Source organism: Xanthomonas sp. PPL134, from assembly GCF_040595915.1.
Classification (GTDB): Bacteria; Pseudomonadota; Gammaproteobacteria; order Xanthomonadales; family Xanthomonadaceae; genus Xanthomonas_A; species Xanthomonas_A indica.
Window position 1 is genome coordinate 1 of record NZ_JAMDLL010000004.1, and the last position, 115,343, is coordinate 115,343.

Consider the following 115,343-nt stretch of genomic DNA (forward strand, 5'->3'; position numbering starts at 1 on the left):
TGGCTCAACGCGATCGCGCGTGATCAGGCAGCGTATGCCCCTCCTGTCATCGCGGCTGCATGACAGTTGACTCCTACGACGACAGGCGCAGCACCACGCACGAGCGCGATGGGTCACGGCGCAGGCCGCTCCGGTGCGCTGCAGTTGCTGGCGTCGGGAACGCCCGGTCGCGGCTGAAGCCGCTCCTACGACAACAGGTGCGCCACCGTGCGAGCGCGATGGGTTATGGCGCAGGCCGCTCCGGCGCGCTGCAGTTGCTGGCCTCGAGCAGGTGCTGGCGGCGTTCGAACTCCGCGCGCAGCGCCTCCGCATGCTCGGGAACGGCGAAGCGCCAGTGGGTTTCGGCTTCGGCCACGTAGTTCTTCCAGGTATCGCACAACTGCTCGGCGGGCAGGGGCTGGCACTGGTCGCGTAGCACCTCGCAGGCGCTGCCGCCGGCCTGGTTGGGTCCACCGTCCAGGTCCGTCGTGTGCAGCGGCACGCAACGCGGCGGCGGTTCGGCGACCTCACCGATGTAGGACGCCTGCTCGCGGGTGGTGCAGGTGTACAGCGGCGGGGGCGGCAGCTTCGGCGGTGGCGGTGGAGCTGCAGCAGCCGTGGTGTCGACCGGGGCCGCCGCGTCCGCAGGCGTGACGGCGGTCGGTGTGCTTGCAGGGGGCGACGATGGAACGGGCTTGGCTGAGAGCGTGGTCGGCAGTGCGGCGCTGCTCACGCCCTGCATGATCTTCTTCTGCTGACGCATGCCCTTGGGGCAGGGCATGTTCTGGATGGTCAGGTTGTCCTGCGCATCGGTGCAGCGATAGAACACCACCGGTTCGGCGTGCGCTGCGCCGGCGCAGGCCAGCAACGCGGCCAGGCAGAGCGCACGGCGCATCAGGTGCCGCCGCAGTCGCGCGCCAGGCGCGCATCGATGCCGCGCTGTTCGGTTTCCAGCGCACGGCGCTCGCTCTGCAGGGCGCTGTTGTAGCGACGAATCAACTCCCAGCGGCGGTCGCTCAGGCGCGCGCAGACCTCCTGCTCGGGCAGCGCCGTGCAGGTGTCGCGGATCAGCGTGCTGCCGGCCGGCACGATCACGCCGGCGCCGGCGGCCACTCCCGGCGGCGGCCCTGGCGGGTGTGGACGGCCGGGCGGAGGCGGTCCCGGCGGGCCGGGCGAGCGGCCATCGGGGCCGCGCCCGGACGGCCGCGCGTACGGGCTCTCGGCATAGCCATAGGCCCACAGCGGCACCCAGCGCGGATTGCCGGCGTTGTCGTCGCTGGTGTAGCGCGTGCCTTCCGGGGTCACGCACTCGTACATCGGCTGCGCCGGCTGCACGGTGACGATGCGCAGTTCGCGCTGCGGCAGCGGTGCCGGGGAGGCCTCGCCGCGCGCCGGATCGGTGCTGATGGTGGTGGTGGGGCGCGGCGGCGGATCGCGCGGGCGCTGCATGTCCAGCACCTGCTGCCGGCGCGCATTCTCGCAGGGCGCATTCTGCAGGCTGACCGCGCCGGAAGCAGCGATGCAGCGATAGATGCGCACCGATCCGTTGCCGCCGTCACTGCTGACCGTTTGCGTCTGTTGCGCCCAGCCGGCGCCGATCCAGGGCGACAGGCTCAGCAGCAGCAAGGGGCGGAGAAGGCGGCGCATGCGCGCATCTTGCGCGCCTTGGCCGGCCAGGGAAAGGGCGTGCATGCGGGCATTCAGGACGCGATGGGCGCGGGTGCACAGCAGGGTTTCGTGGCGCATCGGCATCCGCGAGTCAGCCGTCGCGCTTCCTGCCGCATCTCGCAGCGGTTGCGAGGTGTTGCCGGCCTCGGCCAGGGCGTGCTCGTGCGGTGAGGGCGCGTTGCTCCGGCAATGCGAGCTGCGCCCAACCCTCATCGCGTCTGCGGGGCACCTTCCCCGAAAAGGGGGCCGTGGTCCCGAGGGGAGCAGGGAAGCGTGCAAGCCCCTCTCCCACCGGGAGAGGGGTTGGGGTGAGGGTGCGGCGCGCGAGCGCCCACGTGGCCATCGCCGTTGCCGCCAGCCGTCACTGCAATGGAGGTCCGGCGTGCCGTGGAAGCCAGGGCCTCAGGCGCGCAGGATCTCACCGCTGGCGGCGTCGCGGATCGGGGTGGGCTGGGCCAGGCCGCCGGTGTCGCCGTCGAGCAGGCCGTCGAGGTCATTCAGCACCAGCGGATCCAGTTCGCTGCGCTGCCGCGCCGGCGGCTCGCCGCCGCGGTTGGCGCTGGTCGACACCAGGGCGCCGCCCCAGGCCCGGCACAGGGCGGCGACCAGGGGATGGGCGCTGATCCGCACCGCGATGCCCTGGTGCGCGCCGGTCACCCACGGCGGCGCGTGCGCTGAGGCGGGCAGGATCCAGGTGTGCGGTCCCGGCCAACTGGCCAGCACCGCGGCCAGCCGGTCCGCCGGCAGCGCCGACAGGTCGAGCAGCGGGCGCAACGGATCCAGTTCGGCGGCGACCACGATCAGGCCCTTGTCCACCGGCCGCTGCTTGATCCGCAGCAGGCGGGTCACGGCGGTCTCGTCGTGCGGATCGCAGCCCAGGCCCCACACGGCTTCGGTGGGATAGGCGATCACGCCGCCCTGGCGCAGGACGGCGACGGCATGGCTCAGCGACAGGTCGGTCATGCGCGCATCATGCGGCACGTCCTCGTCTAAGGACAATGAGGGTCGGTGCGGGCAGGCCGGTTGGCGCAAGGCGTGTCGGGCCGGGCGATGCGTCGCGGCCGGTCCTGCAACCAGGGCAGGCAAGCGCCGCTGTGCAGCGGCGGGGCGGACGTGGGCGCGCTGTCGCGCCCGATGTGCGCCAGCAAGATCGCGGGCTGGCGATGGCGCAGGTGCAATGCGGCGAGCGGCGGCGGTTCGCGGGCTACTGGCGCGCGCCCGGCGCTGCTGCGCCGCCGCGGCACCCCAGTGAGCGCTGCCGCGACTGCGGCAGCCCGGCAAGGGTGGCTCAGCCGCCCTTGGCCACGGTCTTCTTCGCCGCCTTCTTCACCGCTTTCTTGGCGGTCTTCTTCGCGGCCTTCTTGACCGCCTTCTTCGCCGCCGGCTTGGCCGGGGCGTCGGCCGCGGCCTTCTTCGCCGCGCTCTTCTTCGGCGCGGCTTCCTTCTTGGCCGCGGCCTTCTTGGCGCCGAAGCCCTTGCGCACCGGCTTGCCGGTTTCCTCCAGCAGCTTCTGCACTTCGTCCAGGCTCAGCGTGGCCGGTTCGCGATCCTTGGGGATCTTGCCGTTGAGCTTGCCGTCGCTGATGTACGGGCCGAAGCGGCCGTTGAGCACCTGGATGTCGCTGCCGGGGAATTCCTTGATGATGCGGTTGCGCGCGATCTCTTCCTTCTCCTCGATCAGGAACACCGCACGGGCCAGATCGATGGTGTAGGGATCGTCTTCCTTCTTCAGCGAGGCGTAGACGCTGCCGCGCTTGGCGAACGGGCCGAAGCGGCCGATGCCGACGCTGACTTCCTCGCCCTTGTCCTGGCCGAGGCTGCGTGGCATCAAGAACAGCTCCAGCGCCTCCTCCAGGGTGATGGTGTGCATGCTCTGGCCGGGACGCAGCGAGGCGAACTTGGGCTTGTCCTCGGCATCCTCGGCGGTGCTGCCGATCGCCGCATACGGCCCGAAGCGGCCCAGGCGCACGCTCACCGGCTTGCCGGTCTTGGGATCGGTACCGAGCTCGCGCGCACCGCTGGCTTCGGCACGGTCGACCGATTCCTTCTTGTCCTCGACCAGTTCCTTGAACGGTTCCCAGAAGCGCGACATCAGCGGGATCCAGTCCTCCTCGCCGCGCGAGACCGCGTCGAGCTCGTCCTCGAGCTTGGCGGTGAAGTCGTAGTCCACGTACTGGGTGAAATGGCTGGACAGGAACTTGGACACCGCACGGCCGACGTCGGACGGGCGGAAGCTGCGGCCTTCCATCTCGACGTACTTGCGGAACAGCAGGGTCTGGATGATCGAGGCGTAGGTCGAGGGACGGCCGATGCCGTACTCTTCCAGCGCCTTCACCAGCGCCGCTTCGGTGTAGCGCGGCGGCGGCTGGGTGAAGTGCTGCTCGGCCAGGATGCGCTCCAGCGGCACGCGATCGCCGGGCTTCATCGCCGGCAGCTTGCGGCCTTCGTCCTCGTCCTCTGCGCTCTTGTTGTCCTTGCCTTCCTCGTACACGGCGAGGAAGCCGGGCACCACCACGGTGGTGCCGCTGGCGCGGAACACGTGCTCGCTGCCGGCCGACAGGTCCACGCTGACGGTGTTGAGCGTGGCCGGGATCATCTGGCAGGCCACCGCGCGCTTCCAGATCAGCTCGTACAGCTTGCGCTCGTCGTCGGTGAGGAAGCGGGCGACCTGGGCCGGGGTGCGCAGCGCCGAGGTCGGACGCACGGCTTCGTGCGCTTCCTGGGCGTTCTTGGACTTGGTCTGGTAGGTGTTGGGCTGGTCCGGCAGCGAGGCGATGCCGTAGTCGCGCGCGATCACGTCGCGGATCTCGGCCAGCGCGTCCTGCGACAGGTTGACCGAGTCGGTACGCATGTACGAGATCAGGCCGACCGTGCCCTCGTCGCCGATCGCCACGCCTTCGTACAGCTTCTGCGCCACCTGCATGGTCTTGCGGGTGGTGAAGCCGAGCTTGCGCGAGGCTTCCTGCTGCAGGGTGGAGGTGGTGAACGGCGGCGCCGGGCGGCGCTTGCGCTCCTTGCTGGCGACGTCGGTGACGTGCAGCGCGCCCTGCGCGGCCTGCTGGATGCGCAGGCGCGCGGCCTCGGCGGTATCGCCGTCGGTGATGGTGAACTGCTCGAACTTCTGCCCGTCGAGCTTGATCAGCTTGGCGTTGAAGTGCTGCGAGGGATGCGCGCAGTCGGCGGCGATGGACCAGTACTCGCGGGCGACGAAGGCCTCGATCTCCTCCTCGCGCTCGACGATCATGCGCAGCGCCGGCGACTGCACGCGGCCGGCGGACAGGCCGCGCTGCACCTTGCGCCACAGCACCGGCGACAGGTTGAAGCCGACCAGGTAGTCCAGCGCGCGGCGCGCCTGCTGCGCATCGACCAGGTCGCCGGCGATCTGCCGCGGCTGCGCCATCGCTTCCTTGATCGCGCGCGGGGTGATCTCGGTGAACACCACCCGGTGCAGCGGCTTGCCCTTGAGCAGCCCGCGCTCCTGCAGGATCTCGGCGATGTGCCAGCTGATCGCCTCGCCCTCGCGGTCCGGGTCGGTCGCCAGGTAGATGTCTTCGGCCGCCTTGGCCGCCTTGGCGATGGCCTCCACGTGCTTCTCGTTCTTGTCGATCAGCGCGTAGCGCATCGCGAAGCCGTCGTCCGGGTCCACCGCGCCTTCCTTCGGGATCAGGTCGCGCACGTGCCCATACGAGGCCAGGACGTGGAAATCCTTGCCGAGGTATTTGTTGATCGTCTTGGCCTTGGCGGGCGATTCGACGATGAGCAGGTGCTTGGACATGGCGGGTCGGGCTTCGATGGGCGTGGGCGGACGCCCTGGGGGCGGTAGGGTGGCGCAATTGCTCCGGTTAGTGAAGCGTTGCGGTGTCGCAGAGAAGCCGACGCCCGGGACGGAACCCCCAGGCGTTCAGCTACGGCGCTTATTTATTAGTGGGCATGTCCGACGCCCGCTGTCAAGCCGGCGCCGGCCGGCCGGGCCGCCGCGCAGGTGGCAACACGGCTCCGGAGCCTACCGGACTCAGTGCCAGCCGCCCTTGGCGGCCATGCCGATCGCCAGGGCGACCACCAGCATCGCGCCGGCCATCAACAGGCCGAACAGCGACAGGATCACCACGGTGACGGTGCCCAGCTTGCGCTGCTGCCATTCCGGATGGTCGGTGTAGGCCCACTTGTCCACCACCAGGGTGTCGCAGAGCATGTCGTGCAGGGCCTGCTTGCGCTCGGTGAAGGCCGCCATCAGCAGGCCGATGCCCAGGGTCAGGCTGCTCAGCATGAAGCCGAAGTAGCGGCCCACGCCGCGGGCCACGGTGATGCGGCTGCCGTCGGTGCGCACCACCTTGATGCCGACCGCCATCTTGCCCAGCGTGGCCTGCTTGGTGGAGGCGTGGAACAGGCCGTAGTACAGGGCCGAGATCGCCAGCGGCACCAGGTACACCATCAGCAGCATGACGATGCCGGCGGCGGAGGTGAAGTTGGGCTGGTTGCCAACGCCACTGACCCCCATGAAACCGAGCAGCACCACGAACTGGATCACGTTGGCGACCATGCCGACCAGGAACGCGTCGATCAGGTAGGCGGCCACGCGCTTCCAGAAACCGGCCTGCACCACCTCGCCGCCGCCGACCACCCGCGCACCGCCGTCGAGTACGGCGCTGGGGGCCGCGTAGGGTGATGCGACTGCGTGGGGCGCGGGCGCGGCCCAGGCGTCGGGCACGGCCGGCGTCGGAGCGGGGGGCGGCACTTCTCCGCCGACCTCCATCGGTGCCAGCGCGGGAGCCGGGGGGGGCGATTGGGCCAGGCCGAGCTCGTCGACGAACTCGGCCAGGGTGCGCCATTCGCTCAGGCCCTCGCGCCAGACCAGGGTGGACAGCCCGATCTCGCTGCGCTGGAAGCGCTGTTGCAGGTCGGCGGCCGCCAGTGGGCCATGGCGCTGCTGCGCCGCATCGGCGTAGTACCACTCAGTCATTCTGTTCCCCGGGAGTTGCAGTCGAAAACGGTGCGCCGGTCAGCCGCCGCGGCAGTGGACCGGCAGAACGCGATCGTCCAGGTCGGAACTGCAGTTCCAGGCGGACGTGCGCTCATCGTAGTCCAGCCACAGCGCTTTGCCATCCAGACGCTTTTGGTCGGGCACGCGCAGCGTGGCCTCCAGGCCGCAGTGGCCATTGTCGAAGCGGCCGACCCGCACCTGCGCGATGGTGTCGCCGGCATAGCTTTGCGGGGTACCGAAGCCGGTGTCGCCGTTGACCGCGCAACGGTGCTCCTGCGCGGCGAAGGCGGCGACCTGGTCTTTCAGCGGCGCCAGCGTGCCGAGCGCCTGCGCGACCTTCGCACGTGCCAGATAGTCCTGGTAGGCGGGCAGGGCGATCGCGGCGGCGATGCCCAGGAACGCCAGCAGCAGCACGCCGACGATGGTGCCGACGATGGCCGTGATCGCGCAGCCGGACAGGCCGCTGCGTGGCGCGGCAGCGGCAGCGGCAGTGGGGCCCGCGGGGGTGGTGGCATGCAGCGGTGGCGGCAACGGCGGCGGGGTGGGCGCGTCGGGCAGGCCCAGCTCGGCGGCGAGCGCGTGCAGCGGCCGCCACTCCGGCAGGCCCTCGCGCCAGACCAGGGTCTCGCGCTGCAGGCGGCCGTCGTGCAGGCGTTCCAGCAGGGTCGACGCCGGCAACGGGCCGTGCCGCTCGCGTGCGGCGTCGACGTAGTACCAGAGCGCGGGGGAGGAAGTGTCTTCGTGCATCCGTGCGCGACCGTCAGCGGCTCAGTGGACCGGCTCCGGCTCGTCGACGAACATCTGCGTTTCCATCCACGCGTACGCCGCCTCGGCACCGGGCTGGTTGAACAGCACCATCAGCACCACCCACTTCAGGTCGTCCAGGTCCAGCTCGTCCTGGTCCAGGGCCATGGCCCGGTCCAGCACCAGCTCGCGCTGGTCGCTGTCGAGAATGCCGTGTTGTTCCAGGAACAGCAGGAAGCCGCGGCATTCCACGTCGAGCTTGTCCAGTTCCGGACCGTGGTAGATGCGGATCGGGCCATCGATGCGCGGCTGCGCCACGGCCGGGCGCTGGTCGGCCAGGGCGTCGAGCCAGTCGAACGCCTTGCTGATCTCGGTGGGGCTGAAGCCGGCCTGGATCAGGCCATTCTGGAGGGAGTCGCGATCGCGGACCGGGTCCGCGTCTTCGCTGAAATAGTGTTCGAACAGGTACAGCAGGACATCCAGAATGCTCTCTTTCATTGCCCCTCGGCCTGCGTCGCGAGACGCTGTGGAGGTGAAGAAACTAGGGTTTGCGGGTGTAACGACCGCGTTCGACCGCCACGTAGCCATCCAGTTCCATGGCCAGCAGCATGGAGGACGCCGCTGCGGCCGTCAATCCGCTGCGTGCGATGACTGAATCCATACAGATGGGGTCGTGGCCCAGCGCCTGCCACAAGCGCTGGTAGTCGGGATGGGGGAAGACCGGCGTGGCGCCGCGCGCGGTGCTGGTTCCCTGTGTGGGGGCGTTCAGGCGTCCGCGCAAGGCGTCGGCGAGTTCGGCGGCCAGCGGCGCGACGCCGGCCAGCACTTCCTCGGCGCTTTCCACCAGCCCGGCGCCGTCGCGGATCAGCCGATGGCAGCCGCGCGCCAGCGGGTTGTGGATCGAGCCGGGCAGGGCGAACACCTCGCGCCCGGCTTCGGCGGCCAGCCGCGCGGTGATCAGCGCGCCGGAGCGGGTGGCCGCCTCGATCACCAGGGTCGCCAGGCTCAGCCCGGCGATGATCCGGTTGCGCGCCGGGAAGTGGCCCGCCCGCGCCGGCGTGCCGGGCGGATGCTCGCTGACCACCGCGCCGCGTGCGGCGATCTGGCTGCGCAGGGCGGCGTGCTGGCGCGGATAGGCCAGGTCCGGGCCGGTGCCGACCACCGCCACGGTCAGCCCGTCCGCGCGCGACAGTGCGGCCCGGTGCGCGGCGGCATCCACGCCGCTGGCCATGCCGCTGGTCACCGCGAAGCCGGCGGCGGCCAGGGCCAGGGCGAAGCCGTACGCGTTGTCGCGGCCGCCGGCGCTGGGCGCGCGACTGCCGACCACCGCCACGGCCGGGTGCCACAGCGCCGCCGGGTCGCCGTCCACATACAGCGCCAGGGGCGGGTTGGGCGTGCGTCGCAGCAGGGCGGGGTAGTCGGCATCGTGGCAGCCGAGCAGGTGCCGGCCTGGCTGCGCCAGCCAGCGTTCGGCGGTGTCCAGCGCGGCGCGGTCGGGCCGCTGCAGCGCGGCGATCTGCGCCGCGTCCAGGCCGGCGGCATGCCAGCCGGCGGGACCGGCAGCCAGCGCCGCGGTCGGGCTGCCCTGCTGCTCCAGCAGCTGCCGGCGCGGGGCGCTGGCGCCGCCGGCCAGTGACAGGACCAGCAGGGCCGGGTCGGCGGGGGCGTCGATGGGAGCGGTGACAGGCGGGGACATGCGCCCAGGCTAGGCCGCAAACGCAGACGGCGCCCTCGGGCGCCGTCTGCAATCGCTGTAGGGGGATGCCCCGGCGGCGGGTCAGCGTGCGTCCGGATGCTTGACGTCGTAGCCGATCCGGGTCGGCTTGATGCCGTCCATCACCAGCGCGTAGCTGACCTTGTCGAAGGTGCGGAACACCATCGCGTGCGCGGCGTACTCGTCCGGCAGCGCCACGGTGGTGCCGCTGCCGCCGGTGAAGCCGTCGTCGGCGCGCGAGGTGTTGGGGTGGCGCACGCGATCGTTGACCCGGGTGCCATGCCGCCACAGCGACACCACGGTGCCGTTGTCGATGCCTTCGCGGCGGCCACCGGAGATGGCGATCACGTCGCGCGGGCCGGCCGCGCTGAACGCATCGGCCACCGCCAGCACCCGCAGGCCGGCGGCCAGCGCCTGCTCGGACGGCGGATGCGGCACGAACTGCAGGTCGTAGGGCTGCGCCTCGACCGGGATCAGGCGGTCGCCGGCGCGCACTTCGCGGGCGTTGTCCTGCAGCAGCAGGGCGGTCGCCTGGCGGCCATCGGCGGACACCCGCGCGACGGTGCCGATGTTGACCTGGGCCAGTTCGTAGCCGAGGGTTTCGCGGCGCTTGTCCGGCGGCACGAAGGTCTGCCACAGGTTGCCGCTGCCGGGAATGCTGCGGCCTTCGGCGTTGAGGTCGTCGCTGAGCTTGGGCAGCAGGTAGCGCACGGTCGGACGGACCACGGCGTAGCGCTGCCCGGCCTGGGCCTGGCCGAGGCCGACCGCGTAGACCAGTTGCCCGTCGGTGGCGCGCAGCCGGTTGTCTTCGATGCCGACCACGTAGGGCAGGTTGTCGATGCGGTCGACCACGCGCAGGTTCTTCAGGAACGGCTCCACCTGCGCCAGCGGGATCGCGTCGATCGGCGCGTCCTGGCGCGGACCCGGCTTGACCTCGGCATGCGCCACCCGGTCCAGGTAGGCCAGGCTGAGCACGTCGCCGGGGTAGATCAGGTGCGGGTTGTGCACCTGCGGATTGGCCTGCCAGATCTCCGGCCACAGCCAGGGCTTGCCGAGGAAACGCCCGGCGATGTCCCACAGGGTGTCGCCCTTGCGCACCACGTAGGTGTCGGGGTGTTCGGCGGCCATGCTGGCGGAAGCAGCATAGGTCGCCACGGTGAGCATCGCCACGGCGACGACCGTGCGGAGTCGATTGAACATGAGCGCGGAGCCTGATTCCCCAACAGGTTGGCGCACTATAGTGCAGAACCCTGGTGCGGGCGCAAGCGCCGGGCGCAGAAACGGGTAGAATCCGCAGGTCTTGCCGAATCGTCCGGCACCCCCATCTTGGGTACCGCTATGGCCCTGCTCCCCATTCTCGAATTCCCCGACCCGCGCCTGCGCACCAAGGCGGTGCCGGTCGACGCCGCCGAAGTCACCTCCGCGGCCTTCCAGCGCCTGCTCGACGACATGTTCGAGACCATGTACGACGCCCCCGGCATCGGCCTGGCGGCCAGCCAGGTAGACGTGCACAAGCGCTTCATGGTCATCGACGTCAGCGAGGAGAAGAACGCCCCGCAGGTGTTCATCAACCCGCAGATCGTGCAGCGCGACGGCGAACAGGTGTACCAGGAGGGCTGCCTCTCGGTCCCCGGCATCTACGCCGACGTGACCCGCGCCGACGCCATTACCGTGCGCTACCTGGACCGCCAGGGCCAGCCGCAGGAACTGAGCACCGACGGCCTGCTGGCGGTGTGCGTGCAGCACGAGATGGACCACCTCGACGGCAAGCTGTTCGTCGACTACCTGTCCCCGCTCAAGCGCGAAATGGTGCGCAAGAAGCTGGCCAAGGCGCGCAAGCACGTGGCTTGAAGCGGGGAACCGGGAATGGAGAAACGGGAATCGTAAGTGCGGTACCCGTGGCCTTTCCGGGTTCGCGCTTTTCCCATTCTCCATTCCCTATTCCCGGTTCCCAGCCTCCATGAAAATCGTCTTCGCCGGTACGCCGGACTTTGCCGTGCCGTCGTTGCGCGCGGCTGCGCAGCGCCATGAAGTGGTCGCGGTCTACACCCAGCCGGACCGCCCGGCCGGGCGTGGCCGCGGGCTGACCCCGTCGCCGGTCAAGCTGGAGGCGGTGGCGCGCGGCATTCCGGTGCTGCAGCCGCAGACGCTGCGCTCGCCGGAGACGCTGCAGGCGCTGCGCGCGCTGCAGCCGGACCTGATCGTGGTGGTGGCCTACGGGCTGATCCTGCCCAAGGCGGTGCTGGCGATCCCGACCCATGGCTGCTGGAACGTGCACGCCTCGCTGCTGCCGCGCTGGCGCGGCGCCGCGCCGATCCAGCGCGCGATCGAGGCCGGCGACAGCGAGACCGGGGTGTGCCTGATGCAGATGGAAGCGGGGCTGGACACCGGCCCGGTGCTGCTGTCGCAGCGCACGCCGATCGGCGCCGACGAGACCGGCGGGCAGTTGCACGACCGCCTGGCCGCGCTCGGCGCGCAGGTGCTGGCCGACGGCCTGGGCCTGCTGCGTGCCGGTCTGCGTCCGGTGGCGCAGCCGCAGCCAGAGGCCGGCGTCACCTATGCGCAAAAGCTGGACAAGGCGCAGGCGCGGCTGGACTGGCAGCAGCCGGCGGCGCAGCTGGCGCGGCAGGTGCGTGCCTTCGATCCGTGGCCGGTCGCCGAGGCGATGCTGGCCGGCGAGCGGGTGCGGGTGCGCGGTGCGATCGCGCTGGATCTGGCCCACGGGCAGCCGCCGGGCACGGTGCTGACCGCGTCCAAGCAGGGCATCGACATCGCCTGCGGCCAGGGCGCGCTGCGCCTGCGCGTGCTGCAGCGCGAGGGCGGCAAGGCGATCACCGCCGCCGACTACCTCAATGCGCGGCGCGACCTGCCGGTCCTGGCGTAAGGCGCCGGGCATGCCTGCGTACGCCGCGTTGGGCCTGGCAGGCGCGGCCGTGCGCGCGTGCTCGCTGAGAGGTTGGCGGGCGTCCACGGCCTTGCGCGGCGCCGCTGCGCACACGCATCACCACAGCACTGCATGCGCGCGGAGGCATGCGACGTCCTGGAGCGCGCGCCGATGACCGCGACGCCTGCCGCCGCGTGGCCGCCGGGCGTGGCCCCGCGGGTGGTCGCCGCCCGCGTGCTGACGGCGGTGATCGACCGCGGCCGCTCGCTCAAGGCCGAACTGGCCACCGCGCTGCCGACGCTGCCGGATCCGCGCGACCGCGCGCTGGTGGAGGCGATCTGCTTCGCCGTGCTGCGCCGCCGCCCGGCCTACGAGGCGGCGCTGCGGATGTGGTTGCAGAAGCAGTTGCCGCAGCGCGACGCCGAACTGCGCGGCCTGCTGCTGGCCGGCTTCGCCCAGCTCGATGCGCTGGGCCTGGCGCCGCACGCGGCGCTGTCGGCAACGGTCGAAGCGACGCGCGCGCTGGATCGGCCGCGCCAGGCCGGGTTGGTCAACGCATTGCTGCGGCGCGCGCTGCGCGACGGGCTGCCGGCGGTGGCTGCCGACGCGGGCTGGCCGCTGTGGCTGCGCGATGCGCTGCGCGCCGACTGGCCAGAGCAGGCCGAGGCGATCTTCGCCGCCAGCCAGCAGCCGGCGCCGCTGTGGCTGCGGGTCAACCGCCAACACGGCACCCGCGACGCCTACCTGCAGGAACTGGCCGCGGCCGGCATCGCCGCGCAGGCGTCGCCGCTGCTGGCCGATGCGATCCGCCTGGAAACGCCGATGGCGGTGGGGGGCTTGCCCGGCTTCGCCGACGGGCGCGTGTCGGTGCAGGACGGTGCGGCGCAGCAGGTCGCCGACGTGCTGGCGCCGGCGCCGGGCGCGCGCGTGCTCGACGCCTGCGCGGCACCGGGCGGCAAGTCCGCGCATCTGCTTGAACGCGATCCCAGTCTGCGCCTGACCGCACTGGACGTGGATGCGCGGCGGCTGGCGCGGGTCGGCGAGACCTTCGCGCGCACCGGTGCCGGTGCCCAGGCGCAATTGCAGGTCGCCGACGCGGCGCAGCCGCAGGACTGGTGGGACGGCGAGCCGTTCGACGCGGTGCTGCTCGACGCGCCGTGTTCGGCTACCGGCATCGTGCGCCGCCAGCCGGACGTGCTGCTGCACCGCCGGCGCGAGGACGTGATCGCGCTGCAGGCGCTGCAGGCGCGCCTGCTCGACGCCGCCTGGCAGGTGCTGCGGCCGGGCGGGGTGCTGGTCTACGCCACCTGCTCATTGCTGCAGGACGAGAACGCGCGGCAGGTGCAGGCCTTGCTGGCGCGGCAGCCCGGCGCGGCGCTGGAGGATCCGGGCGCGGCCTGCGGGCATGCCTCCGGCGGCGGGCGCCAGCGCTTCCCCGGCGAACAGGACTGCGACGGCTTCTACTACGCACGGTTCCGCAAGACGGCGTGAACCGGCCCCGGTATCATCGCGTCCCATGCTGAAGACCCGCGCGTCCCGAGAGTTCTGGTTGTTGGCCGTCCTGGCGGTGCTGGTGCTCGGCGCCGGCCTGGGCCTGCGCGATCCGCATCCGGCCGACGAGCCGCGCTTCGCGCTGGTCGCCAAGCAGATGGTGGAGAGCGGCAACTGGCTGTTCCCGCACCGCGGCACCGAGCTGTACTCGGACAAGCCGCCGATGCTGATGTGGCTGCAGGCCAGCGTCTACACGCTGTTCGGCAACTGGCGGGTGGCGTTCCTGCTGCCGTCGCTGCTGGCCGGGCTGGGCACGCTGGCCTGCGTCTACGATCTCGGCCGGCGCCTGTGGACGCGCCGCGTCGGCATGTACGCGGCCTACGCGCTGCTGTTCGCCTTCCACTTCACCTACCAGGCGAAGAAGGCACAGATCGATCCGCTGGTGGTGTTCTTCATCACCCTGGCCAACTACGCGCTGCTGCGCCACCTGTTGCGCGGGCCGGACTGGCGGTTGTGGGCCCTGGGCTGGTTCGCCGCGGGCCTGGGCACCATCACCAAGGGCGTGGGCGTGCTGGCGCTGTTGATGCTGCTGCCGGCCGCGGCGGCGTCGCTGGCGCACTGGCGCGGGGTCCGGGTCGGCCTGCGCGATCCGCGCTTCTGGCTGGGGCCGCTGGCATTCCTGGCGGCGGTGTCGATCTGGCTGGTGCCGATGGTGGTCACCGCGCTGTCGAGCAACGCGCCCGAGTACCGCGCCTACCTCAACGACATCCTGTTCCGGCAGACCGCCGGGCGCTACGCCAAGTCCTGGGACCACGCGCACGGGCCGCTGTACTTCTTCGGGGTGATGCCGAGCATGTGGCTGCCGGTGCTGCTGGCGCTGCCGTGGGCGATCCCCGCCTGGGCGCGGCGCCTGCGCCGGCGCGACGCGCGCTACCTGCTGCCGCTGGCCTGGTGGGCGCTGGTGGTGCTGTTCTTCTCGATCCCGACCGGCAAGCGCGATGTCTACATCCTGCCGGCGCTGCCGATGCTGTGCCTGGCGATGGGGCCGCTGATCCCCGGGCTGTTGCGCAAGCCCGGGGTCAAGCGCCTGCTGCTGGCGTTCACCGCGTTGCTGACGCTGGCGCTGGGCGGCGTGGGTGTGGCGATCCTGCTGGGGCACGGCTTCCGCGCGAAGATGATGGAAGACCGCGGCATCGACCTGGCCACGGTGCAGGTGCTGGCCTGGATCCTGCTGGCGATCGGCCTGTGGGGCGTAGCCAGTCTGGCCGCCTTCGCACGGCGCCGCCCGGAGCTGGCGACGGTCTCGACCCTGACCATGGTCTGGGCGATGGCCGGCTTGCTGGTGTACCCGCTGATCAACCTGTCCAGCTCCGCGCGCGGGGTGATGGAGTCGGTGGGGCGCCGCATCGGCCCGGATGCCGAACTCGGCCTGGTCGCCTGGAAGGAACAGAACCTGCTGATGGCCGACCGCCCGGCGACGACCTTCGGCTTCGTGGTGCCCTGGGACGAGCAACTGCGCCGCGGCATCGCCTGGCAGGCGCAGGCGCCGCAGCGGCGCTGGCTGCTGGTGCAGGAGGCGGCGATGCTGGGCTGCGTCGACCGCAGCGCCAGCATCCTGGCCGGCGTGTCCAACCGGCGCGACTGGTGGCTGGTCCCGGCCAGCGCCGTGCACGGCCACTGCGAGGTCACCCAGGACGACCGCGACCGCCTGCGCGAGCAGGAAAAGGACCGCTTCGAATGAGCCGCAGCCGCGCGTTGCGGCGGCGTACCGCGGGTGCCGCTGGCGACCCGCGTGCCGCGCGGGCCGGGAGGCGCGCGTGCCGCCGCGCCTGATCCGGGTCATCAGCCGCGACAACGGCGGCGGCCTCAGCCGCGACCTGCAGGTGGTCGCCGACCTGCTGCGCGAGACCGGCCGCTACCGCGTCGAGGTGCTGGGCTTCGGCACCGTGCGCATGGCCAACCGCCTGCGCGAACTGCGTCTGTTCCTGCGCAGCCTGCTGTTCGGGCGCGCCGACCTGCAGATCTTCCTGGAGCGGGTGTATCCGCGCTGCCTCGGCGGCGGCCTGCGCAATGCGCTGATCCCCAACCCGGAGTGGTTCCGGCACAAGTGGCTGCGCTGCCTGCCGCGCTTCGCGCAGGTGCTGTGCAAGACCCGCCAGGCCGAACAGCGGTTTTCCACGATGGCGCCCACCGCCTTCATCGGCTTTTGCAGCGACGATTGCTACCGTCCTGAGGTGCCGCGCGAGCGGGCCTGCCTGCACGTGGCCGGGCGCAGTTCGGCCAAGGGCACGGCGCTGCTGCTGCAGACCTGGGCACGGCACCCCGAGTGGCCACGGCTGACCGTGGTGCAGAGCGCGAAGAAGTCCCACCCGATCGAGGCCGAAAACATCGACTACCTGACCGGCTACCTGGACCAGCAGGAACTGCGGCGGCTGCAGAATGCGCACCGCTTCCACCTGTGCCCGTCCGAGGTGGAGGGCTTCGGCCACTACATCATGGAAGCGCTGAGCGTCGGCGCGGTGGTGATCACCACCAACGGTGCGCCGATGAACGAGCTGGTGAGCCCCGAGCGCGGCGTGCTGATCGACCCGGTCGGCGAGGGCCCGGACAACTTCGGCGTGCGCTACCGGATCGAGGCCGCTGGCCTCGAGCGGGCGATGGCGCAGGCGCTGGCGCTGTCGCCGATGCAGTGCGATGCGCTGGGCACCGCCGCGCGCGGCTTCTTCGAGGCGCGCCAGCGCGAGTTCGGCGAGCGTCTGCGTGCGGCCGTAGCCGACCTGCTCGGGGACGCGCCGCCGCCCGCCGTGCCGGCCAGCCGCGGCGCCGATCGCGAACAGGTCAGGCCGGGTTAGGGAAGCGCCCCGGATCATCGCCGACCACCCACCCCCACGGCCTTCCCTCCTTGATGTCCCAGCCCATCGCGCCACGCCATGCCGTTTCCGCGTCCTCCCGCCAGGCCCTGGCCGAGCGCGGTGCGGCGCTCGCGCTGCTGTGCCTGCCGGCGCTGGTGATCAGCATGCCCAGCGGCCTGCTGCCGTTCGGCCTGCTGCTGCTGGTGACCAGCCTGCTGGCACTGCCGCAGTTGCGCCAGGCGGTGGCGCTGATGCAACCGTCGCTGCGCTGGCTGTGGATCCTGGCGCTGCTGGTGATCGGGTTGTCGCTGTGTTCGGTGCTGTACTTCGGCCAGCCGCTGAAGGACATCGACAACCGGACCCGCTTCCTGGTGCTGCCGTGGGCGGCACTGTGGACCTATGCGCTGCGGCCGCCGCAGCGCCTGCTGTGGTGGGGCGCGCTGCTCGGCATCCTCGCTGCGTTGGTGCTGGCCAGCGTGCAGGTGCTGCAGGGCCAGCCGCGCGCCGAAGGCTGGACCAATGCCATCGTCCTGGCCGATGTGGTGCTGATGCTGATGGTGCTGGCGGTGTTCTGCCGGCCGCGCGGACAGTGGCCGTGGGCCGTGGCCGCGGTGGTGGCCGGCGGCATCGTCATCCTGCTCAGCGGCAGTCGCGGCGTGTGGCTGGGCGTGTTGCTGCTGCTGGTGGTCAGCGCCCTGTGCCTGCGCTGGCGCGACAGCGCGACGCGGCTGATGATCCTGGGCGCGTGCACCGCGCTGGCGGCGGTGCTGGTGCTGAGCGTGCCGGCATTGACCAAGCAGACCCGCCTGGCCGAGTTGCATCACGACGTGCAGCGCTACGAGCGCGGCGACAGCGATTCGTCGGCCGGCGCGCGCATCGAGCGCCTGCAGGTGGCGGCGGCGACCTTCGTCGAACACCCCGTGGTCGGGGTCGGCGTGGGTCGCTTCGACAACGCCATGCTGCGCCTGCCGGATTGCCGCAAGGGCTTCGTCGAGCGCTGCCACCTGGGCCACGCGCACAACGACCTGGCCGAGTGGAGTGCGACCCAGGGCCTGCCCGGCACCGTGTTGATCCTGCTGGTGTACGGCGTGCCGCTGTGGCTGCTGCTGCGCCTGTACCGGCGCCGGCCGCAACCGCATTTCCATGGCGCGGCGGCGGCCGGGATCATGGTAGTGGCCGCCTACATCCTGTGCGGCATGACCCAGTCGATGTTCGCGCACCAGGTCAGCACCGGTTTCTATGTCTCGTTGGTGGGCGTGTTGATCGGCCTGGCCGCGCGCGAGGTGGAGCCGGCACCGGGCGCTGAAGGCGCCGCGCGAAGCCGGTAGACTGCCGGTCCCGCATCGCCGGGCGGCGCGGCGCCTGGCGCCAGCCGCCGGCACCGCGCCTGACTTCCGGATACCGCGCGCCATGGCCGACGCTGCCGCCGCCACCCTGCCGCTGAGCCTGGTGGTGATGACCTACAACGAGGCCGCCAACATCGCGCGTTGCCTGGACAGCGTGCCGTTCGCCGCCGACAAGCTGGTGGTGGACTGCGGCAGCACCGACGACACCGTGGCGATCGCCCGCGCCCACGGCGCGCGCGTGGTCGAGCAGGCCTGGCTGGGCTTCGGCCCGCAGCGCAACTTCGCCTCCACCCAGGCCGCGCACGACTGGATCCTGGTGCTGGACGCGGACGAGTTCCTGTCCGACGCGCTGCGCGCCGAGTGCCTGGCGCGGCTGCCGCAGCTGATCGCCGAGGACCGCATGGCTGCGGTGTGGCTGCGCCGCAGCACCTGGTACATGGGCGCGCCGATGCGCTGGTACAAACCCATGGTCGGCGAGCGCCTGGCGCGGCTGTACCACCGCGGCCGCGCGCGCTGGAGCGATGCGCGGGTGCACGAATCGCTGCGCTTCGACGGCCCCAGCGCCGCGTTCGCACCCCCGTTCAACCATCTGCACAACCCGACCCTGGTGCACAAGCAGCTCAAGGTGCTGCGCTACGCCGAACTCAAGGCGCTCGGCTGGCGCGACAAGCGCAAGCCGGTGAGAATGTGGCAGAGCCCGTTCGTGTTCGCCGGCGCCTTCCTCAAGGACTATCTGCTGCGGCTGGCGTTCCTCGACGGCTGGCGCGGCTTCGTGGTGGCGCAGACCGCGGCCAGCTATGCGTTGTACAAGCGCATGCGCTACTACGAGATGCAGGTCAACCCGGCCTCGGTGGAGCAGGCGCGGGCGCAACTGCAACGGCACGATCTGGAGCACTGATGAGCAAGCACTATCTGCTATACGGATCCGAGCGCTATGCGCTGGCGATCCTGCGCCCGCTGCAGGCGGCGATCCGCGCGCGCGGCGACGAGGCGGCATGGTTCTTCGACGGCCCCGGCGCCGAGGACCTGACCGCCGACGAGCGCCACCTGGCGACGGTGGAAGAGGTGCTGGCGTGGAATCCGTACGCGGTGATCACCTCCAGCAACGCGGTGCCGCATTTCTTTCCCGGGGTGAAGGTCGAGACCTTCCACGGCTTCGACGCCGGCAAGCCGCGGCACATCTACGTGCGCGGCTTCTTCGACCTGTACTGCACCACTGGCCCGCGCGACACCGCGGCGTTCGGCGCGCTGGCGCGCAAGCTCGGCCACTTCGCGGTCAAGGAGACCGGCTTCCCCAAGATCGATCCGTTCATGCGCGAGATCGGCGCGGAGCTGGCGCCGGTGCGGCAGCCGCCGGTGATCCTGTACCACTCCACGTTCTCGCCGTCGTGGAGCGCGGCCGGCATCCTCTACGACGAGGTGGCGCGGCTCTCGCGCAGCGGCGAATGGCGCTGGATCGTCACCTTCCATCCGAAGATGGACCCGGCGATGGTCGCGCGCTACCGCGCGCTGGAGAGCGAGTACCTGCACTTCGCCGACAACGACAACATCCTGGAGCTGTTCCCGCAGGTGGACATGATGTGCTCGGACACCTCGTCCGCGCTCAACGAGTTCCTGCTCACCTACAAGCCGGTGGTGACGTTCAAGAACCGGCGTCCGGGGCCGCAGCTGATCGACATCGACGATCCGGCGCAGTTCGAGCCGGCGATCCGCCGCGCGCTGCAGCGGCCGCCGGAACTGATGGCGGCGATCCGCGAATTCGCCGATGGCCTGCATCCCTACCGCGACGGCCAGTCCAGCGAGCGCGTATTGCGTGCGATCGACGACTTCGTCGCCGAGGGTGCGCGCAATCCGCGGCGCAAGCCGCTGAACCTGTGGCGCAAGCTGAAGATCCGCCGCCGCATCGGCTACTGGGGCCGCGGCGCGCGCCGCTGACGCGCCGCACCGCGGCGCTGCTCACCAGCGCAGCCGTCGCTGCGCCAGCGCGTCGCCCAGTTGTCGGTACAGCGCCCGCGCCTGCGCGTCCGGCAGCAGCCGCATGCGCAGCGGCGGTTCGCCGTGGCGGGCGCCGGCGGTGTCCAGCGACAGCGTCGCGGTGCCGCACCAGCGGTCCAGCGGCGAACGGCTCAGGTGCAGCGCCTGCAGCTTGTCCAGTTCGGCCAGCCGCCACCAGCGCCGCCACCAGCCGCCGCGGACCGCCACGTAGCGCGCATCCAGCGCGTAGCCCATGCGCTGCGCCTGCCGCCAGGACTTGAACGCCGACCACGGCAGCCATAACAGGCCCAGCGCGGCCCAGGCACCGAGCGTGGGCCATAGCGCGGCGCACAGCAGCGGCACCAGCAGCAGCGCCGGCAGCGACAGCCGCCACCAGCAGCGCGTGGCGATGCCGTGCCAGCGCGCGGGGGGCCAGGCGATCTGCGGCAGCAGCCGCTGCAGCAGCGCGTCGCAGGCGGCCGGCGTGGCCAGCGGCGCCAGTTCGGTCAGTGCGTGGTCGTGCCCGTGGTGCGACTGGATCACCGCGGTGTCGATGTGCAGGCTGCGCCGCCGCAGCAGCCGTTGCAGCACGCTTTCGTGCAGGGTCCAGGCCTGGATCCTGCGCCGCGCCACGCTGCTGCGCAGCCGCGTCAGCAGCCCGCGCTCCACGGTCAGCCGACGCTCGCTCTCGCTGAGCCGGAAGCCGTGGTACTGCACCAGCGCCAGCCCCATCGACAACGCCCGCATCAGCAGCAACAGCGTCGCCAGCATCAGCGCGAAGGTGACCGTGCCGGCCATCCAGCCCAGCTGCAGGTGCGTGGCGTAGCCGAACAGTTGCCGCCCGTAGTGCTCGATCGCGTTGGAGATCATGCGCTCGGGAAACAGGTGGTAGGTGGCGCCGAAGGCGGTGAGCAGCACCACCATGCCGCGGTTGGAGATCAGCCCCTGGCGCAGCACCTCGGCGGTAGGCAGGGCCAGCAGCAGTTCGCTGTCCGGCGCGGCAGCGGGCACGGCGCTGGCTTCGGTGGCGGCGGCACTGTCGGCGGTGGGCGCGCGGTGGCGGATCTGCTGTTCCAGCGCCAGCGCCTGGTCCAGCCGCAGCACGCGCATCTGCGCCTCGGGCTTGGTGCCGCCGGCCGATTCCAGGCGCACCTCGGCCACGCCGAACAGCCGGTGCAGCAGCGACTGGTGCACCACCACGTTGTGGATGCGCGCGAACGGGATTTCGCGCAGGCTGCGTTCCAGCCAGCCGCTGCGGATGCTCAGGCTGTCGCGACCGATGCGGTACTGGTAGGTGAGATAGCGCAGCAGCGACACCGCCACCAGCCCGCTGCACACCGCCAGCATCACCAGGTGATCGGCGTGATCGCGGTGGCCGTCGCGGCTGCCGAACACCAGCAGCGCCAGCAACGGCAGCAGGAAATGCCTCAGATGCTGCAGCAGCACGAACAGCCATGACCACGGGTGCAGGCGCCGCACCGGCGTGGTGTGCTCGGCGTCGGCGAGGTCGCTCACAGCGCGTCGTCGTCGTGGTCGAGCTGGTGCGCCAGGCGCTCGCGCAGGTGCTGCGCGTCGGCCTGGTCCAGGCCGGGCACGGCGACCGCGGTATGCCGGGTGCCGGCGGTGTGCACGACCAGGGTGGCCAGGCGCAGGGCGCGTTCCAGCGGGCCGCGGCGCAGGTCCAGGTGCTGCACGCGCGAGATCGGCACATGCGTCTCGCTCTGCCACAGGCGTCCGCGGAACACGTCCAGGCCCTGCGCGGTCAGCCGCCAGCGGATGCGCCGGTGACGGACGAAGCCGATCCAGGCCCCGCACAGTCCACCCACCGCCGCCGCCACGGCGCCCAGGGCCAGTGCATGCAGGCTGTGCAGGCTGAGGCCGATGATGGCAGCGCCGACCACCAGGCTGAGCCCGAGCATGCAGCCGCCGCCGAGCGCCGCCAGCCAGGCGCCGCGCAACGGCAACGGTTGCCAGTCCGCCGGCGGCCAGTCGGCGGGCACCTGCGTTGCCGCGGCAGCGCTGGGCGCCGGCGCGGCGGGGGAGTCGTCCATGGGCGGCGGTGCGATCACGTCGGGGTCTCGGGGCGAACCGGCGCGGGGCGCGGCGTGGCCTGCGATCCTAACGCGGCAACGGCGGGCGTGCGCAGCCCGCCTCGCCGCTCCCGGCGTGATCCTTGGGGCGGGCCGTCCCGCGCGGCGGAGTCAGCGCGCCGCGCGCAGCAAGGCGTCCACGTCCAGCGCGTGGCCGGCGCGGGCAGCCTTGGTGCGCAGGTAGCCTTCGTTCTCGGCGGTGATGGTGCCGGTGACCGGGATGCGCTCGGTCACCTCGATGCCGGCCGCACGCAGGCGCTCGGCCTTGTTCGGGTTGTTGGTGAGCAGGCGCACGCGGCGGATGCCGAGCCCGCGCAGCATCGCCACCGCGCTGCCGTAGCGGCGTTCGTCGGCGCCGAACCCCAGTTGCGCGTCGGCGTCGATGGTGTCCAGGCCGTCGTGCTGGTAGCCGTAGGCGCGCATCTTGGTGGCAATGCCGGTGCCGCGGCCTTCCTGGTCCAGGTACAGCAGCACGCCGCCGCCCAGCGCCTTGAGCTTGGCCAGGCCGTGCCGCAGCTGGTCGCCGCAGTCGCACTTGAGCGAGCCGAACAGGTCGCCGGTCAGGCAGGAGGAATGCACGCGCACCGGGACCGGCGCGCTGAGGTCGGGCTGGCCGATCACGATCGCGACCTGGTCGCGCTGCGCCACGCCGCCGCGGAATACCACGAATTCGCCCGGTCCCAGGTCGCGCAGCGGTACCTGGGTGCGGGTGACCAGGGTGTAGCTGTCGGAGGCGGCGAGGGCGCAGCCGTGCTCCAGGTCGTCCAATTGCAGCGCCTGGCAGCCCTGGAAGGCGCTGCTGTCGGCGCCCAGTTCCGCGGCGACCATCGCCGGCAGCAGCAGGCCCAGGCGCGCGATCTCGGCGGCGCCTGCATCGAGCGCGTCGCCGGGCTGCCAGTGCGTCGGCACCGGCCCGTCGCGCAGGTAGGCCAGCGCCGCCAGCGCGTCGTAGGACTGCCCGGCCAGGGCGATGCGCGCGCCGTGCGGCGCGTCCAGGCCCAGCACCTGCGCGCGTGCCGGGGTCACGAACAGATAGTGCCGCTGCCCGGTGGCCTGGGCGAAGCTGCGATAGGAGGGCTCGGTGCTGCTGTCCAGCGCCATGACCGCGCGGGCGTGGCCGGCACGGTCCTCGAGCAGCACCGGGCGCCCGGCGCGCAACTCCGATGCCGCGCGTTCGCTGCGGATCGCGGCAGGATCGCCGAAGGCGTGCGCGGAAGGGGCGGTGGGGCTGGTCATGCACGACTCCAGATGGGGGATCGGCGGCGCCGCTTCAAGGCTGCCGCGTCCGGTCGCGGCGGCCCCGGCGCGGCGCCGGCAGGCGCGTGGCGCCCGGGCGCCATTGTCGCGCGCTTTGCCTGTCCCGCCAGCCTGCAGGCGATGGAACGCACTGTGCCCGGTCGTACTGCGCCGCCGATGCAACCGGATGCGCCGCTCGCGACACTACCGCTGGCGCTGGACGGGTGTGCACGTGCCGCCGGTTGCTTGCTACTGTGCGGCATCGCGTCCCCTCCGGCTCCCGCATGCAGCTCGTCGATTGCACCGAACCGCGCCACGCGATGGCGATCCTGGAGATCTTCAACGACGCCATCGTCCATTCCACCGCCCTGTACGACTACCGGCCGCGCCCGCCGGAGAGCATGGCGGCCTGGTTCGCGACCAAGCGCGCCGGCAACTTCCCGGTGCTGGGCCTGGAGGACGCGGACGGTACCCTGATCGGCTTCGCCAGCTACGGCACGTTCCGCGCCTGGCCGGCGTTCAAGTACAGCGTCGAGCACTCGGTCTACGTGCACCGCGACCATCGTGGTCGCGGCGCCGGCCGGCGCCTGCTGCAGGCGCTGATCGACACCGCGCAGGCACGCGGCGTGCACGTGCTGGTCGGCGGCATCGACGCCAGCAATGCCGGCAGCATCGCCCTGCACGAGCAACTGGGCTTCGTGCACGCCGGCACCGTGCGCGAGGCCGGCTTCAAGTTCGGGCGCTGGCTGGACCTGGCGTTCTACCAGCGCATCCTCGCCGGTCCGGCGCAGCCGCACGACGATTAGCGCCTGCTCTGCCCAGGCCGGGTGCCTTAGTGCGGATGGCGCTCGGTGGCGTAGGGATTGGGCTCGGCCGGGTCCGGGCGCAGGGTGTAGCGCTTGTAGGTCCACTGGTACTGCGCCGGGTCGCGCCGCGCCACCCGCTCCACGCCCGCGTTGAGCGCGGTGGCCGCGCGCAGCGGGTCGGCATCGGCGATGTCCGGCGGCGCCGGCTGCACGTGCAGGGCGAACTCCAGGTCGTTGCCGACGCGCTCGCACCAGGCGAACAGCACGGTGGCGCCGGTGCGCTCGGCCAGGCGGTTGACCAGGGTCATGGTCAGTGCCGGCACGCCGAAGAACGGCGCGAACACGCCGTCGCCGGCCTTGGGCTGCTGGTCGGGCAGGATGCCGACCGCGCCGCCGTCCTTCAGCGTCTTGAACAACTGCCGCACCGCCGGGCCCTCGGCGCGCACCTGGCGCACCCGCTCGCCGCTGCGCACCAGCTGCAGGAAGGCATCGCCGATCGCCGACTCCGGCGCCTTGTAGACGATGGCGATGTCGCCGCGCGAGGCCAGCCACTGGTTGAGCAGTTCCCAGTTGCCGAAATGCGGTGCGGCCACGATCACCCCGCGGCCGGCGGCCAGCGCCGCGTCGTACAGCTCCTGGCCGTGGCGCAGGCGCAGCCGCGCCAGGTTCTGTTCCGGCGGCCGGGTCCACAGCGCCAGCGTCTCGAACGCCTGCCGCGCGGTGGAGCGCAGCACGTCGCGCTGCAGGGCGACGCGCTCGCTGGGCAGCAGCTCCGGATAGGCCAGTTCCAGATTGCGCCGGACCACCCGGCTCTCGCGCGCGTCCAGGCGCAGCCACAGCCCGGCCAGGCCGTCGGCCAGGTGGCGCAGCCACGGCCACGGCAGGCGCGCCACGGCGGCGGCGCAGCGGTACAGCAGGGAAGCGAGCGTGGCGGGTTTCATCGGCCCAGTTTATCCGCTCGGCGTGCCGGGCCCGCCCGATGGACATCGCGGATCCCCTCAGCGGCATGCGATCCGGCTTCCCCAATCCAGGCGGTTCGGCGATGATCCTGCGTGATCGCAGCCGATCGCTTAGCGCGCGGGGCGAACCCGAATCCCGAATCCCGAATCCCCAATCCCCAATCCCCAATCCCGGCCCTATGCTCTCGTTGATCCAACGCGTCACCCAGGCCTCGGTCAGCGTCGACGGCGAGGTCGTGGGCCAGATCGGGCCCGGCCTGCTGGCGCTGGTGGCGGTGGAGCCGGGCGACGACGAGGCCAAGCTGCGGCGCATGGCCGAGCGCCTGCTCGGCTACCGGGTGTTCTCCGACGACAGCGGCCGCATGAACCGCTCGTTGCGCGACACCGGCGGCGGCCTGCTGCTGGTCAGCCAGTTCACCCTGGCTGCCGACACCGGCTCGGGCATGCGGCCCAGTTTCACCACCGCGGCACCGCCGGCCGAGGCTGAACGCGGCTTCAACCGATTGCTGGAGCTGTGCCGCGCGCAGCACCCGCCAGGGGTGGAAACCGGCCGTTTCGGTGCCCATATGATCGTCAGCCTGGTCAACGACGGCCCGGTCACTTTCCTGCTCCGGCCGTAGACGCCGGCGCGTTCCTGGCGGAGCCGTTCAGGCTCCTCGTCCGGCAAGCGGCGGTCCGGGCTGTTATAATGCTAGGTTCACTCATTCACCTACCTGCCGGTGGCGCGAGCACTCATGGCCAACGAACGTCCTGCCCAGCAATCCGACATCAAGCAACTGATCAGCAAGGGCCTGGAACAGGGCTATCTGACCTACGCGGAAGTCAACGACCATCTTCCCGACGATCTGGTCGACCCCGAACAGATCGAAGACATCATCGGCATGATCAACGGCATGGGCATCGATGTCCATGAAGTTGCGCCCGATGCCGAAACCCTGTTGCTCAACGACGGCAACACCGGCAACCGCGAAGTCGACGATACCGCGGCCGAAGAAGCCGCGGCGGCGCTGACCGCGCTCGACACCGAGGGTGGCCGCACCACCGATCCGGTGCGCATGTACATGCGCGAGATGGGCACAGTAGAACTGCTGACCCGTGAAGGCGAGATCGCCATCGCCAAGCGCATCGAGGAAGGCCTCGGCCAGGTGCAGGCCGCGCTCGGCGCGTTCCCGCTGGCGGTGGAGACCCTGCTCGAGGACTACGAACAGCACAAGGAAGGCAAGAAGCGCCTGGCCGAGATCGTGGTCGGCTTCAACGACCTGATCGAGGAAGAGCCGGCGCCGCCGGTCGCGGTGTCCGACGACGACAGCGCCACCGATGCCGATGCCGACGAGGACGACGACGACGACGTCGACACCGCCGAAGAGGATGCCGGCCCGACCGGCCCGGACCCGGCCGAGGTCGCGCGGCGCATGGACGTGCTGGCCACCGAGTACGCCAAGTTCAAGAAGGCCCACGCCAAGAACGGCGCCGAGCACAAGCTGGTCACCAAGCTGCGCAACGACATCGCCGAGGTGTTCGTCACCCTGAAGCTGCCGCTGCCGCTGACCGACGTGCTGGTGCGCAAGCTGCGCGACACCATGGCCCAGGTCAAGGACCACGAGCGCCGCGTGCTGCATCTGGCCACCCACGTGGCGCGCATGCCGCGCAAGGACTTCATCCGTTCCTGGGAAGGCAACCAGACCAACGTGGCCTGGGTCGACGACGCGCTCAAGCGCAAGCAGAAGTGGTCGTCGGCGCTGCGCGACGTCAAGGACCAGATCATCGCCGAGCAGGAAGCCACCGTCGCGGTGGAGCAGGCCACCTACCTGAGCCTGGCCGAGCTGAAGGAAATCAGCCGCGCCATGGCCTATGGCGAAGCCAAGGCGCGCAAGGCCAAGAAGGAAATGGTCGAGGCCAACCTGCGCCTGGTGATCTCGATCGCCAAGAAGTACACCAACCGCGGCCTGCAGTTCCTCGACCTGATCCAGGAAGGCAACATCGGCCTGATGAAGGCGGTGGACAAGTTCGAGTACCGCCGCGGCTACAAGTTCTCGACCTACGCCACCTGGTGGATCCGCCAGGCGATCACCCGCTCGATCGCCGACCAGGCGCGCACCATCCGCATCCCGGTGCACATGATCGAGACGATCAACAAGTTGAACCGCATTTCCCGGCAGATGCTCCAGCAGTACGGCCGCGAGGCCACCCCGGAGGAGCTGGCCAAGGAAATGGACATGCCGGAGGACAAGATCCGCAAGGTGATGAAGATCGCCAAGGAGCCGATCTCGATGGAAACCCCGATCGGCGACGACGAGGATTCGCATCTGGGCGACTTCATCGAGGACACCAACGTGGAGTCCCCGATCGAGAACACCACCAACATCAACCTGTCCGAGACCGTGCGCGACGTGCTCGCCGGCCTGACCCCGCGGGAAGCCAAGGTGCTGCGCATGCGCTTCGGCATCGACATGAACACCGACCACACCCTCGAGGAAGTCGGCAAGCAGTTCGACGTGACCCGCGAGCGCATCCGCCAGATAGAGGCCAAGGCGCTGCGCAAGCTGCGTCACCCGAGCCGCTCGGAACAGCTGCGCAGCTTCCTCGACATCGACTGATCGAGCGCGGTTCGCGGCAACGAAAAAGCCCCGCCATGTGCGGGGCTTTTTTGTGGGTGGAGGAGTGAGCCGCTACCTTGCGTGTGGATGTTGCCATGTGACGCGGCGCCGCCGCTCCTACAACGGGCAACAGGGGCGCAGGATCGCTGCGCCTCTGTGCGGGTGGCATTCGCCTACGCGAACGCCTTGCTGCCGCGCATCACCGCCAGCACATCATGGCAGGCACCCATGGTGTGGTAGTCGGTCTTGCCGGCCGGGCTCTTCTCGTCGCTGTAGCTGCGGTTGTCGCGGCTGAGGATGCGGAACCAGGCGCCGTAGCGGTGGTCGACCAAATGCGCCCAGGAATACGCCCAGAGTTTGTCGTAGGCGGCGCGATACGTGGCATCGCCAGTGGCGGCCAGCAGCCGCGCCGCGGCGGCGATCGCTTCGGCCTGCACCCAGAAGTACTTGTCGTCGTCGCAGAAATAGGTCGGCGCCGCGGCCACGTCCGGCACCCCGACCACCGGCGCCTCTTCGGTGCCGGAGGCGAAGCCGTAGACGATGCCGCCGTGCTGCGCGTCCCAGCCGTGCGCCAGGGCGGTGTCGAACAGGTGGCGCGCGGTCGGCAGCAACCACGCCGGCGCGGCGCCGGTGGCCGCCTGCAGGTGACCGTGCAGCAGCACCAGCAACTTGGACCACTCGACCTGGTGGCCGGGCTGGAAGCCCCACGGCCGGAACAGGTGCTTGGGGTTGTCGCGGTTGTAGTCCCAGTCCACCTGCCAGTTCGCGTCGTAGTGCTCCCACACCAGGCCGCCGGCCAACGCCGCCTGGCGGCGGGTGATGTGGTCGGCCAGCAGCAGCGCGCGCTGCAGGTAGCGCGGCTCGGCGCTGGCCTCGTAGGCGGCGATCAACGCTTCGCACAGGTGCATGTTGGCGTTCTGGCCGCGGTAGCTGGAAAACGTCCATTCCGGCGTCGCCTCGTCGCGGTACAGGCCGGCGGCGGCATCCCAGTAGCGGGTTTCCAGCAGCTGCCAGGTCTCGTCCATCCACGCGTCGGTATCCAGGCCGGCCTTCTTCGCGGTGGCGTAGGCCAGCAGCACGAAGGCGGCGCCGTAGGCGTGCTGGGTGCGGTCCTCGGCCACGCCATCGCGCAGGGTCCACACGTAGCCGCCGCTGGCGGGATCGCGGTGCACCTCGCGCAGGTAGCGCAGGCCGTGGCGCGCGGCGTCCAGGTACTCCGCGGCCAGCGCCGAGTCGGCGAATTCGATCGCCGCCATCGCGTAGTTGAAGACGAAGCGGGTGCTGCTGACTAGGTGGCGATGGCCGGCGTCGTACACGCTGCCGTCGTCGCGGAAGTAGTGGAAGAAGCCGCCCGCCGGGTCGATCGCGCGCGGGTGGTAGAAGGCCATGGTGTCGGCGATGTGCGCGCGCAGGACGGCGGCGTCGGCGAAGTCGGGCAGGGGCGTGGCGGGCAGGTTCATGCGGTTGGCTGGCGAACTGGGTGAGAGAGGGGAAGGCAGCGGCGCACGGCGGCGGCGTGTGGGCCGCCGGCGTGCCGGGAAAGGATCAGTGCATCACGCGCGCAGTCGGTGCGGTGGCGGGCGCGGCCGCCGCCAGGTCCGGCGACAGGCGCGAGCCGCGCAGGCCGTACCAGACGATGTAGGCGTAGCACAGCAGCGGGATCACGAAGGCGTGCTGGATGCCGATGGCGTCGGCCAGCGCGCCCTGCGCCAGCGGCACGATGGCGCCGCCGACGATGCCCATGATCAGCAGGCTGGAGGCCTTGCTGGTGAGCACGCCCAGGCGCTCGATGGCCACGGTGAAGATGGTCGGGAACATGATCGAGTTGAACAGGCCGATCGCGATCACGCTCCACATCGCCACATGGCCGGTGCTGAGCATGGTGGCGATCAGCAGCAGCGAGGCGATGCCGGCGAAGGTCGCCAGCAGCTTGCGCGCCGGGACGAACTGCAGCAGCGCCGCGCCGGCGAAGCGGCCGACCATCGCGCCGCCCCAGTAGAACGGCAGGTAGCCGCTGGCATCGGCTTCGGTCAGGCCGCCGGTGGTGGGGCCGGAGATGTAGTTGATCAGGAAGCTGCCGATCGACACTTCCGCGCCCACGTACATGAAGATCGCCACCACGCCCCACAGCAGGTGCGGGTGGCGCAGCGCGTCGGCGAAGCTGTGATGCGATTCGGTGCCGGCGTCGCTGTCCTCGCGCAGCGACGGCACCCGCATCACCAGCACGAACACCGCCAGCAACAGCAGGCCGCCGGCCAGCATCAGGTAGGGGATTTCCACCGAGCGCGCCTGCTCGATGCGGTAGGCGGACAACTGCTCGGGGTTCATCGCCGCCAGCTGGTCGGCGCCGAGCACCGCGCCGGCCAGGATCAACGGGCCGATCAGCCACGGGAACACGGTGGTGCCCAGCGAGTTCAGCGCCTGCGCGAAGTTGAGCCGGCTCGGCGCCTTCTCCGGCGCGCCGATCAGGCTGATGTACGGATTGGCGGCCACCTGCAGCAGGGTGATGCCGCTGGCCAGCACGAACAGCGCGGTCAGGAACAGCGGGTAGGAGGGCAGGCGCGCGGCGGGGTAGAACATCGCCGCGCCGATCGCCGCCACCACCAGGCCGATGACGATGCTGGCCTTGTAGCCGGTCCGCGACACCACCGCGCCGGCCGGCACCGACATCAGGAAGTAGGCGCCGAAGAAGGTGAACTGGATCAGCATCGACTGCGCGTAGTTCATCTGGAACACGGCTTTCAGATGCGGGATCAACACGTCGTTGAGGCTGGTCAGGCCGCCCCAGGTGAAGAAGATCATGCTGACCACCGCGATGGCGGCGGTGTTGGACAGCGGGCGACGGCTCATGCAGCGACTCCGGGAACGGGCGAGAGGGCGACCCGGCTGCTGGCACGCAGGCACAGCCGGGCGGGGGCGATGGTAAGCGCAGGCAGGGCCTGCCGGTGACGCAGCGCGTCCAGCACCAGGCGTGCGGCCTGCATGCCGCGCTCGCGCGGGGCGACGGCGACGGTGGACAGCGGCGGGGTGGCGACGGCGGCTTCGGGGATGTCGTCGAAGCCGATCAGCGCGTAGTCGCGGCCGGCGACGCGGCCGCGTTCGGCCAGGCCGCTGGCCAGGCCCAGGGCGACCACGTCGTTGTAGCAGACCAAGGCGGTCGGCAGCGGGTCGCGCGCGCACAGCGCACCGGCCTGGCGCGCGGCGTCCAGCCGGGTCGGCGCGCACTCGATCAGCCACGCCGGGTCGACCGCTATGCCGGCGGCGGCTAGCGTCTCGCGGTAGCCGGCGCGCCGCTCGGCGCAGGAGCTGGACTGGCGGTGGCCGCCGAAGAAGGCGATGGCGCGGTGGCCCTGCGCCAGCAGGTGTTCGGTGGCCAGGCGCGCGCCGCGGCGGTTGTCCAGCGCCAGCAGCGGCCAGTCGCCGTCCAGCGCACGGTTGAACAGCAGCACCGGCAGGCGCGGCCCCAGCAACTGGCGCAGCCGTGCCGCGTCGGTGTTCTCGGTGGGCGAGAGGATCATCGCCGCCGGATGGTGCTCGATCAGCGAGGCCAGCACGGTCTGCTGGCGCTCCGGCGACTCGCCGGTGCTGCCCATCAGCATCACGTAGCCGGCCTCGGCCAGCGCCGCGTCGACGCCGCCGGCGAACTCGGCGAAGAACGGATTGGCCAGGTCGTTGACCACCAGCGCCACCGCATTGGACGCGCGGCCGCGCAGGCTGGCCGCGCCGCGGTGGTAGACGTAGCCCTGGCGGGCGATCTCCGCCGCCACCCGCGCGCGCGTGTCCGCGTGCACCAGCGGGCTGTTGCGCAGCACCAGCGACACGGTCGCCCGCGACACGCCGCAGGCGGCGGCGATATCGGACACGGTGACGCGTTTGTCGGCGGGAGACGGCGCCACGGCGCATTAGACCGGTTCAAAAGGTCGCTCATCCTGCGCTGTCGTCATCGGATGCGCATTTTGCAGTGCAGCAAGGCATTCCCCGGGCTTTGTGCTATCCGTTTGGATCGATTCGATACGGGGAGCCTGCCATGCGCAGCTCGAGGATGCTGGGCGGCGCTGCCGCACTGCTGCTGGCCGCGCTGTGGCCGATCGCGTCCGCTGCCGCTGCAACCGGCGCCACCGCCGGCGAGCGTGCGGTCGCGGCGGTGGATCCCTTCATCGGTACCGGCGGCGAGGGCCACACCTATCCCGGCGCCACGGTGCCGTTCGGCATGGTCCAGCTGAGCCCGGACACGCGCATCCAGCCGCGCAAGGACGCCTACGGCTGGGCGGCGGGCTACCGCTACGACGACCGCAGCCTGGTCGGCTTCTCGCACACGCATTTCTCCGGCACCGGCCACTCCGACCTGGGCGACGTGCTGTTGATGCCGATCAGCGGCGCGGTGCGGCTGGAGCGTGGCGACCCGGACACGCCCGGCAGCGGCTACAGCGCGCGCTTCCGCCACGATGACGAGCGCGCCGAGCCGGGCTACTACGCGGTGACCCTGGACGACTACAAGGTCCGCGCCGAACTCACTGCCAGCGCCCGCGTCGGCGTGCACCGCTACAGCTACCCGGCCGGCCAGCCGGCGCATGTGCTGCTGGACCTGCGTACCAGCCTGTACGACTACCCGGGCAAGATCAGCTGGTCGCGGTTGCGCCTGCGCGCCGACGGCACCGTCACCGGCTTCCGCGAGACCCGCGGCTGGGCGCCGGGGCGGCAGCTGTACTTCGCCCTGCGCTTCTCGCAGCCGCTGCGCGGCCACGCCTTCCACAACACCGAGCAGGACATCCCCTACAAGGGCTTCCCGCCGCCGGGCGATAACGACCCCATCCAGCGCGCGCAGATCGAAGGCCGGCAACTGGTGGGATCGTTCGACTTCGGCGACGCCCTGCGCGGGCCGCTGCTGGTCAAGGTGGCGATCTCGCCGGTCAGCGAGGACAGCGCCATCGCCAATCTCGACGCCGAAGTGCCGGGCTGGGATTTCGATGGCGTGCGCCGCGCGGCACGTGCGCAATGGGCGCAGGCGCTGGGCGCGGTGGAGGTGGATGCGCCGCCCACCCAGCGCACCCAGTTCTACACCGCGCTGTATCACAGCCTGCTCGGCCCGACCCTGTTCATGGACAGCGACGGCCGCTACCGCGGGCCCGACAACGCCGTGCACCAGGCGCAGGGCTACACCCACTATTCGACGTTCTCGCTGTGGGACACCTACCGCGCGCTGCATCCGCTGCTGACCATCGTGCAGCCGCCGCAACGCACCAACGACATCGTCAACTCGCTGCTCGCGCACCAGCGCGAAAGCCCCTACGGGGTGCTGCCGGTGTGGGCGTTCCACGGCCTGGAGACCTGGTGCATGATCGGCTATCACGCGGTGCCGGTGATCGCCGACGCGTACATGAAGGGCATCCGCGGCTACGACACCGACGCCGCGCTCAAGGCCATGGTGGCCAGCGCCAACTACGGCCCCTACGACGGCATCGCCCAGTACCGCGAACTGGGCTACGTGCCGATCGACGAGGAAGGCGAGGCCGCCTCCAAGACCCTGGAGTACGCCTTCGACGACTGGACCATCGCGCGCATGGCGCAGGACATGGGCCGCATCGAGGTCGCCGCCGCCTTCGCCAAGCGCGCCGGCAACTGGCGCAACGCCTTCGACCCGGGCACCGGCTTCATGCGCGCGCGCAAGCGCGACGGCAGCTTCCGCACCCCGTTCGATCCGGACGCCAGCGGCTACGGCACCGACTACACCGAAGGCAACGCCTGGCAGTACTCCTGGTACGTGCCGCAGGACGTGGCCGGCCTGGCCCGCGCGCACGGCGGCGACGACAAGCTGCTGGCGCGGCTGGACCAGGTGTTCGACGCCAAGGTCGATCCCAAGGTGTTCGCGCACATGGAGGACATCACCGGCCTGATCGGCTGGTACGCGCACGGCAACGAGCCCAGCCACCATGTCACCTATCTGTATGCCTACGCCGGGCAGCCGTGGCGCACCCAGGCGCGGCTGCAGCAGATCATGCGCAGCCAGTACGCCGCGCGCCCGGACGGCCTGGCCGGCAACGACGACATGGGGCAGATGTCGGCCTGGTACGTGTTCACCGCGCTGGGCTTCTACCCGGTGGCGCCGGCCAGCAACCAGTACATCCTCGGCCGCCCGTTCCTGCCGCGCGCCACCCTGGCGCTGCCCAACGGCAAGCGCTTCACGGTGATCGCCGACGGCCTGGACGATGCGCATCCCTACGTCGGCAACGTCACCCTCAACGGGCGGCCGCTGAACCGCGCGTTCCTGCGCCACGAGGAACTCATGGCCGGCGGCGAACTGCGCTTCACCCTGCAGGCCACGCCCAATACCGCCTGGGCGGCGGCCGGCGCCGAACGCGCCTATTCGATGAGCGAATGAAGGGCGCTCCACCTGCTCCGGAAGATGTCCTGTAGGAGGGGCTTCAGCCGCGACAGGGCATTCTCGGTCAAGCGCTGTCGCGGCTGGCGCCGCCCCCAGAGGGGCTTACGGCGAGCCTGCCGAGTGCACTGTGGGAGGGACCTCAGTCCCGACTGCTGTAGCAATCGGTCATTGAAAGGGTTCACTCGTCGCGACTGAAGTCGCTCCCACAGGGGCTTACGGCGAGCCTGCCGGGTGCACTGTGGGAGGGACTTCAGTCCCGACGCATTGCGCCATCGGAAAGCACAGCACTTCGCGCGTCGCGGCGGCATGACAGTTGACTCCAATGGGGCCAGCGGCATCCGGGTGGAGTTTGGTGGCAGCAGGTTCAGAGATGCGTCGAAGCCGCACCGGCATGAGTCTGCGCCTGGATGACGGCCGAGGCTTCCGCGCTGCACTGTGGCCTCGTGCGTGACCCAAGCGCGAGCGTCAGCATCGCGTGAATATTCGGTATGACCTGCATTGCGCATGCCGCCGCGCAACGTGCTTGGCCACACATCGTCACATCGCGTCGCGTCACATGCACGCGTATTTAATGTCATCCACACATTCCATTTGCGGCGTTCGTGGTCTTGTGGCGCGGCTGCATCGCATCGCGCGGACCGGGTGCGCCGGCACCGTTGCGCGTTCTTGAAGCGCACCCGCGTGCAGGCCCATTCCGTTCCGGCGCCGTTGCCATGCGACGGCGCGATCGGCGCTGCCGGCAACGGCGCGCAGAGGCGACGTGTCCTTCTCATTCGTCGAACGGGATCTTCCGAATGCATGTCTGCCTGCTGTCCCCCTTTCCTCTTCACGATGCGGCCGCGCTCGACGCGGCCATGGCGGCGGCGCAGGCACAGGGCTGCGATCACATCGTCTTGCCCAGTCCGTTCGCGCAGGACGCGGACGGACGCCTGCACGATCCGGCGGCCGACGACGCCGCAGGTCAGGCGCAGTTGCGCAAGTGGCTCCAGCATGCCGAACGGCACGGCCTGCGGGTGGTGCTGGATCTGCGTATCGACGAAATCGGCGGCGGTAGCCGCCTGCTGCAGGAGCATCCGCATTGGTTCCGCGCGCGCAGCTCGGCGCTGCCGGACCCGCGCGCCGAACGCGCCGCGCCGGACATTGCGGTGGGCCGCTTCGCTTCGGCGGAAGAAGGCGCGGGCCTGGCGCAATGGTGGAGCGCGCGCCTGGTCGACTGGCTGCGCAGTGGCGTGGCCGGCTTCCGCGTGCTGCAGCCCGAGCGCATCCCGGCGCCGTTGTGGCGCACGCTGATCGGCGAGGTCCATGCGCAGGCGCCGCACGCGCGGCTGCTGGCATGGACGCCCGGCTTGGGCCTGGACGCCTTGCGCGGCCTGGGCGGCGCCGGTTTCGATGCCGCGTTCTCCTCGCTGGCCTGGTGGGACGGCCGCGGCGACTGGTTCTTCGACGAGGACAGCGCCCTGCGCGCGCTGGCGCGTTGCGTGGTCGCCACGGTCGATGCCGGGACGCCGACGGAGACGCCATTGCCCTTGCCGCGCGCGCAGCGGCAGCGCCTGGCGGCCGCCTTCGGCGGGGCTTGGGCGATCGCCGCGCAGGACACACCGACCGAACACGCGCAGTCCGCACCTGCGCAGCACGGCACGGCCGAGGGCGACGCGTCCACGTCGGCCGCATCGCTGCCCGACGCCACCGCATCGCTGCGCCTGCGCCCGCTGCTGCGCGACGGCGCGCTGACCGCGGTCGCGGTGGAACCGCTGGACGCCGCGCCGTGGCTGGTGCTGCTCAACAGCGACCGCGACCACCTGCTGCCGGTGCCCGGCCCGGCGCTGCTGCGCCTGCTCGGCGACAGCGAGGGCCTGCTCAGCGACCACGGCGAGCCGATCCAGGGCGAGCAGGGCGGCACCCTGGAGGCGGGCGAGGTGCGCATCTACCGCAGCCTGCCGGCGCGCCCGGTGCTGACCGCGGCACGGGCGCGTACCCCCGCCGAGGTCGCCGCGGGTGAGGCGCGGGTGTGCATCGAAGCGGTGACGCCGTCGGTCGACGACGGGCGCTTCCCGGTCAAGCGCACGGTCGGCGACCGTGTGTGCGTGGAAGCCGATGCGTTCTGCGACGGCCACGACCGCATTGCCGTGGCGCTGTTGTGGCGCGCCGCCGATGCGCGCACGTGGTCGAGCGCGCCGATGCGCGCGCTCGGCAACGATCGCTGGCGCGGCGAGTTCCCGCTGCAACGCCTGGGCCGCTACGAGTTCCGCATCGAGGCCTGGCGCGACGTCTACGCCACCACCCATGCCGACCTGGAAAAGAAGCGCGCCGCCGGCACCCTGTTGCCGGTGGACGTGCAGGAGGCGCTGGCCCAGGTCGAAGCGGCGCGCGGGCGCAGCCGTGGCGCGCTGGCCACGCGGCTGAAGGCCATCGTTACCCGCATCGCCCGCACCGACGACCTGGCCGAAAAGGCGCAACTGCTGCTCGAGCCCGACACCGCCGAGGCGATGGCGCGTGCCGATGCCAAACCGTTCCGCACCGAATACCCGATGACGTTCCGGGTCGAGGCCGAACGCCGCGCCGCGCACTTCGCCAGCTGGTACGAACTGTTCCCGCGCTCGCAGAGCGGCGATCCGCAGCGCCACGGCACCTTCGACGACGTGATCGCGCGGCTGCCGCACATCCAGGCGATGGGCTTCGACGTGCTGTACATGCCGCCGATCCATCCCATCGGCGAGAAGAACCGCAAGGGCCGCAACAACGCCGTGACCGCCGAGCCGGGCGAGCCCGGCAGCCCGTATGCGATCGGCTCGGCCGAGGGCGGGCATACCGAGGTGCATCCCGAGCTGGGCGGGCTCGACGGTTTTCGCCGCCTGCGCGCGGCCGCGGCCGAGCACGGCCTGGAGCTGGCCCTGGACTTCGCCATCCAGTGCGCGCCGGACCATCCGTGGCTGCGCGACCACCCCGACTGGTTCACCTGGCGCGCCGACGGTTCCATCCCGTACGCGGAGAATCCGCCGAAGAAGTACCAGGACATCGTCAACGTCGACTTCTACGCCAGTGGCGCGGTGCCGGCGCTGTGGAACGCGCTGCGCGATGCGGTGCTGTTCTGGGTCAATGAGGGCGTCACCCTGTTCCGCGTCGACAACCCGCACACCAAGCCGTTCCCGTTCTGGGAATGGCTGATCGCCGAGGTGCGCGGGCGCCATCCGCAGGTGGTGTTCTTGTCCGAGGCCTTCACCCGGCCCAAGCCGATGTACCGGCTGGCCAAGGTCGGTTTCTCGCAGTCCTACACCTACTTCACCTGGCGCCAGCACAAGGCCGAGCTGCAGGCCTACATCGAGGAACTCAACAGCGGCGCGCCCAGCGAGTGCTTCCGCCCGCACTTCTTCGTCAACACGCCGGACATCAATCCGCTGTTCCTGCAGCACAGCGGCCGCAGCGGGCACCTGATCCGCGCCGCGCTGGCGACCACGCTGTCCGGGCTGTGGGGCATGTACCAGGGCTTCGAGCTGTGCGAGGCCACGCCGCTGCCAGGCAAGGAGGAGTACCTGGACTCGGAGAAGTATCAGTTGCGCGTGTGGCCGGAGCGCGCCCCGGGCGACATCGTGGAGGAGATCACCCGCCTCAACCTGCTGCGCCGCCAGCATCCGGAGTTGCAGTCGCACCTGGGCACGCGCTTCTACGTGGCGCACAACGAACAGGTGCTGTACTTCGGCAAGTTCCTCGACGCCGCGCACCTGGCACGCGGGCGCAGCCTGGTGCTGGTGGCGGTGAGCCTGGACCCGTATGCGCCGCAGAACGCGGAGATCGAAGTGCCACTGTGGGAGCTGGGCCTGCCCGACCACGCCAGTGTCGCCGTGCGCGACCTGTGGGACGGCCACGACTTCACCTGGTACGGCAAGACCCAACACATCCGCCTCGATCCGTCGCGGCCGTTCTCCCTGTGGCGCATCCGCGCCGGAGCCCCTGCATGAATGCTGCCGCGCCGTCGTCCCCCCAACTCGAGCCGCGCGCACCGGCCGGCGATGCGCGCTGGTACAAGGACGCGATCATCTACCAGGTGCACGTCAAGTCGTTCTTCGACTCCAACGACGACGGCATCGGCGACTTCCCCGGCCTGATCTCCAAGCTCGACTACATCGCCGACCTGGGCGTGGACACGATCTGGCTGCTGCCGTTCTACCCGAGCCCACGCCGCGACGACGGCTACGACATCGCCGAGTACATGGCGGTGCATCCGGACTACGGCAGCATCGCCGACTTCCAGCGCTTCGTGGAGCAGGCGCACGCGCGCGGCATCCGCATCGTCACCGAACTGGTGATCAACCACACCTCCGACCAGCATCCCTGGTTCCAGCGTGCGCGCATGGCCCCGGCCGGCTCGCCGGAGCGCGCGTTCTACGTGTGGTCGGACAGCGACCAGAACTACGCCGGCACCCGCATCATCTTCTGCGACACCGAGAAGTCCAACTGGACCTGGGACCCGGAAGCCGGCCAGTACTTCTGGCACCGCTTCTATTCGCACCAGCCGGACCTGAACTTCGACAACCCGGCGGTGCTGGAGGCGGTGCTGGAAGTGATGCGCTTCTGGCTGGACCTGGGCGTGGACGGCCTGCGCCTGGACGCGGTGCCGTACCTGATCGAGCGCGAAGGCACCTCCAACGAGAACCTGCCCGAGACCCACGCCATCCTGCGCCGCATCCGCGCCACGCTCGATGCCGAATACCCCGACCGCATGCTGCTGGCCGAGGCCAACATGTGGCCCGAAGACACCCAGCAGTACTTCGGCGAGAACGCCGACGAATGCCACATGGCGTTCCACTTCCCGCTGATGCCGCGCATGTACATGGCGATCGCGCGCGAGGACCGCTTCCCGATCACCGACATCATGCGCCAGACCCCGGAGATCCCGGAGAGCTGCCAGTGGGCGATCTTCCTGCGCAACCACGACGAGCTGACCCTGGAGATGGTCACCGACTCCGAGCGCGACTACCTGTGGCAGACCTATGCCGCCGATCGCCGCGCGCGCATCAATCTCGGCATCCGCCGGCGCCTGGCGCCGCTGCTGGAGCGCGATCGCCGCCGCATCGAACTGATGACCTCGCTGCTGCTGACCATGCCCGGCACGCCGGTGCTGTACTACGGCGACGAGATCGGTATGGGCGACAACATCCATCTCGGCGACCGCGACGGCGTGCGCACGCCGATGCAATGGTCGATCGACCGCAACGGCGGCTTCTCGCGCGCCGATCCCGCGGCGCTGGTGCTGCCGCCGATCATGGACCCGCTGTACGGCTTCCAGGCGGTCAACGTGGAAGCGCAGCAGCGCGACCAGTATTCGCTGCTGACCTGGACCCGCCGCGTGCTGTCGGTGCGCAAGCGCTACCGCGCCTTCGGCCGCGGCGCGCTGCGCTTTTTGTACCCGGGCAACCGCCGCCTGCTCGCCTACCTGCGCTGCCACGAGGACGAGACCGTGCTGTGCGTGGCCAACCTCTCGCACACGCTGCAGGCGGTGGAACTGGATCTGTCCGAGTTCGAGGGCCGGGTGCCGGTGGACATCCTCGGCGGTGGCAGCTTCCCGCCGATCGGGCGCCTGACCTACCTGCTCACCGTGCCGGCGTTCGGGTTCTACGCCTTCCAACTGGTCGGCAACGCCACCCTGCCGGACTGGCACGTGCCGGCGCCGGTGCCGCTGCCGGATTACCAGACGCTGGTGCTGCGCAGCACTGTGGACAGTGCCGGCCTGCAGGCGCACCTGCCGACGCTGGAGCGCGACATCCTGCCGACATGGCTGTCCACGCGGCGCTGGTTCGCGGCCAAGGACCGCGCGCTGCGTAGCGTGCACATCGCGCGGCGCACGCCGCTGTCCGGCGGCGACGGCCTGACCCTGCTGGAGATCGAGGCGGAGCTGGACGACGGCGCGCACGAGCGCTACATCCTGCCGCTGGGTATCGTCTGGGAGCGCGAGCAGCCGAGCGTGCTGGCCGAGCAACTGGCGCTGGCGCGCGTGCGCCACGGCCGCGAGGTCGGCTACCTGACCGATGCCTTCGCACTGAAGCCCTTCACCCTGAGCATGCTGGCCGCGCTGCGCGACAAGGCGGAGCTGCGCGTGGATGGCGAGGCTGGCGCCGAAGCGACGGCGGAGCGCATCCGCTTCTGCCCGACGCCGGCGCTGCAGCGCGTGGACATCCCCGCCGATCCGGAGATCCGCTGGCTGTCGGCGGAGCAGAGCAACAGCTCGCTGATCGTCGGCGACGCGGCGGTGTTCAAGTTGCTGCGGCGCGTGTCGGCCGGCATCAATCCGGAGATCGAGATCGGCGAGCGCCTCACCGCGTTGGGCTATGCCAACGCCGCGCCGCTGCTGGGCCATGTCGCCCGCGTCGAGGCCGACGGCAGCGAGACCACGCTGGCGCTGCTGCAGGGCTTCGTGCGCAACCAGGGCGACGCCTGGCGCTGGACCCTGGATCACCTCGCACGCGGCGCCGAGGAATACGACGCCGCTCAGGACGATGCGGCGCGGCTGGAAAGCGTGGCCGGCTACGACGCCTTCGCCGCGCTGGTCGGCCGGCGCCTGGCAGAGCTGCACGCGGTGCTGGCGCAGCCCACCGACGCGCCCGCCTTCGCGCCGCAGCCGGTGGACGCGGCCGCGGCGCAGCAGGTGGTGGACGGCGTGGTGCACGAGGTGCAGGCCATGTGGGACACGCTGCTGGCGCATCGCGACGCCAACGACGATCCGGCCGAACATGCCGCGGTCGACAGCCTGCTGGCCGAGCGTGCGCGCCTGGATGCCTGGCTGCAGCAGGCGCCGTCGCTGTTGTCCGGTGCGCTGCTGACCCGCGTGCATGGCGATTTCCACCTCGGCCAGATCCTGGTCGCGTTCGACGACGTGGTGCTGATCGACTTCGAAGGCGAGCCGGCCAAGTCGCTGGACGAACGCCGCGCCAAGGCCAGCCCGCTGCACGACGTGGCCGGTTTCCTGCGCTCGCTGGACTACGCCAGCGAAGTCTCCGCGCGCGGCGAAGAAGGCACCGCGGCGCGTGTGGGCGCGGGTTTGGACACCGCGCAGGAGGCGTACCTGGCCGCGTTCCGCAGCCGCGCCAGCGCCGCGTTCCTGTCGGCCTACCGTGCGGTGCTCGATGCGAGCCCGCATCCGTGGGTGGCGCCGGCCGCGTTCGAGGCCACCACCTTGCTGTTCCTGATCGAGAAGGCCTGCTACGAAATTCGCTACGAGGCCGCCAACCGCCCGGCATGGATCATGGTGCCCATACAGGGACTGTTGCGCATACTCGACCGCTTTCCCGCGCCCCAGGAGTCGATTCGATGAGTGATGCCGTCCACGTCTGGGACGACGCGACGCAACGCGCCTTCGCCACCGCGCGCCATGGTGACCCGTTCGCCGTGCTGGGCGTGCATCGCCTCGGCAACGCGCGGGTGCTGCGCAGCTACCAGCCGGGCGCCGATGCGGTGCTGGCAGTACTGGAGGACGGGAGCGAGATTCCATTGCAGCAGGGGCCGGAAGGCTTCTTCCATGCCGAACTGCCGAACGAGGGTCGCTACCGCCTGCGCATCCGCTGGCCGGGCGGCGAGCAGGACACCGCCGACGCCTACGCCTTCGGCCCGCAACTGAGCGACTTCGACCTGCACCTGATCGCCGAAGGCCATCACCTGCACCTGGCCGATGCGCTGGGCGCCAACGTGGTCGAGGTCGACGGCGAGCGCGGCACCCGCTTCGCGGTGTGGGCGCCCAACGCCTCGCGCGTGGCGGTGGTGGGCGACTTCAACAGCTGGGACGCGCGCCGCCACCCGATGCGCCTGCGTCACCAGGCGGGCGTGTGGGAACTGTTCGTGCCCGGCGTCGGCCCCGGCGCGCGCTACAAGTTCGCCCTGCGCGGCCCGCGCGGCGAAGAGTTGCCGGCCAAGGCCGACCCGGTCGCGCGCCAGGCGGAACTGGCGCCTGGCACCGCCTCCATCGTCGCCGACCCCACGCCGTTCCAGTGGCGCGACGACGCCTGGATGGCCACCCGCGCGCGCCGCCACGCCCCGCAGGCGCCGATCAGCGTGTACGAAGTGCATGCCGGCTCGTGGATGCACGCCGCCGACGGCAGCCTGCTCGACTGGGACGCGTTGGCCGAGCGGCTGATTCCCTACGTGGCCGACATGGGCTTCACCCACATCGAACTGCTGCCGGTCACCGAGCATCCGTTCGGCGGCTCCTGGGGCTACCAGCCGCTGGGCCTGTTCGCGCCTACCGCGCGCTTCGGCAGCCCGGAAGGCTTCGCCCGCTTCGTCGATCGCTGCCACCGCGAGGACATCGGCGTCATCGTCGACTGGGTGCCGGCGCATTTCCCCACCGACGCGCACGGCCTGGCCCACTTCGACGGCACCGCCCTGTACGAACACGCCGACCCGCGCGAAGGTTTCCACCGCGACTGGAACACCCTCATCTACAACCACGGCCGTCGCGAAGTCTCCGGCTTCCTGATCGCCAGCGCGTTGGAGTTCCTGCAGCGCTACCACGTCGACGGCCTGCGGGTGGACGCCGTCGCCTCCATGCTCTACCGCGACTACAGCCGCAACGCCGGCGAGTGGGTGCCCAACATCCACGGCGGCCGCGAGAACTACGAGAGCATCGCCTTCCTGCGCCGGCTCAACCAGGTGGTGGCCGACCAGGCGCCCGGCGCCATGACCATCGCCGAAGAATCCACCGCCTGGCCCGGCGTCACCGCCGACCTCGCCCACGGCGGCCTGGGCTTCGACTACAAGTGGAACATGGGCTGGATGCACGACAGCCTGCACTACATCCAACTCGACCCGATCTACCGCCGCTACCACCACGGCGAGCTGACCTTCAGCATGGTCTATGCGTATTCCGAACGCTTCATGCTCCCCATCTCCCACGACGAAGTGGTGCACGGCAAGCGCTCCCTGCTCGGACGCATGCCCGGCGACGACTGGCAGCGCTTCGCCAACCTGCGCGCCTACCTCGGCTACATGTACACCCACCCCGGGCGCAAACTGCTGTTCATGGGCTGCGAGATCGCCCAGCCCACCGAGTGGAACCACGACGCCGCGCTGCCCTGGCACCTGCTCGACCAACCCAACCACCGCGGCATCCAGCGCCTGGTCCGCGACCTCAACCGCCTCTACGCCGAACACCCCGCACTGCACGCGCGCGACGACGAACCCGAAGGCTTCGCCTGGGTCATCGGCGACGACGCCGGCAACAGCCTGTTCGCCTACCTGCGCAAGGCCCGCAGCGGCGACACCCCGCTGCTGGTGGTGGCCAACCTCACCCCGCAGGTGCACTACGGCTACCGCATCGGCGTGCCCCGCGGTGGCCGCTGGCGCGAACTGCTCAACTCCGACAGCGAGATCTACGGCGGCAGCAACACCGGCAACGGCGGCAGCGTGCGCGCCGAGAACGTCGGCGCGCATGGGCATCCGGCGTCGCTGGTGCTGACCATCCCGCCGCTGGCTGTGCTGGTGCTTGGCGTGGAGGAGTAGGGCGAGTAGGGCGAGAAAGCGAAGGGGCCGTGGCTAGAGCGCGGAAAGAGCCGGCTGGCCGGAAGAAGCCGGCTGTTGTGGGAGGGACTTCAGTCCCGACGCTTTGCCGATTGACTGTCAGCCCCCAGCCGCAAGCACCCGAGATGCCAAGGATGCGTACCCGATCAGGTGCAGTTCCTGGCGCTCAGTTCGATGAGCCCGCAGGCCGAGAGCAATTCTCGGCCCCGTCTACCGCCCCGGGCAGACAGCCCACCACCCCGACCGGTACACTCACGCCCGCCTCGGCGCCTTCCTCTGTATGCAAGCCAGAGGCGCCAAGCCGGCGGCCGACGCATGGCTTGCCCGCTCCGGACGCTTCCGGGCCTATAGCTCAACGGTTAGAGCAGAGGACTCATAATCCTTTGGTTCCAGGTTCGAATCCTGGTGGGCCCACCAAGAGCGTGCAAAGAAGATTGCATGTTGTGTGCTTTGAGAATAAGCGGACGTTTGAAGTAAGTCTGACGCCCCCGCATTTTCCAGTTTCAACTCCCTTGCCTAGCCTCACGATCTTGACCCAAGGTCTACTCATGCGCTCTATTCAGCTTCTTGAGGACCTAGTTAAGTTTCAATCGTTGACTTGTAACGCCAAGGTGGAAGCGGGTATAACGTCGCTAAATAAACAATGCTTAAAGGGGGGCGCATGGTCAATTCATGGAAGATTCCGCCGTTCACTGTCGATCTCATTGCTAAAGGAGAGGCGATACTTTTTTTGGGCTCGGGTGCATCCTTTGAGTGTCGTACCTCAGGTGGTGTAAAGGCACTCACCGCATCTGGACTAAGAGATGCATTGTGTGACACCTTCCTTGGAGGGCGAGGGAAAACAAAAAGTCTGGCCGCTGTTGGTGATCTAGCCACTTCTGCAGCTGGAATGTTGGACATGCAGAGATTCGTCAAAGACCACTACCAGGCGCTGCGTGCTACTACCTCACATTTGGAAATTCCAAGGTACAGGTGGAAAGCAATTGTAACAACGAACTATGATCTCGCGGTTGAGCAGGCATATGAGCTCGCATCAGCACCAATGCAAAGGCTGGTACCTATAATTAGTGATGATGATGACTTTAAAGGAGCGATTGGGGACGGAGTAGCTTCGGTACCTCTTCTTAAACTTCATGGGTGTGTTACAAGAGCAGCGGACACGCACTTGCCATTAATTTTAAGCAGTACCGAGTACGCTCGGTTCAGAAATAGACGGACGAGGTTGTTTAATTATTTGAAAGATTGGGCTTACGATTATCCTATCGTATTCAGCGGGTATTCTTTGGCGGATGAGAATGTTCGGGATATAATGTTTGACATTTTCGATAACGCTGTTTCGCATAAAAGATTTGTGTATGCGAATCCAGATCTTATTCCCGAAGAGCTCGCGTTGTGGGATTCGCGCAGAGTCGACGCTATTCCCGCGACTTTTGATCAGTTGTTTTCATATCTTCGAACCGAGATACCAGACGCCAAGCTTACTTTGGCGGTTCTCCAGAAAGGGGAGCGTGGATCCCTTTCCAAGTTCATCGCGGGGAAAGGCTCTCCTTCCCCGGATTTGTTTGCTTACTTGGAAAATGAAATAATTCACGTTCATCAAGGAATGCAGTTGAACACAGTTTCGCCAGCCGATTTCTATCGTGGTTCAAGCGAGGGGTTCGGTTGGATTCTAGGAAATCTTGATGTTACGCGGGGAACTACTGAAGAATTGTTAATTGATCTGGTAATTAATGATAGTCAGAGTGACGGTCCTGAGATATTTACATTGTTGGGATATGCAGGAAGCGGAAAAACTATAGCGCTAAAACGATTTGCATGGGAGGCGGCAGTCAACTACGGTAAGCCGACGTTTTACGTTGGCGAAGGTGCTCGTGTCAATTTTGTTTATTTCCATGAAATTTATCAGTTAATAAATGAACCTTTTTACCTGGTGGTAGATTCTGCTTTAGATCATGCTGAAGAACTCGCAGACTTAATTCAGCAGGCGAAGAAGCATCGGGTTCCTGTCAAGGTTGTTTGCTCTGAGAGAACTAATCAATGGAACGTTGAGGGGGCCGATCTGGCACCTTTTGTTACCGGCACTTATGAGGTGCTTGATTTGGTTGAGGCCGAAGTCGGTGAACTTGTACTGAAACTCAAGAAGAGCGGTTGCTTGGGATATATGGCCAGCTTCGCCCTAGAGGAGGCAATTAGTTATCTAAAATCAAAACTAAATAACCAGTTGCTTGTTGCTTTGCACGAAGCAACGTCTGGAAAATCATTCGCGGAAATTGTTACTGATGAATACACTCAAATAGTCCCTGCCGAAGCACAAAGGCTCTATCTCGATATTTGTACTGTGCATCGGGTTGGTGTGCCGGTCCGTGCTGGAACTATATCGAGAGTGAGTGGCATTAGGATGGAAGATTTTCATAGACGGCTTTTCCAGCCTCTGGAGCATGTTGTTCACACACAATACTGGAATTCACTGGGCGATTACGTATACAAAGCTAGGCATCCGAGTATTGCCGATATAGTATTCGATGCGGCGGTTCCAGGTGAAGATGCTCGCAGCGCCCAGCTTGTTAGGATTATTCAATCATTAAATACGGGATATAATACAGATAACGAGGCGGTAACTAAACTAATTAAGGCGAGGCAGCTTGCTCGCGATTTTTCAGATAAGGCTCTTGCCTATGCAGTTTTTCGTGCTGCACGAGATGCCGGTGTTTCTGACGAAGTTGTAGATCAGCATATTGCTCAATTTGAGTTGCTGCACAAAAATGGTGACATAAAGCGTGCTCGCCATTTGATTGACCAGGCAATTGAAACTTCTCGTAACTCAAGGCCTACAAAATCCACTGTTCACGTAAAAGCTGCGATCTTGCGGCGACAGGCAAAAGAGAGCAGGAGTCCGTTAGAGAGAGATAAGCGGAGGCAAGAGGCGGGAGTGCTTTTGGATCGATTGATGTCGGATAAGCGTGATCCTCATCCATTTGTACTTAAGGCCGACCTGCTCATTGATGAACTGGAGGAGCGTTTGGATGACGCATCAGAGAGTTCCGCTAAAATCGTTGCCTCTATATTAAGAGACATTCAGTCGGTTTTATTGCGATGCCGGCAGTCATTCCCTCGCGATGCATTTATGTCAACCGTCGAGTCACGATTGGCGACGACAATGAACGAGCATCCTAAGGCTACTGCGATCCTTGAGAGTGCTCACAAGTCAGATAAGCACACGACCTTTCTTGCAATAAGGTTGGCTGAGCGATATGCATCGGAAGGCAGAAGCGTAGACGCCGAACGTGTCCTGAATGAGACGCTTCGTGCCGCCGGCCCCAACAAGGACGTCCATTTTGCGTTGGCTGAAACGCTTAGGTCAAAGGACGAGGAAGGAAGGGCGGAGGAAATAATTGGCCATTTACGGCGGAGTTTCTCGGAAGGGGACACTAGGTATCAGGCTCAGTTCCTCTATGCTCGACATAACTTCTTATATGGCGATCGTTCTAAAGCGGAGTCGATATTCCGTTCTTTGGAGCGAGCCAAAGTTTCACCTCAGTCCATTGATGTTGCCTCTGAGCCAATTAAAGATAATGGCCAAATAAAGAGGTTTATCGGAATTGTTGGGACGTTGCGTCCATCTTTTGCATTTGTGCGATGCGCTAGTCTTGGTTCTGATATTTATTTACATAAGAAGCAGGTGCTTGGTGATTGGCAAGACATTAGACGTGGGTCTCAGCTAGACTTTGCGATCTTTTTCTCATTTCGGGGACCTGTCGCCAAAGATGCCCAGGTCACGGCCTAATTATTGATAAGGCGCAACAGCCGCTTGGTTCTGAGGTGGCTTTGCCGGGAAAACGGTGGGCTTGAGCGGAAGCGCTTGACGGTGGAGACGGCGCGGTACCGGTCGCGTCGTCGCTACACGTCGGCCCCTTAAACGGAGGTTGCCTCCATACGTGGGGCGTCGACCGTCCCGGTGGGCAATGCGGACCTCCTGCGGCGATTGGCCGCCATAATCACCGCAGAAAGCGCGGTGATTGTGCCAACGAGGCCGAGCCGCCAGGCATCGCGGCCGATGCAGTAGGCCGAGGACATCGCCTATCGGTTCCCAGCAAATTCCACCATTGGCAGGCGCGTTATGCCAACGCGCTTGGCGCGTTCGCCAGCTCAGCCCGCCTCCGCGCCCACTGCACCGCATCTCTGTCGTGAAGCATGTGCTCGATCATTCGGCACCCGGCGTCTGCGCGGGAGGATCGTGCGCTCTTCAGCAATTAACCGAATATCAGCTATTTGAAATTTATTTGTTTTGTAGGTACTTTGCGTTTAGCTGGATGACGGGTACCACCCCAATGTCGACACGCCACGTTCTGGTCACCGCGACGCAACTAGGCGCGACGCTGCAGGCCGCACGCAAGGCCCAGGGACTGACCCAGGCTGCACTGGCCGGCCGTCTCGGCCTGAGCCAGTCGCGGGTTTCCCATCTGGAACTGAACGCTCACGCGTTGAGTGTCGAACAACTCTTGGCCTGGTGCGCGGCGCTGGGGTTGGAGCTGACCATCGGCACCCGCGACGACTCCACCGCCGCCAACGCGCAAGCGGAGTGGTGAGATGGGGCGTCGATCGCACAGCCGCAGCCTCTCCATCTGGACCAATGGCGTGCGCGTGGCGCGCTGGACGCTTCCTGCGCGTGGGGACATGGAACTGCACTACGACACGGACTGGGTTGGTGCCGACATCGGCCGGCCGCTGTCGCTGTCGCTTCCGTTCAACCTGCAGAACCAGCCGCTCAAGGGCGAGAAGGTCTTCAACTACTTCGACAACCTGCTGCCCGACAGCGATGCGATCCGCCGGCGCGTGGCGCAGCGCTTCACGGTGCCATCCACCGATCCGTTCGATCTGCTGAGCGCGGGCGGATCTGCCGCAGGACTTCTCGCCGCGCGTTGCCGACGCCATCCTGGGCGGGCTCGAGCAGGCGGCGCTCGTGCTCGAAGGGATGCCCGCTAGCTAAAGCGGGGCCGTCGTGATCCGCGCAGCAGCGTGGCGCAGGGGTGAAGCCGCGCCGCGAAGCGGCGTCGGCTTGAATGCACTGTTTGCCCGACTATCGGCAAGTTTCAAGGCCAAAACTGTTGGTGCTGCAGCGCGACGCGTTGCCCTTGTCGTCGCGACGCGTCGTGTTGCCGAAGACGTCCGTCGCGCTGCGTACCGCGATGCCCTAATCGCTACGGGTCGTGGTATTGCCGTAGGAGTCTGTGCTGCTGCGCGTCACGCTTCCGTCGTCGCCGCGGCAGGTTTTGTTGCCGTAGGAGTCCGTGGAGCAGCGAATCGTGTTGCCCCGGTCGTCACGGGTCGTGGTATTGCCATAGGAATCTGTGCTGCTGCGCGTCACGCTTCCGTCGTCGCCGCGGCAGGTTTTGTTGCCGTACGAGTCCGAGGAGCAGCGAATCACGTTGCCCTGGTCGTCACGGGTTGTGGTATTGCCATAGGAGTCTGAGCTTGTGCGCGTCACGCTTCCGTCGTCGCCACGGCATGTTTTGTTGCCGTACGAGTCCGTCGAGCAGCGCGTTGTGTCGGCAAGTGCGCTCGACGTTGCCAGCAGCCCAGTCAAAAGTGCGAGTGTGGCCATTTTCATTTGAAACCCCCTGTGTGTGGAGCGATCTGACGCTAGCGATTGTAGCCGTTGATAGATAGTGAAGCAGGTCGCATGCGCCATCGCCTTCATTCGCTTGTTGCCGCATGACGGCCAGGAAAATTTGGCCAGAGTGCACCTGCCGCATCAATCCCATGGTGTGACGTCCAAGACCCATGGAGCGGGAGACGCACTCTGCCATGGCTTCCTGATCACAGCGTGGGCAAGCTTCTGACACGCAACGCACGCCGTCGCAAACCCTCGATAGAAGAAGATGCTCGGCGTAACGGGCCGTTGCGCGGAAGGACGTTGCTGGATCAAGCCGCGCCGCAACGCGGCGTCGGCTTGAATGCAGCGTCAGGCTGCTTACCGGCAAGTCTCAACGCGATAGGCATCGGTCGTGCAGCGCGTCATGTTGCCCTTGCCATCGTTGCACGTCTTGACGCCGAACGCGTCCGTGGTGCAGCGCGTCTGGTTGCCCTGGGTATCGAGGGTGGTGGTCGTGCCGTAGGCGTCTGTCGTGGTGCGCGTCAAGCTTCCGTCGCTGCCCTGGCACGCCTTGGTGCCGTAAGCGTCGGTAGTGCAGCGCGTCTCGTTGCCCTGGTTGTCACGGGTCGTGGTCGTGCCATAGGCGTCTGTCGTAGTGCGCGTCGTGCTTCCGTCGTCGCCGGTGCATGTCTTCACGCCGAACGCGTCGGTTGTGCAGCGTGTCCCGGCGAGTGCGCTCGACGTTACCAGCAGTCCAGCCAAAATTGCGAGTGTGGCCATTTTCATTTGAAACCCCCTGTGTGTGTGGAGCGATCCAGCGCTTGCCAGTGTAGCCGTTGATCGTCAGTCAGGCAGGGCGCTCTATCGCCTTCGATCGCTCCTCGTCGCGTGGCGATTCAGCGTCATGCCTCTTCGTATTCGACCTGAACCAGCGACGCTGGATCGCGTGTCGATCCGCAGGCGAACTGTTGCGCAGCAGCATGCAACTCGTCGAAAGGCGTGTTACTTCTAGCTCGGTTGGATCGATCCAAAGCCGTTGATGCAGCGCATCCTTGGGGGAGACGGCGGGTGGGGATTGCGTGCGACGAGTTTGTTGACGCCTGCTCTTCTGTCCGCATGCATCTGCGGTCGTGAAGCGGTGCTGGATGCCGACTTGAGCGGCGATCCCTCGGGTCGATCCGGTCCACGTTGCGTGCCATCGCTGCGCGCCGTTGCCACCGAAGGTGCGTGACGCCACGCGTCGCGGCAAAGCCGATCGAGAGAGTTTGGGGAGCCTGCCATGCCAATCCGCCCGCGCTTTGCGCATCCGCCTGAGTCTTCGCGCCGGTGGTGGGCGTCCGTCGCTGCGTCGGCGCTGTTGTGCGCGGGCACCGGTGCGGCATGTGCAGCCGATCCCGGCTTCGCGTCTTCGTTCGAGCCGGACGAACCTGCGCCTGCATCGGCCACGCAGTCCGACAAAGCAGGTCTCCAGGTCGCCGTTGGCAGTGGGCCCGAGCAGCCCTACGCGGCCAGGGCTGGCGCGGGTTACACCGGGCTGCATGCGCTGCACTATCGCGCCAATGCGGCCGGGCACGCACAGCTGTTCGCGGTCGATCTGCCAGTGGCGCCGGACACGGTGCTGTCGTGGATGGTGCTGCCGGAGATCGTCGACGGCGACACGGTGGCGTCGACCGGCGCGGCGGTGGATCTGCTGTTCGACGATGGGCGCCGCTTGTCCGAGTTGGGTGTGGAAGACCAGCACGGTGCGCTGGTCAGTGCGGCGGGGCAGGCGGCGTCGAAGACGCTGTATCCGCAGCAGTGGGCGCTCAAGCAGGTGTGGCTGGGCGAGGTTGCAGCGTTGCGCGGCAAGCGCATCCGCGCGATCGAGCTGCAGGTACAGCCGGGCGCCGGCAAGGTGGCGTCGGGCTGGATCGACGATGTCGCGGTGCGCCGTGAACCTGCGCCGCAGGCGGCGCGGCGGCCCAGCGATGAGGTGGTGACCACGCGCGGGACGCAGTCCAACGGCACGTTCTCGCGCGGCAACAATATTCCGGCCACGGCGATGCCGCACGGCTTCAATTTCTGGGTGCCGGCGACCGATGCGGCGACGCTGAGCTGGCTGTACCGCTGGAACGAGCAGAACGGCGACGACAACCGGCCGCGGCTGCAGGCGCTGTCGATCAGCCACGAACCCAGCCCGTGGATGGGCGATCGCCAGACCTTCCAGGTGATGCCCTCGTCCACGCGCGGGGTGCCGGAGGCGGACCGCGCCAAGCGCGCGTTGTCCTTCAGTCATGACCACGAGGAGGCGCGCCCGCATCTGTACCGGGTGGATTTCGACAACGGTATTCGCGCCGAGTTGACGCCGAGCGAGCGGGCCGCGATCTTCCGCTTCCGCTTCCCCGAGGGCGGCGATGCCAATCTGCTGTTCGACAATGTCGACGCGCGCGGTGGGCTGACCCTGGATGCGGCGACGCAGACGCTGCGCGGTTACTCGGATACGCGCAGCGGCCTGTCCAATGGCGCCACGCGGCTGTTCGTGTATGCGCGCTTCGACCGCCCGTGGACCGCCAGCGGCAGGATCGCCACGGGCCGGCCGACCGGTTACGTGAAGTTCGCGCCGGGCGCGGACCGCACGGTGGTGATGCGGATCGCCACCTCGCTGATCTCGGTGGAACAGGCGCAGCGCAATCTGCAGCAGGAGATCGGCGACGCCGGCTTCGAGGTGGTGCAGTCGCGTGCGCAGGATGCGTGGGACGCGCTGCTGGGCCGGGTGCAGGTGCAAGGCGCCAGCCATGACCAGCGGGTCACGGTGTACTCCAATCTGTACCGGCTGTTCCTGTATCCCAACATCGCCCACGAGAACGTCGGCGATGCGGCGCATCCGGATTGGCGGCATGCCGACCAGAACAGTTGGTCCAAGGACAACGCCCGTGGCGATGCCGAACGCACCGCGGCGCCGATCCTGCCGGGCAAGGTCTACGTCAACAACGGCTTCTGGGACACCTTCCGTACCAGTTGGCCGGCGTATGCGCTGTTCGCGCCCGAGCAGGCCGGGGCGATGATCGATGGCTTCCTGCAGCAGTACCGCGACGGCGGCTGGGTGGCGCGCTGGTCCTCGCCGGGCTATGCGGACCTGATGGTCGGCACCAGTTCCGACGTGGCCTTCGCCGATGCCTGGCTGAAGGGCGTGCGCGGGTTCGATGCGCACGAGGCCTACACGGCGGCGCTGCGCAATGCCACGGTGGTGCCACCGGTGTCGAATGTCGGCCGCAAGGGCCTGGCCCGCTCGATGTACCGCGGCTATGTCGCCAACGACGTGCACGAAGGACTGTCGTGGACGCTGGAAGGCGCACTCAACGACTTCGGCCTGGCGCAGATGGCGCAGGCGCTGGCGGACCAGGAAAAAGAGCCGCAGCAGGCGCAGCACTACCGCGAGGAAGCCGAGTACTTCCGGGCGCGCGCCACCGATTACGTGTTCCTGTTCGACCCGGCCACCAGCTTCTTTCGCGGGCGCACGCCGGCCGGCCAGTGGAGCACCCCTGCGTCCAAGTTCGACCCGCGCGTGTGGGGCGGCGACTACACCGAGGCCAATGCCTGGACCTTCGCCTTCACCACGCCGCACGACGCGACCGGCTTGGCGGGGCTGCTGGGCGGCGAGGACGCCATGGCCGCGCGCTTGGACGAACTCTTCGACACGCCGGAGACCGCGGACAAACGCTTTGCCGGCAGCTACCGCGGCGTCATCCACGAGATGACCGAGGCGCGCGACGTGCGCATGGGCATGTACGCGCACAGCAATCAGCCCTCGCACCATCTGCCGTGGATGTACGTGGCGGCGCGGCAACCGTGGAAGACCCAGCGTCTCACCCGCGAGGTGCTGCGTCGGTTGTACCTGGGCAGCGAGATCGGCCAGGGCTATCCGGGCGACGAGGACAACGGCGAAATGTCGGCGTGGTACCTGTTCGCCATGCTCGGACTGTATCCGCTGCGGATGGGCGCGCCGGAATACGTGATCGGCTCGCCGGCGTTCCCGCGCGCCGAGGTCGATCTCGGCAACGGCCGCACGCTGGTGGTGATCGCGCGCAACAACAGTGCGCGCAATGTGTACGTGCAGTCGCTCACGCTAGACGGCAAGCCGTGGACCAAGGCCTGGCTGCGCCACCAGGACATCGCCGACGGTGCCACGCTGGAGTTCGTGATGGGGGCGACACCTTCGCGCTGGGGCAGTGGTACCGATGCGCTGCCGCCGTCGCTGACGCCGCCGGGCGCCGCGCCGCGCGGGCTGGACGATGTGGCGTCTCAGGCCGTGGCGGTGTCGCTGCAAGGACAGCCCAAGGCCGCGGCCTTGATCGACGACGATGCGACGACGGCGCTGCCGCTGCCGGCCGGTGCCAGCGTCGATCTGCGCTTCGCGACGCCACAGCGCCCCACGCACTACACGCTGACCAGTGGCGACGCCGCCTCGTCTGGCCTGGCGTGGACGCTGGAAGGGCGCAACGGCGACGGCGCGTGGACCACGCTGGACCAGCGGCACGAACAGCGCTTTGCCTGGGCGCGGCAATTGCGGCCGTTCCGCATCGCCAAGCCCGGCGCCTACAGCGCTTACCGGCTGCGCCTGGACGCGGGCGAACCCGTTTCGCTGGCCGAGATCGAACTGCTGCAGCCAGTGACACGGAAGGCCGTGCCGTGAGGTGGTCGCAACGCAGCGCGTGCGCAGCGCTGCGCGCACGCGGTGGTCGGCACCCCATGCGCTAGACCTGTTGCGCGGCAGCATGCGTTGCAGGGAAGGCTGTGGTACTTACGTCTTCCACTGCATTAGAACGATCCAATTCAGTTTGTGCAGGACAGAGGGGGAAGAACCGCAAGACCGGCTCGCCGCAACGGCGCCGGATGTTTTCGTGTCACATCGCGCGGAGTTCTTGCCCGATCGTTGGATCGATGGAAACCCGCCGCAGCCGATCAATCTTTGGGAGAGGATGATTGAAATGAACTGCATGCCATCCGCACGCAATCGCAGCACGCTGTCCGCCGGTATCGCCGTCGCCTTGTTCGCCAGCGCCGCCTCCACCACCGCGTTCGCCCAGCAGGCCGACGGCACGCCGCCCCCCGCGGGTCAGGCCGAGGTACAGGCCACCGACCTGGACGCGGTAACGGTCACCGGCTACCGCTACGCGATCGAGAAGAGCCTGGAGCAGAAACGCAACGCCAACGCCGTGGTCGACGTGATCACCGCCGAGGACGTGGGCAAGTTCCCCGACAAGAACGTGGCCGATGCGCTGCAGCGCGTGCCCGGCGTGGTCATCAGCCGCGATGGTGGCGAAGGCAAGAACGTCAGCGTGCGCGGCCTGTCCTCGGAGCTGGTGCTGACCGAATTGAACGGCAACTACATCGCCACCGCCGAGTCCAACGGCGACCCGACGCGCTCGTTCAATTACACGCTGCTGCCGTCCAACCTGTTGGGCAGCGCGGAGCTGTACAAGACGCCGGAAGCGCGCATCGACGAAGGCGGCATCGGCGGCACGGTGATCCTGCAGACGCGGCGTCCGCTGGAGTTGGAGCCCAATTCGGGCTTCCTTTCAGCCGAGGGTGTGTGGTCGGATACCAGCAAGAAGACCGACGGCCAGTTCTCCGGCTCGTACTCGTGGCACGACCAGGACAACCGCTTCGGCGTGTTCGTCGGCTACACGCAGCAGAAGCGTACGGCGCGCACGCTCAACGCCAGTACCGAGAATTGGCAGTGGTACGGCGCTAACGAGGTCGGCCCGGCGGTCGACGTCAACGGCAGGCCGTCCGACTTCAAGGGCGACTGGTGGGGCGGCACCGGCTTCTGGGACCAGAACGGCCAGTACTACACCGGCTTCATGATGCCGACCGCGGTCAGCCTGGACGTCAAGCAGGAGGAGCGCGAACGCAAGGGCGGCCAGCTGACCTTCCAGTTCAAGCCCACCGACGACCTGACCCTGACCGCGAACTACTTCCGCTTCGACCTGTCGCAGAACTCGCAGACCAACACCGTCAAGATTCCCGAGTGGAACATCGCCCGCTATTATCGCGACGGCAACTGGCGCGGTGGGCGCTTGCTCGACGGGCTGCAGTTCGATCCCAGCGGCACCATCGTCACTGGCGCCGCCTACAGCCTGCATCCAGGCAAGACCTATTACTGCAACGAGATTCAGGCCGTCGCAGCCGACCTGCCGAAGGACGGCTGGGGCTCGGACGATTGCACGGTGCCCACGCCACAGATCACCGGCAGCTACAACATCGAGAAGTCGCTGTCGCAGACGGTGGACCTGGGCGGCGAATGGCGTGGCGAGAAGGTGGACGTGTCGTTCAAGGCCGGCCGCACTTGGGCCAAGGGCGGGCCGGAACTGCAGTTCTCGCTGCCGATCAAGCCGCGCCGCCAGAACGCCGACGGCAGCTGGAGCAATGGCAATTTCGCCAGTGCCTGGGACCTGACCGGCACGCCGTCCATGACCTTCTCGCCGGAACTGATGCAGAACCTGCGCGACGGCATCCTGCAGGTCGACCTGGGCTCGACCGGCTCGTCCTGGACCCGCAACACCAACCAGCAGCAATACGCGCAGATCGACACCACTTGGCACATGGACGGCGAGTTCTTCGATTCGCTGCAGTTCGGCCTCAAGCGCCGCGATGGCGGCATCCACCGCAACACCGGCAACAACTACTGGGTGTGCCCCGGCACCGACCCCAGCGACTACAACAACCGCTACTGGAACGGACGCTGCAACGCGCTGGCCACGCAGTTCTCGCCGGATCTGCTGTTCCCGCTGGACAACCTGGCCGGTGGAGTCAGGTCCAGCGCGTTCCCGGCGATCAACTTCCCGGGCTACATCGGCTACTTGAACAACACCTATGGCGCGATGCAGACGCGCAACGAAGACAACTTCGTCTACAACGTCGACGAGAAGATCTACTCGACCTACCTGCAGCTCAACTTCCACACCGAGCGCCTGCGCGGCAATGTCGGCGTGCGGGTGGCGCGGACCGGCCAGCATGCCGATTCCACCGACAAGGTGACTGCCTACAACGATTATTTCTTCGACGGCGCCGACGGCAACCCGCTGGCCTGCCAGCAGGGCGCGGCCATGCCCGCCGGCGCGCCGGCCGATACCTACTGCGGCACCGAGGGCTACTGGCGCCTGTCCGACACCGAGCAGCGCAGCGAGTCGTTCGTGGTCAGCGCGCTGGACCGCAACTACACGGACGTGCTGCCCAGCTTCAACCTGGCCTACGACCTGACCGAGAACCTGCTGCTGCGCGCCGCGGCGTCGAAGGTGATTGCACGGCCCAGCTACAACGCCATCGCTGCACCCGGCAGCCTGGAGTACTACAGCCCGGAATACGTGGCCGACCGGCGCCTGACCGGCGGCGCCAGCGAGCAGGGCTGGTACGGCTCGGGCAGCAACAAGAAACTGGAGCCGTACAAGGCCAACCAGTTCGACCTGGGACTGGAGTGGTACTTCCAGCCGGGCTCGGTGGCGGGCGTGGGGCTGTTCCGCAAGAACGTCGAGAATTTCTCGGTCGACGTGATCAGCGACGTGAACATGCTGATCAACGGCCAGACGGTGACCGTGCAGAACTACAGCACCAAGGCCGGCGGCCAGGATGCGGTGTCGCAGGGCGTGGAACTGTACGCGCAGCACACGCTGCCGTCCGGCCTCGGCGTGCAGTTCAACTACACCTACAACGATGCCAGCAAGGCAGCGGTGCGGCTGGAGGACGGCACCGAGGTCGGCAAGACCTCCATGCCCGGCAGCGCCGAGAACCAGACCAACCTCACCGTGTTCTACGAGACCGACCGCCTGCTGCTGCGCGCCTCGTACAACCGCCGCGGCGAGCTGGTGCAGGGCCTGGTCAACGGCCTGAACGTGTACGAGGAGCCGTACTACCAGATCGATCTGAACGCGGCGTACAACATCACCCCGGCGCTGAGCCTCACCGCGTCGGTGCTGAACCTGACCAAGCAGGAGTCGCGCCAGCACCTGGGCGACGACACCCGGGCCCGCTTCTACACCGGCGGCTACGCTGGGCGGCTGGCGTACCTGGGGCTGACCTACAAGTTCTAAGCTGCAACGTGTCGTGCCCATGCCTGCCGCGCGGCGGACGGCATGGGCGCGAGGGGGCCCGGCGACGGTCGGGCCGCTGCCTTCGCCGTCCACGATCGCGCCGTCGCGCCTGTCGCGGTCGTTTACCACAGGACCCATCGCATGACGTCTTTCCCGCTGCCTTCCCTGCTGCGCACACTCGCCCTGTCCTTGCTGCTGGTGACGCCGGCGCTGGCTGCCGCGCCGCGGCTCAGTGCCGAGGTCAACACCTTCATCGGCAGCAAGGACGACGGCAACACCTTCCCCGGCGCGTCCGCCCCGTTCGGGATGATCCAGGTCAGCCCGATCGGCGCGCACTACGCCGGCTGGCGCTACGACGATCCGCAGATCCGCGGCTTCGGCCATTCCTTCCTGTCCGGCGCCGGCTGCTGGGAACAGGGCGGGCAGGTCTCGGTGCTGCCGGTGACCGGGCGCATCGGTCCCGGCGGTGATTTCGATACGGGCGATCCGAAGGCGTTCGACCACACCCGCTACGGTGCGCGCTACCAGCACGACGGCGAGCGCGGCCAGGCCGGCTACTACAAGGTGCGGCTGACCGATTACGGCGGCATCGACGCCGAGGCCACCGCGCTGACCCGCGCCGCGGCCGAACGCTATACGTTCTCCACCTCCGGCGACGGCCATGTGCTGGTCAACATCGGCCAGGCCAACGCCCGCCACACGGTCACCGGCAGCACCCTGACCGTGGTCGGCGACCGCGTGGTGGAAGGCAAGCTGGTGACGCAGAGCTTCTGCGGCGGCCACCAGTACACCACCTGGTTCCGCCTGGAGTTCGATCGTCCGTTCAAGGCCTTCGGTACCTGGGGCGAGGCCGGCGGCGTGCCGGGATCGCGCCACGGCATGGAGGGCGAGGGCAAGCCGAGCGGCGCGTGGCTCACCTTCGACCTGGGCAAGGGCCGCTCAATCACTGCCATCTCGGCGATCTCGCACGTGGATGCCGAGGGCGCGCGCAACAACCTGCGCCGCGAGGGCATGGCCAACGGCCGCCTGCTCGGCTTCGACGCCATGCGTACCCGTGCGCAGCAGGTGTGGGACAAGGAACTGGCCAGCGTGCGCGTGCACGGCGGCAGCGGCGACGACCGCGTGGTGTTCTATACCGCGCTGTACCACGCGCTGCTGCAGCCACTCACCGGCAGCGACGCCGATGGCCGCTACCGCGGCTACGACGACGGCATCCACCACGCCGATGGCTGGACCTACCACGAGTTCTTCTCGCTGTGGGACACCTACCGTTCGCAGAACCAGCTGCTGGCGCTGTTGCGGCCGCAGCGTGCCGCCGACATCGCGCGCTCGATCCTGGCGATCAATGCACAAGGCGGCTGGCTGCCACGCTGGGGCTATGCCAACTTCGAGAGCAATGTGATGACCGGCGATCCGGTCACGCCGTTCCTGGTCGACCTGTGGCGCTTCGGCGCGCTGCAGGGGCGCGAGGCCGAGGCCTACGCCGCGCTGCGCCGCAACGCCTTCGAGATGCCGCCGTTGAACTCGCGGCATGCCGGGCGCTCCGGCAATGCCAACTACCTGGCGCAGGGGTTCGTGGAGTACGACCGCGCGTTCCCGTCCAAGGGCATGGATGTCGACCCGCACCATGGCGGCTCGGCGACGCTGGAGTACGCACTGGCCGATTGTTCGCTGTCGGCCATGGCCGGCGCGCTGGGCCATGCCGAGGACGCGGCGGTGCTGAACCGGCGCGGGCGCAACTGGCGTTCGATCTGGGATCCGTCGGTGCGCGACACGGACACCGGCTTCACCGGTTTCCCGCGGCCGCGCACCGAAGACGGGGCGTGGTACACGCCGTCGGATGGCCATTACGATCCGCGCTCGCAGCATGGCTTCCACGAAGGCACGGCCTGGCAGTACCAGTGGTTGGCACAGCAGGATGTGCCGGGCCTGGTGGAGGCGATGCACGGACCCGAGCAGACGGGGCGACGCCTGGACGCGTTCTTCGCCTACGACGCGCTGCTGGCCGACCCAGCCGGCGCCGCGCGCAAGGAGTGGGTGGTGGGGCCGTACAGCTACTACAGCCAGTTCCGCTACAACCCCAACAACGAGCCCGACCTGCATGCGCCGTGGATGTACACGCTGATCGGCCAGCCGTGGAAGACCAGCACTGTGCTGCATGCGGCGCAGACGCTGTTCACCAACGCGCCCAACGGCGTCACCGGCAACGACGACCTGGGCACGATGTCGGCGTGGTACCTGTTCAGCGTCATGGGGTTGTATCCGGCGGTGCCGGGCACCGGGCAGTTCCTGCTGTACGCGCCGCGCTTCTCGCGCGTCGACCTGGACGTGGCGCCAGGTCGCACGCTGCGCATCGAGGCGCCGCAGGCCGGCGACGGCAAGCTGCGCTATGTCGGGGGCGTGTCGCTGGATGGCCGCGCACACGCGCCGGTGTGGCTGGATTGGGCGCAGTTGCGCCAGGGCGGCCGCCTGCGCTTCGACCTGCGCGATGCGCCGCAGCCGCAGGGGTGGGGCACGCAGCCGCAGGACCTGCCCGTGTCGCCGTGCGCGGCGCCGAACACCACCGCCAGCCTGCGCTGGCACTGAGTCCGTGCCGTCTCGCGGCAGGGGCGCGCAGCCGATGGTTTAGGCTGGGCGCCTCGTCCGAAAGGAATCGATCCGATGCGCCAGAAGCGTCCATCTCGAACCGCATCCGCAGGCGGTGCCAAGGCCGCCAAGACCGCCTCGCGCAAGGCGGCACCGGGCACGACGAAGCAGGCCGCCAAGGCCAAGAAGACCGCGCCGGCCGCCGCCGCGCGCGATCGCCAGCGGGTGGTGACCGTCACCGACATCGCCGATGCGGTCGGGGTCTCGCGCGCCACCGTGTCGCTGGTGCTGCGCGGCAGCCCGCTGGTGCATGCCGACACCCGCGCGCGGGTGGAGGCGGAGCTGAAGCGGCAACGCTACGTCTACAACCGTGGCGCCGCGAATCTGCGCCGGCGCACCTCGACCTGCGTGGCCCTGGTCATCAACGACCTGGCCAATCCATTCTTCGCCGAGTTCGCCGCCGGGGTGGACGAGGCGCTGGGCGAGCAGGGCTACGTGACCCTGCTCGGCAGCACCGGCGAATCGCCCGCGCGGCAGCAGGCCGTGTTGGGCTCGCTGATGGAACACACCCCGGCCGGCGTGATCCTGTCGCCGGCCGAGGGCAGCGACGCTGCGGAACTGCACACCGTGCTGGGTGCAAGCGCGAACGTGCTGCTGTTCAACCGCGAACTCGCCGGCGCCGACGACTGGAGTTTCCTCGGCCTGGACAATCAGCGCGGTGCGCAACTGGCCACCGAGCACCTGATCGCGCTCGGCCACCGCCGCATCGCCTTCTACGGCGGCCATGCCGACTCCAGTTCCTGCCGGCAGCGTCGCGCCGGCCACGCGCAGGCGATGCGGCAGGCCAAGCTGCCGGTCGACCCGGCCTGGTTGATCGAGTCGGCGCCCAATCGCCTGGAAGCGGCGGCGCGCCATGGCGAATTGTTCGCCAATGAGGCGCCGCCCACTGCGGCGGTCTGCTACAACGACACCGTCGCGCTCGGGCTGATGCTCGGCCTGCTCGCGCGCGGCATCCGCCCCGGCCGGGACTTCGCGATCACCGGTTTCGACGACATCCCCGAGGCCGCGGTGAGCACGCCCGCGCTGACCACGCTCGCCGCGCAGCCGCGCGCCCGCGGCCGCCAGGCGGCGCAGTTGGTGCTGGAGCGGTTGGACGCGGCCGTGCCGCCGCGCAGGACGATCGTGCCGGTGAGCCTGTCGGTGCGCGAGAGCAGCGGAGCGCCGGTCGCGCCCGCGCGCACCTAGCGCTGCGAACGCGGCTGCGGCCGCGGCAACGATGTGGGATGGCGCGCCGGCGCGCGCAGTGCCATCGCGACGCCCTCTAGACAGGGGCGGGCAGATAGTGGGTCTCACCCTCACAGCGGCACGTTCCGCGGGTTCGTGGTGAGCGAGCGCTTCGCCCCCTTTTCCCTTTCGTCGAGAGCCGTCTCATGCCTCTGCAGACTGCACCGCGCCGTTCCGTGGTGGCCAACGCCTTCTACGGCCTGCTCAATCCCATCCCGTTCGGCTGCTTCGTCGCCGCATTGATCTTCGACATCGTCTACGTCCGCAGCGGGGTGATCCTGTGGACCAAGGCGGCGGCCTGGCTGATCGCGATCGGGCTGGTCATCGCCATCGTGCCGCGCCTGATCAACCTGGTGCAGGTCTGGATCACCGCGCGGCGCTCCACGCTGCCGGTGGAACGGCTCGACTTCTGGCTGAACCTGCTCGCCATCGTCGCCGCCATCTTCAATTCCTTCGTGCACAGCCGCGACGCGTATGCGGTGGTCCCGGCCGGTCTCTGGCTCTCGATCGCCACGGTCGCGCTGTTGGCGATCGGGCATGTGCTCATCGCCATCCGCACCACGCCACGCGAGGGCTACGCCCATGGCTAAGCGCCTGTGCCTGTCCGTCTTCGCGCTGAGCGGCGCGGTGGCCTTGGCCGCCTGCAGCGGCAAGGCTTCGCTCGAGCCGACCCAGCAGGCGGGCAACGCGCCGCCCCTGCCGCAGCCGCGCAACTTCCTGCTGCCGCCGATGCAGGTTCCCGAGGGGGTGGGCTGGAAGGAGGGGCAGGCGCCCACGGTGGCGGCGGGCCTGAAGATCGAGAAGATCGCCAGTGGCCTGAAACACCCGCGCCAGCTGTACGTGCTGCCCAACGACGACGTGCTGGTGGTGGAAGCCAATTCGCCGGGCATGGAACCTGTCACCACGCCCAAGCAACTGATCGCGGGACTGGTCCAGAGCCGCTCCGGCAAGAGCGCCAAGGGCGGCAACCGCATCACCCTGCTGCGCAGGACCGCGGACGGCCGGTGGGAGCAGCATGCGTTCCTGAAGGGGCTGCACTCGCCGTTCGGGGTGCAGCTGATCGGCGATGCGCTGTATGTCGCCAATACCGACAACATCATGAAGTTCCCCTACGTCGCGGGCCAGACCGAGATCACCGCGCCCGGCACGCTGTTCGCCGATCTCCCCGGCACGATCGAGCACCATTGGACCAAGGCACTGCTGGCCAGCCCCGACGGACGCAAGCTGTACGTCGGCGTGGGCTCCAACAGCAACATCGGCGAGAACGGGCTGGACGTGGAATACCGCCGCGCGGCCGTCCTGGAAGTGGACGTGGCCTCGGCCAGCAGCCGCATCTTCGCCTCGGGCATTCGCAATCCGACCGGACTGCAGTGGGAACCGCGCACCGGCAAGCTGTGGGCGATCGCCAACGAGCGCGACGAGATCGGCGCCGATCTGGTACCCGATTACCTGACCTCGGTGCAGGACGGCGGCTTCTACGGCTGGCCGTACAGCTACTACGGACAGAACGTGGATGTGCGGGTCAAGGATCAGCGCCCGGACCTGGTGGCCAAGGCGATCAAGCCGGACTGCGCGCTGGGCTCGCATGTGGCTGCGCTCGGCCTGTGGTTCTCCCGTGGCGATACGCTGCCCGCGAAGTACCGCGAAGGTGCGTTCGTGGCCGAGCACGGCAGCTGGAACCGCTCGCCGCTCAGCGGCTACCAGGTGGTGTACGTGCCGTTCCAGCAGGGCCGACCGGTCGGCCCACCGCAGACCGTGGTCAGCGGCTTCCACTCGCAGGACGAGTCGCAGCTGTTCGGTGCCCCGGTCGGCCTGGCGCAGGACAAGGACGGCGCGCTGCTGATCGCCGACGATGTGGGCAACAGCGTCTGGCGCGTGCGTTTCTGACCAATCGCGTGACGCCGCGCACCTGCACGTGAGCGGTGGCGCCTGCACGCGATGCAGCGGTCTGCAGGGGCGCCGGCCATGACGCCGTGCCGCGGTGTCACATTGCGGAGGTTCGTGCTGCAACACCGCTTGGTGGCGCGCCATCGCAGCGCCACGCTCAGCGCAAGCGGATCCAATCTGCCGCCAGCAGCGTGTCGATCGCCGCTGCCGCCGCGCGCTGGGCTTCTTCCGATTCTCCAATCGCCTGTGCGTCACGCAAGTGCGCAAGGAGTTGCTGCGCGTCGTGCAGCTGTCCGGGATGTGCCGCCTGGAGATGGCGCGTGGCCTGGAACACCGTCATGAGCTCCTCGGCCTGGTCGGTGTTCCTGATCCGGGCGAACAGGTTCACGGCCTTGGCGATTTCCGCTTCGTAGGATGCATATGTTTTGGCGAACCGGGCATGCTCCCTGTCGTACTGGGGCGAGGCGCGCAGCGCCATGGTGCGTCCCTGCGGCTGCTCGTGCAGCCAGTTGCGGTTGGCCAAGTCGGTCAGGATGGACCGGACATCGCCCTGGCGCGGTCCGCGGCCGGCATTGCCGAACGCTAGCCCGGTCGGCACGCCCAGTTCGGTCATGGCCCAGCAGAGCTTCTGGAACAGCGTACGCCCGAGCGGCCGCGCCTCCGGCCGGGCCTGCAGCCGCCGCAGCACTTCCATGATCGCGATCCAGCCTGGCTGGGGCGCGACCCGCGTGCCGGTGCTTTCGGCCGACCCATACGCCGGCTGCGACAGGAAGGCGGGCTCGAGCTGCGCCAGCGGCGTGCCGTAGGGCGCATAGACCTCGATGTCGACCGATAGGTGCGCGAGTCTGCGGTAGATCAGCGGACCCACCTCGCCCCAGGCCAGGCCGCCGTTGCCGCACCCCAGCGGCGGCAGGGCAAGACTGCGCACGTCCCATTCGCGCAGACGCGCGGCGAGGTAGTCCAGCCCTGCCGCGATGTCCTCGAGCCGCGACGGCGCGCGCCAATGGCGCTTGGTCGGGAAATTGAGAATGCGGATGCCGCTGGCATCCTGATAGAGGTACGGTTCGCCGATACGCACGCGGCCCTCCCGGCAGCGCGCCGCGTAGTCTTCGAACATGGCCGGGTAGCGCCGCTTGAATTCCTGCGCGATGCCCTTGCCCATGATGCCGGCGCAATTGACCGCATTCGCGTAGACCTGGGCGTGGCTGGCGAACAGGTCGCCGATACGTGCCTTGAACATGCTGCGATCCGTCGATGGAGAAATCCCCGAGCCAGCGCCGACCGGTCGCCCGCGACGGGCAGCACGCGCCGCGGGTGCGGTGGGCGCCGTGCATGGCCTGGCCGAGGACGGGCCGGCGCGGCCGCGGTGACGACGCGTCAGCGCACGTGCGCAAACAGCGTCCTGCAGCGAAAAGGCGGCCATGGCAGCAGCGGGGAGCGCGCGAGCATGCGGCAGCGGCGTCTCATGTCTTGAGATTGGCGACCCAGTGGGGACGGTGCGGGTTGCACGCGATCGCCGACGCAAGGCCTTCCATCGATGGCGGCGATCCTCGGTCGTAGGAGCGGCGTCAGCCGCGACGGGTTACCGGCGATGCCTCGTCGCGGCTGATCTGGGCAGAACAGCAACGTGGGCGGCTTGCTGGCCATATATGAATCGTATACGATCCATATATCCTCCATTTCGGGAGCCCACTCATGGGCATCGTCAACATCGACGACGACCTGCACGATCAGTTGCGCCGCGCCTGCACGGTGACCAGCCGGTCGATCAACGCGCAGGCCAACTTCTGGATCAAGGTCGGCATGCTGTGCGAGATGAATCCGGAGCTGTCGTTTCAGGACATCGTGGCGCGCGAGCTGCGCGCGGCGGGGGTGCGGCCGCAGGCGGTGACGCCGGGGCGGACGTGATCAAGCGGCCGGACGAGCTGGCGCTGCTGGCGGAGTCCGGGCGCCTGCTGGCACAGGTGTTCGCCCGGCTGGACGGGATGTCGCTGCTGGGCCGCAGCACCCTGGAACTCAACGATCTGGTCGAACGGATGATCGTGGACGAGCTGGGCGCACGGCCGGCGAGCAAGGGCCAGTACGGGTTCCCGTTCGTGCTCAATGCTTCCATCGACGACGTGGTCTGCCACGGTGTGCCGTCGGCCGACGATGTGCTGCGCGATGGGCAGATCGTCAATCTGGACATCACGCTGGAGAAGCACGGCTATATCGCCGACTCCAGCACCACCTACCTGGTGGGGGAAGTGGCCTATCCGGCGCGGCGGCTGGTGCAGGCCGCCTACCAGGCGATGTGGAAGGGCATTGCCGCGGTGCGTCCCGGCGCGCGGCTGGGCGACATCGGCCACGCCATCGCGCGACATGCGCGCACGCAGGGCTACACCGTGGTCAAAGAGTACTGCGGGCACGGCATCGGCCGCGCCATGCACGAGGAACCGCAGATCCTGCACTACGGTCACGCTGGCACCGGCCTGGAGTTGCGCGAGGGCATGGTGTTCACCATCGAGCCGATGCTCAACCAGGGGCGTGCGGCGATCCGCTCGCTGCCCGAGCAATGGCCGGTGCACACGCGCGACGGCAAGCTCTCGGCGCAGTTCGAGCACACCGTGGCGGTGACCGCCAGCGGCGTGCGGGTGCTGACCTTGCGGCCGGGGGAAGTGCCGCTGTGTCGGGTGGAGTGAGGACGGCGATCGGTAGGGTGGCGCGGGTGCGCGCGATGCTGCGCAATGATGGGGGACGATCTCCTCGTCGTGCCTAATCGCGTCGCGGCTGAAGCCGCTCCGACGGAGAGGGCGGCAGCGCCAGCGGCGCGTTGGCTCGACGCATGGGCATGCCGGCCTAGTTCTCGGCCGACGCACCGCCGCCGCGCCGCGCACGCCAGCGCGCCACGCGCTCCTGCAGCCCTACGACGCAGACGAAGAACGCCGGCACGAAGAAGATCGCCAGCACGGTGCCGCTGACCATGCCGCCGAACACGCCGGTGCCGATGGCGTGCTGGGTCTCGGCGCTGGCGCCGCTGGCCAGCATCAGCGGCACCACGCCCAGGGCGAAGGCCAGCGAGGTCATCAGGATCGGGCGCAGGCGCAGGCGCGCGGCGTTGGTCGCGGCCTCCACCAGGCCCTGGCCGTCGCGGTGCAGTTGCCGTGCGAACTCGACGATGAGGATGGCGTTCTTCGCCGACAGGCCGATGATGGTGATCAGGCCGACCTTGAAGAACACGTCGTTGGGCAGGCCGCGCAGCATGACCGCGGCCACCGCGCCGAGCAGCCCCAGCGGCACCACCAGCAGCACCGACAGCGGGATCGACCAGCTCTCGTACAGCGCCGCCAGCACCAGGAACACCACCAGCGCCGACAGCAGCATCAGCAGCGGCGCCTGCGCGGCGGACTGCCGCTCCTGCAGCGATTGCCCGGTCCAGGCCACGGCGAAGCCGGGCGGCAGTTGCGCGGCCAGCCGTTCCATCTCGGCCATGGCCGCGCCGCTGGACACGCCGGGCGCGGCGCCGCCGGCGATGCGCAGGGCCGGGAAGCCCTGGAAGCGCATCAACTGCTGCGGGGCGTCGGTCCAACTGGCGTGCACCACTTCGCGCAGCGGCAGCATGCCGCCGCCGTCGCTGCGCACGCGCAGGTCGAGCACGTCGTCCAGTTGCATGCGCGACGCGGCGTCGGCCTGCAGGATCACCTGCTGCATGCGGCCGGCGTTGGGGAAGTCGTTGACGTAGAGCGAGCCCATCGCCGCCGACAGCGTATTGCTGACCGCGGCGAACGACAGGCCCATGGCCTCGGCCTGCTGGCGGTCGATCTCCAGGTGGATGCTCTTGCCCGGCGGCAGGCCGTCGGCATAGACGTCGCTGACCACGTCGCTGCGCGCGGCCAGGTCCAGCAGTTGCGCCTGGGCGGCCAGCAGTGCCGCCTCGCCGCGGTTGCCGCGGTCCTGCAGGTACAGGGTGAAGCCGGAAGAAGTACCGAGCTCGTCGATGGCCGGCGGCAGCAGGCTCATCACCGTGCCTTCGGGCAGCGTCGCCATCGCCTGCTGCGCGCGCTCGGCTTCGTCGCGCGCGCTGGCGCCGTTGCGCTCGTCCCAGTCCTTGAGCATGGTGAAGGCCATGGCTGCGTTGGTACCCGAGCCGGAGAAGCTGAAACCCAGGATCACCAGGTTCGAGGCCAGTGACGGGCGCGTGGCGACATGGCGCTCGAACGCCTCGACCACGTCCAGCGTCCGTTCGCTGGTGGCGCCGGTGGGCAACTGGATCGAGGTCATGAAGTAGCCCTGGTCCTCTTCCGGCAGGAACGCCGAGGGCAGCATGCGCATCGCCAGGACCAGCGCCACGCACAGCGCCGCGAACACCGCCATCACCCGCGCGCCGCGTCGCAGCAGCCAGGTCACGCGCGTGGCGTAGCCGCCCGCCAGGCGCTCGAAGCCACGGTTGAACGCGCCGAAGACACCGCGCTTGGCGTGATGGCCGGACGCGACCGGGCGCAGCAGGGTGGCGCACAGCGCCGGGGTCAGGGTCAGCGCCAGGAACGCCGAGAACAGGATCGACACTGCCATCGCCAGGGTGAACTGCTGGTAGATCACGCCCACCGACCCGCTGGCGAAGGCCATGGGGATGAACACCGCGGTCAGCACCAGGGTGATGCCGACCACCGCGCCGGTGATCTCGCGCATCGCTTTGGTCGTCGCCTCCCGCGGCGGCAGGCCTTCGCTGGCCATGATCCGTTCGACGTTCTCCACCACCACGATGGCGTCGTCGACGATGATGCCGATCGCCAGCACCATGCCGAACATGGTCAGCACGTTGATCGAGAAGCCGGCCAGCAGCATCACCGCGAAGGTGCCCAGCAGCGCGATCGGCGCGACGATGGCCGGGATCAGCGTGTAGCGCACGTTCTGCAGGAACAGGTACATCACCAGGAACACCAGCACCATCGCCTCGAGCAGGGTCTTGAGCACCTGCTGGATGGACAGCTTCACGAACGGCGCGGTGTCGAACGGGATCGAGTACGCCATGCCGGCCGGCATGCTCGCGGCCAGCTCCGCCAGCCGCGCCTGCACCGCCTGCGCGGTACGCAGCGCATTGGCGCCGGGCGAGAGCTGGATCGCCGCGCTGGTGGCGGCGGCGCCGTTCTCGCGGTTGGAAAAGCCATAGGACTGCGCGCCCAGTTCCACCCGCGCCACGTCGCCCAGGGTCACCCGTGCGCCGTCGCTGCCGGCGCGCAGCACGATGTCGGCGAACTGCGCGGGCGTGGTCAGTTGCCCGGCCACGGTCAGCGGCACGCTCAGGCGTTGCCCAGGCACGGCGGGCGCGTCGCCGAGGCGGCCGGGCGCGATCTGCGCGTTCTGCTGCTCGATCGCCTGCGCCAGCTCGGTCATGGTCAGGCCGTAGGCGATGAGCTTGTCCGGGTCCACCCAGACGCGCATGGCCTGCTCGGCACCGAACAGCTGCACGCGACCGACGCCGTCGATGCGCCGCAGCTCCTGCACGACGTTGCGCGCCAGATAGTCGTTGAGCGCCACTTCGTCGTAGCGCCCGTCCGGCGAGGTCAGGCCGACCAGCATCAGGAAGCCGGAGGCAGCCGATTCCACCTGCAGGCCGTTCTGCCGTACCGCCTGCGGCAGCCGCGGCTCCACGGCCTTGAGCCGGTTCTGCACGTCCACCTGCGCCAGTTCCGGATCGGTGCCGGGCTTGAAGGTGGCGGTGATCTGCGCGCTGCCCGAGCTGTCCACCGAGGACTCGAAGTACAGCAGGTTCTTGACCCCGGACAGTTCGCGTTCGATCAGGCTCACCACCGAATCGTTGAGCGTCTGCGGCGTGGCGCCGGGGTAGGCCGCGTACAGCGACACCGAGGGCGGCGCCACCGACGGATAGCGCGCGACCGGCGACTGGCCGATGGCCAGGGTGCCGAACAACACGATGAACAGCGCGATCACCCAGGCGAAGACCGGGCGCTCGATGAAGAACTGTGGCATGGCGGCGTCCCTGGCTCAGTCCGTGGCCGCGGTGGCGGCCACCGGCGGCTGCCATGCGCGTGCGTCCACCCGCGCGCCGGCGTTGAGCCGGTCGATGCCCTCGACCACTACCCGCTGCCCGGCCTGCAGGCCGGCGACGACGCGGTAGTGCCCCTGCACCAGTTCGCCCAGTTGCACTGTCGCGCTGCGCACGCGCGCGTCGGCGTCCAGCACCCATACCTGCGCACGCTTGCCGACATGGGTGATCGCCTGCTGCGGCACGCGCAGTGCCTGTGCGTAATGGGCGCGCGGCACTCTGGCCCGCACGTACATGCCCGGCAGCAGGCGCCGCTGCGGGTTGTCGACCAGAATGCGCAGCAACACGTCGCCGGTGCCGGCATCGACATTGATGCCGGAGAACAGCACGTGCCCGCTCAGCCCGGAGGGCGTGCCGCTGCGGTCGAGGATCTGCGCCGGTAGACCATCGCCGGCGGCGGCCTGCGCACGCGCGGCCGGATCCAGCGGGTCCAGGTCGGCGGCGGATTGGCGCACGTCGACGTAGACCTGGTCGATCTGCTGGATCACCGCCATCGGCGCGCTGTCGTTGGGCGAGACCAGCGCGCCCTCGGTGAGCAGCGCTTGGTCGATGCGGCCGCCGATCGGCGCATCGACCCGGGCGAAGGCCAGGTCCAGCCGTCGCCGCGCCAGCGTCGCCTGCGCCTCGGCCACCGCGGCGGCGGCTTGCGTGCGCTGCGAGGCGACGTCGTCGTACATCTGCCGACTGACCAGGCCCGACTCCAGCAGGCGCTGCAGCCGTGCGTGCTGCACGTCGGCCAGGATCTGCGCGGCCTGGGCGCGATGCAGTGCGGCCGCGGCGGTGTCCACCTCGGCCTTGAACGGCGCCGGATTGATCTGGAACAGCGCATCGTCGCGGCGCACGTCCGCACCCTGTTCGAAGAAGCGGCGCTGCACGATGCCGCCGACCTGCGGGCGGATCTGCGCGCTGCGCACCGCGGCCACGCGCCCGGGCAGGTCCACGCTCACCGTCATCGGTGTCGGCTGCAGGGTCACCGCGGTCACCTGCACCGGTGTGGCCGCCGGCGGCGGTTGCGTGCCGCCACCGCAACCGGACAGGACCAACGCCAGCGCCCCACCGATGCCCAGAGTCCGTCTCTGTTGCCGCATGCCCATACGTCGTGCCTCGTCGCTGCCGCCGCGGATGCGGCGGACGCCAAAGCCGCGCATGGTCGCGGCCGCGGGTTGCGCGGCGTTCGATGCTGTGTGGAGATATGATGGAGATCCGCCCGTTCGGGCCGACATGTTTCCCGCCGCCACGCCATGTCCGTTTCCTCTCCGGCCGCCGCGCCCGCGTCCGCGCCGCTGGTCCTGATCGCCGAAGACGAGAGCGAGATCGCCGAGATCCTGATCGCCTACCTGGCGCGCAGCGGGCTGCGTACCGCGCATGCCGCCGATGGCCGTGCCGCGCTGGAACTGCACCTGGCGCTGGACCCGGACCTGATCCTGCTGGACGTGCAACTGCCGGCGGTGGACGGCTGGAAGGTGCTGGCCGAACTGCGCCACCGCGGCGAAACGCCGGTGATCATGCTCACCGCGCTGGACCAGGACATCGACAAGCTGATGGGCCTGCGCCTGGGCGCCGACGACTACGTGGTCAAGCCGTTCAACCCGGCCGAGGTGGTGGCGCGGGTGCAGGCGGTGCTGCGGCGCATCCGCGGCAACGGTGCGGAGGAGGCACGCAGCCTGCGCGTGGGCGCCTTCCACATCGACCTGGACCAGCACGAGGCCAGCGTGCGCGTGGGCGAGGGCCGGCACACGCTGGACCTCACGCTCACCGAGTTCAGGCTGCTGGTCCGGCTGATGCGCGCGCCGAAGCGGGTGTTCAGCCGCGCCGAGTTGCTCGACGCCTGCCTGCCGGAGGGCGACACCCAGGAGCGCACCATCGACAGCCACATCAGCAAGCTGCGCAAGAAACTGGAGGTGCTGGGCGTGCGGGGCACGCCGGCCAGCGTGCGTGGCGTCGGCTACCGCTTCGGGTCCGGCACATGAACCGCGCGCCCGGGCTGCGCCGCCAGGTCATCCTGTCGCTGGGCGCGCTGGCGCTGTGGATCATCCTGCTGTCGGTGGTCGGCTCCTACGTGTTCTATGCGCTGGCGGTGGCCTACCAGCCGGACAGCATCTCCGACACGTGGGTGCCGTCGCACGTCGAAATGATGTGGATGGGCGCCACCGCGGCGCTGGCCGTGGCGATCGCGGTGGCGGTGGCGGTGCGGCTGTCGCGGCGCATCCTGACCCCGTTGAACTCGGTGGCGCACAGCCTGCGCGAAGTCGCCCAGGGCAATCTGCATGCGCGCGCGAGCATGGACGCGCATGCGCTGGGCGAGACCGCGCAACTGGTGCGCGACTTCAACGCCATGGCCGATCGCCTGCAGGCGATGACCCGCGAACGCGCGTTCTGGAATGCCGCCGTCGCCCACGAACTGCGCACGCCGGTGACGATCCTGCGCGGACGCCTGCAGGGCCTGGCCGAGGGCGTGTTCGTGCCGGACGTGGCGGCGTTCGAGAGCCTGCTGCGGCAGGTCGAAGGCCTGAACCGGCTGATCGAGGACCTGCGCGTGCTCAGCCTCACCGACAGCGGGCACCTGGAGTTGCAGCAGGCGCCGGCCGACCTGGCCCAGGAAGTGGCGGCGGTGCTGCATGCGTTCGCTGCCAGCCTGGCCGCGCGCGGATTGGTGCTGGAATCCTCGCTGGCGCTGCACACGCCGGTGCTGTGCGATGCGGTGCGCATCCGCCAGGCGCTGATGGCGCTGCTGGAGAACGCGCAGCACTACGCCGAGCCGGGCCCCCTGCGGGTCGGCGTGCAGGCGCAGGCGGGCCAGTGCGTGCTGTACGTGGAGGACACCGGCCCCGGCATCGCCCCGGAGATCGCCGCGCGCGTATTCGATGCCTTCCGCCGCGGCGATCCGTCGCGCTCGCGCAAGAGCGGCGGCAGCGGCCTGGGCCTGGCGGTGGTCAAGGCGATTGCGGTAGCGCATGGCGGCGATGCGCTGTGCCTGCCCGCCGGCAGCGGGACGCGGTTCGAGGTGCGCTGGCCGCTGGCGGCGTCGGCGCAGACCATCGCGCGCGCGGCCCAGGCACCGGCCTTGCCTTGAGACGTGCCCGTCACACGGCCGCTGGTGACGGCGCACGTGTGTCGGTTGAGCACTGGCTGCAGTGGCCTTCGCCCTGCGTGCAGGGCCTCTGTTCGCGGACCGTGCATGGCGTGACGCGCAGGTGATGCTTGTGCAGCATGGCGCCGCGCGACGTGGGCTAGCCAAGGCCTTCACTGCGCCTGTGCTCTGGTAGCCACTGCACAACCGAACTGGAGTGTCGAATGGACACCACGCTGATGCCCTGGGTCGCCGGACTGTTCGTCCTGCTCATCGCCGCGATGCTGTATCTGGTGACCCGCGCCAAGAAGAACCGCAACCGTCCGGCGCAGGATCACGCCGCGACCAAGAGCGACGTGGACAGCGCGTCCAAGCGCTAGCGCGCCGCGGCAGGCGTGGCGGCGGCCACCGCCTGGATCTCCCTCAGGCGTCCGCGTCGATCGGTGCGAAGCGCGGGCGGCGCACGCCGTCGATCTCCACCTGCTCGACGAACATCGGGTACGGTCGCACCCACATCGCGCCTTCGCCGTACAGTGGGCGGTAAAGCACCAGCGGCTCCAGCGTCTCGCTGCTGCGGACCACGCCCAGCACCTCGTACTCGCCGCCCTTGAAGTGGCGGTAACGGCCCAGGGCGATGGAAGGCAGGGGGCTGAGGTCGCGCATGACAGTGTCCTGGTGGGCGGGAGCGCGAGTGTAGCCGTCTGCGCCTGCGCGCTCCCTTACTCCGCAAGGCCCGATTCGCCAACCGCGGCAGTTCGCCGCATCGTCACGACGGAACGCGTCTCGTAGGCGCGGCTTCAGCTGCAACGGGCTTTCCCGGGAACGCTTGTCGCGGCTGAAGCCGCGCCTACGGTGGGATCTCTGGTAACCGACGTTGAGAGGCGCCCGTCCATCGTTGGCCGCACGCTTCACGTCGGCGTGCGTCAGGGTGCCGGATCGGCGAAGTCGAAGGCCTGCCCAGGCTCGGCGGCGACGAAGTCGGCGGCGGCGAGGCCCGTCAGGTGCAGTGCGGCGGACAGCGCCTCGCGGGGCTCCTCACGGCCTTCGTCGGTGAGCTGGAAGGTGCCCCAATGGATGCCGAGCGCGCGCCGCGCGCCGGTGTCCTGGAAGATCCGCACCGCTTCGGTCGGGTCGATGTGCTGCGGCGCCATGAACCAGCGCGGCGCGTAGGCGCCGATCGGGATCAACGCGACGTCGGGCGCACCGTGCCGATCGCGGATCTCGCGGAAGATGGCGCCGTCGCCGTAGCCGGTATCCCCCGCGAACCACACCGATCCCCGCGCGGTCTCGATGAAGAAGCCGGACCACAGCGCCATCCTGCGGTCGGCGATGCCGCGGCTGGACCAATGGTTGGCGCGGGTCAGCGTCGCCGTCGCGGCGTCGCCGATCGGCAGCCGGTCGTGCCAGTCGCCGGTCGCGATGCGCGCATCGGGGACACGCTTGCGCAACAGGACGTCGTTGCCCAGCGGCATCACGAACAGCGGCTGGTGCGCATCGTGCAGCGTGCGCAAGGTCGCCAGGTCGAAGTGGTCGTAGTGGTTGTGGCTCAACAGCACCGCATCGATGGGCGGCAGGTCTGCGAAGCGGATGCCCGGTGCCGTCACCCGCTTGGGCCCGGCAATCCGCGAAGGACTGGCACGCTGCGACCACACCGGATCGGTGAGCAGGTTGAGGCCGGCGGCCTGGATCAGCAGCGTGGCATGGCCGACCATGGTGATGCGCAGGCCGTCGTGCCGCGGCGCAGGCACGGCGGGCGTCACTGGGACCTGCGCGGGCCAGCGCACCGCGCCCCTGGCGGCTTTCCAGCGCAGGACCTTGCTCAGCGCGTTGTCGATGGTGGGCTGGCCGGGGTTGAAGAAGCGCACGCCGTCGAAATGGTCGCTGACGGGGCCGCGGTAGTAGGGGTTGGCCATTGAGGCGCGATCCAGGCGATGCGGGAGAGAGGAAGGGGCAAGGTTACGCGTTAGCCATGCAAGCGCGCATGCCTGTTGCCACCGGCGTCGGTCGCGCATCGCCACGCAACCCGGGAGAACGGTTGCCCTACACGCCCTACGGCCGCGACAGGAACGGCAGCAGCGCGGCCAGCACGTCCTGCGACGCGTGTTCGGGCTGCAGATGCCCGCCGGAGATCGCCTTGCCGCTGACGTCGCTGGCCCAGCGCCGCCACAGCGCGAGCGGGGAAGGCGCAGCGGCTTGCGCCTGCGGCCACAACACCAGCACCGGGCAGCGCAGGGTGTTGCCTGCGGTGCGGTCTGCGGCGTCATGCTCCAGGTCTTCGTGCGCGGCGGCGCGGTAGTCCTCGCAGATCGCATGGCGCACCGCAGGGTCGCGAAATGCCGCCGTGTATGCCGCGCGCGCCGCGGGGTCGAGGCGATCCAGGCCGCCGGCCATGCGCGCCAGCACTGTCTCGATGAACGCATCGGGATCGGCGGCCAGCAATCGCTCCGGCAGGTCGAACGGCTGTGCGAGCAGAAACCAGTGGAAGTTGGCCAGACCCTGGCGCATGTCCATCGCGTCCCAGGCGTCCTGGGTAGGGACCACGGTCAGCGACGCATAGTGCGTGACCCGGGCCGGGTGATCGAGCGCCAGGCGGTAGCCGGCGCGCGCGCCGCGGTCGTGGCCGACGACCGCGAAGCGCGTGTGCCCGAGGTGCGCCATCAGCGCGACCAGCGCCTCGCCGACGCGGCGCTTGCTCCAGCGCGGCTGGTCGCTGTGGGGGCGGCTGGCGCCGTAGCCGGGCAGGTCCGGCACGATCACCGTGAACGCCTGCGCGAGCCGTGGCGCCACCCGCCGCCAGGCCAGGTGGGTCTGCGGGAATCCGTGCAACAGCAGCACTGGTGGGCCGGAACCGCCGATCGCGCCGGCGAATGCGACGCCGCCGGCATCGACCTGCAGGCGGGTGAAGTCGGAAAACGCGGCAGCGGACGCCGGGGAGTGGCGAGTCGACATGACGGCCTCGTGGTGACGCGCTCAAGGCGCGGTGGTGGCGGCGTCGACGAAGCGGGCCAGGTCGCGGTCGAACCGCTCCGATTCTTCCAGGAACGGCGCGTGCCCGGACCGCGCGTAGAGCACGCTGCGGATGCGCGGGTTCAAGGCCTTGGCCCGGGCGATCGCCGGCTCGGCATGCACCAGCGCGTCGCGCTCGCCATACAGCAGCAGCACCGGCACTTGCGCCCTGCCCAGCCCCTTCTCGGCCTGCACCGTCATCGACTGGACCGCGCGCTGCAGGTCCCAGGAGGCCATCGCCGCATTGGCCAACAGGCGCTGGAAGGTGGTCTGATCCGGCGGCGTGTGGAAGCACAGGTCGAGGAACGCGCGCACCGCATCCAGATGGGTCTTCAGGTCGGGCGAATTCAGGTCGCGATAGACCTGCGGATGCGCCACGATCTGCTCGGGCGTCAGCTCGATCACGCCATCCACATACACCGCGCCGGCGATGCCGCCGTCGCCGAACGTCGCCAGATAATTGGAGATCACCGCGCCGCCCAGCGACCAGCCGACCAGTACCGGCTTGCGTGCCCGACTGGCGGCGATGACCGCGTGCAGGTCGTCCGCCCAGCGCATGCCGTCGGCGTAGGCCGCGACGTCGGTCGGCTTGCCGGACAGGCCGTGGCCGCGCAGGTCGTAGGTGATCAGGCGGTAGCGCTGCAGTTGCGGGCTGTGCACCTGCGCGTCCCAGTTGAGGTGGCTGCCGAGCAAGCCGTGCACGAAGACGATGCTGGGGCCATCGGGGTTTCCCGTTTCCTGCACGGCCAGGGCGACGCCATCGGGCGCGGTGACGGTGTAGCGCTTGGTTTGGGCGTTTGCGGCCAGGGGCGCCAGGCACAGTGCGGTGACGAAGGCGAGGACGAATAGGACGCGGTGCAACGGTCGCATGCACATGGGGAGGCTCCGGGTTGGGCGAGTCCCGGCAGCCTCCGCCCTCACACTGGTGTGAGGGTCAATGGCCATGGATGGTATGCTTTTTTCCATGGCGACCACGACTCCGCAGCGCACGCTGAGCATTGGCGAACTGGCACGCGACACCGGCGCGAGCGTGCGCTCGCTGCGCCATTACGACGCGCACGGCCTGCTCACCTCGTTCCGTGGCGACAACGGCTATCGCGCGTTTCCGCCGGCGGCGGTCGCCCAGGTCCGGCAGATCCAGCGCATGATCGCGACCGGATTCAGCCTGGCCGAGATCCGCGGCTTCCCCGATTGCATGCGCATGATCGAGGGCGCCGGCGCCTGTCCCGAAACCAGCGCGGCGCAGCGCAAGCGGCTGGCCTCCATCGAGCGGCAGATCGCCGACCTGGAGCGCCGCCGCATGCGCCTGCTCAAGACGCTGGCCGACGGGGTCGTTCCGCCGCTGGATTAGCGCGGCCGACGCGGTCGGGACGCGTTCCTGCGCCTTCCCCGCGTGCGGCGGATGCGGCCGCGCCGCGCTCGCCGACGACGTCAGCGGCCCCGCGGTCTCGATCGTTGCGCCGTCACGAGAAGATGTCTGCCACGTAGCGCCCGTGTTCGCGTTCCATCCGGTCGGCCCAGGCGTTGGCCGCGTCGGCGCTGACGCCCATGCTGTTGCGATAGATGCGCACGAAGGTGTCGCGCACCGCCGGCGCCATGTGTTCGCCATCGCCGCAGACGTACACGGTGGCGCCTTGCTGGAACAGCGCCGACACGCGCGCGCGGTCCTGCCACATGCGGTGCTGCACATAGGCGACGCCGTCCTGCGGCGCTTGCGAGCAGGCCAGGCGCACATCGACCACGCCCATATCCTGCCAGCGGCGCAGTTCGTCCTTGTACAGGTAGTCGACGTCGGGATGGTCGATGCCGAAGAACAGCACGGCCTCGCCGACGTCGCGGCCGCCGGCCTTCTGGATCGCACGCTCCTGCAGGAAGCCGTGGAACGGCGCGATGCCGCTGCCGGCGCAGACCAGGATGATCGGCGTGGCCGGATCGTCCGGCGGGTGGAAGCTCGCCTGCGACGGGCGCACCGCGACCGATACCAGCGCCCCTGCGTCCAGGTCGGCCAGGTAGGTGGAGGCCACGCCGCGGCGCCGCCCCATGCCCGAGAGCGCCGGGGCATCGAGCACGGCGACGGTGAGCGAACACTGCGCCGGGTCGCGCAGCGGCGAGGAGGAAATGGAGTATTGCCGCGCGCGCATGGGCGGAAGCGCGCCGAGGAACGCGCCCAGCGCCAGGTCGCAGGCGGGGAAGCGCTCCAGCAGGTCGAGCAGGCTGGTTTTCCTGGCCAGGACCTCGTCGGTATAGGCCGGCTCGGCGGCCAGCGCTTCCAGCGCGTCGCGCTCGGGCGGGCAGGGCGTGGCGGCCGCCAGTTGCGCGACCTGCGCGCGCGTGGCCGGTTGCGCCAGTTCCACGTAGTCGGTGAGCACCTGCGCCAGCGGCACCGGATACCCGCTGGGCAGGGCGGACACGGCACCCGGGCGCTGGCCGATGACGACCTGGGTGTCGCTGGCGAGGCCGAAGCGCCGCAGTGCGCGCTCGACCTGCGCTGCGGGGTTGCGCGGCAGCACCGCGAGATAGTCGCCGGTGCGGTAGCGCATGCCGTCGGGCAAGGCGATCTCGATGTGGCGCTTGGAGCGCGCGAACGGTGCGGACATGTCGACCAGTTCGCGATTGTCGACGATGCGTCCCTGGTCGAGTTCGGTCAGCCGCAATGCGCCGAGCCGTGCGGAGGGGACGATATCCACCTGCAGTGCGTGCGCGGTGTGCTCCATCGCCGCCTTTCCCAGCGCCTGGCCCAGGTCCGCCCACAGTCCGGCGTACCAGGCATCGAAGCCGCCGAAGAAATCGCCGCCGGCGTCGGTTTCGCCGCGAGGCCTGAAACGCGTGGCGCCCGCCGCCTCCAGCGCGGCATCGACGCGTTTCGGAATCGCCTGGTAGGTGCGCGCCCATTGCCGGTTGCCCGATCCGAACACGGCGTAGCGCACCCCGGCCAGTTCGCCGGCGGCCAGGGTGCCGATCCAGTCCACGAAGCGGCGTGCGTTGTCCGGCGGTTGGCCTTCGTAGGAGGAGGTGACCACGACCACCGCACCGTCGCGCGGCAGGCGCCCGACATGCTCGTCCAGCGGCGCGACCACCGGCGCGTAGCCTTGCGCGGCCGCATCGCCGCCGATGCGCTGGGCGAAGGCTTCGCACGAGCCGGAATTGCCGCCGTACAGCACCAGCAGCGGCGTGCCCGACGCGGTGCCGGCAGGGGCCGGCGTTGGCGTCGGCGCCAGCGGTTTCTGCGGCGCCGTCGGTAGCGCGCTGCGCGCACGCGCCGCGACATCGGTGCGGCGCCGCGCGCGGATGCGCAAGCCGTCCGGCTTGAGCGTCAGGGTTTCCGCGACCTTGAGCTGGTAGTTCGGATCGACCAGGTCCAGGTCGAAACGTTGCAGGATCATCGTCAGCACCAGTTGCGCTTCCTGCATCGCGAAGCCGCGCCCGATGCAGGCGCGCGCGCCGTTGCCGAACGGTTTCCAGGCATTGGGCGGAAGCCGTTCGGCCGCATCGGACGCGAAGCGCTCCGGACGGAACGCCTCCGGCTCCTCCCACACCGTCGGATCCCGATGCAGGGTGGGAATCAGCACCAGCAGCGTGTCCTGCGGGGTCACCGCATAGCGGCCGGCCAGCGTGGTCGCGGTGCGCGCCGCGACCGCGAACGCCGGCGCGGTCGGCCACAGCCGCAGGGTTTCCTGCAGGATCTGTTCGATGTAGCGCAGCCTGGCCAGGTCCTCGACCTGCGGCGGCTGCGTGCCCAGCGCGGCGTCCACCGCCTGCCGCGCACGCGCCATCGCCGCGGGATGGCGCAGCAGCAGGTACAGCGCGAACGACAGCAGGCCGCTGGTCGTCTCGTGGCCGGCGATCAGGAAGGTCACCAGTTGATAGCGGATGTTCTCGTCCGACAGCGCATCGCCGGTCGCCTGGTCGCGGCCGTACAGCATCAGGTTGAGCAGGTCCTCGCGCGAGGCCGCGGCGGGGTCGGCCCTGCGCTCGGCGATCAAGGTCTCGGCGACGCCGCGGATCATCGCCAGGTCGGCCTCGTAGCGGCGCCGGCCGGGGGCCAACAGGCGATTGGCGAGATCCGGCCGCCGCGCGCGCGTGCCGGCTTCGGCCAAGGCGCCCACCATCGCCGCGACGAAGGGGTGCATTTCGTTCTGGTAGAAGCTGTTGAAGCGGTAGTCGAAGGCGCACAGCGCGATCGTGTCGAGGGTCAGCCGGGTCATGTTGTCGGCCACGTCGATCACCGCGTCCGGGCCGAACCGCTCCCAGCGCTGCAGCATCTGTTCGGCGATGTCCTCCATCCGTCCGAACATCGAACGCACGCCGATCGGACCGAACGCGGGCATCAGCAGCCGGTGCGCCTTGGCCCAATTGGGTTCGTCGTTGTAGGCGGTGAACAGCCCGTCGCCGCCGAGGTCGCGCAAGGCCTGCAGCGGACGGTGCAGCTTCTTCGCGAAGCGGGTTTCGTCGCAGACCTCGTCCACCAGGTCCTGTCCGCTCAACACGGTCAGCGCCAGCGGGCCGCTGTGCAGGCGAAAGATCGGGCCATGCACCTGGGCCAGCCGCATCAGGCTCTGCACCGGTGCGTCCGCATCGAGGTGGTGGAAATTGCCGAGCAGCGGCAGCGAACGCGGTTGCGGGATGGCCTGCGTCATGGGGCGCCTTCCTGGGGAGCGTGCGGTGAGGCGATCGGTGCGGGACCGATGCCGGAATGCGGGGGATGCAGCAGGGTGGCGAGCACGGTCTCGACCAGCCGCGTCCGCGCGGCGTCGGCCGAGATCTCTGGCGCCAGCCGGGCCAGCAGCTGCGGAAACTCCGGCGGCTGGCTCAGCATGCTGTTCAACAACACGAAGAACAGCGCCGGATGCGTCGCCTTCACGATGCCGGCGCGGATCCCGGCAAGGATCAGCGCATGGCCGGCGGCATAGGCCGGGCGCAGCAACTGCTCGGTGACCACGGCGGCGCGCTCGGGGCGTTCGGAAACCACCCGCGCGACGAAGTCGCGCACCGCCGGATGGGTCTCGTAGAAGGTGGCCATGAGCAGGATCGCGTCCGCCAGCCGCGCCGGCAGCGCGCGCGCGTCGTCCGCGGTCAGTTGCGCCATCGCCGCCAGCCGCGGCCGCAGGGACTGCGCGAACTGGTCCACGCACGCGTCCCACAGCGCGGCCTTGCTGCCGAAATGCACGCGCACCAGGTTCGGGCTGACCCCGGCGGCGGCCGCGATGGTGCGGATGTCGGCGCCGTCGAACCCGTACCGGGCAAAGGCGCCGGCCGCGGCCGACAGCAGGGCCTGGCGGCCGTCGGGCTGATCCTTGGTCGGGCGGCCGCGCGGGCGAGGGCGGTGGGACGTCGTCGTGGTCATGCCGGCGACGATAAAAATGTCCAGCTGTACATTTATGAACTTGCGCGGTGGCCTCGCCGGCGTCGTTCAGCAGGCATTTGCGCCCGGGGGAGTGCTCGCGCGGGGCGCGCGCACGGCGGTGCCGGCGCCGCGACAGGCGAGGCGCTGTGCGGATGCCTTGGTCGCGCGCCGACCGCGCGTCGCCGCCGCCAGCGCCGGCGGGCCGCACGCGCCGCCTCACTTCGGCGTGCCCAGGCCGCCGATGTTGAGCATCACCCGCAAGCCGAGCACCAGGGCGTTGTCCGGCGCGCGGCGCGCGGCGGGATTGCCCAGGAGGTCGGGGTTGACGATGTACTGCACGTTCGGCACCAGGAACAGCGACGACTGCGCGATGCGATAGCTGTAGTTGAGTTCGAACAGGGTCTCGTTGCGCGAGATCTCCGGCGCCGCGCCGCGCTTGCGCAGCAGGTCGTTCATGTAACCCTGCTGGTCGGCGCTGAAGCGGTAGTAGTTCGCGACGACACCGAGTCCGTCGCCTGGCCGCGATGCGAACGGGCCGCTGTAGTACAGGCCGGCGGTGACCTGCAGGTCGTAGACCTGGTGATTGTCGAACGGTGCGGCGATGTTGCCGAAGGCGACCAGCATGCGCTTGCTGGCCATGCCCTGCGGCCGGTACAGCGCGCGTTCGCCGAGCGCGTACGCGCCCCAGCGTCCGCCGTCGTACAGGCGCGCGGGGCCGCCGACCAACCCGCGCAGGCCGCCGGCCTGGTTGTAGCGCAGATCGCTGTAGTCGGCCGAGTTGTACCAGACGCCGGCCACGTAGCGCGGTGCGCCCCGGCCGCGGACGGGATCGGGTTCGTAGCCTACCTCGAGCGTGCCCAGCACGCCGTTGCTGTCGGCGGTGCTCCAGTCCAGGCCGTGGGTGTTCTTGCGCTGCGTGTTCAGTTCGAACGCGCCCACCGACACGTAGGTGGCGTCGGGCTTGTAGCGCAGCTTGGCGCCCCAGTTCACGTAGGGAAAGCCGACGAAGCCGCCATCGGCCTGGCTCAGTTGGAACGGGCAGTCCGAGGCGCCCACGAAGCGGCAGCCGTAGCGGCTGCGCGCGAACTGCCAGGTGGTGTTCATGCGCCCGGCGACCAGTTGCCAGCGCCCGTCGGCGAAGGTCTGTTCCCAGGTCAGTTGTGCCAGTTGCGCCTGCTGCTGCGGATACCAGTAGCCCTGCACCTTGACGCCGTTGCCGATCTGCCGCTGCGACAGGCTGTCGCCGTAGTACCAGGCGCCGGTGGCGTGCAGCGTGGCGCCCGGAATGCCGAACAGGCGTTGCAGATCCAGGTCCGCGCCGGCGACCACGCCGCCGGCATTGCGATCGCCGCGCGACAGGCCGCCGTCGACGTTGCGCGCATAGTCGTTGGACCAGACCAAGCGCGGCGCGATGCCGTGGTCGTCCAGCCATTGCGCGGTGTCGGCGGCCATGGCGGTGGCCGGCAGGGCGGCGGCAGCCGCCAGCAACGAGACGCAGGAAAGAGAACGGGACATGGGACGCTCCACGGACGAGGCGAAGCACTCGCCGGACGTGCGCGGTGGGTGCGCGGCGACGCGGCGGTGCGCGAAGGGGAAGACACCTTCCGGTCGTGGAGCCGCAGCACGGCGTCGCGTCCGTCGGCGACGGGCACGCCTGTGTGCAGACCTGTGGGGGGACCGGCAAAGAAACGCGAAGGCAGACCGGAACGCGTTGCGCGGCGCCGAGGCGCACGCCACCGCCGCAGCGGATGGGCCGCGCAACTGCGCGGCCCATCGAGCTGGAGGCAACCCGTCCCGGGTCAGGCCACCTTGCCGAGGCCGGCGGCGGCCATCGCCGCGGCGATCTCCTTGTCGGCGCCCTCGGCCAGCGGCAGCAGCGGCGAACGCACCGTGGCGTGGTCGAGCAGGCCACGCGCGACCAGCGCCCACTTCAGCGCCACCGAGCCTTCCATGTGCGAGCCACGGTGATAGACGCTCTTGGTCACCGGCAGCAGGCGATCGTGCACTTCGCGCGCCTTGGCGTAATCCTTGGCCTTGCCGGCGGCAATCATCTCCAGCAGCGGTTCCGGGGCGATGCAGCCATAGCCCACCAGCGCGCCATCCACGTCGAACATGGTGTGCAGCAGATACTCGTCGTGGCAGGTCAGCACCGGCACGTGCGGGCGCTCCTTGCGGAACACCGGGATTTCGGTGTCCCAGCGCTTCATGTTGCGCACGCCGTTCTTCATCGCGACCACGCCCGGCAGCGCGGCGATCTCCAGCAACGTCTCCAGGTCGTAGGTGGCCTTGGTCGAGTCCGGGTACTGGAACAGGATCATCGGCAGCCCGCTGGCCTCGTGGATGGCCTTGTAGCGATCCTGCGGCGCGCCCTTCTGGTAGCCGAAGCGCAGCCAGCCGTGCGACGGATAGATCAGGCCGGCGGACGCGCCGGCGGCGACCGCGCGCTTGGCTTCGTCGGCGGCCACGCGGGTGCCTTCCAGGGTGATGCCGGCGATGATCGGGATGCGGCCATCGACGGCGTCGCGGAACGCGGTGATCACCTTGGCCTGTTCGTCGCGTTCCAGGAAGGTGCCTTCGCCGGCGTGGCCGAGCACGGTCAGGCCCTTGACGCCGTCGATGCCGCCGAGCCAGGCGCCGATGCGCTTGATCGCGGGATAGTCGACGGCGCCGTCGCGGGTGAACGGGGTGACCGGGGCGGGGACCAGGCCTTTCAGGTCGATGTGGCTCATGCGGATTTCCTCTTCTTCGGATCAACGGGGATGGAATCGAACGCGGGGTCCGACGGGGGTGGGACGGAGGCGATGCGCTCAGGGCGACAGCTGCTCCAGCGACTTGCCCTTGGTTTCCAGGGCGAAGCGCCAGGTCACCGCGGCGCCGGCCAGCAGCACGGCGGCGAAGGCCGCGAACACGTAGCGGATGCCGAGTCCGGCGATGACCGCGCCGACCAGCAGCGGCCCGCAGGCCGAACCCAGGCGCAACCAGGCGCTGCCCAGCCCGGTGCCGATGGCGCGGATGCGGGTGGGGTAGAGTTCGGCCGAGTACAGGTACAGCGAGAAGGTGATGGTCTGCACCGCGGCATAGCCCAGTGCCGCGAACACCAGCACCTGCGGCGCCGAGGTGCCGCCGAGCGCCGCCAGCGCCAGCAGCGGCACGCCGCCGGCCACGAACGCCAGCCCATACCAGCGCTTGCGCCCGACCTTGTCGATCGACAGGGCGCACACCACCGCGGCGGCGACGCCGGCCAGCGAGGTGAAGAAGCCATAGGCGATGCTCTGCTGCAGCGACAGCCCGAAGTGCGTGCGGTACAGCGTCGGCAGCCAGGTGATGATGCCGTTGGCCACCAGGTAGGAGCAGAACCACAGGCTCCAGATCACCAACGTGCGATTGCGATAGACGCTGCCGAACAGCTCGCGCCAGTCCGAGCGCTGCGCCTTGGGCAGCGCGCTGCGGTCGAACACCGGCGTCGGCAACGGGCCATGGCGGCGCTCGGCGCTGCGCTCGAGCTCGGCCACGATGGCATCGGCCTTGGCGTAGCGGCCCTTGGCCGCCAGCCAGCGCGGCGATTCGAACATGAAGAAACGCAGCGGAATCATGATCGCCGCCGGGATCAGCCCGACCATGAACATCGCCTTCCAGCCGTAGGCCGGCACCAGGACGTAGCCGATGCCGCCGGCGGCGACCAGGCCCAGCAGGAACATCACTTCGTACAGCAGGAAGAAGCGCCCCCGCTTCTTCGAACCGATCAGTTCGTTGATGTAGGCGCTGGCCACCGGCACCTCGCCGCCGGTGCCGATGCCCTGGACGAAGCGGAACGCGATCATCGCCGCGGCGCTGCCGGCGAACAGGCAGGCCACGTCCATCGACACGAACAGCAGGATGGTGAACAGCAGCACGTGCAGGCGGCCGATGCGTTCGGCCAGCCAGCCGAAGAACACCGAGCCCAGCAGTTGGCCCAGGTAGCCGGCCGACAGGATCATGCCGATCTGCGCCGGCGACAGCTGCCATTCCTTGGTCAGCACCGGCATCGCGTAGGCGATGGCGATCACCGTGTAGCCGTCGAAGAACGTGGCGGCGCCGACGATGTTGCGCGCCCACCACACTTTGCGAGTGATCGGCAGGCGTTCGAGGCGCGCGCCGATCTCCGCCTGCGCCTCGGCGATGGACGGCGCGCGGGGGCTGGTGGTGGCGGTGGTCGCGGCGGCTGTGGTGGGCATGAGCATCGTGGCTGCCTTTCGCAGGACAAGGGGATCCCGGCGCGGGCGCCTAAGCGTCCACGCAGCGAGACGGACAGGGAGGGCCGGGCGACGGCCCGGGCGGATCAGGTGCTGGGGGCGGTCACGGCAACACTCCCGCTGGCCTGGATCGCGAAGGCGATGTCCTTGGCGGCCAGCAGCGTGGGCTGGAGAGCGGTGTCGAGCAGTTCGGCATGGCTGGTGCGTACCGACGGCGCAGCGACGCTGATCGCGCCGAGCGGATAGTCGTCCGCATCCAGGACCGGCACCGCCAGCACGCGCAGGCCTTCGGTCAGCATCGAATCCAGGATCACGTAGCGGTCGCGGCGGATGCAGTCGAAGGTGCGCCGCATCGTGGCGATCTCCGGAGTCTGGGCCTGCACGTCGACGCCGGTCACGCGCGCCACTTCCGCCGGTGCCAGGTGCGCCAGCATCGCCAGGCCGATCGCGGTGCGGGTGCTGGGCACCGTGGTGCCGATGCGGATGTCCACGCCCAGGCGGGTGATGCCGGCGCGGACGCGTTCGATGTAGAGCACGTCGGGGCCTTGCAGGACCGCGAAGCTGGCTGCCTCGTTGACGTCGCTGACCAGCGTGCGCAGCAGCGGCCGCACCACGCTGCGCAGGTCGCGGCGGGCGATGGCATGGAAGCCGAGGTCGAGCACCTTCAGGGTCAGGCGGAACCGGCGGCTCTCCGGGACGCGATGCACGTAGCCCAGCTCGACCAGGGTGTTGAGCATGCGGAAGGTGGTGCCGGGATCGAGCCTGGCCAGGGCCGCGATCTGGCTCAGCGACAGTTCCTCGTGTTCGGACGAGAACGCCTCGAGCACGCGAAAGCCCTTGGCCAACGACTGCACGGTACTGCGCAGCTTCTTGTCCCCGGCGTCGTCGCCGTCGTCGGGTGCGGCGCTCGCCGCGCGCTGGGAAATCGTCTTGACCATCTGCAGTTCCTGGAAGACCCGGGGAATCGTCAGCTTGCTCGACCCGTCCGGGGATGTCGCTTGACAAGTGAGTTTCGGATTGCGAAAATTATTTCGTATCTTCATGCCAAGACTCCGCCCGGGCGCGCGATGCGTCAAGTTGCGGCAGCAACATGCTGCGTGGGCGGTTCGCCTCCGAAAGCCGAGTCCTCGCCTGCGGAGTTACGTAGTCACGAGGCCATGCCGCCATCGCGCGATGTCCGTGCCTGAGGTGGCGCCTGTCGCGAGGCACGTGGCGCCGCGTCTGTATCGCCAGGTAGACGAACGCGACCGTGCGTGGCGATGTCAGCCGTGCTGGCAGACAGCGGCGTGGCGGCATCGATACCGTGATGCATGGCTCGAACGACCCGACAGACGCCGCCCCCGCCGGCGCAGACATGGTGGCAAGGACTCTCGTTCAAGCGCACCGCCGCCGAGGTCTCGGCGGTGCTGGTGGTGATCGGTGCGACCTACGGGTTCGTGCAGTATGTGGAGGTCAAGCCGCTGCAGCGGCAACTGGCCGAGGCGCAGGCCGCGGCATGCAAGTCGGAGGCGGCTGCGTCATCGGCGATCATGACGCTGCTGCCGGGCGAGAGTCGCGCGATCTGGAACGGAGCATTGACCGTGTCCAATCTGACGCCCAGTACGGACGCTGCGACGGCGCATCTGCGTGCGACGCCACGTGGCGGCCCAGTGGTCGAGAAAGCCGGGCTCATGCCTGGCGACAGCCTCGAGGTGCACGCGGGCGGCAACCGCACGTACGTGATCTATCTGAATCGGAACTCGGCCGAGATGATGGAGTTGTCGGTGCTGCGGCGGCCTTGACCCTCTTGTGCCGGTGTCCGCCACGGCAACCAGAATGCGGTGCCGGTGGTTCGGCGCATGCTGCTGCTCATCTGCTCTCGATTCGCCGCAGAATCTGCAGGCGCAGCAGGTAACCAGCGAGCCACCCGACCGAAGCCAGCGCCCCCAACACAGGTAATGCGATCAAGGTCAGACCAAATATCCAGCCCGCATGCTCAGGGTTGTGCGCCTCGGCACCGGCACGCCGCACCCAGACGAACAGGCACGCAAGTGCGGCCGGCACGATCCAGAACAGATGCCGTGCGCCGAAAAACACCCCGATGACGAAACCGATGCCAATCGTCGTCAGCGCTATTGCGATCATCGTCGTCCTTGATCCGGGGCTCGGCGTGGTGCCGGGCAGGCGGGCATCCTAACGCAGCGCAGCACCATCGCGCTGGTGTGCGGGAAGCGAGGATCCGCATGCACGCCGGCGCTGCGGTGAGCCTGGCCGACTCAAGAATTCCCGGGTAGCGCCGCCATTGACGATAGCGAAGCCGTTTCGCCGAAGCGGCCGTCCCTGGGGGGGAACGCGCATGCTGTCCTTGCCACGTTTGCTGGGCCGCCACCTGGCCAAGTTTCTGTCCAAGCCGCGCCGCCACGGCTCGCAACTGCCGACCAGCCCGCCGCAGCTGCTGCGCGCCACGCTGCGCAAGGGCGACGTGCTGCTGGTCGAGGGCAACAGCCGCTTCTCCACCGCCATCAAGTACCTGAGCCAGTCCACCTGGTCGCACGCGGCGCTGTACATCGGCGACCACGTGGCCGCGATGCCCGGCGAGGAAGCGCCGCTGTTCTGCGATGTCGACATCAATGTCGGTGTGCGCCTGGTGGGGTTGAGCGAGTTCGCCGGCCTGCACACGCGCATCTGCCGCCCGGTCGGATTGAGCGCGCAGGAGATCGAGACCGTGGTGGAGTACATGGTCTCGCGGGTCGGCAACAGCTACGACCTGAAGAACATCTTCGACCTGGCGCGCTACCTGATCCGCACGCCGCCGCTGCCGTCGTCGGTGAAGCGCCGCTTCCTGGAACTGGGCAGCGGCGAGCCGACCCGGGCGATCTGCTCGACGCTGCTGGCGCAGGCCTTCGGCGCGATCCGCTACCCGATCCTGCCGGAGATCGACCAGGCGCCGCCGGCGGACGCCGACGCGGCGGAGGATGCGGAGATCCTGCATGCGCGCCACCACAGCCTGACGCTGCCGCGCGACTTCGACGTGTCGCCCTACTTCAACGTGGTCAAGCCGCGGCTGCAGCACGGCTTCGACTTCCATCGCCTGGTGTGGGAGCCGCATGCCGCCACACCGCATGCGGCCGCGACGCCGCTCGATGCGGCGATGGCCTGACCGGGAGCGCCTCCAGCGCAGAACTGTGGTGTGCGTTCATGTCGCCCAACCCGCTGCGGTTCAAGTTCACATGCCTGCGGGCCGATACCAGAGTCCGTTTTTAGGGTTTTTCCTGACACCATGAATCCCATCCAGTTCCTGCGCCGCCGTATCGCCAACCTGCCCATGGCACGCAAGTTCGTCGTGCTGTGCGTGTTGATCGCGCTCGGCGTGATCCTGCTGGCCGTCGCGGCGGCACGCCTGCAATATCTCGACCTGATCGATGCGCGCAAGCAGACCGTGAAGACCCAGGTGGACATGGGCCTGAGCGTGATGCAGCACTACGCCGACCTGGCCAAGCGCGGCGAGATGACCGAGGCGCAGGCGCAGGCGGCGGCCAAGGGTGCGCTCGCCGACATGAAGACCAACCGCGGCGTGGACTACTTTTTCATCGTCGATCCGCAGATGCGCATCGTCATGCATCCCAAGCGCGCGGTCGGCACCGACATGAGCGGCTACAAGAGCGACGCCGGCGAGTACGTCTATCGCGATATCCAGACCGCGGTGCGCAGCGGCGACGGCTTCAGCTACTACACCGCGCCCAAGCCCGGCAAGAAAGAGCAGTTGCCGAAGATCAGCTACGCCGCGCTGTACCCGCAATGGAACTGGGTGCTGGTGATGGGCGTGTACGCCGAAGACATCCAGGCCGAGGCAATGGGGTTCACCAAGGTGCTGACCGTGATCGGCGCCGGCCTGGTGGCGCTGGTGGTGGGCCTGTGCTGGCTGATCGCCGGTGCCATCGTCGCGCCGCTGCGCGGTGCCACGCGGACGGCCGAGGCGATCGCCTCGGGCCGCTTCGACAATCCGATCAAGGTGGAGTCGCGCGACGAGACCGGGCAGTTGATGACCAGCATGCAGCAGATGCAGACCCAGCTGCAGCGCTTCAACGGCGAAATGCAGACCCTGGTGCGGCTGCAGCAGGGCGAGGACATCAGCCACCGCATGCCGGAGGACTTCCCCGGCGACTACGGCACCTTGGCGCATGGCATGAACACCGCCCTGTTCGAACACCTGGACGCGATCGTCGAGGCGATGGCGATCATGGACGAGTACGGCCGCGGCGACCTGCGCCGCGACATGCGCCGGCTGCCGGGCCAGCGCGCCGCGCTGCACGAGGCGCTGGACGTGGTCAAGGCCAACCTGTCTGCGGTCAACGGCGACATCGCGCGCCTGGCCGATGCGGCGGCCCGTGGCGACTTCAGCGCGCGGGGCGACGCGGCGCGCTACGAGTTCGCGTTCAAGGAAATGGTGGAAGCGCTGAACCGGCTGATGCGCCAGGCCGACAGTGGCCTGGCCGACGTCGGCCGGATCATGGGCGCGATCGCCGATGGCGACCTGTCGCAGCGCGTGGACGTGCGCTACGAAGGCGCGTTCGGCAAGCTCGCCGACGCCGCCAACCGCACCGCGGAGCAGCTGACCGGCATCGTGCAGGGCATCCAGCGCGCGGTCGGCTCGATCAACACCGCCGCCAGCGAGATCGCCAGCGGCAACAGCGACCTGTCGGTGCGCACCGAGCAGCAGGCGGCCAGCCTGGAAGAGACGGCCGCCTCGATGGAGGAACTGACCTCCACGGTCAAGCAGAACGCCGACAGCGCGCGCCAGGCCAACCAACTGGTGCTGAGCACCGGCGAGGTGGCCGAGAACGGCGGCCGCGCGGTGGAGGAGGTGGTGACGACGATGGCCTCGATCAGCGCCGCCTCGGCACGCATCGCCGACATCATCGGCGTGATCGACGGCATCGCGTTCCAGACCAACATCCTGGCGTTGAACGCGGCGGTGGAAGCCGCGCGCGCCGGCGAGCAGGGCCGCGGCTTCGCGGTGGTGGCCTCGGAAGTGCGCTCGCTGGCGCAGCGCTCGGCGGCCGCGGCCAAGGAGATCAAGGCCCTGATCTCCGATTCGGTGCAGGAAGTGGAGCAGGGCTCGACCCTGGTCAACCGTGCCGGTACCACCATGGCCGAGGTGGTCACCTCGGTGAAGCGGGTCACCGACATCATGGCCGAGATCTCCGCTGCCAGCGCCGAGCAGAGTGCGGGCATCGACCAGGTCAGCAAGACGGTGATGCAGCTGGACGAGAGCACCCAGCAGAACGCGGCACTGGTGGAAGAGGCCAGCGCGGCGGCCAAGAGCATGGAGGACCAGGCGGCGGAGCTGGCGCGCGCGGTGGCGGTGTTCCGCCTCGCCGGTGGCGCCGCCGTCAGCGCGGTTCCGGCCCGAGTGGCGAAGCCGCAGCCGGCCAGGCCGCCGCTGCGTGCCGTCGTTGCCGCCTCTAAGCCCAAGCCGGCGGCCCCCGTGCGGCAGCCGGCGGCCACGCCACGCCCGATCCAGGGCGTGCCGGCGGACAGCGCGGAGTGGGAAGAGTTCTGAGCAGGGGCGGCGTGGTGGCCTCTGCCGCCACGCCATGGCCTTCTCGCCTGTGTGGGAGCGACTTCCGTCGCGATGGGCTTTCCCGGGAAGGCACCGTCGCGACGGATGTCGCTCCCACATTGTTGTAGGAGCGGCTTCAGCCGCGACCGTGATTTCCCACGCATTCGATCGCGGCGGAAGCCGCGCCGACAGGTGACGGCAGCGCTTGGCAGCCGAGGCGCATCGCCCCAGCTTCTTCATCCGCTCTTTGCTCGTCGCTGCCTATGGTCGCAGCGACGGCGCGCCCGCATGGTGGCGCGTGGAGGAGAGCCCACTGCATGTTCTGGAAACGCAACAGCCTGTCGATCGTGTTGCTGGCGCTGAGCTTGCTGTTCATGGCCGGCCAGGCGCTCAGCGGTCACCAGGCCTACAACGAGGAACTGCGCCAGCAGGGGCTGGCGGCATTGCCGATGTGGCAGTACCTGCACAGCGGGCATTTCATCGGCGCGCTGTTCGAGAACTGGGAGAGCGAGTTCCTGCAGATGGGCATGTACGTGGTGTTGACGGTGAAGCTGCGCCAGTGGGGATCGGCCGAGTCGCGGCCGCTGTCGCCGGCAGAAGAGGATGACGCCGTCGCGCCCGGCCCGGTGCCGTGGCCGGTGCGCGCAGGGGGCATCTGGTTGGCGTTGTACGAGCGTTCGCTGGCGCTGGCCTTCGGCGCCCTGTTCCTGCTCAGCTTCGTGCTGCATGCGCTGGGCAGTTGGCGCCACGAGGTGGCCGAACAGGCGATGCAGCAGCGGCCGCCGCCGTCCTTCTGGGAGCATGTCAGCGGCGCGCAGTTCTGGTTCGAATCGATGCAGAACTGGCAAAGCGAGTTCCTGGCGGTGTTCGCGCTGGTGGTGTTGACCATCTGGCTGCGGCAGAAGGATTCCCCGCAATCCAAGCCGGTGCATGCGCCGCATCGGCAGACCGGCGATTGAGTGCAGTGCTGCGCACATGTCGGTGGGGACGACGTTGATCGCCGATCCCTGCCTTGTGGCGTTGGCCAGTGGCCCTGCTGGCTACGCCGGGATCCTGGCCTGGCCGTGCATCGCAGCGCTGGATCCATGGCGAGCCGGCGAGTTCGCGGCTGAGCTGACGTAGCGCACACGCTGCCTGGGCCGGCGCGGCGTTCGCGCACATGGCGGGGCCGGGATAGGAACGGCGCGGCCGTGCAGGAGCCCACGGTGGCCGGCAGACGCACCTTGGACTACGTGCGCAGCGCCCGGGCAGCGCGCAGCTCGCTGTGTCTTCGCCGACGCGCCCGCTCGGTGCGGCCTCTGGCGCGCATCGCCAGACACGCGCACGCCGCGATGCAGCTGCACCGCGGCGTGTCGTCGGCCTGGATGTGACGGTGGAATCGCGCGCTAGCGCGCCACGCTGCCCTTGGTCGAGCCGGCGCCGGGGCCCGCGCCCAGGTCGGCACCGGTGGTGGGGTCGCTGTCCGGTTGCGACAGCGTGCGCGCCGCCAGCGCCTGCAGCGCGCTCTGTTCCAGCTCGCTCAGGCCCACGGTCGGCATGCCGCTGCCGCCATCCACGGCCACCTGGCGATTGCGGTCGGCAATGGCCTCCCATTGGCTGCCGCTGTTCCAGGGACCGTGCATGTCGCCATCGCCCTGCGACATGTCGTAGTAGCGATCGGTGAAGGCCGGGTCGCCCGGCAGTTTGCCCGGCGGGAAGTTCGGCTCGATGGAATACAGCGCCTTCTCGAAGGACTTCTGGTGCGCCACTTCGCGGGTCATCAGGAAGGTCAGCGCATCGACGATGCCGGGATCGTCGGTGACGTTGATCAGCCGCTCGTACACGATCTTGGCACGGGCCTCGGCGGCGATGTTGGAGCGCAGGTCGGCCGTCGGTTCGCCGATGCTGTCCACATAGGCCGCCGTCCACGGCACGCCGCTGGAATTGACCAGGGCCGGGCCGCCGCCGTAGAGGATCTGCTGGGTCTGGCTGGTGTTGTTGTTGCGGGTGAGGTTGCGCATGTCCTCGGCTTCGGCCATGCCTTCGGACAGCACCGCCTTCGGCCCCTGATTGAGCATGGCGATGATCGAGCCGATGATTTCCAGGTGGCTCAGTTCCTCGGTGGCGATGTCGTACAGCAGATCCTTGCGGCCGGGGTCGACCTCGCCGATGGCCTGGGTGAAATAGCGCATGGCCGCGGCCAGTTCGCCCTGCGGGCCACCGAATTGTTCCAGCATCAGCGAGGCCAGCGCCGGGTCGGGCTGTGCCACGCGGACCGTGTACATCAGCCGCTTGTTGTGCATGAACATGAAAAATCTCCTGGAGTGCCGCCCGAACGTCGCGACGACGTCATGGCGCGGCCGGCGGCCGCGCGTGGGGGATAGGCGTCTGGGATGCCGCGGCCCGCTCTGGCGAGCCGCGGCCGGGCGGTCAGGCCGCCTTGCGCTTGCGCGCGGCTTCTTCGTTGCCGCCCTGTTCGGCGAGCAGGGTCAGCTTCTCGTCGGTGGACTTCTCTTCGTTGAGCGTTTCCAGCAGCAGGGTCAGCGCATCGTCCATGCCCAGTTGCTTGGCCATGGCGGCGAGGGTGCCGTAGGAGGCGATCTCGTAATGCTCGACCTTCTGCGCACCGCCGATCAATGCGGCATCGCGCACCGGGCCGGCCTCGATCGATTCGATCACTTCCTTGCCTTCCTCCACCAGGCCTTCCATCGCGGCGCACTTGATCCGCTTCAGGCGCAGGTTGCCTTTTTCGACGATCTGGTCGATGCGTTCGATCTGGCCCTGGGTTTCCTCCAGGTGTGCCTCGAACGCCGCGCGCAGCGCGGGGTTGGTGGAGGCGCGCGCCAGACGCGGCAAGGCCTTGGTCAGCTGCTTCTCGGCGCTGTAGATGTCCGACAGCTCGTGGATGAACAATTCGTCGATGGTCTTGACGGCCATGGGAGTCTCCGGTCGGTAATGGATGGTGGTGCTGCGGGGGAATGCGCGCGCGTCGTGTCGTGTACGACGGCGCTCAGTGCTTGGCGGTTTCGCCTTCGGTGCGCTCGCGCTTCAGGAAGGCCAGGACAGTGGCTTCCTGGTGCTCGATCAGCCATTCGGCCATGGCGATTTCCTGGTCGAGGATGGCGGCGCAGATGTCGGCGATCTCGGTCTGCCCGGCTTCCTTGGCGGCGATGACCAGCGCGCGATAGCTGGCGATCTCCACGTGCTCGAAGGCGTAGCTCACGCCCAGGCTCTTGACCACTTCATCGCTCATCATCGAATTGCCGGCGGCGTGTACGGATGCCATCACGCTCGCCACCGTGCCCTTGATCGTGGGGATCGAGCCGTCGAGGATCTCGATGCAGCGCTTGACCCGTTCGGACTGATCGCGGGTTTCGTTGACATGCTGCTCGATGCGCGCCTTCAGCTGCGGGTAGTGCTCCAGGCGCCCGGCGGTGGCAGTGAGCATGGTGTTGGCCTCCTGCTCCATCGCGTAGGCGTCCTGCAGCCACTTCAACAAGCGTTCGGTGTTGCTTCGGGTCATGGATATCGCTCCAGATGTTGTGCGCGACGCACCTGCATCGCATCGCGCGTCCGTGTGTTTTTCCCCTGTGCGATCAACCTAGACCCGCCGCCGTTAGAGCAGGTGCAGCGCAGGGTGAATACCGTGCGAGATGCGGCGTGAGGAGATGTACACGGTGGCGAAGGGCGAAAGGCGAAAGGAGTAATGCGCGGATGCCGCATGCTGCTCGTAGGAGCGGCTTCAGCCGCGACAGGCGCTCGCGGGAACGCCCGTCGCGGCTGAAGCCGCTCCTACATGAGAGTGCAATGGATCGATGGCCTGCTGCCGGAACGGCAGCAGGTATTGCGTTGCGTGTCCGATGCGCGCGCCTGCGTTGGAGAAGCGCAGTGACAGACATCACGAGGAACATCGTCGCGGCTGAAGCCGCTCCTACAGCACCGTCAGACGCGGTGCTGTTCCCATTTCCAATTTCCCACTCCCGATCCCCGCCCTACAGCGTCACCGCCCCACCAGAGATCGTCAGCAGCGTGCCCGAGGTATAGCTCGAGGTATCGGCGGCCAACAGCACATAGGCCGAAGCCAGCTCCGCCGGTTGCCCGGGGCGGCCGAACGGGGTCTGTTCGCCGAAGGTGCGCACCGATTCCTCGTCCATGCCGGTAGGGATGAACGGGGTCCAGATCGGGCCCGGCAGCACCGCGTTGACGCGGATCTTCTTCTCGGCGAGCAGGCCGGCCAGGCCGATGGTCAGGTTGGCCAGCGCGCCCTTGGTGGCCGAATACGGCAGGATGTTGGGCGTGGGCTTCTTCGAGTTCACCGAGGCGGTATTGATGATCGAACCGCCTTCGGGCATGTGCGGCAGCGCCAGCCGCACCAAGTGGAACGGCGCGTGCACGTTGGTGGCGAAGGTCTTCTCCCATTCGTCGAGGGTGATCTCGTCGAAGCTGTGGAAGTAGCGCTGGTAGGCCGCATTGTTGACCAGCACGTCGAGGCCGCCGAAGGCCTCGGCCACGGTCTTGATCAACGCCTCGGCCTGCGCGCGGTCGCTGATGTCGCACGGATGCAGCAGCACGCGCACGCCCGCGTCTTCGACCAGCTTGGCGATGCGCTCGGCGTCGTCCTGCTCATCGGGCAGGTAGGCGATGGCGACGTCGGCGCCTTCGCGCGCATAGGCGATCGCCACCGCGGCGCCGATGCCGCTGTCGCCGCCGGTGATCAGGGTGCGCTTGCCCTGCAGCAGGCCGTGGCCGACATAGCTGTCTTCGCCATGGTCCGGTTTCGGATCCATGGCCTGGGTCTTGCCGGGGAAGGATTGCTGCTGCGCCTTGAACGGCGGCGACGGGTAATTCGGGATGGCCATGTGCATGCCTCGCTTGGGGGAGTGTCCAATGAGGGTGGGCAGGCACGGGTAAAGCGGGGGCCAAGGCCGTGTCGGCGTCGTGTCACGACGCGGGTGAAACCCCGCACCGGCGGCCGCCCGTGGTGGCGGGTGCCGCCGCGCCGCGCACTCAGCCCGCGGCGAGCGTGCGCGATCCGACGATGATCATGCGCAGCATCGCGGTGATCTGGCGGATCAGTTCCGGGTCCTTCTCCGGCGGCAGGTCCATCGCGGTGGCGCCCATCGCGAACACCAGCCGGGTGATCGCCTTGGACACCAGTGCCGGTTCGTGCAGCGGCGCGCCTTCCAGCGCGGCCAGGCGGATCAGGTCCACGCGCAGTTCGTCCTCGAAATAGTTCAGCTCGCGGTCCACCGCGTGCTTGAACGCGTCCGAGCCGACCGTGCCCTCGCGTAACAGGACGTGCAGCAGCTTGTCGTCGGCGCGCAACTGTTCCATGAAAGTCTCCACGGAACTGAGGATGATGCTGCGGCGGGTGCCGGCGGCGCGCTGCCGCGCCTGGCCGATGATGGTGCGCAGCGAGCTGCCGGCCAGGTCGATCAGCGCCACCGCCAGCTCGTCCATGTCGCGGAACTGGCGGTAGAAGCTGTTGGGGGCGATGCCGGCCTCGCGGGTGACCTCGCGCAGGCTCAGCGTGGACACGCTGCGGTGCGGCCCGATCAGCTTAAGCGCCGCCGCCAGCAGGTCTTCGCGCGAGATCGCGCCCTTGCGGGCGTTCGGCGTGTCCGCGGACGGGGGAGGGGAGATCGTCGTCATGGGCAGACCGGGCCAGGCAATGGCGGATGATACCGCTTTCGCTGAATGCACAAGTGTATAGACATCTGTATCTGTGCCTGTATAGTGGACCCATGAACGCTGCCCGCCGTCCCGCCAAGCTCCGCCCCGCCGCCCGCGCCCTGCGCGCCTGGGTCAAGCCGGACGTGTTCGATTTCTGGTCTACCCGACTGCATCCGTTGTGGACCTGGCAGCGTCCGCGCGCGCGCCTGGTGCAGCGCGAGGCCGCCAGCAGCGACGCGGTGACCCTGGTGCTGCAGCCCAACCGCCACTGGCGCGGCCTGCGCGCCGGCCAGCACGTGGAGCTGGGCGTGGAGATCGATGGCCGCCGGCTGCTGCGCAGCTACAGCCCCACGCCGTTGCCGGGCGGGCGCCTGGCGATCACGGTCAAGACCGTCGATGGCGGCCGGGTCAGTCAATACCTGGCCGGTGCCGCGCGCATCGGCGAGGTGTTCGAACTCGGCCAGGCCTACGGCGAGATGGTGCTGCCGACCGCGCCGCACGGCCGCTGGCTGCTGCTGGCCGCCGGCAGCGGCATCACCCCGATGCGCGCGTTGTTGCGGCAACTGGCCGAGGCCGGCATGCCGGCCGACGTCGACCTGCTGTACTGGGCGCGGCGCCACGACCAGGTCTGCTTTCGCGACGAACTGCAGGCGCTGGCGGCGGCGCATCCGCGCTTCCGCCTGCATCTGGCCATCACCGGCGAGGGCGAAACGCCGGCGCCGCGCGTGGACACGCTGCCGCTGGAGGCCCTGGGTGACCTGGGGCAGGCGCAGGTGCTGGCCTGCGGCCCGGGCGGTTTCGTGCAGGCCGCACGTACGCGCCTGCAGCAACAGGTGGCGCGCTTCCAGGCCGAGGCGTTCAGCCCGCCGCCGGCACCGGCCGATGTCGAGCAGGGCACCGTGGCGGTGACCCTGGCGCGCAGCGGTCGCGTGCTGCAGCTGCCGCGCGGCCAGTCGCTGCTCACCGCACTGGAAGCCGAAGGCCTGCGGCCCAAGCACGGCTGCCGCATGGGCATCTGCAACAGCTGCGCCTGCGGCAAGCAGGCCGGCGTCACCCGTGATCTGCTCAGCGGCGCCCACGCCGCCGAACCCGGTTCGCTGAAGCTGTGCGTCAACAGCGCCAGCAGCGACCTGACCCTGGACCTCTGAAGGATTTCCCCATGGCCGCTCCCCGCAACCGCGCACTCACCCCGGCCGAACTGCAGGCCTTCGGCGACGAACTGGACGCGCTGCGCACGCGCACCCTGGCTGACCTGGGCGCGCGCGACGCGCGCTACATCCGCCGCATCGTCGCCGCGGTGCGCTACACCGGCGTGGCCGGCCGCGCGCTGCTGTTCCTGGGCGCCTTCGTGCACAGCGTGCTGGTGCCGGCGTGGATCGCCGGCGTGCTGCTGCTGACCCTGTCCAAGATCCTGGAAAACATGGAACTGGGCCACAACGTGATGCACGGCCAGTACGACTGGATGGGCGATGCGCATCTGAACGGCAACACCTACGAGTGGGACATCGTCGCCACCGGCGACAACTGGCGCAAGACGCACAACTTCAAGCACCACACCTACACCAACGTGCGCGGCATGGACGACGACATCGGCTATGGCCTGCTGCGCATCTTCCCCGAGCAGCGCTGGCGCCCGTTCTACCTGGCGCAGCCGTTCATCGCGGTGGTGTTCGCGCTGCTGTTCGAATGGGGCGTGGCGATCCAGGACCTGCGCCTGGGCCGCTGGCTGGCCGGCAAGATGAAGCGCGGCGAATTGAAGCGCACGTTCCTGCCGGTCGGGCGCAAGATGGGCCGGCAGATCTTCAAGGACTACATCCTGTTCCCGGCCCTGGCCGGCCCGTTCTTCCTGCCGGTGCTGCTGGGCAACCTGGCCGCCAACGTGCTGCGCAGCATCTGGACCTTCGTGATCATCTTCTGCGGCCACTTCACCGCCGACGCCGAGACCTTCCCCAAGGAGTCGATCAAGAACGAGTCGCGCGGGCACTGGTACCTGCGCCAGCTGCGCGGATCGTCCAACCTGGCCGGCGGCAAGCTGCTGAACGTGCTGTCGGGCAACCTCAGCCACCAGATCGAACACCACTTCTTCCCGGACGTGCCGGCCAACCGCTACGCGGCGCTGGCGGTGCAGGTGCGCGAGATCTGCGCGCGCTACGGCCAGCACTACAACACCGGTTCGCTGCCGCGGCAGTTCGGCCAGGTGGTGTGGCGGATCCTGCGCCATGCCTTCCCGAGCCGGCCGCGCCCGGCGCGCGCGCTGCGGGCGGCGACGCAACAGGCCGGCTGAGCGCCACGGCAGGAATCGTAAAAAGGCGGGGGCAACCCCGCCTTTTGCGTTGGCTTGGCGCTGGCGCGATGTGCACGTCTCGCTCACGGCGCGCTGCAGATCATCCTGGTCGCCTGCACATGCCGGCGACGGCGTTACAGGCATCTCCCGTTGTGCGAGGGCCTGCGATGAAACCTGCCAAGCTGTTCAATGTCGTCGCCAAGAAGGCGTCCTATGCGGCCGGCACGCCATGGACATTCTGCATCGCCGTGGCGATCGTGCTGATCTGGGGCATCAGCGGGCCGGTGTTCGGCTTCAACGACACCTGGCAACTGGTCATCAACACCGGCACCACCATCATCACCTTCCTGATGGTGTTCCTGATCCAGCACACCCAGAACGCCGACACCGCGGCGATGCAGATCAAGCTCGACGAACTCATCAGGGTCAGCGCCAAGGCCAACAACGAACTGCTGGATCTGGAAGAACTGGACGAGAAGCGGCTGGAAGAGATCCGCCGCCAATACGAGGCATTGGCGCGCAAGGCAGGCGAGGCTCTACGTGCGCGCAACGCCCGCCACGGCGACGGCCGCGAGACCCACGATCGCCCCAAGGACTGACTGACACCCGCGCGGCTGCCACTGGCAGGAGCGGCGTGTCGGCAGTACGCCCGACACGCCGCTGCGCGTCGCATGATCAGGCCGGGACGGCGCCGTCCGGGTCGTCGGTCGCGGCGGTGGTCGACGCGCGCTCGGCGGCCTGCAGGGTGTCGCCGTGCGACGGCGTGGCGCGGCCCTCGTCGGGTTCGGCAGAGGGCATGGACGCGGCCGTGTCGGAGAGGGGAGATTGGGTCTGACGGCGATAGGCGCGGAAGGCGGCATAGGCCGTGCCGGCCAGCGCAAGTTTCCAGAGTAGACCGGACATCGCAGGACTCCAGTGCGGAAGGAACCGCCAGCGTCGGCCAACGCAGGTGGCGCACGCGTGCACGCTGCGTGCGTGCGGCGTGGTGCTACCGGTCGGCAATCCAGGTGCTGCTCGCGCGGCCTTCATCGCGCCTTGTGCCCTGGCTAACCGCGGCCGGCCTAGCGTGACGCGCTCACCCGCTTCTGCAGGAGACCGTCATGGCCCAGCGCACCCCATCTTCCACCGGCACGCACGATGTCCGCCAGGCCGCCTACCGCGGCACGCAAGGCGATGATGTTGCCTCCGACAGCGGCGTGCCGCGCGGTCGCGACCGCGACGTGCCGTCGCAGCCGATGCCGCCGCCGCAGGCACGGACACCGCAGGACCACGGAGAGGACCGCAGCGGGCGCAGCCAGCCCAACCTCGGCCAGGCCGGCACCTATGGCGCCACCGGCGAGCATGCGGGCGGCGCCCACGGCAAGGCCGCCACGCCCGGTACCTATCACGAGGATGAGGCGGGCGACGCGGCGCGCGATCCTGCCGCTGCACGCGGCGAAGATTAGCCGCACCGCGCGCTGAACACGCGTTCGGCAAGCGCATGCGCTTGCCGTCGGCGCCACGTGTCGGTAACGCGCACGGTGCGACCATGCGCCTCCCCACCCGGAGATAAGCGCGTATGTCCAAGCAGACCATGGCCCGCCTGCTCGCCGAAACCCTGCACAGCGCGGGCGTGGAGCGGATCTGGGGCGTCACCGGCGACAGCCTCAACGGCCTGACCGATGCGCTGCGGCAGATGGACAGCATCGAGTGGATGCACGTCCGCCACGAGGAAGTGGCTGCCTTCGCCGCCGGCGCGGAAGCCGCGGTCAGCGGCAGGCTCGCGGTCTGCGCCGGCAGTTGCGGCCCCGGCAATCTGCACCTGATCAATGGCCTGTTCGACTGCCACCGCAGTCACCAGCCGGTGCTGGCGATCGCCGCGCACATCCCGTCCTCGGAGATCGGCCTGAGCTATTTCCAGGAGACCCACCCGCAGGAACTGTTCCGCGAGTGCAGCCACTACGTCGAACTGGTGACCAATCCGGCGCAGATGCCGGAGGTGCTGCAGCGGGCGATGCGCACGGCGATCCTGCGCCGCGGCGTGGCGGTGGTGGTGATTCCCGGCGACGTGGCCCTGCAGGAAATGCCCAAGGGCACGCCGACGAAGTGGCCGGCGCTGGCCACGCCGCGCATCCTGCCGGCCGACGCCGACGTGGCCAAGCTGGCCGATCTGCTGCAGGCGAGCAAGGCCACCACCTTGCTGTGCGGCAGCGGCTGCGCCGGCGCGCACGACGAGGTGGTGGCGCTGGCCGACGCGCTCGGTGCGCCGATCGTGCATGCACTGCGCGGCAAGGAGCACGTGGAGTGGGACAACCCGTTTGATGTCGGCATGACCGGCCTGATCGGCTTCAGCTCCGGCTACCAGGCCATGCTCAACTGCGACACCCTGCTGATGCTCGGCACAGACTTCCCGTACCGGCAGTTCTATCCCAAGGACGCCACCATCGTGCAGGTCGACAACGACCCCGCCGCGCTGGGCCGGCGCACGCCGTTGCAGCTGGGCATCGCTGCCGACGTGCGCGAGACCATCGCCGCGCTGCTGCCGCGGTTGCAGCGGCGCGAGGACCGTGGGTTCCTGGAGAAGTCGCTCGCCCACTACCGCAAGGCCCGCGAAGGGCTGGACGATCTGGCGGTGGCCTCGGCGCCCGGCGAGCCGCTGCATCCGCAGTTCGTCACCCGCATGGTCGATGCACTGGCCGATGCCGATGCCATCTTCACCTGCGACGTCGGCACGCCGACGGTGTGGGCGGCGCGCTACCTGACCATGAACGGCCAGCGCCGCCTGCTCGGGTCGTTCAACCACGGCTCGATGGCCAATGCGATGCCGCAGGCGTTGGGCGCACAGGCGCAGTTCCCGCGCCGGCAGGTGATCTCGCTGTCCGGCGATGGCGGCTTCACCATGCTGATGGGCGACTTCATCACCCTGGCCCAGCTCGGCCTGCCGGTGAAGGTGGTGGTCTACAACAACGGCTCGCTCGGCTTCGTGGCGATGGAGATGAAGTCGGCCGGCTATCTGGACACCGGCACCGACCTGAGCAATCCGGACTTCGCCGCGATGAGCAACGCGATGGGCATCCTGGGCCTGCGCGTGGACGAATCGGCGCAACTGGAGCCCGCCCTGCGCGAGGCGTTCGCGCATCCCGGGCCGGCGCTGGTGGACGTGCGCGTGGCCAGCCAGGAACTGGCGATCCCGCCGGCGATCAAGCTGGAACAGGCCAAGGGCATGGGCCTGTACCTGCTGCGCGCGGTCATGAGCGGGCGCGGCGACGAGGTGCTGGAGCTGGTCAAGACCAACCTGCGCTGAGCGTGACCCTGCAATCGCAGCGCCGCGCCACACGGATGCGAACGCGCGCGACGGTGTGGTGGCCGCGCTGAGTCGCGGCCGCGCGGTGTCCCGGTTACGATCCCCGCGGTTCGTTCCACTCCTCCCGTGCGCCCAAGGTAGGCCATGCCCCGTTCGCTGCTGCGGCAACTGCTGCTGATCTGGATCGTCATCGTCGCCGCCTGCGTGGGCATGGCGGTGGTGTTGGTGGGGCTGTACCGGCACAGCGAGGGCGTGCGTGCCGAGCGCGCGCAGACCGGGCTGCGCGAGGTGTGCACGCGCATGGTGCAGCGCTACAACGGTGCCAGCGTCGCCGCCCACGGCAGCGACGGCGCCGGCCTGGCGGCGGTGGTCACGCAACTGGTGCTCACCGATGCCACCGGCGTGGAGGGCGGGTTCTGGGACCGCCAGCGCGGCTTCCTCGCCTATGCCTATCCCACCTACGACGGCACCGAGCACAAGACCGACGTGCCCTCGGCCGAGCGCAACGTCATCGTCGCCACCGCGCAACGCGGCGTGGACGCGCAGCACACGGTGGACTACCGCCGCGACGGGCAGCGCGAGAGCCTGCTGATCGCGGCCTGTCCGCTGGATCGCAACGCCGCGGCCTGGACCATGACCCGGGTCGCCTCCAGCGATGCGGCGGCCAGCCTGCCGCTGGCCTTGGGCCTGGCGCTGATCCTGGCCCTGGTGGTGGTCTCGGCGTGGGCGTTGGGTTGGGTGGTACGGCGCTGGAGCCAGCGCCTGCAAGGCATCCAGCAGGCGCTGGCGACGCCTGCCGAGGTGCCGGAGATCCCGCGCACCGGCGCGCCGGAGCTGGACCGGCTCGGCGCCGCCGTCACCGACTACGCGCAGCGCAGCGCGCAGGCGCTGGCCGAGACCCGCCGGCTCGGCGAGGAACTGTCGCGGAACGAGCGCCTGGTCGCGCTCGGGCGCATGACCGCGACCGTGGCGCACGAGATCCGCAACCCCATCGCGACCCTGCGCCTGGCCCTGGAGAACCAGATCGCCGCGCGCGCGGATGGCTTCGACGACGCCCAGGCGCAGCTGATGCTGGCGCAGATCCAGCGCCTGGATGGCGTGGTCGAAAGCCTGCTCGGCATGGTCCAGCCGATCCGCCTGCAGCGGCAGACCGTGGACCTGCAGCCATGGCTGCAGGCGCTGCTTGCCCCGGCCGAGTGGGAGGGGCAGGCGCCGCCGGTCGTGCTGCGCCTGGAGGCCGCGCCAGCGCAGTGGATGCTCGATCCGCAGCAGGCCGCCCGTGCGCTGCACAACCTGCTGCGCAATGCCCTGCAGCACGCCACGCCCGGGACCGAGGTGACCCTGGCGGTGCAGGCCGAGGACGACCGCCTGCGCCTGCGCGTGCGCAACCACGGCGCGCCGGTGCCGGCGCCGGTGGCCGCGCACCTGTTCGAACCCTTCGCCAGCGGCCGCAGCGACGGCAACGGCCTGGGCCTGGCGCTGGTGCGCGAGATCGCCCGTGCGCACGGCGGCGAGGCGCAGTACGCGCACCGCGACGGCATCACCGAGTTCAGCCTGGAACTGCCATGGCGCGCATCCTGATCATCGACGACGACACCGCATTCCTGAGCACGCTGCAGGCGACCCTGCGCTCCTTCGGCCACGACACCATCGCCGTCGCCGACCCGCGCGAGGGCCTGGCGCGCCTGGGCGAGGACGGCATCGACCTGGCCTTCGTCGATTTCCGCATGCCCGGCATGGACGGCATCGCGCTGATGCGCGCGCGCCAGGACGACGCCCAGGCCATGCGCGTGCCGCTGGTGATGCTCACCGCGCACGCCTCCAGCGGCAACACCATCGAGGCGATGAAGCTCGGCGCCTTCGATCACCTGGTCAAGCCGGTGGGCCGTGCCGATATCGCCGAGGTGGTCGAGCGCGCGCTGCGCAGCCGTGGCGACGCCGCGCCGGACGCCGCGCCGGCACGGCCGGCCGAGGAGGAGGACGCGCTGCTCGGCCATAGCGCGGCGATGCGCACCGTGCACAAGCGCATCGGCCTGGCGGCCGCCTCCGACCTGCCGGTGCTGATCACCGGCGAGACCGGCACCGGCAAGGAACTTGCGGCGCGCGCGCTGCACCGTGCCAGCGCCCGCGCCACGCAGCCGTTCGTGGCGATCAACTGCGCGGCCATCCCCGCCGAGCTGATGGAGAGCGAACTGTTCGGCTACCGCAAGGGCGCGTTCTCCGGCGCGGCGAGCGACCGCAATGGCCTGATCCGCGACGCCGACGGCGGCACCCTGTTCCTCGACGAGATCGGCGACATGCCCTTGCCGATGCAGGCCAAGCTGCTGCGCTTCCTGCAGGAAGGGGAGGTGTCGCCGCTGGGCGGGCGCGGCGCGCAGAAGGTGGACGTGAGGGTGATCGCCGCCACCCACCGCGACCTGCTGCAGGCGGTGGACGCCGGGCGCTTCCGCAGCGACCTGCGCTACCGGCTCAACGTGGTGCCGATCGAACTGCCGCCGCTGCGCGAGCGCGGCGACGACATCCTGTTGCTCGCGCAGCACTTCCTCGCAGCCGGGGCCAGCGCGCCGCAGACGCTGGCGCCCGCGGCGCAGGCGCGCCTGCGCAGCTACCCGTGGCCGGGCAACGTGCGCGAGCTGCGCAATGCCATGCAACGTTGCCAGGTGCTGGTGCGTGCGCCGGTGATCGAGGCGCACGACCTGGACGAACTGCTGGCGTCGCCGTCGTCCGAGTCGCCGGCAGCACTGGAGACCGATGCGCTGACCCTGCCGCAGGCGATCGCGCAACTGGAACGGCAGATGATCCAGGCCGCGCTGACCCAGGCCCACGGCAACCGCGCCGAGGCCGCGCGCCGGTTGGGCATCCATCGCCAACTCCTGTACCGCAAGCTCGACGAGTACGGGCTGTAGCGGCGCGCTGGCGCGCCGCGGGATTGGGGATTTGGGATTGGGGATTCGTCAAAGTGCGTGCCGCCGGATGCGTTGCTGTGACGAATCCCCAATCCCCAATTACATTCCATCCACACCTGTCCGCAAAGCGGACAGGTGTGGATGGAATGGAGACGCCCCCGAGGCCGGATCGGTCGTCGATTGCCTTAGATATCAATGCTTTAAAAGTTGGCACGGCCTCTGCATTACCTCTCCTGCGAGCGGCTCCCCCTTGCCGCTCAGGAGAACGTCCATGATCCGTCGTAGCGCACTCGCTCTGTCCCTGGTGTTGGCCACCGCCGCTGCCACTGCCGTCGCCCAGGTTCCGCCGCCGCCGCCGGCTCCGCCCGCGCCTCCGGGTGCTCCTGGCGCGCCCGGGGTGCCCCCGGTGGCCGCCACCCCCGTCGGCATCGATGGCACGGTGGAGCGGTTCATGCTCAACCCCAATGGCGATGTCGATGGCTTCTGGCTGACCAATGGCACCCAGGTCGGATTCCCGCCGCATCTGTCGGCCGACCTGCAGGCCGCCGTGCGCCGCGGCGACGCGGTGAACGTGCAGGGCTACCGTCTCGGCGACCTGGCGGTGCTGCAGGCCTACACCGTCACCGATCGCCGCAGCGGCAAGCAGGTGGTCGACCGTCCGCCGAATCCGGCGACGCCGCCGCCGGCGCCTCCGGCTCCGCCGGCACTGACTCCGCTGCAGGCGGATGGCCGCATCGACCGCCTGATCTACGGCCCGCGTGGCGAGACCGGCGGCGTGCTGCTCAGCGACGGCACCATCGTGCGGATGCCGCCGCACGTGGCGCAGCAGTACCCCGACCTGCTGCGCGTCGGCGCGCCGTTGAGCGTCAGCGGCTTCGGCGTGGTGACCATGATCGGGCGTTCGCTGGAAGCGACCCATCTGGGCCGCGATCGCAACTCGCAGCACGAAGTGTTCGCACCGCCGGCGCCGCCTGCGCCGCCGGCCGCTCCGCCGCCGCCGGCCGGCGCCCCGGGTGCGCCGGCGAATCCGCCCCCGCCGCCGCCGGCGGCAGGCTGATCCGGTCCGTCGCGCACGCTTGACCCCATGCGCCCGCCGTTCGCGGCGGGCGCTGCCGGCCGCCGCCGGCATCCCCCTTGTTCGTCTGGAGAATGCAATGCATTGGGTCGATCCCGATTCCCTGCCGGAAACCCGCGGCACGCTCGCGCGCTTCCTGCTCAACCCCAAGGCCGACGTCGACGGTCTGCTGTTCGACGATGGCACCGAAGTGCACACCCCGCCGCACCTGTCGGCGCAACTGCTGCAGGCGCTGCGTCCCGGTGCCAGCCTGGGCGTGCGCGGACTCAAGCCGCGCGGCGCCGATGTGCTGGTGGCGCTGGCGGTGGACCCGGACGGGGCCGACCGCATCGTCGACGAAGGTCCGCATGCCGGGCCCCCCAAGCCCAAGCCGAAGCCGCCGGGCAAGCCCAAGCCCGCGCAGGACGCGGTGCGCCACGCCGGCACCATCGCGCGGCTGCTGCACGGCCCGCACGGGCAGGTGCATGGCGCGCTGCTGGAGGATGGGCTGATCGTGCGCTTCCCGCCGCACGCGGTGCCGGAACAGGCGCATTGGTTGGCCGCCGGCAAGCCGCTGGCGGCGCAGGGCGAGCGGCTGGAGTCCGCGCATGGCCAGGTGCTGCATGCGCAGGCGCTGGGTGCGAGCGACGCGACGCTGCAGCCGTTGGCGGCGAAACCGAAGCCGCCCAAGCCTCATCACAAGCCGTTGCACGGGCATGCGCATGATGCTGCGCCGAAGGACGGGCCGAAGCCGAAACCCAAGCCCAAGCCGAAGCCCCACTAAGTGCCGAGCCGTCGCGGCGGTGTGCCCCTGGCCACCGCCGCGCCTGTGTTTCCCTCCGCTCCTCCAGGACACCGTCATGCCGCCCGTCGCACCTGCGCAGCACCGCGCTTTCCTGTCCCTGCCGCCGTCGGCGTTTCCGGCGGTGCGCGCATGAGCGGCGCCGGTCAGCGCCAGCGCCCGCGTGGCACGCGCGCACTGGAGGCGCTCAACTTCACCATGGCCGACGTGCAGGACGGGCTCGGCCCGTTCCTGAGCGTGTTCCTGCAATCCAAGGGCTGGTCGCTGGGCGCGATCGGCTCGGTGATGACTGCCGGCGGCATCGTCGGCATGCTCGCCACCACACCAGGCGGCGCGCTGGTCGATGCGACCAAGCGCAAGCGCAGCATCGTGGTGGTCGGCTGCAGCATGATCCTGCTGGCCTCGGCGCTGCTGTGGTGGTCGCCGACGCTGCCGGGCGTCATCGCCGCACAGGTGATGACCGCGCTTGCCGCCGCCGCACTGGGGCCGGCGTTGTCCGGCATCACCCTGGGCCTGGTGCGGCAGGCCGGCTTCGATCACCAGATCGCGCGCAACCAGGTCGGCAGCCATGCCGGCAACGTGGTGGCCGCGGCGCTGGCCGGCGTGCTCGGCTGGAAGTTCGGCTTCGGCGCGGTGTTCGTGCTGACCGGCTGCTTCGGCGTGCTGGCGATCGTGTCGGTGTTGCTGATTCCGCGCGACGCCATCGATCACCGTGCCGCGCGCGGCATGGCCGAGAAGGAGGACGCCGACGGCGCCCACGTCAGCGGCTGGTCGGTGCTGCTGACCTGCAAACCCTTGCTGGTGCTGGCCGCGGCGCTGGCGCTGTTTCATCTCGGCAATGCGGCGATGCTGCCGCTGTACGGCATGGCGGTGGTGGCCGCGCACCAGGGCGATCCGAATGCGCTGACCGCCACCACCATCATCGTCGCCCAGGCGACCATGGTGCTGGTCTCGCTGCTGGCGATGCGCCTGATCCGCGTGCGCGGACACTGGTGGGTCCTGCTGCTGACCTTCCTGGCGCTGCCGCTGCGCGGGCTGATCGCCGCCAGCTTCATCCATACCTGGGGCGTGTTCCCGGTGCAGATCCTCGACGGCGTCGGCGCCGGCCTGCAGAGCGTGGCGGTGCCGGCGCTGGTGGCGCACCTGCTGCAGGGCACCGGCCGGGTCAACGTAGGGCAGGGCGCGGTGATGACGATGCAGGGCGTCGGCGCGGCGCTGAGTCCGGCGCTGGGCGGCTGGATCGCACAGGCGTTCGGCTATCGCGCCGCGTTCCTGCTGCTGGGCGGCGTCTCGCTGCTGTCCCTGGCGTTGTGGGTGGGCATGCGCAAGCACCTGGTGGTGGCGAACCGCGAACGTGCGGCCGACGCACCGGTGCCGCCGCTGCCGGCGTAGGGGTCAGCCCGGCGCGACGCCGGGCACCACCTCGCAGGCGATGCCGGCGGCGGCCAATTGCATCGCCAGCGCCGCATGCGGCGGCTGCCGGAACGCATCGCCCGGCAGCAGGCTGACCACGCGCTGCCCGGCCTGCGTCTGTTCGATCAGCAACGCCAGGTGCGCGGCCGGATCGTCCGGCAGCGGCTGGCGGCTGGCATCGCGGCGCGCCAGGCCCAGTACCGCCGCATTCACCTGCGCACCGCACAGCAACAGGTCGGCCTGGTTGAGCGCGCGCAGCGCCTTCAGCGTCAGCGCGCCGGGATCGCCACTGCCGGTGCCGACCAGCCACACGCTGCCCTGCCGCGGTACCTCGTCGCTGCGCTGCAGGCTGTCGGCGAAGGCCTGCTCGGCGGCGGCGTGCTGGCCGCTCTGCAGCAGCGTCTGCACCGGCCCCTCCAGCACCTGCTCGAACCAGCGCCGGCGCTGCGCCAGCTGCGGCAGGCGCGCGCGGATGTCGGCGCGGTGGCGTGCGAACAGTTGCGCCAGTTCGGCATAGGAATGGTCCAGTTCGGTTTCCCAGCGCTCGCGCAGGCGCCGCGCCAGCATCGGTGCCGCGCCGCTGGAGGAAATCGCGATCAGCAGCGGGTCGCGGTCGATGATCGCCGGCACCTGGAAGGTCGACAGCGCGGCGTCGTCGACCACGTTGACCCACTTGCGCCGCGCGCCGGCCTGTTCGGCCAACTGCCGATTGAAGGCGTCGTCGTCGGTGGCCGCCACGACCAGCCAGGCCTCGTCCAGCCACTGCGGATCGAAGGCGCCGTCGGCGCGCTGCAGCCGGCCCTGCGCCAGCCACTGCGCCACCGTGGCATTGAGCGCGTGCGCGTAGACCAGCACGTCCGCGCCGGCGTGCAGCAGCGCCTCGATCTTGCGCATCGCCACCTCGCCACCACCGACGACCAGCACGCGGCGTCCAGCCAGGTCGGCGAACAGGGGATACAGCGGCATGCGGACTCCTGGCTGGGTGAGGTGCATCAGGTCGCGGCGCAGAGGGTGCGGCATGGGCCACACGCCACGGCACAACGTCCTGTCGGCCCACGATACCGAAAGGAGGGTCTCCTGGAACGGGTCGGCAAGGGAGCGCCGTCGCGTTCTTGCCCTCCTGCCGTTGCCAACGGCCATGCCGCGACGGAACGCCGAACCGCGCCCGATGGCGCTTCGCCGCGCAGCCAACATGCAGGCGCTGGCGTATGATCCGCGCTCGTCGCCCTCCCGAACCGGCATCATGGATCGAGCCCGTCCGCTTGTCTGGCCACGCGTGTCGGCGTGGTGTTTCCTTTTCGTGCTGCTGTGGCCGCTGGCGCCCGCGCTGGCGCAGACCGCGCGCAAGCCCTCGGCCTACGAGCAGCGCCCGGGCCGCGACGCCGCCGTGCAGCCGGCGACGGGAGCGGATTCCCTGCCGCGCCTCGACAGCCGCGCCCAGTTCCTGCAACTCGCACGGGTCTACGACGCCGGCACCGCGCTGGAACTGCCGCATCTGCTGTTCGTGATCGACCGCCAGCAGGGCGGACGCGTCTATTACCTCAACACCCTGCGGTTCGCGCTGCACGAACAGTTCGTGCGCCAGCGCCTGGCGCCACGCATGGGCAAGGCCGCGCTGAAAGCGCAGTACCGCGAGCCGCAGCGGCGCTTCCTGTTCGGCACCCTGAGCTGGCAGCGGGATCTGCCGGGCTACACCTACGAATTCTGGGAGGGCGACCGCCTCACCGCGCCCTTGCTGCAGCAGACCGACGCGGCCTTGCGCGCCTCGTTCTACGACACGCTGCGGTTCAAGACCAACTCCACGCTGCACGAACAGGTGGCCAAGTCCGCCGGCTTGGCCTTCGTGACCCAGGAAGCGCTGCTGCGCGAGCAGCGCTTCCTGCCGCTGAACACCGGTCATGCCGAGGGGCGGCTGCGTATCGTGCGCTCGGAGGCGCAGTTCCGCACGCTGTCGCCGCGCGACATCCCGGTGCTGGACGAGGTGCCGATCGCGCTGGCGCCGGTCGCCGGCCTGGTCACGCAGCGTCCATCCACGCTGCTGTCGCACGTCAACCTGCTGGCCAAGGGCTGGGGCATTCCCAATGTGTACGTGCGCGACGCGCAGGCGGCGTTGCGCCAGTACGACGGCCGCTGGGTGCAACTGGACGTCACCCACAACGATTACCGGGTGACGCCGCTGGCGGCTCCACCGGCGGCCGCATCCGCTGCGGTCCCGCGCACCGCGGCACGCACGCTGCCGCGTCCGGATTTGAGCGTGGCCGCGCTGAAACCCCTGGCCGCGCTGCGCGCCCGCGACAGCCGCGCCTGCGGCACCAAGGCCGCCAATCTCGGCACCTTGATGGCGGTGCTGCCGCCGGCCGCGCGTGTGCCCGATGGCTTCTGCATTCCGTTCGCGTTCTACCAGGCGACGCTGCAACGCCTGCAGGTGCAGCGGCGCCTGCGCGACCTGCAGCGCCGCCCCGGCTTCGCCACCGACGCGAACGTGCGCCGCGACGCGCTGGCGGCGCTGCGTGCCGAGATCGCCGATGCCGCGCCGGATCCTGCCTTTGTGCGTGCCTTGGAGGCGCAATGGCGCGACCAACTGCACGGCGCCGGCGTGTTCGTGCGCAGCTCGTCCAACTCCGAGGACCTGCCCGGCTTCAGCGGTGCGGGTTTGTACACCACCGTGCCTAACGTCACCCGCGCCGATGCATTGGCCAAGGCCGTGCAGACGGTGTGGGCGTCGGTGTACAACTTCGAAGCCTACGAAGCGCGCGCTGCCGCCGGCCTGCCGCAGGACGCGGTGGCCATGGCGGTGCTGGTGCAACTGGCCGCGCCGTCCGACAGCTCCGGGGTGATGATCACCCGCGACCCGTTCGATGCCGCGCGCCGCCACGTCACCTACATCTCGGCCAAGCGCGGCCTGGGCATTCGCGTGGTGGAGGGCAAGCGCCAGGCCGAACAGGTGATGTATTCGAGCTGGTCCAAGGCGGTGCAGGTGCTGAGCCGCTCGGCCGAGGACACCCAACTCGTGGCCAATGCCGCCGGCGGCGTCCGCGAGGTCCCGATCACCGGTCCTCGCCAGGTGCTGAGCGATGCCCTCATCGCGCGACTGGCCAAGGTTGGCGCGATGACCAAGCAGGCGCTGGGCGGCGCGGACCAGGACATCGAGTGGGCGGTGGTCGGCGACGAGGTGGTGATCCTGCAGTCGCGACCGTATGTGGACGGACACGCGCGGTAGCGGTGTGCAGGCTGGCGCCCCAGTGCGGCGGTCCGTGGCGGCTGTGTCGGCGCTGTTGAACGCGACGAGGTAGGCATCGACCGGCGCTGCGTGGATGGCGGGTCGCGGCTGAAGCCGCTCCTACACAGCCTCAGCGCATTGCTGGCGTCGCAAGCGATTTTCGTAGGAGCGGCTTCAGCCGCGACCCGCAGCACCCGGCAGAGCGCCGGGCGCTGCCATCACCTCACGCCGTTGGCGCATCCGCATTGCGGTGATGCGACGCCGTGGATTTGCTGTCGCGCTCGGCGGCCAGCAGGGTAAGCGAGCGGCCGATGCCGTGCCACTGCGCGCCGCCTGGCAGGCCGTGCTCGTGGTCGCGCTCGGCGGTATCGATCAGCACGCGCCAGTGTTCGCCTTTGACCAGCGGCAGGGTGAATTGCACGTCCTCGACCGCGCCGTTGACGATCATCAGCAGGGTCACGTTGGAGGCGGCCTGGCGCAGGCCGCTGGACGGGGCGCGGCCGTCCAGGCGCATCATCAGCGCGCGGGCGTGCGGGTCGTGCCAGGAGGCTTCGGTCATTTCCTCGCCGTCCGGGGCCAGCCAGGTCACGTCCTTGATGCCCAGTTCCTCGTCGTAGACGCCGTCGAAGAAGCGCGCGCGGTGCAGCAGCGGGTAGTGCGCGCGCAGGTGGGTCAGGCGCGAGACGAAGGCGCTGAGCTGGTGCGCGCGCGGGCCGGCTTCCCAGTTCAGCCAGGTCAGTTCGTTGTCCTGGCAGTAGGTGTTGTTGTTGCCGCCCTTGCTGCGGCCGAACTCGTCGCCGGCCAGCAGCATCGGCGTGCCTTGCGACAGCAGCAGCGTGGCCAGCATGTTGCGCATCTGCCGCAGGCGCAGGGCGTTGATCTGCTCGTCGTCGGTCTCGCCTTCCACGCCGTAGTTGGCGGAGATGTTGTTGTCCGAGCCGTCGCGGTTGTGCTCGCCGTTGGCCTCGTTGTGCTTGTGCGCGTAGCTGACCAGGTCGTGCAGGGTGAAGCCGTCGTGGGCGGTGACGAAGTTGACCGAGGCGGTGGGGCGGCGGCCGCGGTGGTGGAACAGGTCGGCCGAGCCGGTCAGGCGCGTGGCCAGTTCGGCCAGTTGGCCTTCGTCGCCGCGCCAGAACGCGCGCACGTTGTCGCGGAACTTGTCGTTCCACTCCGACCAGCCCGGCGGGAACGCGCCGACCTGGTAGCCGCCCGGGCCCACGTCCCACGGCTCGGCGATCAGCTTGACCTGGCTCAGCAACGGGTCCTGGCGGCAGGCGTCGAGGAAGCCGCCCTTGGGATCGAAGCCGTGGTGTTCGCGGCCGAGGATGGTGGCCAGGTCGAAGCGGAACCCGTCCACGTGCATCTCCGAGACCCAGTAGCGCAGCGAGTCGTTGACCATGCGCAGCGCGCCGGCGTTGGTCAGGTCGAAGGTGTTACCGGTGCCGGTGTCGTTGATGTAGAAGCGGCGGTCCTCGGCCAGGCGGTAGTAGCTGGCGTTGTCGATGCCCTTGAACGACAGCGTCGGCCCCAGTTCGTTGCCTTCGGCGGTGTGGTTGTAGACCACGTCCAGGATCACTTCCAGCCCGGCGCTGTGCAGGCGCGCCACCATCTGCTTGAACTCGGACACCGTGCGCGTGGCCATGTAGCGCGGGTGCGGGGCGAAGAAGCCGATGGTGTTGTAGCCCCAGTAATTGCGCAGGCCCTGCTTGAGCAGGTATTCGTCGTCGACGAAGGCGTGCACCGGCAGCAGTTCCACCGCGGTCATGCCCAGGCGCTTGATGTGCTCGACCACCTCGTCCACCTTCAACCCGGAGAAGGTGCCGCGCCAGGCCTCGGGAACCGAGGGATGGCGCATGGTGGTGCCGCGCAGGTGGGTCTCGTAAATCACCGTGCTGTCCCACGGCGTCTGCGGGCGCTGGTCCTTGCCCCAGGTGAAGGCCGGATCGATCACCGCGCACTTGGGCATGTAGGCGGCGCTGTCGCGGCGGTCGAAGCTGAGGTCGGCATCCTTGTGGCCGATGGTGTAGCCGAACAGCGCCGGCGCCCACTTCAGTTCGCCGACCAGTTGCTTGGCGTAGGGGTCGAGCAGCAGCTTGTTGGGGTTGAAGCGGTGCCCGGCGTCGGGCGCGTACGGGCCGTACACGCGGTAGCCGTAGAGCTGGCCCGGGCGCGCGTCGGGCAGGTAGCCGTGCCAGACCTCGTCGGTGTACTCGGGCAGCGCGATGCGCTCGATCTCGCGGCCGCGATCGTCGAACAGGCACAGTTCCACCTTGGTGGCGTGCGCCGAGTACAGGGCGAAGTTCACCCCCAGGCCATCCCAGGTGGCGCCCAGGGGGTAGGGCAGGCCCTCGCGAATACGCGAACGGCGGGTGAGCTTGCGCACGGGCATGGACAATCCTTACGAAGAGGCGGAGCCGTTGCCGGCGCTGCGGAGCGATTGCGGAGGCGGCAGTGCGTCGGCGTCGACGTGGGCTTCGGCGGCCGCTTCCGCGTCCGCCAGGCGTTCGGCCATGGCCCAGTGGCGGGCGGCATGGCCGTCGGGTCGCCCTTCGGCTTCCCAGATTTCGTGTGCGAGTTGGCGGATACGGCGTTGGCGTGTTTCTGCGTCCATGGCTTCTTGCGGGATCAGGGGGAGGCCACCAGCACGGCAACCGGGAATTCAGCGAACAGGGCCGACACCGGGACGGCCGACGTGGCGTCGACGGTAGCACCGGCCAGCACCAGACGATACTGTGCCTGCGGTAGTGTCAGAACCGTGTCACGCCAATCCAGCTGCGCCCGCAGCGGCGCGTCCGGCCGCAACGCCTGCGCGGCGGCGCTCAGCCGCGGCACCGCCACCACCAGCGAGGCGCCCTCGTGTTCGCGCACGAAGCCCAGCACGTGCTGCGCCTGTGCGCCCTGCGCCTGCAGCGGCCGGTAGCTACCGCCCGCGAACAGCGCCGGATGCGCGCGCCGCAACTGCAGCAACTGTGCGGTCAGCCAGGCCTTGACGTGCCCGCTGTGCCAATCCTGCAGCAGGGCGTCCGGCGCGGTGGCGTCGCGCAGCCAGGCCTGGCGCAGCGCGTAGTCGACCGGGCGGCGGTTGTCCGGATCCACCAGCGACAGGTCCCAGCCTTCGCTGCCCTGGTACAGGTCGGGCACGCCGGGCACGGTCAGGCGCAGGGTGGTCTGCACCAGGCTGTTGAGCGCGCCGGCCGGGGCCAGCGCCGCGGCCGCCTGCGCCAGCGCCTCGCGCAGCGCGGCACCGGCCGGCTGCAGCAGCGCGGCGTCGAGCAGGGCGCGCGCATTGCGCTCGTAGTCCTCGTCCGGCCAGGTCCAGTGGGTGCGCAGCTTGGCTTCGCGCGCGGCCTTGAGCTGCCAGGCGCCGATGCGTTCGGCGTAGTCGTGCAGGCCGTCGGCGTCGTCCACCGCCAGTTCCAGCGGCCAGGCCGCCACCAGCATCTGCCACAGCATCAGCAGGTCGCCGGGCAGCGGTGCGGCGCTGCCGGCCGGCAGCAGTTCGGCCGACAGCGCCTGGAAGCGCGTCACCTGCGCGTCCCACCACGGCGCCTGCGCGCTGAGCGCGGCCAGGCGCATGCGCACGTCTTCGCCGCGCTTGTGGTCGTGGGTGGCGGTGGCCAGCAGCGCGCGCGGATAGCGTTGCGCGCGCACCGCGTTGGCCGCGTGGAATTCCTCCGGCGTCAGCGCGAACACGTCCGGCTCGCTGCCCACCTCGTTGCGCGAGAGCAGCACGCCGTGGCGGTAGAAGGAGGTGTCCTCCACCGACTTGGCGTTGAGCGGCGCCGACAGCTGCTCCAGGCGCCGGCGCACGATCCGCCGCAGCGCCACCTGCGCCTTGCCGGTGCCGCGGCCGTCGCGGCTCCAGCGTTCGATCGCGTCGATCGCCGCGCAGACCCGCGGTTCGGCGCCGGCGCGCGCGCGCTGCGCGGCCTGGGCCAGGCGCGCCGCGTCGTCGTCGTCCAGGCCGTCGGGTCCGGCGTAGGTGCGGTACACCTCGAACTGCCGCAGCAAGGCCATCAGCCCACGCGCCAGCATCTGCGGGCTGAACTCGCGGGTCAGCGGATCCAGGTGCGCGGCGGCGCCCAGCGCCTGCACGGTGCGCACGAACTCGGCCTGCAGCGAACCCTGCAGGATCTCGTCGCGCGCGGCGCGCTGTTCCTGGCCGAAGTCGCCGCTGCGCCCGCTCCAGCGCCGCCACAGGGCAGTCAGCGGCGCGGCGCCGGCCGGATCGTGCAGCACTGCGGCAACCTGGTCCATGAAGTCGTAGCCGGTGGTGCCGTCGCAGGGCCAGTCGCTGCGCAGCTGCTCATGCGGGGCCAGGATCTTTTCCAGGTACAGGGCGATGCCGCCGGCGGCGATGCCGCGACGGCGGCCGGCGCGGTCCAGTTGCGTGCGCAGCCGCTGCACGTAGCCGGTGGGATCGGCCAGGCCGTCGACGTGGTCGACCCGCACGCCATCGAGATGGCCCTCGGCGACCAGCCGCAGCGGCAACTCGTGGACCGCGGCGAACACGTCGTTCTGCTCCACGCGCAGCGCCGCCAGCGAGGTGATGTCGAAGAAGCGGCGGTAGTTGAGCATGTCGTTGCCGACCCGCCACCAGGCCAGGCGATAGCACTGGCGTTCGATCAGCCGGTGCAGGGCGTCGTCGCCCAGCCGCGCGGCGTCGTTGAGCCGGGCCGCCCAGGCCGGGCGCGCGCTGGCCGGTTCCTGGGCGATGGCACCGTCCAGGCGGATCGGGAAGCGTTGGTCGTGGTGCAGCAGGACGACGCTGCCGTCCTCGGCCACCTGCAACTGCAGCGCGCCTTCGCTCAGCGCCTGCGCATAGGGGCGGTCCAGCACCGGCAGCCACAGCTTGCCCTCGCG

Annotated in this window: 86 protein-coding genes, 1 tRNA gene and 1 pseudogene (1 of these 88 running past the window's edge); 46 read left to right on the plus strand and 42 right to left on the minus strand. The window is 69.3% G+C overall.

What is annotated here, in order from left to right:
• Positions 1-223: 223 nt before the first annotated feature.
• The 9 genes from M3U25_RS09955 to M3U25_RS09995 all read right to left on the minus strand — a co-directional run bounded on the left by M3U25_RS09955 (position 224) and on the right by M3U25_RS09995 (position 10,286).
• Positions 224-874: a DUF4124 domain-containing protein gene (locus M3U25_RS09955; protein WP_355499237.1), complete on the minus strand. Its 651-nt coding sequence runs from the start codon at positions 872-874 to the stop codon at positions 224-226.
• Positions 874-1,626: a DUF4124 domain-containing protein gene (locus M3U25_RS09960; protein WP_355499234.1), complete on the minus strand. Its 753-nt coding sequence runs from the start codon at positions 1,624-1,626 to the stop codon at positions 874-876. The genes M3U25_RS09955 and M3U25_RS09960 overlap by 1 nt, the downstream gene beginning before the upstream one ends.
• A gap of 423 nt (positions 1,627-2,049) precedes the next feature.
• Complete coding sequence (locus M3U25_RS09965) at positions 2,050-2,610, minus strand: Sua5/YciO/YrdC/YwlC family protein (RefSeq protein ID WP_242081888.1); 561 nt, start codon at positions 2,608-2,610, stop codon at positions 2,050-2,052.
• A 325-nt stretch (positions 2,611-2,935) separates the two neighbouring features.
• Entirely contained in the window at positions 2,936-5,422 is a 2,487-nt protein-coding gene (locus M3U25_RS09970; RefSeq protein WP_242160013.1) for a DNA topoisomerase I, read from the minus strand.
• 237 nt (positions 5,423-5,659) lie between these two features.
• Positions 5,660-6,607, minus strand: coding sequence for an RDD family protein (locus M3U25_RS09975; RefSeq protein WP_355499230.1), 948 nt, complete (start codon positions 6,605-6,607; stop codon positions 5,660-5,662).
• A gap of 39 nt (positions 6,608-6,646) precedes the next feature.
• Complete coding sequence (locus M3U25_RS09980) at positions 6,647-7,375, minus strand: pilin (RefSeq protein ID WP_355499227.1); 729 nt, start codon at positions 7,373-7,375, stop codon at positions 6,647-6,649.
• A 21-nt stretch (positions 7,376-7,396) separates the two neighbouring features.
• Positions 7,397-7,870, minus strand: coding sequence for a DUF494 family protein (locus M3U25_RS09985; protein WP_010340686.1), 474 nt, complete (start codon positions 7,868-7,870; stop codon positions 7,397-7,399).
• Positions 7,871-7,913: 43 nt separating this feature from the next.
• On the minus strand, positions 7,914-9,068 hold the full coding sequence (gene dprA / locus M3U25_RS09990; protein WP_355499223.1) for a DNA-processing protein DprA: 1,155 nt from the start codon (positions 9,066-9,068) through the stop codon (positions 7,914-7,916).
• Between the two features lie 81 nt (positions 9,069-9,149).
• Positions 9,150-10,286, minus strand: a complete 1,137-nt coding sequence (locus M3U25_RS09995) for a LysM peptidoglycan-binding domain-containing protein (RefSeq protein WP_242160017.1) — start codon at positions 10,284-10,286, stop codon at positions 9,150-9,152.
• A gap of 138 nt (positions 10,287-10,424) precedes the next feature.
• On the opposite strand from M3U25_RS09995, the gene def reads away from it, so the two are divergent.
• The 8 genes from def (at position 10,425) to M3U25_RS10035 (ending at position 19,594) form a co-directional block, all read left to right on the plus strand.
• Complete coding sequence (gene def / locus M3U25_RS10000; protein WP_010340689.1) at positions 10,425-10,937, plus strand: peptide deformylase; 513 nt, start codon at positions 10,425-10,427, stop codon at positions 10,935-10,937.
• Between the two features lie 109 nt (positions 10,938-11,046).
• Complete coding sequence (gene fmt / locus M3U25_RS10005; protein ID WP_263392293.1) at positions 11,047-11,970, plus strand: methionyl-tRNA formyltransferase; 924 nt, start codon at positions 11,047-11,049, stop codon at positions 11,968-11,970.
• A 171-nt stretch (positions 11,971-12,141) separates the two neighbouring features.
• On the plus strand, positions 12,142-13,461 hold the full coding sequence (gene rsmB, locus M3U25_RS10010) for a 16S rRNA (cytosine(967)-C(5))-methyltransferase RsmB (protein WP_355499217.1): 1,320 nt from the start codon (positions 12,142-12,144) through the stop codon (positions 13,459-13,461).
• A 25-nt stretch (positions 13,462-13,486) separates the two neighbouring features.
• On the plus strand, positions 13,487-15,202 hold the full coding sequence (locus tag M3U25_RS10015; protein ID WP_355499214.1) for a glycosyltransferase family 39 protein: 1,716 nt from the start codon (positions 13,487-13,489) through the stop codon (positions 15,200-15,202).
• A 76-nt stretch (positions 15,203-15,278) separates the two neighbouring features.
• Positions 15,279-16,313, plus strand: coding sequence for a glycosyltransferase (locus tag M3U25_RS10020; RefSeq protein WP_355499212.1), 1,035 nt, complete (start codon positions 15,279-15,281; stop codon positions 16,311-16,313).
• Between the two features lie 53 nt (positions 16,314-16,366).
• Complete coding sequence (locus M3U25_RS10025; protein WP_355499209.1) at positions 16,367-17,641, plus strand: O-antigen ligase; 1,275 nt, start codon at positions 16,367-16,369, stop codon at positions 17,639-17,641.
• A gap of 82 nt (positions 17,642-17,723) precedes the next feature.
• Positions 17,724-18,557: a glycosyltransferase family 2 protein gene (locus tag M3U25_RS10030; RefSeq protein ID WP_355499206.1), complete on the plus strand. Its 834-nt coding sequence runs from the start codon at positions 17,724-17,726 to the stop codon at positions 18,555-18,557.
• The gene (locus M3U25_RS10035; protein WP_355499203.1) at positions 18,557-19,594 is read left to right on the plus strand and encodes a CDP-glycerol glycerophosphotransferase family protein; all 1,038 of its coding nucleotides are present in this window, start codon (positions 18,557-18,559) and stop codon (positions 19,592-19,594) included. The genes M3U25_RS10030 and M3U25_RS10035 overlap by 1 nt, the downstream gene beginning before the upstream one ends.
• A 21-nt stretch (positions 19,595-19,615) precedes the next feature.
• Here M3U25_RS10035 and M3U25_RS10040 read toward each other — a convergent pair whose 3' ends face one another.
• The 3 genes from M3U25_RS10040 to ribA all read right to left on the minus strand — a co-directional run bounded on the left by M3U25_RS10040 (position 19,616) and on the right by ribA (position 22,959).
• Positions 19,616-21,148, minus strand: coding sequence for a PH domain-containing protein (locus M3U25_RS10040; protein WP_355499200.1), 1,533 nt, complete (start codon positions 21,146-21,148; stop codon positions 19,616-19,618).
• On the minus strand, positions 21,145-21,684 hold the full coding sequence (locus M3U25_RS10045) for a PH domain-containing protein (protein WP_355499197.1): 540 nt from the start codon (positions 21,682-21,684) through the stop codon (positions 21,145-21,147). Before M3U25_RS10045 ends, M3U25_RS10040 begins: the two co-directional genes overlap by 4 nt.
• Before the next feature lie 150 nt (positions 21,685-21,834).
• On the minus strand, positions 21,835-22,959 hold the full coding sequence (gene ribA / locus M3U25_RS10050) for a GTP cyclohydrolase II RibA (RefSeq protein ID WP_355499193.1): 1,125 nt from the start codon (positions 22,957-22,959) through the stop codon (positions 21,835-21,837).
• Between the two features lie 284 nt (positions 22,960-23,243).
• On the opposite strand from ribA, the gene M3U25_RS10055 reads away from it, so the two are divergent.
• On the plus strand, positions 23,244-23,765 hold the full coding sequence (locus tag M3U25_RS10055; protein ID WP_242160028.1) for a GNAT family N-acetyltransferase: 522 nt from the start codon (positions 23,244-23,246) through the stop codon (positions 23,763-23,765).
• Positions 23,766-23,791: 26 nt separating this feature from the next.
• Here the strand turns inward: M3U25_RS10055 and M3U25_RS10060 are convergent, their stop codons facing one another.
• Complete coding sequence (locus M3U25_RS10060; RefSeq protein ID WP_355499190.1) at positions 23,792-24,706, minus strand: lauroyl acyltransferase; 915 nt, start codon at positions 24,704-24,706, stop codon at positions 23,792-23,794.
• Positions 24,707-24,903: 197 nt separating this feature from the next.
• Between M3U25_RS10060 and dtd the strand changes: the two genes are divergently transcribed.
• Positions 24,904-25,344, plus strand: a complete 441-nt coding sequence (dtd, locus tag M3U25_RS10065) for a D-aminoacyl-tRNA deacylase (RefSeq protein ID WP_355499187.1) — start codon at positions 24,904-24,906, stop codon at positions 25,342-25,344.
• Positions 25,345-25,458: 114 nt separating this feature from the next.
• Positions 25,459-27,321, plus strand: coding sequence for an RNA polymerase sigma factor RpoD (gene rpoD, locus M3U25_RS10070; RefSeq protein ID WP_355499184.1), 1,863 nt, complete (start codon positions 25,459-25,461; stop codon positions 27,319-27,321).
• Positions 27,322-27,494: 173 nt separating this feature from the next.
• On the opposite strand, the gene M3U25_RS10075 is transcribed toward rpoD, so the two are convergent.
• From M3U25_RS10075 to M3U25_RS10085, 3 genes are all read right to left on the minus strand, one after another.
• Positions 27,495-28,781: an AGE family epimerase/isomerase gene (locus M3U25_RS10075; protein WP_355499181.1), complete on the minus strand. Its 1,287-nt coding sequence runs from the start codon at positions 28,779-28,781 to the stop codon at positions 27,495-27,497.
• A gap of 85 nt (positions 28,782-28,866) precedes the next feature.
• Positions 28,867-30,171 carry a sugar MFS transporter gene (locus M3U25_RS10080; RefSeq protein WP_355499178.1) on the minus strand — a complete coding sequence of 435 codons (1,305 nt, stop codon included), beginning with the start codon at positions 30,169-30,171 and terminating at the stop codon, positions 28,867-28,869.
• Positions 30,168-31,217, minus strand: a complete 1,050-nt coding sequence (locus M3U25_RS10085) for a LacI family DNA-binding transcriptional regulator (RefSeq protein ID WP_355499175.1) — start codon at positions 31,215-31,217, stop codon at positions 30,168-30,170. Before M3U25_RS10085 ends, M3U25_RS10080 begins: the two co-directional genes overlap by 4 nt.
• Positions 31,218-31,363: 146 nt before the next feature.
• On the opposite strand from M3U25_RS10085, the gene M3U25_RS10090 reads away from it, so the two are divergent.
• From M3U25_RS10090 to M3U25_RS10125, 8 genes are all read left to right on the plus strand, one after another.
• Positions 31,364-33,700 carry a GH92 family glycosyl hydrolase gene (locus M3U25_RS10090; RefSeq protein WP_355499274.1) on the plus strand — a complete coding sequence of 779 codons (2,337 nt, stop codon included), beginning with the start codon at positions 31,364-31,366 and terminating at the stop codon, positions 33,698-33,700.
• A gap of 797 nt (positions 33,701-34,497) precedes the next feature.
• Positions 34,498-37,659, plus strand: a complete 3,162-nt coding sequence (locus tag M3U25_RS10095; protein WP_355499172.1) for a maltotransferase domain-containing protein — start codon at positions 34,498-34,500, stop codon at positions 37,657-37,659.
• The gene (gene treS / locus M3U25_RS10100; RefSeq protein WP_355499169.1) at positions 37,656-41,009 is read left to right on the plus strand and encodes a maltose alpha-D-glucosyltransferase; all 3,354 of its coding nucleotides are present in this window, start codon (positions 37,656-37,658) and stop codon (positions 41,007-41,009) included. The genes M3U25_RS10095 and treS overlap by 4 nt, the downstream gene beginning before the upstream one ends.
• Positions 41,006-43,189 carry a 1,4-alpha-glucan branching protein GlgB gene (glgB, locus tag M3U25_RS10105; RefSeq protein ID WP_355499166.1) on the plus strand — a complete coding sequence of 728 codons (2,184 nt, stop codon included), beginning with the start codon at positions 41,006-41,008 and terminating at the stop codon, positions 43,187-43,189. The genes treS and glgB overlap by 4 nt, the downstream gene beginning before the upstream one ends.
• Positions 43,190-43,548: 359 nt before the next feature.
• Positions 43,549-43,624 (plus strand) — tRNA-Ile (locus tag M3U25_RS10110).
• 244 nt (positions 43,625-43,868) lie between these two features.
• The gene (locus M3U25_RS10115) at positions 43,869-46,991 is read left to right on the plus strand and encodes an SIR2 family protein (RefSeq protein ID WP_355499162.1); all 3,123 of its coding nucleotides are present in this window, start codon (positions 43,869-43,871) and stop codon (positions 46,989-46,991) included.
• A gap of 400 nt (positions 46,992-47,391) precedes the next feature.
• On the plus strand, positions 47,392-47,793 hold the full coding sequence (locus M3U25_RS10120; RefSeq protein WP_355499159.1) for a helix-turn-helix transcriptional regulator: 402 nt from the start codon (positions 47,392-47,394) through the stop codon (positions 47,791-47,793).
• Position 47,794: 1 nt separating this feature from the next.
• A complete protein-coding gene (locus tag M3U25_RS10125) occupies positions 47,795-48,190 on the plus strand; it encodes a HipA N-terminal domain-containing protein (protein WP_355499156.1) in 396 nt (131 codons plus the stop codon).
• Positions 48,191-48,398: 208 nt separating this feature from the next.
• Here M3U25_RS10125 and M3U25_RS10130 read toward each other — a convergent pair whose 3' ends face one another.
• Positions 48,399-48,815, minus strand: coding sequence for a hypothetical protein (locus M3U25_RS10130; protein ID WP_355499153.1), 417 nt, complete (start codon positions 48,813-48,815; stop codon positions 48,399-48,401).
• Between the two features lie 363 nt (positions 48,816-49,178).
• Complete coding sequence (locus M3U25_RS10135; RefSeq protein ID WP_355499150.1) at positions 49,179-49,586, minus strand: hypothetical protein; 408 nt, start codon at positions 49,584-49,586, stop codon at positions 49,179-49,181.
• Between the two features lie 493 nt (positions 49,587-50,079).
• Between M3U25_RS10135 and M3U25_RS10140 the strand changes: the two genes are divergently transcribed.
• The 6 genes from M3U25_RS10140 to M3U25_RS10165 all read left to right on the plus strand — a co-directional run bounded on the left by M3U25_RS10140 (position 50,080) and on the right by M3U25_RS10165 (position 62,626).
• On the plus strand, positions 50,080-53,472 hold the full coding sequence (locus M3U25_RS10140) for a GH92 family glycosyl hydrolase (protein ID WP_355499147.1): 3,393 nt from the start codon (positions 50,080-50,082) through the stop codon (positions 53,470-53,472).
• 295 nt (positions 53,473-53,767) lie between these two features.
• Complete coding sequence (locus tag M3U25_RS10145) at positions 53,768-56,869, plus strand: TonB-dependent receptor (protein ID WP_355499144.1); 3,102 nt, start codon at positions 53,768-53,770, stop codon at positions 56,867-56,869.
• A 141-nt stretch (positions 56,870-57,010) separates the two neighbouring features.
• Positions 57,011-59,455 carry a GH92 family glycosyl hydrolase gene (locus M3U25_RS10150; protein WP_355499141.1) on the plus strand — a complete coding sequence of 815 codons (2,445 nt, stop codon included), beginning with the start codon at positions 57,011-57,013 and terminating at the stop codon, positions 59,453-59,455.
• 75 nt (positions 59,456-59,530) lie between these two features.
• A complete protein-coding gene (locus M3U25_RS10155) occupies positions 59,531-60,700 on the plus strand; it encodes a LacI family DNA-binding transcriptional regulator (RefSeq protein ID WP_355499138.1) in 1,170 nt (389 codons plus the stop codon).
• A 185-nt stretch (positions 60,701-60,885) separates the two neighbouring features.
• The gene (locus M3U25_RS10160; RefSeq protein WP_242160050.1) at positions 60,886-61,329 is read left to right on the plus strand and encodes a DUF2231 domain-containing protein; all 444 of its coding nucleotides are present in this window, start codon (positions 60,886-60,888) and stop codon (positions 61,327-61,329) included.
• Complete coding sequence (locus M3U25_RS10165) at positions 61,322-62,626, plus strand: sorbosone dehydrogenase family protein (protein WP_355499135.1); 1,305 nt, start codon at positions 61,322-61,324, stop codon at positions 62,624-62,626. The genes M3U25_RS10160 and M3U25_RS10165 overlap by 8 nt, the downstream gene beginning before the upstream one ends.
• A gap of 157 nt (positions 62,627-62,783) precedes the next feature.
• Here M3U25_RS10165 and M3U25_RS10170 read toward each other — a convergent pair whose 3' ends face one another.
• Complete coding sequence (locus M3U25_RS10170) at positions 62,784-63,866, minus strand: macro domain-containing protein (RefSeq protein ID WP_355499132.1); 1,083 nt, start codon at positions 63,864-63,866, stop codon at positions 62,784-62,786.
• Between the two features lie 455 nt (positions 63,867-64,321).
• Between M3U25_RS10170 and M3U25_RS10175 the strand changes: the two genes are divergently transcribed.
• Positions 64,322-64,534: a ParD-like family protein gene (locus tag M3U25_RS10175; RefSeq protein ID WP_010340731.1), complete on the plus strand. Its 213-nt coding sequence runs from the start codon at positions 64,322-64,324 to the stop codon at positions 64,532-64,534.
• Positions 64,531-65,307, plus strand: coding sequence for a type I methionyl aminopeptidase (map, locus tag M3U25_RS10180; protein WP_355499129.1), 777 nt, complete (start codon positions 64,531-64,533; stop codon positions 65,305-65,307). Before M3U25_RS10175 ends, map begins: the two co-directional genes overlap by 4 nt.
• 157 nt (positions 65,308-65,464) lie before the next feature.
• On the opposite strand, the gene M3U25_RS10185 is transcribed toward map, so the two are convergent.
• Both M3U25_RS10185 and M3U25_RS10190 read right to left on the minus strand, forming a co-directional pair.
• Complete coding sequence (locus tag M3U25_RS10185; RefSeq protein ID WP_355499126.1) at positions 65,465-68,596, minus strand: multidrug efflux RND transporter permease subunit; 3,132 nt, start codon at positions 68,594-68,596, stop codon at positions 65,465-65,467.
• A 15-nt stretch (positions 68,597-68,611) separates the two neighbouring features.
• Positions 68,612-69,760: an efflux RND transporter periplasmic adaptor subunit gene (locus M3U25_RS10190; RefSeq protein WP_355499123.1), complete on the minus strand. Its 1,149-nt coding sequence runs from the start codon at positions 69,758-69,760 to the stop codon at positions 68,612-68,614.
• Positions 69,761-69,913: 153 nt separating this feature from the next.
• On the opposite strand from M3U25_RS10190, the gene M3U25_RS10195 reads away from it, so the two are divergent.
• The 3 genes from M3U25_RS10195 (at position 69,914) to M3U25_RS10205 (ending at position 72,122) form a co-directional block, all read left to right on the plus strand.
• Entirely contained in the window at positions 69,914-70,642 is a 729-nt protein-coding gene (locus tag M3U25_RS10195) for a response regulator (RefSeq protein WP_355499120.1), read from the plus strand.
• Positions 70,639-71,745 carry an ATP-binding protein gene (locus M3U25_RS10200; RefSeq protein ID WP_355499117.1) on the plus strand — a complete coding sequence of 369 codons (1,107 nt, stop codon included), beginning with the start codon at positions 70,639-70,641 and terminating at the stop codon, positions 71,743-71,745. Before M3U25_RS10195 ends, M3U25_RS10200 begins: the two co-directional genes overlap by 4 nt.
• Before the next feature lie 221 nt (positions 71,746-71,966).
• A complete protein-coding gene (locus M3U25_RS10205; protein WP_019796750.1) occupies positions 71,967-72,122 on the plus strand; it encodes a hypothetical protein in 156 nt (51 codons plus the stop codon).
• Positions 72,123-72,165: 43 nt separating this feature from the next.
• Here the strand turns inward: M3U25_RS10205 and M3U25_RS10210 are convergent, their stop codons facing one another.
• The 4 genes from M3U25_RS10210 to M3U25_RS10225 form a co-directional block, all read right to left on the minus strand.
• Positions 72,166-72,405: a DUF1653 domain-containing protein gene (locus M3U25_RS10210; protein ID WP_355499113.1), complete on the minus strand. Its 240-nt coding sequence runs from the start codon at positions 72,403-72,405 to the stop codon at positions 72,166-72,168.
• A 260-nt stretch (positions 72,406-72,665) separates the two neighbouring features.
• On the minus strand, positions 72,666-73,655 hold the full coding sequence (locus tag M3U25_RS10215) for an MBL fold metallo-hydrolase (RefSeq protein WP_355499110.1): 990 nt from the start codon (positions 73,653-73,655) through the stop codon (positions 72,666-72,668).
• Positions 73,656-73,791: 136 nt separating this feature from the next.
• Positions 73,792-74,691 carry an alpha/beta hydrolase gene (locus M3U25_RS10220; RefSeq protein ID WP_355499107.1) on the minus strand — a complete coding sequence of 300 codons (900 nt, stop codon included), beginning with the start codon at positions 74,689-74,691 and terminating at the stop codon, positions 73,792-73,794.
• 21 nt (positions 74,692-74,712) lie between these two features.
• Complete coding sequence (locus tag M3U25_RS10225) at positions 74,713-75,570, minus strand: alpha/beta hydrolase (RefSeq protein ID WP_355499271.1); 858 nt, start codon at positions 75,568-75,570, stop codon at positions 74,713-74,715.
• 142 nt (positions 75,571-75,712) lie between these two features.
• Here M3U25_RS10225 and M3U25_RS10230 point away from each other — a divergent pair, with 142 nt between their 5' ends.
• Positions 75,713-76,099: a MerR family transcriptional regulator gene (locus M3U25_RS10230; protein ID WP_355499104.1), complete on the plus strand. Its 387-nt coding sequence runs from the start codon at positions 75,713-75,715 to the stop codon at positions 76,097-76,099.
• Between the two features lie 112 nt (positions 76,100-76,211).
• On the opposite strand, the gene M3U25_RS10235 is transcribed toward M3U25_RS10230, so the two are convergent.
• The 6 genes from M3U25_RS10235 to M3U25_RS10260 form a co-directional block, all read right to left on the minus strand.
• Positions 76,212-79,385 (minus strand): cytochrome P450, encoded by a 3,174-nt coding sequence (locus M3U25_RS10235; RefSeq protein WP_355499101.1) that lies wholly within the window; start codon positions 79,383-79,385, stop codon positions 76,212-76,214.
• Positions 79,382-80,092 (minus strand): TetR/AcrR family transcriptional regulator, encoded by a 711-nt coding sequence (locus M3U25_RS10240; RefSeq protein ID WP_355499098.1) that lies wholly within the window; start codon positions 80,090-80,092, stop codon positions 79,382-79,384. Before M3U25_RS10240 ends, M3U25_RS10235 begins: the two co-directional genes overlap by 4 nt.
• Positions 80,093-80,308: 216 nt before the next feature.
• A complete protein-coding gene (locus M3U25_RS10245; protein ID WP_355499095.1) occupies positions 80,309-81,607 on the minus strand; it encodes a carbohydrate porin in 1,299 nt (432 codons plus the stop codon).
• A 284-nt stretch (positions 81,608-81,891) separates the two neighbouring features.
• The gene (locus tag M3U25_RS10250; RefSeq protein WP_355499092.1) at positions 81,892-82,821 is read right to left on the minus strand and encodes a dihydrodipicolinate synthase family protein; all 930 of its coding nucleotides are present in this window, start codon (positions 82,819-82,821) and stop codon (positions 81,892-81,894) included.
• 78 nt (positions 82,822-82,899) lie between these two features.
• Positions 82,900-84,306, minus strand: a complete 1,407-nt coding sequence (locus M3U25_RS10255; RefSeq protein ID WP_355499089.1) for an MFS transporter — start codon at positions 84,304-84,306, stop codon at positions 82,900-82,902.
• A 104-nt stretch (positions 84,307-84,410) separates the two neighbouring features.
• Complete coding sequence (locus M3U25_RS10260; RefSeq protein WP_355499086.1) at positions 84,411-85,262, minus strand: IclR family transcriptional regulator; 852 nt, start codon at positions 85,260-85,262, stop codon at positions 84,411-84,413.
• Positions 85,263-85,634: 372 nt separating this feature from the next.
• Between M3U25_RS10260 and M3U25_RS10265 the strand changes: the two genes are divergently transcribed.
• Positions 85,635-86,105, plus strand: a complete 471-nt coding sequence (locus M3U25_RS10265) for a hypothetical protein (protein ID WP_355499083.1) — start codon at positions 85,635-85,637, stop codon at positions 86,103-86,105.
• 67 nt (positions 86,106-86,172) lie between these two features.
• Here the strand turns inward: M3U25_RS10265 and M3U25_RS10270 are convergent, their stop codons facing one another.
• Positions 86,173-86,448 carry a hypothetical protein gene (locus M3U25_RS10270; RefSeq protein WP_355499080.1) on the minus strand — a complete coding sequence of 92 codons (276 nt, stop codon included), beginning with the start codon at positions 86,446-86,448 and terminating at the stop codon, positions 86,173-86,175.
• 211 nt (positions 86,449-86,659) lie between these two features.
• Here M3U25_RS10270 and M3U25_RS10275 point away from each other — a divergent pair, with 211 nt between their 5' ends.
• The 3 genes and pseudogenes from M3U25_RS10275 to M3U25_RS10285 all read left to right on the plus strand — a co-directional run bounded on the left by M3U25_RS10275 (position 86,660) and on the right by M3U25_RS10285 (position 90,825).
• The gene (locus tag M3U25_RS10275) at positions 86,660-87,463 is read left to right on the plus strand and encodes a YiiX/YebB-like N1pC/P60 family cysteine hydrolase (protein WP_242160069.1); all 804 of its coding nucleotides are present in this window, start codon (positions 86,660-86,662) and stop codon (positions 87,461-87,463) included.
• A gap of 138 nt (positions 87,464-87,601) precedes the next feature.
• Positions 87,602-89,680 (plus strand): annotated as a pseudogene (locus tag M3U25_RS10280) (methyl-accepting chemotaxis protein); the annotation flags it as partial.
• A gap of 503 nt (positions 89,681-90,183) precedes the next feature.
• Complete coding sequence (locus M3U25_RS10285; protein WP_242160070.1) at positions 90,184-90,825, plus strand: DUF6766 family protein; 642 nt, start codon at positions 90,184-90,186, stop codon at positions 90,823-90,825.
• Between the two features lie 426 nt (positions 90,826-91,251).
• On the opposite strand, the gene M3U25_RS10290 is transcribed toward M3U25_RS10285, so the two are convergent.
• From M3U25_RS10290 to fabR, 5 genes are all read right to left on the minus strand, one after another.
• Positions 91,252-92,154, minus strand: a complete 903-nt coding sequence (locus M3U25_RS10290) for a manganese catalase family protein (RefSeq protein ID WP_242160071.1) — start codon at positions 92,152-92,154, stop codon at positions 91,252-91,254.
• 121 nt (positions 92,155-92,275) lie between these two features.
• A complete protein-coding gene (locus M3U25_RS10295) occupies positions 92,276-92,782 on the minus strand; it encodes a DUF892 family protein (RefSeq protein WP_019795902.1) in 507 nt (168 codons plus the stop codon).
• Between the two features lie 73 nt (positions 92,783-92,855).
• Entirely contained in the window at positions 92,856-93,368 is a 513-nt protein-coding gene (locus tag M3U25_RS10300) for a ferritin-like domain-containing protein (RefSeq protein WP_355499073.1), read from the minus strand.
• A gap of 469 nt (positions 93,369-93,837) precedes the next feature.
• Positions 93,838-94,704, minus strand: a complete 867-nt coding sequence (locus M3U25_RS10305; RefSeq protein ID WP_355499070.1) for an SDR family oxidoreductase — start codon at positions 94,702-94,704, stop codon at positions 93,838-93,840.
• Between the two features lie 148 nt (positions 94,705-94,852).
• Positions 94,853-95,497: an HTH-type transcriptional repressor FabR gene (gene fabR, locus M3U25_RS10310; RefSeq protein ID WP_242160074.1), complete on the minus strand. Its 645-nt coding sequence runs from the start codon at positions 95,495-95,497 to the stop codon at positions 94,853-94,855.
• 92 nt (positions 95,498-95,589) lie between these two features.
• Between fabR and M3U25_RS10315 the strand changes: the two genes are divergently transcribed.
• The 3 genes from M3U25_RS10315 to M3U25_RS10325 all read left to right on the plus strand — a co-directional run bounded on the left by M3U25_RS10315 (position 95,590) and on the right by M3U25_RS10325 (position 98,401).
• A complete protein-coding gene (locus M3U25_RS10315) occupies positions 95,590-96,666 on the plus strand; it encodes a ferredoxin reductase (protein WP_355499067.1) in 1,077 nt (358 codons plus the stop codon).
• Between the two features lie 11 nt (positions 96,667-96,677).
• A complete protein-coding gene (locus tag M3U25_RS10320) occupies positions 96,678-97,802 on the plus strand; it encodes an acyl-CoA desaturase (protein WP_242160076.1) in 1,125 nt (374 codons plus the stop codon).
• A gap of 167 nt (positions 97,803-97,969) precedes the next feature.
• Positions 97,970-98,401, plus strand: coding sequence for a low affinity iron permease family protein (locus tag M3U25_RS10325; protein ID WP_019796955.1), 432 nt, complete (start codon positions 97,970-97,972; stop codon positions 98,399-98,401).
• Positions 98,402-98,477: 76 nt separating this feature from the next.
• Here M3U25_RS10325 and M3U25_RS10330 read toward each other — a convergent pair whose 3' ends face one another.
• Complete coding sequence (locus tag M3U25_RS10330) at positions 98,478-98,705, minus strand: hypothetical protein (protein ID WP_355499063.1); 228 nt, start codon at positions 98,703-98,705, stop codon at positions 98,478-98,480.
• A gap of 197 nt (positions 98,706-98,902) precedes the next feature.
• Between M3U25_RS10330 and M3U25_RS10335 the strand changes: the two genes are divergently transcribed.
• From M3U25_RS10335 to M3U25_RS10365, 7 genes are all read left to right on the plus strand, one after another.
• Complete coding sequence (locus M3U25_RS10335; protein WP_355499060.1) at positions 98,903-99,247, plus strand: hypothetical protein; 345 nt, start codon at positions 98,903-98,905, stop codon at positions 99,245-99,247.
• Between the two features lie 128 nt (positions 99,248-99,375).
• The gene (poxB, locus tag M3U25_RS10340) at positions 99,376-101,085 is read left to right on the plus strand and encodes a ubiquinone-dependent pyruvate dehydrogenase (RefSeq protein ID WP_355499268.1); all 1,710 of its coding nucleotides are present in this window, start codon (positions 99,376-99,378) and stop codon (positions 101,083-101,085) included.
• A 144-nt stretch (positions 101,086-101,229) separates the two neighbouring features.
• Positions 101,230-102,666 (plus strand): HAMP domain-containing sensor histidine kinase, encoded by a 1,437-nt coding sequence (locus M3U25_RS10345; protein WP_355499057.1) that lies wholly within the window; start codon positions 101,230-101,232, stop codon positions 102,664-102,666.
• Positions 102,651-103,991: a sigma-54 dependent transcriptional regulator gene (locus M3U25_RS10350; RefSeq protein ID WP_355499054.1), complete on the plus strand. Its 1,341-nt coding sequence runs from the start codon at positions 102,651-102,653 to the stop codon at positions 103,989-103,991. Before M3U25_RS10345 ends, M3U25_RS10350 begins: the two co-directional genes overlap by 16 nt.
• A 271-nt stretch (positions 103,992-104,262) precedes the next feature.
• On the plus strand, positions 104,263-105,048 hold the full coding sequence (locus M3U25_RS10355) for a hypothetical protein (protein WP_355499051.1): 786 nt from the start codon (positions 104,263-104,265) through the stop codon (positions 105,046-105,048).
• Positions 105,049-105,145: 97 nt separating this feature from the next.
• Positions 105,146-105,829, plus strand: a complete 684-nt coding sequence (locus M3U25_RS10360) for a hypothetical protein (protein ID WP_160945505.1) — start codon at positions 105,146-105,148, stop codon at positions 105,827-105,829.
• Positions 105,830-105,979: 150 nt separating this feature from the next.
• Positions 105,980-107,239, plus strand: a complete 1,260-nt coding sequence (locus tag M3U25_RS10365; RefSeq protein WP_355499047.1) for an MFS transporter — start codon at positions 105,980-105,982, stop codon at positions 107,237-107,239.
• Between the two features lie 3 nt (positions 107,240-107,242).
• Here M3U25_RS10365 and M3U25_RS10370 read toward each other — a convergent pair whose 3' ends face one another.
• Positions 107,243-108,226, minus strand: a complete 984-nt coding sequence (locus M3U25_RS10370) for an NAD(P)-dependent oxidoreductase (protein ID WP_355499044.1) — start codon at positions 108,224-108,226, stop codon at positions 107,243-107,245.
• Positions 108,227-108,560: 334 nt separating this feature from the next.
• Here M3U25_RS10370 and M3U25_RS10375 point away from each other — a divergent pair, with 334 nt between their 5' ends.
• Entirely contained in the window at positions 108,561-110,480 is a 1,920-nt protein-coding gene (locus M3U25_RS10375) for a PEP/pyruvate-binding domain-containing protein (RefSeq protein WP_355499042.1), read from the plus strand.
• Between the two features lie 223 nt (positions 110,481-110,703).
• Here the strand turns inward: M3U25_RS10375 and glgX are convergent, their stop codons facing one another.
• The 3 genes in view from glgX to treY are tightly spaced (at most 14 nt apart) and all read right to left on the minus strand, a layout consistent with a single transcriptional unit that may run on beyond the window.
• Positions 110,704-112,869, minus strand: a complete 2,166-nt coding sequence (gene glgX, locus M3U25_RS10380; RefSeq protein WP_355499039.1) for a glycogen debranching protein GlgX — start codon at positions 112,867-112,869, stop codon at positions 110,704-110,706.
• A 9-nt stretch (positions 112,870-112,878) separates the two neighbouring features.
• Positions 112,879-113,091: a DUF2934 domain-containing protein gene (locus M3U25_RS10385; protein WP_160945488.1), complete on the minus strand. Its 213-nt coding sequence runs from the start codon at positions 113,089-113,091 to the stop codon at positions 112,879-112,881.
• A 14-nt stretch (positions 113,092-113,105) separates the two neighbouring features.
• Positions 113,106-115,343 carry the 3' portion of a malto-oligosyltrehalose synthase gene (gene treY / locus M3U25_RS10390; protein ID WP_355499265.1) on the minus strand. Its footprint extends 378 nt past the window's final position, so 2,238 of the gene's 2,616 nt are visible here — the last part of the coding sequence; its start codon lies beyond the right edge, outside the window; it ends in the stop codon at positions 113,106-113,108.

Coding starts and splice junctions, on each gene's coding strand:
- M3U25_RS10135 (WP_355499150.1), bottom strand. CDS start 49,586: ATGAAAATGGCCACACTCGCAATTTTGGCTGGACTGCTGGTAACGTCG.
- M3U25_RS10370 (WP_355499044.1), bottom strand. CDS start 108,226: ATGCCGCTGTATCCCCTGTTCGCCGACCTGGCTGGACGCCGCGTGCTG.
- M3U25_RS10295 (WP_019795902.1), bottom strand. CDS start 92,782: ATGGCCGTCAAGACCATCGACGAATTGTTCATCCACGAGCTGTCGGAC.
- M3U25_RS10255 (WP_355499089.1), bottom strand. CDS start 84,306: ATGCCCACCACAGCCGCCGCGACCACCGCCACCACCAGCCCCCGCGCG.
- M3U25_RS10090 (WP_355499274.1), top strand. CDS start 31,364: ATGCTGGGCGGCGCTGCCGCACTGCTGCTGGCCGCGCTGTGGCCGATC.
- M3U25_RS10230 (WP_355499104.1), top strand. CDS start 75,713: ATGGCGACCACGACTCCGCAGCGCACGCTGAGCATTGGCGAACTGGCA.
- fabR (WP_242160074.1), bottom strand. CDS start 95,497: ATGACGACGATCTCCCCTCCCCCGTCCGCGGACACGCCGAACGCCCGC.
- M3U25_RS10285 (WP_242160070.1), top strand. CDS start 90,184: ATGTTCTGGAAACGCAACAGCCTGTCGATCGTGTTGCTGGCGCTGAGC.
- dprA (WP_355499223.1), bottom strand. CDS start 9,068: ATGTCCCCGCCTGTCACCGCTCCCATCGACGCCCCCGCCGACCCGGCC.
- M3U25_RS10030 (WP_355499206.1), top strand. CDS start 17,724: ATGGCCGACGCTGCCGCCGCCACCCTGCCGCTGAGCCTGGTGGTGATG.
- M3U25_RS10345 (WP_355499057.1), top strand. CDS start 101,230: ATGCCCCGTTCGCTGCTGCGGCAACTGCTGCTGATCTGGATCGTCATC.
- M3U25_RS09965 (WP_242081888.1), bottom strand. CDS start 2,610: ATGACCGACCTGTCGCTGAGCCATGCCGTCGCCGTCCTGCGCCAGGGC.
- M3U25_RS10075 (WP_355499181.1), bottom strand. CDS start 28,781: ATGAACCTGCCCGCCACGCCCCTGCCCGACTTCGCCGACGCCGCCGTC.
- M3U25_RS10220 (WP_355499107.1), bottom strand. CDS start 74,691: ATGTCGACTCGCCACTCCCCGGCGTCCGCTGCCGCGTTTTCCGACTTC.
- M3U25_RS10130 (WP_355499153.1), bottom strand. CDS start 48,815: ATGAAAATGGCCACACTCGCACTTTTGACTGGGCTGCTGGCAACGTCG.
- M3U25_RS10095 (WP_355499172.1), top strand. CDS start 34,498: ATGCATGTCTGCCTGCTGTCCCCCTTTCCTCTTCACGATGCGGCCGCG.
- M3U25_RS10185 (WP_355499126.1), bottom strand. CDS start 68,596: ATGCCACAGTTCTTCATCGAGCGCCCGGTCTTCGCCTGGGTGATCGCG.
- M3U25_RS10140 (WP_355499147.1), top strand. CDS start 50,080: ATGCCAATCCGCCCGCGCTTTGCGCATCCGCCTGAGTCTTCGCGCCGG.
- M3U25_RS10275 (WP_242160069.1), top strand. CDS start 86,660: ATGCTGTCCTTGCCACGTTTGCTGGGCCGCCACCTGGCCAAGTTTCTG.
- M3U25_RS09980 (WP_355499227.1), bottom strand. CDS start 7,375: ATGCACGAAGACACTTCCTCCCCCGCGCTCTGGTACTACGTCGACGCC.
- M3U25_RS10355 (WP_355499051.1), top strand. CDS start 104,263: ATGATCCGTCGTAGCGCACTCGCTCTGTCCCTGGTGTTGGCCACCGCC.
- M3U25_RS10385 (WP_160945488.1), bottom strand. CDS start 113,091: ATGGACGCAGAAACACGCCAACGCCGTATCCGCCAACTCGCACACGAA.
- fmt (WP_263392293.1), top strand. CDS start 11,047: ATGAAAATCGTCTTCGCCGGTACGCCGGACTTTGCCGTGCCGTCGTTG.
- M3U25_RS10360 (WP_160945505.1), top strand. CDS start 105,146: ATGCATTGGGTCGATCCCGATTCCCTGCCGGAAACCCGCGGCACGCTC.
- treS (WP_355499169.1), top strand. CDS start 37,656: ATGAATGCTGCCGCGCCGTCGTCCCCCCAACTCGAGCCGCGCGCACCG.
- M3U25_RS10125 (WP_355499156.1), top strand. CDS start 47,795: ATGGGGCGTCGATCGCACAGCCGCAGCCTCTCCATCTGGACCAATGGC.
- M3U25_RS10160 (WP_242160050.1), top strand. CDS start 60,886: ATGCCTCTGCAGACTGCACCGCGCCGTTCCGTGGTGGCCAACGCCTTC.
- M3U25_RS10315 (WP_355499067.1), top strand. CDS start 95,590: ATGAACGCTGCCCGCCGTCCCGCCAAGCTCCGCCCCGCCGCCCGCGCC.
- M3U25_RS09995 (WP_242160017.1), bottom strand. CDS start 10,286: ATGTTCAATCGACTCCGCACGGTCGTCGCCGTGGCGATGCTCACCGTG.
- M3U25_RS09960 (WP_355499234.1), bottom strand. CDS start 1,626: ATGCGCCGCCTTCTCCGCCCCTTGCTGCTGCTGAGCCTGTCGCCCTGG.
- M3U25_RS10210 (WP_355499113.1), bottom strand. CDS start 72,405: ATGCGCGACCTCAGCCCCCTGCCTTCCATCGCCCTGGGCCGTTACCGC.
- M3U25_RS10215 (WP_355499110.1), bottom strand. CDS start 73,655: ATGGCCAACCCCTACTACCGCGGCCCCGTCAGCGACCATTTCGACGGC.
- M3U25_RS10335 (WP_355499060.1), top strand. CDS start 98,903: ATGGCCCAGCGCACCCCATCTTCCACCGGCACGCACGATGTCCGCCAG.
- M3U25_RS10250 (WP_355499092.1), bottom strand. CDS start 82,821: ATGAGCCACATCGACCTGAAAGGCCTGGTCCCCGCCCCGGTCACCCCG.
- M3U25_RS10155 (WP_355499138.1), top strand. CDS start 59,531: ATGCGCCAGAAGCGTCCATCTCGAACCGCATCCGCAGGCGGTGCCAAG.
- poxB (WP_355499268.1), top strand. CDS start 99,376: ATGGCCCGCCTGCTCGCCGAAACCCTGCACAGCGCGGGCGTGGAGCGG.
- def (WP_010340689.1), top strand. CDS start 10,425: ATGGCCCTGCTCCCCATTCTCGAATTCCCCGACCCGCGCCTGCGCACC.
- M3U25_RS10300 (WP_355499073.1), bottom strand. CDS start 93,368: ATGACCCGAAGCAACACCGAACGCTTGTTGAAGTGGCTGCAGGACGCC.
- M3U25_RS10205 (WP_019796750.1), top strand. CDS start 71,967: ATGGACACCACGCTGATGCCCTGGGTCGCCGGACTGTTCGTCCTGCTC.
- rsmB (WP_355499217.1), top strand. CDS start 12,142: ATGACCGCGACGCCTGCCGCCGCGTGGCCGCCGGGCGTGGCCCCGCGG.
- M3U25_RS10165 (WP_355499135.1), top strand. CDS start 61,322: ATGGCTAAGCGCCTGTGCCTGTCCGTCTTCGCGCTGAGCGGCGCGGTG.
- M3U25_RS10025 (WP_355499209.1), top strand. CDS start 16,367: ATGTCCCAGCCCATCGCGCCACGCCATGCCGTTTCCGCGTCCTCCCGC.
- M3U25_RS10170 (WP_355499132.1), bottom strand. CDS start 63,866: ATGTTCAAGGCACGTATCGGCGACCTGTTCGCCAGCCACGCCCAGGTC.
- M3U25_RS10145 (WP_355499144.1), top strand. CDS start 53,768: ATGAACTGCATGCCATCCGCACGCAATCGCAGCACGCTGTCCGCCGGT.
- M3U25_RS10150 (WP_355499141.1), top strand. CDS start 57,011: ATGACGTCTTTCCCGCTGCCTTCCCTGCTGCGCACACTCGCCCTGTCC.
- M3U25_RS10270 (WP_355499080.1), bottom strand. CDS start 86,448: ATGATCGCAATAGCGCTGACGACGATTGGCATCGGTTTCGTCATCGGG.
- M3U25_RS10055 (WP_242160028.1), top strand. CDS start 23,244: ATGCAGCTCGTCGATTGCACCGAACCGCGCCACGCGATGGCGATCCTG.
- M3U25_RS10190 (WP_355499123.1), bottom strand. CDS start 69,760: ATGCGGCAACAGAGACGGACTCTGGGCATCGGTGGGGCGCTGGCGTTG.
- M3U25_RS10015 (WP_355499214.1), top strand. CDS start 13,487: ATGCTGAAGACCCGCGCGTCCCGAGAGTTCTGGTTGTTGGCCGTCCTG.
- M3U25_RS10080 (WP_355499178.1), bottom strand. CDS start 30,171: ATGAGCCGTCGCCCGCTGTCCAACACCGCCGCCATCGCGGTGGTCAGC.
- M3U25_RS10260 (WP_355499086.1), bottom strand. CDS start 85,262: ATGGTCAAGACGATTTCCCAGCGCGCGGCGAGCGCCGCACCCGACGAC.
- M3U25_RS09985 (WP_010340686.1), bottom strand. CDS start 7,870: ATGAAAGAGAGCATTCTGGATGTCCTGCTGTACCTGTTCGAACACTAT.
- M3U25_RS10320 (WP_242160076.1), top strand. CDS start 96,678: ATGGCCGCTCCCCGCAACCGCGCACTCACCCCGGCCGAACTGCAGGCC.
- M3U25_RS10035 (WP_355499203.1), top strand. CDS start 18,557: ATGAGCAAGCACTATCTGCTATACGGATCCGAGCGCTATGCGCTGGCG.
- M3U25_RS10115 (WP_355499162.1), top strand. CDS start 43,869: ATGGTCAATTCATGGAAGATTCCGCCGTTCACTGTCGATCTCATTGCT.
- M3U25_RS09975 (WP_355499230.1), bottom strand. CDS start 6,607: ATGACTGAGTGGTACTACGCCGATGCGGCGCAGCAGCGCCATGGCCCA.
- M3U25_RS10330 (WP_355499063.1), bottom strand. CDS start 98,705: ATGTCCGGTCTACTCTGGAAACTTGCGCTGGCCGGCACGGCCTATGCC.
- M3U25_RS10060 (WP_355499190.1), bottom strand. CDS start 24,706: ATGAAACCCGCCACGCTCGCTTCCCTGCTGTACCGCTGCGCCGCCGCC.
- M3U25_RS10350 (WP_355499054.1), top strand. CDS start 102,651: ATGGCGCGCATCCTGATCATCGACGACGACACCGCATTCCTGAGCACG.
- ribA (WP_355499193.1), bottom strand. CDS start 22,959: ATGACCAGCCCCACCGCCCCTTCCGCGCACGCCTTCGGCGATCCTGCC.
- M3U25_RS10240 (WP_355499098.1), bottom strand. CDS start 80,092: ATGACCACGACGACGTCCCACCGCCCTCGCCCGCGCGGCCGCCCGACC.
- M3U25_RS10325 (WP_019796955.1), top strand. CDS start 97,970: ATGAAACCTGCCAAGCTGTTCAATGTCGTCGCCAAGAAGGCGTCCTAT.
- M3U25_RS10195 (WP_355499120.1), top strand. CDS start 69,914: ATGTCCGTTTCCTCTCCGGCCGCCGCGCCCGCGTCCGCGCCGCTGGTC.
- M3U25_RS10235 (WP_355499101.1), bottom strand. CDS start 79,385: ATGACGCAGGCCATCCCGCAACCGCGTTCGCTGCCGCTGCTCGGCAAT.
- M3U25_RS10265 (WP_355499083.1), top strand. CDS start 85,635: ATGGCTCGAACGACCCGACAGACGCCGCCCCCGCCGGCGCAGACATGG.
- M3U25_RS09955 (WP_355499237.1), bottom strand. CDS start 874: ATGCGCCGTGCGCTCTGCCTGGCCGCGTTGCTGGCCTGCGCCGGCGCA.
- M3U25_RS10365 (WP_355499047.1), top strand. CDS start 105,980: ATGAGCGGCGCCGGTCAGCGCCAGCGCCCGCGTGGCACGCGCGCACTG.
- M3U25_RS10290 (WP_242160071.1), bottom strand. CDS start 92,154: ATGTTCATGCACAACAAGCGGCTGATGTACACGGTCCGCGTGGCACAG.
- M3U25_RS10305 (WP_355499070.1), bottom strand. CDS start 94,704: ATGGCCATCCCGAATTACCCGTCGCCGCCGTTCAAGGCGCAGCAGCAA.
- rpoD (WP_355499184.1), top strand. CDS start 25,459: ATGGCCAACGAACGTCCTGCCCAGCAATCCGACATCAAGCAACTGATC.
- dtd (WP_355499187.1), top strand. CDS start 24,904: ATGCTCTCGTTGATCCAACGCGTCACCCAGGCCTCGGTCAGCGTCGAC.
- M3U25_RS09970 (WP_242160013.1), bottom strand. CDS start 5,422: ATGTCCAAGCACCTGCTCATCGTCGAATCGCCCGCCAAGGCCAAGACG.
- M3U25_RS10200 (WP_355499117.1), top strand. CDS start 70,639: ATGAACCGCGCGCCCGGGCTGCGCCGCCAGGTCATCCTGTCGCTGGGC.
- glgX (WP_355499039.1), bottom strand. CDS start 112,869: ATGCCCGTGCGCAAGCTCACCCGCCGTTCGCGTATTCGCGAGGGCCTG.
- M3U25_RS10245 (WP_355499095.1), bottom strand. CDS start 81,607: ATGTCCCGTTCTCTTTCCTGCGTCTCGTTGCTGGCGGCTGCCGCCGCC.
- M3U25_RS10175 (WP_010340731.1), top strand. CDS start 64,322: ATGGGCATCGTCAACATCGACGACGACCTGCACGATCAGTTGCGCCGC.
- glgB (WP_355499166.1), top strand. CDS start 41,006: ATGAGTGATGCCGTCCACGTCTGGGACGACGCGACGCAACGCGCCTTC.
- M3U25_RS10045 (WP_355499197.1), bottom strand. CDS start 21,684: ATGGACGACTCCCCCGCCGCGCCGGCGCCCAGCGCTGCCGCGGCAACG.